119 protein-coding genes (2 of these 119 running past the window's edge) are annotated in these 110861 nt (G+C 61.4%); 41 read left to right on the top strand and 78 right to left on the bottom strand.

The window, feature by feature from the left end; all coding sequences use genetic code 11:
* The 4 genes from rph to hemW all read left to right on the top strand — a co-directional run.
* A protein-coding gene (rph, locus tag J2Z75_RS07490) for a ribonuclease PH (protein WP_209850676.1) crosses the window boundary here: on the top strand, positions 1-568 show its 3' portion. It extends 152 nt beyond the left edge of the window; only the last 568 of its 720 coding nucleotides appear in the window; its start codon lies off the left edge, out of view; it ends in the stop codon at positions 566-568.
* A gap of 3 nt (positions 569-571) precedes the next feature.
* The gene (locus tag J2Z75_RS07485) at positions 572-988 is read left to right on the top strand and encodes a VOC family protein (RefSeq protein ID WP_209849932.1); all 417 of its coding nucleotides are present in this window, start codon (positions 572-574) and stop codon (positions 986-988) included.
* A gap of 24 nt (positions 989-1012) precedes the next feature.
* Positions 1013-1657 carry an RdgB/HAM1 family non-canonical purine NTP pyrophosphatase gene (gene rdgB, locus J2Z75_RS07480; protein ID WP_209849929.1) on the top strand — a complete coding sequence of 215 codons (645 nt, stop codon included), beginning with the start codon at positions 1013-1015 and terminating at the stop codon, positions 1655-1657.
* Positions 1658-1917: 260 nt separating this feature from the next.
* Positions 1918-3093, top strand: a complete 1176-nt coding sequence (gene hemW, locus J2Z75_RS07475) for a radical SAM family heme chaperone HemW (protein ID WP_209849926.1) — start codon at positions 1918-1920, stop codon at positions 3091-3093.
* Between the two features lie 29 nt (positions 3094-3122).
* On the opposite strand, the gene J2Z75_RS07470 is transcribed toward hemW, so the two are convergent.
* The 4 genes from J2Z75_RS07470 to J2Z75_RS07455 form a co-directional block, all read right to left on the bottom strand.
* Positions 3123-3905, bottom strand: coding sequence for a pyrroline-5-carboxylate reductase family protein (locus tag J2Z75_RS07470; RefSeq protein WP_209849923.1), 783 nt, complete (start codon positions 3903-3905; stop codon positions 3123-3125).
* Complete coding sequence (locus J2Z75_RS07465) at positions 3902-5155, bottom strand: aminopeptidase (protein ID WP_209849921.1); 1254 nt, start codon at positions 5153-5155, stop codon at positions 3902-3904. Before J2Z75_RS07465 ends, J2Z75_RS07470 begins: the two co-directional genes overlap by 4 nt.
* Before the next feature lie 81 nt (positions 5156-5236).
* Positions 5237-5926: a glutathione S-transferase family protein gene (locus J2Z75_RS07460; protein WP_209849918.1), complete on the bottom strand. Its 690-nt coding sequence runs from the start codon at positions 5924-5926 to the stop codon at positions 5237-5239.
* Between the two features lie 21 nt (positions 5927-5947).
* The gene (locus tag J2Z75_RS07455; RefSeq protein ID WP_209849915.1) at positions 5948-6373 is read right to left on the bottom strand and encodes a DoxX family protein; all 426 of its coding nucleotides are present in this window, start codon (positions 6371-6373) and stop codon (positions 5948-5950) included.
* A gap of 77 nt (positions 6374-6450) precedes the next feature.
* Between J2Z75_RS07455 and J2Z75_RS07450 the strand changes: the two genes are divergently transcribed.
* Positions 6451-6906, top strand: coding sequence for a MarR family winged helix-turn-helix transcriptional regulator (locus J2Z75_RS07450; RefSeq protein ID WP_234937205.1), 456 nt, complete (start codon positions 6451-6453; stop codon positions 6904-6906).
* Here J2Z75_RS07450 and ybaK read toward each other — a convergent pair whose 3' ends face one another.
* From ybaK to J2Z75_RS07405, 9 genes are all read right to left on the bottom strand, one after another.
* Positions 6907-7380 carry a Cys-tRNA(Pro) deacylase gene (gene ybaK / locus J2Z75_RS07445; protein WP_209849911.1) on the bottom strand — a complete coding sequence of 158 codons (474 nt, stop codon included), beginning with the start codon at positions 7378-7380 and terminating at the stop codon, positions 6907-6909.
* A gap of 30 nt (positions 7381-7410) precedes the next feature.
* Positions 7411-7632: a toxin-antitoxin system HicB family antitoxin gene (locus J2Z75_RS07440; protein ID WP_209849909.1), complete on the bottom strand. Its 222-nt coding sequence runs from the start codon at positions 7630-7632 to the stop codon at positions 7411-7413.
* A gap of 1 nt (position 7633) precedes the next feature.
* Positions 7634-8059: a putative toxin-antitoxin system toxin component, PIN family gene (locus J2Z75_RS07435; protein ID WP_209849907.1), complete on the bottom strand. Its 426-nt coding sequence runs from the start codon at positions 8057-8059 to the stop codon at positions 7634-7636.
* Between the two features lie 51 nt (positions 8060-8110).
* A complete protein-coding gene (locus J2Z75_RS07430; RefSeq protein WP_209849905.1) occupies positions 8111-8455 on the bottom strand; it encodes an ArsC family reductase in 345 nt (114 codons plus the stop codon).
* Positions 8456-8530: 75 nt separating this feature from the next.
* On the bottom strand, positions 8531-9310 hold the full coding sequence (gene phnX / locus J2Z75_RS07425) for a phosphonoacetaldehyde hydrolase (RefSeq protein WP_209849903.1): 780 nt from the start codon (positions 9308-9310) through the stop codon (positions 8531-8533).
* Positions 9307-10437 carry a TIGR03364 family FAD-dependent oxidoreductase gene (locus tag J2Z75_RS07420; protein WP_209849900.1) on the bottom strand — a complete coding sequence of 377 codons (1131 nt, stop codon included), beginning with the start codon at positions 10435-10437 and terminating at the stop codon, positions 9307-9309. Before J2Z75_RS07420 ends, phnX begins: the two co-directional genes overlap by 4 nt.
* Positions 10438-10629: 192 nt before the next feature.
* A complete protein-coding gene (locus J2Z75_RS07415) occupies positions 10630-11688 on the bottom strand; it encodes a succinylglutamate desuccinylase/aspartoacylase family protein (RefSeq protein ID WP_209849897.1) in 1059 nt (352 codons plus the stop codon).
* 86 nt (positions 11689-11774) lie between these two features.
* Positions 11775-12386, bottom strand: a complete 612-nt coding sequence (locus J2Z75_RS07410; protein WP_209849894.1) for a 2'-5' RNA ligase family protein — start codon at positions 12384-12386, stop codon at positions 11775-11777.
* 347 nt (positions 12387-12733) lie between these two features.
* Complete coding sequence (locus J2Z75_RS07405; protein ID WP_209849891.1) at positions 12734-13102, bottom strand: YciI family protein; 369 nt, start codon at positions 13100-13102, stop codon at positions 12734-12736.
* Positions 13103-13328: 226 nt separating this feature from the next.
* Between J2Z75_RS07405 and J2Z75_RS07400 the strand changes: the two genes are divergently transcribed.
* Entirely contained in the window at positions 13329-13688 is a 360-nt protein-coding gene (locus tag J2Z75_RS07400; protein WP_209849888.1) for an ArsR/SmtB family transcription factor, read from the top strand.
* Positions 13672-14184, top strand: coding sequence for an SRPBCC family protein (locus tag J2Z75_RS07395; RefSeq protein ID WP_209849885.1), 513 nt, complete (start codon positions 13672-13674; stop codon positions 14182-14184). The genes J2Z75_RS07400 and J2Z75_RS07395 overlap by 17 nt, the downstream gene beginning before the upstream one ends.
* Before the next feature lie 148 nt (positions 14185-14332).
* Here J2Z75_RS07395 and J2Z75_RS07390 read toward each other — a convergent pair whose 3' ends face one another.
* A complete protein-coding gene (locus J2Z75_RS07390) occupies positions 14333-15229 on the bottom strand; it encodes a LysR family transcriptional regulator (RefSeq protein ID WP_209849882.1) in 897 nt (298 codons plus the stop codon).
* A gap of 267 nt (positions 15230-15496) precedes the next feature.
* Here J2Z75_RS07390 and J2Z75_RS07385 point away from each other — a divergent pair, with 267 nt between their 5' ends.
* On the top strand, positions 15497-16231 hold the full coding sequence (locus J2Z75_RS07385; protein WP_209849879.1) for an SDR family NAD(P)-dependent oxidoreductase: 735 nt from the start codon (positions 15497-15499) through the stop codon (positions 16229-16231).
* Positions 16232-16432: 201 nt separating this feature from the next.
* Entirely contained in the window at positions 16433-17035 is a 603-nt protein-coding gene (locus J2Z75_RS07380) for an NADPH-dependent F420 reductase (RefSeq protein ID WP_209849877.1), read from the top strand.
* Between the two features lie 83 nt (positions 17036-17118).
* Here the strand turns inward: J2Z75_RS07380 and guaA are convergent, their stop codons facing one another.
* The 4 genes from guaA to J2Z75_RS07360 form a co-directional block, all read right to left on the bottom strand.
* Entirely contained in the window at positions 17119-18681 is a 1563-nt protein-coding gene (gene guaA / locus J2Z75_RS07375; RefSeq protein WP_209849874.1) for a glutamine-hydrolyzing GMP synthase, read from the bottom strand.
* 96 nt (positions 18682-18777) lie between these two features.
* On the bottom strand, positions 18778-19416 hold the full coding sequence (locus J2Z75_RS07370) for a 5'-methylthioadenosine/S-adenosylhomocysteine nucleosidase (RefSeq protein WP_209849871.1): 639 nt from the start codon (positions 19414-19416) through the stop codon (positions 18778-18780).
* The gene (locus J2Z75_RS07365; RefSeq protein WP_234937238.1) at positions 19413-19799 is read right to left on the bottom strand and encodes a PaaI family thioesterase; all 387 of its coding nucleotides are present in this window, start codon (positions 19797-19799) and stop codon (positions 19413-19415) included. Before J2Z75_RS07365 ends, J2Z75_RS07370 begins: the two co-directional genes overlap by 4 nt.
* A gap of 123 nt (positions 19800-19922) precedes the next feature.
* Entirely contained in the window at positions 19923-20375 is a 453-nt protein-coding gene (locus J2Z75_RS07360; RefSeq protein ID WP_209849866.1) for a TspO/MBR family protein, read from the bottom strand.
* Between the two features lie 82 nt (positions 20376-20457).
* Here J2Z75_RS07360 and J2Z75_RS07355 point away from each other — a divergent pair, with 82 nt between their 5' ends.
* Positions 20458-21009, top strand: a complete 552-nt coding sequence (locus tag J2Z75_RS07355) for a GNAT family N-acetyltransferase (protein ID WP_209849864.1) — start codon at positions 20458-20460, stop codon at positions 21007-21009.
* On the opposite strand, the gene J2Z75_RS07350 is transcribed toward J2Z75_RS07355, so the two are convergent.
* The 10 genes from J2Z75_RS07350 to J2Z75_RS07305 all read right to left on the bottom strand — a co-directional run bounded on the left by J2Z75_RS07350 (position 21010) and on the right by J2Z75_RS07305 (position 32939).
* Positions 21010-22116, bottom strand: a complete 1107-nt coding sequence (locus tag J2Z75_RS07350) for a DUF1513 domain-containing protein (protein WP_209849861.1) — start codon at positions 22114-22116, stop codon at positions 21010-21012.
* A 191-nt stretch (positions 22117-22307) separates the two neighbouring features.
* A complete protein-coding gene (locus J2Z75_RS07345; RefSeq protein ID WP_209849860.1) occupies positions 22308-23297 on the bottom strand; it encodes a magnesium transporter CorA family protein in 990 nt (329 codons plus the stop codon).
* 218 nt (positions 23298-23515) lie between these two features.
* Positions 23516-24646, bottom strand: a complete 1131-nt coding sequence (locus J2Z75_RS07340; RefSeq protein ID WP_209849858.1) for an imelysin family protein — start codon at positions 24644-24646, stop codon at positions 23516-23518.
* Positions 24646-26157, bottom strand: a complete 1512-nt coding sequence (locus J2Z75_RS07335; protein WP_209849855.1) for a di-heme oxidoreductase family protein — start codon at positions 26155-26157, stop codon at positions 24646-24648. The genes J2Z75_RS07340 and J2Z75_RS07335 overlap by 1 nt, the downstream gene beginning before the upstream one ends.
* Before the next feature lie 203 nt (positions 26158-26360).
* The gene (locus J2Z75_RS07330; RefSeq protein WP_209849854.1) at positions 26361-27641 is read right to left on the bottom strand and encodes an imelysin family protein; all 1281 of its coding nucleotides are present in this window, start codon (positions 27639-27641) and stop codon (positions 26361-26363) included.
* A 204-nt stretch (positions 27642-27845) separates the two neighbouring features.
* A complete protein-coding gene (locus J2Z75_RS07325; protein ID WP_209849851.1) occupies positions 27846-29135 on the bottom strand; it encodes an RsmB/NOP family class I SAM-dependent RNA methyltransferase in 1290 nt (429 codons plus the stop codon).
* 182 nt (positions 29136-29317) lie between these two features.
* Entirely contained in the window at positions 29318-29698 is a 381-nt protein-coding gene (locus tag J2Z75_RS07320) for a septal ring lytic transglycosylase RlpA family protein (protein WP_209849849.1), read from the bottom strand.
* Between the two features lie 449 nt (positions 29699-30147).
* The gene (locus J2Z75_RS07315; protein WP_209849846.1) at positions 30148-31020 is read right to left on the bottom strand and encodes an SDR family oxidoreductase; all 873 of its coding nucleotides are present in this window, start codon (positions 31018-31020) and stop codon (positions 30148-30150) included.
* The gene (gene queG / locus J2Z75_RS07310) at positions 31020-32180 is read right to left on the bottom strand and encodes a tRNA epoxyqueuosine(34) reductase QueG (protein ID WP_209849843.1); all 1161 of its coding nucleotides are present in this window, start codon (positions 32178-32180) and stop codon (positions 31020-31022) included. Before queG ends, J2Z75_RS07315 begins: the two co-directional genes overlap by 1 nt.
* 66 nt (positions 32181-32246) lie before the next feature.
* The gene (locus J2Z75_RS07305) at positions 32247-32939 is read right to left on the bottom strand and encodes a glutathione S-transferase family protein (RefSeq protein ID WP_209849840.1); all 693 of its coding nucleotides are present in this window, start codon (positions 32937-32939) and stop codon (positions 32247-32249) included.
* 178 nt (positions 32940-33117) lie between these two features.
* Here J2Z75_RS07305 and J2Z75_RS07300 point away from each other — a divergent pair, with 178 nt between their 5' ends.
* Complete coding sequence (locus J2Z75_RS07300; RefSeq protein ID WP_209849838.1) at positions 33118-33924, top strand: undecaprenyl-diphosphate phosphatase; 807 nt, start codon at positions 33118-33120, stop codon at positions 33922-33924.
* A 96-nt stretch (positions 33925-34020) separates the two neighbouring features.
* Here the strand turns inward: J2Z75_RS07300 and J2Z75_RS07295 are convergent, their stop codons facing one another.
* The 7 genes from J2Z75_RS07295 to dnaN all read right to left on the bottom strand — a co-directional run bounded on the left by J2Z75_RS07295 (position 34021) and on the right by dnaN (position 39427).
* On the bottom strand, positions 34021-34185 hold the full coding sequence (locus J2Z75_RS07295; RefSeq protein WP_209849836.1) for a hypothetical protein: 165 nt from the start codon (positions 34183-34185) through the stop codon (positions 34021-34023).
* Positions 34186-34435: 250 nt separating this feature from the next.
* A complete protein-coding gene (locus tag J2Z75_RS07290) occupies positions 34436-35416 on the bottom strand; it encodes a complex I NDUFA9 subunit family protein (protein WP_209849834.1) in 981 nt (326 codons plus the stop codon).
* A 120-nt stretch (positions 35417-35536) separates the two neighbouring features.
* Positions 35537-35824 (bottom strand): DUF1330 domain-containing protein, encoded by a 288-nt coding sequence (locus tag J2Z75_RS07285; protein WP_209849832.1) that lies wholly within the window; start codon positions 35822-35824, stop codon positions 35537-35539.
* Positions 35825-36133: 309 nt separating this feature from the next.
* Positions 36134-36832, bottom strand: a complete 699-nt coding sequence (gene pyrF, locus J2Z75_RS07280; protein ID WP_209850673.1) for an orotidine-5'-phosphate decarboxylase — start codon at positions 36830-36832, stop codon at positions 36134-36136.
* A 2-nt stretch (positions 36833-36834) separates the two neighbouring features.
* A complete protein-coding gene (locus J2Z75_RS07275; protein ID WP_209849829.1) occupies positions 36835-37425 on the bottom strand; it encodes a histidine phosphatase family protein in 591 nt (196 codons plus the stop codon).
* Positions 37426-37434: 9 nt separating this feature from the next.
* Positions 37435-38031 (bottom strand): phospholipid N-methyltransferase PmtA, encoded by a 597-nt coding sequence (gene pmtA, locus J2Z75_RS07270; protein ID WP_209849826.1) that lies wholly within the window; start codon positions 38029-38031, stop codon positions 37435-37437.
* 277 nt (positions 38032-38308) lie between these two features.
* The gene (gene dnaN, locus J2Z75_RS07265; protein ID WP_209849823.1) at positions 38309-39427 is read right to left on the bottom strand and encodes a DNA polymerase III subunit beta; all 1119 of its coding nucleotides are present in this window, start codon (positions 39425-39427) and stop codon (positions 38309-38311) included.
* A 349-nt stretch (positions 39428-39776) separates the two neighbouring features.
* Here dnaN and J2Z75_RS07260 point away from each other — a divergent pair, with 349 nt between their 5' ends.
* The 7 genes from J2Z75_RS07260 to J2Z75_RS07230 all read left to right on the top strand — a co-directional run bounded on the left by J2Z75_RS07260 (position 39777) and on the right by J2Z75_RS07230 (position 46540).
* Positions 39777-40337, top strand: coding sequence for a hypothetical protein (locus tag J2Z75_RS07260; RefSeq protein WP_209849820.1), 561 nt, complete (start codon positions 39777-39779; stop codon positions 40335-40337).
* A 402-nt stretch (positions 40338-40739) separates the two neighbouring features.
* Positions 40740-41669 (top strand): 16S rRNA (cytidine(1402)-2'-O)-methyltransferase, encoded by a 930-nt coding sequence (rsmI, locus tag J2Z75_RS07255; RefSeq protein WP_209849817.1) that lies wholly within the window; start codon positions 40740-40742, stop codon positions 41667-41669.
* Positions 41659-42027: a YraN family protein gene (locus J2Z75_RS07250; protein WP_209849815.1), complete on the top strand. Its 369-nt coding sequence runs from the start codon at positions 41659-41661 to the stop codon at positions 42025-42027. The genes rsmI and J2Z75_RS07250 overlap by 11 nt, the downstream gene beginning before the upstream one ends.
* Before the next feature lie 104 nt (positions 42028-42131).
* Positions 42132-43430, top strand: a complete 1299-nt coding sequence (locus J2Z75_RS07245; RefSeq protein WP_209849813.1) for an extracellular solute-binding protein — start codon at positions 42132-42134, stop codon at positions 43428-43430.
* 170 nt (positions 43431-43600) lie between these two features.
* Positions 43601-44560, top strand: a complete 960-nt coding sequence (locus tag J2Z75_RS07240; protein WP_407692749.1) for an ABC transporter permease subunit — start codon at positions 43601-43603, stop codon at positions 44558-44560.
* 14 nt (positions 44561-44574) lie between these two features.
* Positions 44575-45417 carry a sn-glycerol-3-phosphate ABC transporter permease UgpE gene (gene ugpE / locus J2Z75_RS07235; protein WP_209849811.1) on the top strand — a complete coding sequence of 281 codons (843 nt, stop codon included), beginning with the start codon at positions 44575-44577 and terminating at the stop codon, positions 45415-45417.
* A 13-nt stretch (positions 45418-45430) separates the two neighbouring features.
* Positions 45431-46540 carry a sn-glycerol-3-phosphate import ATP-binding protein UgpC gene (locus J2Z75_RS07230; RefSeq protein ID WP_209849809.1) on the top strand — a complete coding sequence of 370 codons (1110 nt, stop codon included), beginning with the start codon at positions 45431-45433 and terminating at the stop codon, positions 46538-46540.
* 85 nt (positions 46541-46625) lie between these two features.
* Here the strand turns inward: J2Z75_RS07230 and J2Z75_RS07225 are convergent, their stop codons facing one another.
* On the bottom strand, positions 46626-46826 hold the full coding sequence (locus J2Z75_RS07225; RefSeq protein WP_209849807.1) for a hypothetical protein: 201 nt from the start codon (positions 46824-46826) through the stop codon (positions 46626-46628).
* Between the two features lie 270 nt (positions 46827-47096).
* Between J2Z75_RS07225 and J2Z75_RS07220 the strand changes: the two genes are divergently transcribed.
* Positions 47097-47333 carry a hypothetical protein gene (locus tag J2Z75_RS07220; RefSeq protein WP_209850668.1) on the top strand — a complete coding sequence of 79 codons (237 nt, stop codon included), beginning with the start codon at positions 47097-47099 and terminating at the stop codon, positions 47331-47333.
* A 17-nt stretch (positions 47334-47350) separates the two neighbouring features.
* On the opposite strand, the gene J2Z75_RS07215 is transcribed toward J2Z75_RS07220, so the two are convergent.
* Complete coding sequence (locus tag J2Z75_RS07215; RefSeq protein WP_209849805.1) at positions 47351-48034, bottom strand: helix-turn-helix transcriptional regulator; 684 nt, start codon at positions 48032-48034, stop codon at positions 47351-47353.
* Between the two features lie 9 nt (positions 48035-48043).
* Complete coding sequence (locus J2Z75_RS07210; protein ID WP_209849803.1) at positions 48044-48466, bottom strand: nuclear transport factor 2 family protein; 423 nt, start codon at positions 48464-48466, stop codon at positions 48044-48046.
* A gap of 838 nt (positions 48467-49304) precedes the next feature.
* Between J2Z75_RS07210 and gshB the strand changes: the two genes are divergently transcribed.
* Together gshB and J2Z75_RS07200 are read left to right on the top strand one after the other, a co-directional pair.
* A complete protein-coding gene (gene gshB, locus J2Z75_RS07205; protein ID WP_209849801.1) occupies positions 49305-50252 on the top strand; it encodes a glutathione synthase in 948 nt (315 codons plus the stop codon).
* 258 nt (positions 50253-50510) lie between these two features.
* Positions 50511-52043, top strand: a complete 1533-nt coding sequence (locus J2Z75_RS07200) for a YifB family Mg chelatase-like AAA ATPase (RefSeq protein WP_209849799.1) — start codon at positions 50511-50513, stop codon at positions 52041-52043.
* Between the two features lie 71 nt (positions 52044-52114).
* On the opposite strand, the gene cysK is transcribed toward J2Z75_RS07200, so the two are convergent.
* Positions 52115-53083: a cysteine synthase A gene (gene cysK, locus J2Z75_RS07195; RefSeq protein WP_209849797.1), complete on the bottom strand. Its 969-nt coding sequence runs from the start codon at positions 53081-53083 to the stop codon at positions 52115-52117.
* 134 nt (positions 53084-53217) lie between these two features.
* The gene (locus J2Z75_RS07190) at positions 53218-53835 is read right to left on the bottom strand and encodes a LysE family translocator (protein WP_209849796.1); all 618 of its coding nucleotides are present in this window, start codon (positions 53833-53835) and stop codon (positions 53218-53220) included.
* 93 nt (positions 53836-53928) lie between these two features.
* Here J2Z75_RS07190 and J2Z75_RS07185 point away from each other — a divergent pair, with 93 nt between their 5' ends.
* The gene (locus J2Z75_RS07185) at positions 53929-54093 is read left to right on the top strand and encodes a hypothetical protein (protein ID WP_209849795.1); all 165 of its coding nucleotides are present in this window, start codon (positions 53929-53931) and stop codon (positions 54091-54093) included.
* 39 nt (positions 54094-54132) lie between these two features.
* Positions 54133-54690: a cysteine hydrolase family protein gene (locus J2Z75_RS07180; RefSeq protein WP_209849794.1), complete on the top strand. Its 558-nt coding sequence runs from the start codon at positions 54133-54135 to the stop codon at positions 54688-54690.
* A gap of 19 nt (positions 54691-54709) precedes the next feature.
* Here the strand turns inward: J2Z75_RS07180 and J2Z75_RS07175 are convergent, their stop codons facing one another.
* Positions 54710-55015 (bottom strand): NIPSNAP family protein, encoded by a 306-nt coding sequence (locus tag J2Z75_RS07175; protein ID WP_209849792.1) that lies wholly within the window; start codon positions 55013-55015, stop codon positions 54710-54712.
* Positions 55016-55034: 19 nt separating this feature from the next.
* On the bottom strand, positions 55035-55931 hold the full coding sequence (locus J2Z75_RS07170) for a DMT family transporter (RefSeq protein ID WP_209849790.1): 897 nt from the start codon (positions 55929-55931) through the stop codon (positions 55035-55037).
* Between the two features lie 135 nt (positions 55932-56066).
* On the opposite strand from J2Z75_RS07170, the gene J2Z75_RS07165 reads away from it, so the two are divergent.
* Positions 56067-56510 carry an Lrp/AsnC family transcriptional regulator gene (locus tag J2Z75_RS07165; protein WP_209849788.1) on the top strand — a complete coding sequence of 148 codons (444 nt, stop codon included), beginning with the start codon at positions 56067-56069 and terminating at the stop codon, positions 56508-56510.
* A gap of 17 nt (positions 56511-56527) precedes the next feature.
* Here J2Z75_RS07165 and J2Z75_RS07160 read toward each other — a convergent pair whose 3' ends face one another.
* Positions 56528-57424, bottom strand: coding sequence for a GNAT family N-acetyltransferase (locus J2Z75_RS07160; protein WP_209849785.1), 897 nt, complete (start codon positions 57422-57424; stop codon positions 56528-56530).
* Positions 57425-57895 carry a dUTP diphosphatase gene (gene dut / locus J2Z75_RS07155; protein ID WP_209849782.1) on the bottom strand — a complete coding sequence of 157 codons (471 nt, stop codon included), beginning with the start codon at positions 57893-57895 and terminating at the stop codon, positions 57425-57427.
* Between the two features lie 97 nt (positions 57896-57992).
* Between dut and J2Z75_RS07150 the strand changes: the two genes are divergently transcribed.
* From J2Z75_RS07150 to J2Z75_RS07140, 3 genes are all read left to right on the top strand, one after another.
* Positions 57993-59576, top strand: coding sequence for a peptide chain release factor 3 (locus J2Z75_RS07150; protein WP_209849779.1), 1584 nt, complete (start codon positions 57993-57995; stop codon positions 59574-59576).
* Between the two features lie 157 nt (positions 59577-59733).
* The gene (locus tag J2Z75_RS07145) at positions 59734-60780 is read left to right on the top strand and encodes a ketopantoate reductase family protein (RefSeq protein WP_209849776.1); all 1047 of its coding nucleotides are present in this window, start codon (positions 59734-59736) and stop codon (positions 60778-60780) included.
* 3 nt (positions 60781-60783) lie between these two features.
* Positions 60784-61140, top strand: a complete 357-nt coding sequence (locus J2Z75_RS07140; RefSeq protein ID WP_209849774.1) for a VOC family protein — start codon at positions 60784-60786, stop codon at positions 61138-61140.
* A gap of 11 nt (positions 61141-61151) precedes the next feature.
* Here the strand turns inward: J2Z75_RS07140 and J2Z75_RS07135 are convergent, their stop codons facing one another.
* The 9 genes from J2Z75_RS07135 to J2Z75_RS07095 all read right to left on the bottom strand — a co-directional run bounded on the left by J2Z75_RS07135 (position 61152) and on the right by J2Z75_RS07095 (position 70801).
* Positions 61152-61826, bottom strand: coding sequence for an HAD family hydrolase (locus J2Z75_RS07135; protein ID WP_209849773.1), 675 nt, complete (start codon positions 61824-61826; stop codon positions 61152-61154).
* Between the two features lie 139 nt (positions 61827-61965).
* Positions 61966-62577: a LysE family translocator gene (locus J2Z75_RS07130; protein ID WP_209849771.1), complete on the bottom strand. Its 612-nt coding sequence runs from the start codon at positions 62575-62577 to the stop codon at positions 61966-61968.
* A 76-nt stretch (positions 62578-62653) separates the two neighbouring features.
* Entirely contained in the window at positions 62654-63448 is a 795-nt protein-coding gene (locus J2Z75_RS07125) for an AraC family transcriptional regulator (protein WP_209849769.1), read from the bottom strand.
* Between the two features lie 9 nt (positions 63449-63457).
* Entirely contained in the window at positions 63458-63862 is a 405-nt protein-coding gene (locus J2Z75_RS07120) for a GFA family protein (protein WP_209849767.1), read from the bottom strand.
* A 35-nt stretch (positions 63863-63897) separates the two neighbouring features.
* Positions 63898-64698: a 5-deoxy-glucuronate isomerase gene (gene iolB / locus J2Z75_RS07115; RefSeq protein WP_209849766.1), complete on the bottom strand. Its 801-nt coding sequence runs from the start codon at positions 64696-64698 to the stop codon at positions 63898-63900.
* A gap of 153 nt (positions 64699-64851) precedes the next feature.
* On the bottom strand, positions 64852-65769 hold the full coding sequence (gene iolE, locus J2Z75_RS07110) for a myo-inosose-2 dehydratase (protein ID WP_209849764.1): 918 nt from the start codon (positions 65767-65769) through the stop codon (positions 64852-64854).
* A 102-nt stretch (positions 65770-65871) separates the two neighbouring features.
* Entirely contained in the window at positions 65872-67722 is a 1851-nt protein-coding gene (gene iolD / locus J2Z75_RS07105; protein WP_209849760.1) for a 3D-(3,5/4)-trihydroxycyclohexane-1,2-dione acylhydrolase (decyclizing), read from the bottom strand.
* 179 nt (positions 67723-67901) lie between these two features.
* Entirely contained in the window at positions 67902-69833 is a 1932-nt protein-coding gene (locus J2Z75_RS07100; RefSeq protein ID WP_209849757.1) for a bifunctional 5-dehydro-2-deoxygluconokinase/5-dehydro-2-deoxyphosphogluconate aldolase, read from the bottom strand.
* A 104-nt stretch (positions 69834-69937) separates the two neighbouring features.
* Complete coding sequence (locus tag J2Z75_RS07095) at positions 69938-70801, bottom strand: MurR/RpiR family transcriptional regulator (RefSeq protein ID WP_209849754.1); 864 nt, start codon at positions 70799-70801, stop codon at positions 69938-69940.
* Between the two features lie 333 nt (positions 70802-71134).
* On the opposite strand from J2Z75_RS07095, the gene J2Z75_RS07090 reads away from it, so the two are divergent.
* Complete coding sequence (locus J2Z75_RS07090) at positions 71135-71962, top strand: class II glutamine amidotransferase (protein WP_209849751.1); 828 nt, start codon at positions 71135-71137, stop codon at positions 71960-71962.
* Here the strand turns inward: J2Z75_RS07090 and coaBC are convergent.
* Together coaBC and J2Z75_RS07080 are read right to left on the bottom strand one after the other, a co-directional pair.
* Positions 71948-73153, bottom strand: a complete 1206-nt coding sequence (gene coaBC / locus J2Z75_RS07085; RefSeq protein ID WP_209850665.1) for a bifunctional phosphopantothenoylcysteine decarboxylase/phosphopantothenate--cysteine ligase CoaBC — start codon at positions 73151-73153, stop codon at positions 71948-71950. The two genes, J2Z75_RS07090 and coaBC, sit on opposite strands and share 15 nt — an antisense overlap.
* A gap of 87 nt (positions 73154-73240) precedes the next feature.
* Entirely contained in the window at positions 73241-73663 is a 423-nt protein-coding gene (locus tag J2Z75_RS07080) for a MerR family transcriptional regulator (protein ID WP_209849749.1), read from the bottom strand.
* An 84-nt stretch (positions 73664-73747) separates the two neighbouring features.
* On the opposite strand from J2Z75_RS07080, the gene J2Z75_RS07075 reads away from it, so the two are divergent.
* Entirely contained in the window at positions 73748-76018 is a 2271-nt protein-coding gene (locus J2Z75_RS07075) for a heavy metal translocating P-type ATPase (protein ID WP_209849747.1), read from the top strand.
* Positions 76019-76132: 114 nt separating this feature from the next.
* On the opposite strand, the gene J2Z75_RS07070 is transcribed toward J2Z75_RS07075, so the two are convergent.
* The 7 genes from J2Z75_RS07070 to ubiE form a co-directional block, all read right to left on the bottom strand.
* On the bottom strand, positions 76133-76600 hold the full coding sequence (locus J2Z75_RS07070) for a nucleoside deaminase (RefSeq protein ID WP_209849745.1): 468 nt from the start codon (positions 76598-76600) through the stop codon (positions 76133-76135).
* An 88-nt stretch (positions 76601-76688) separates the two neighbouring features.
* Entirely contained in the window at positions 76689-78635 is a 1947-nt protein-coding gene (locus J2Z75_RS07065; protein ID WP_209849743.1) for a MacB family efflux pump subunit, read from the bottom strand.
* Between the two features lie 10 nt (positions 78636-78645).
* Positions 78646-79899, bottom strand: coding sequence for an efflux RND transporter periplasmic adaptor subunit (locus J2Z75_RS07060; RefSeq protein ID WP_209849741.1), 1254 nt, complete (start codon positions 79897-79899; stop codon positions 78646-78648).
* 224 nt (positions 79900-80123) lie between these two features.
* On the bottom strand, positions 80124-80372 hold the full coding sequence (locus J2Z75_RS07055) for a hypothetical protein (protein ID WP_209849739.1): 249 nt from the start codon (positions 80370-80372) through the stop codon (positions 80124-80126).
* Positions 80373-80434: 62 nt separating this feature from the next.
* Positions 80435-81007, bottom strand: a complete 573-nt coding sequence (locus tag J2Z75_RS07050; RefSeq protein ID WP_209849737.1) for a GNAT family N-acetyltransferase — start codon at positions 81005-81007, stop codon at positions 80435-80437.
* A gap of 195 nt (positions 81008-81202) precedes the next feature.
* Positions 81203-82777 (bottom strand): 2-polyprenylphenol 6-hydroxylase, encoded by a 1575-nt coding sequence (gene ubiB / locus J2Z75_RS07045; RefSeq protein WP_209849735.1) that lies wholly within the window; start codon positions 82775-82777, stop codon positions 81203-81205.
* Between the two features lie 62 nt (positions 82778-82839).
* Positions 82840-83616 (bottom strand): bifunctional demethylmenaquinone methyltransferase/2-methoxy-6-polyprenyl-1,4-benzoquinol methylase UbiE, encoded by a 777-nt coding sequence (gene ubiE / locus J2Z75_RS07040; protein WP_209850662.1) that lies wholly within the window; start codon positions 83614-83616, stop codon positions 82840-82842.
* Between the two features lie 185 nt (positions 83617-83801).
* Here ubiE and mutM point away from each other — a divergent pair, with 185 nt between their 5' ends.
* The 3 genes from mutM to dnaA all read left to right on the top strand — a co-directional run bounded on the left by mutM (position 83802) and on the right by dnaA (position 87693).
* A complete protein-coding gene (gene mutM, locus J2Z75_RS07035) occupies positions 83802-84692 on the top strand; it encodes a bifunctional DNA-formamidopyrimidine glycosylase/DNA-(apurinic or apyrimidinic site) lyase (RefSeq protein ID WP_209849733.1) in 891 nt (296 codons plus the stop codon).
* Positions 84693-84895: 203 nt separating this feature from the next.
* The gene (rpsT, locus tag J2Z75_RS07030; RefSeq protein ID WP_209849731.1) at positions 84896-85162 is read left to right on the top strand and encodes a 30S ribosomal protein S20; all 267 of its coding nucleotides are present in this window, start codon (positions 84896-84898) and stop codon (positions 85160-85162) included.
* 1079 nt (positions 85163-86241) lie between these two features.
* Positions 86242-87693, top strand: a complete 1452-nt coding sequence (dnaA, locus tag J2Z75_RS07025) for a chromosomal replication initiator protein DnaA (protein ID WP_234937235.1) — start codon at positions 86242-86244, stop codon at positions 87691-87693.
* Between the two features lie 83 nt (positions 87694-87776).
* Here dnaA and J2Z75_RS07020 read toward each other — a convergent pair whose 3' ends face one another.
* Positions 87777-89168 (bottom strand): leucyl aminopeptidase family protein, encoded by a 1392-nt coding sequence (locus J2Z75_RS07020; RefSeq protein WP_209849724.1) that lies wholly within the window; start codon positions 89166-89168, stop codon positions 87777-87779.
* A gap of 140 nt (positions 89169-89308) precedes the next feature.
* On the opposite strand from J2Z75_RS07020, the gene J2Z75_RS07015 reads away from it, so the two are divergent.
* Positions 89309-90130 carry a tetratricopeptide repeat protein gene (locus J2Z75_RS07015; protein WP_209849722.1) on the top strand — a complete coding sequence of 274 codons (822 nt, stop codon included), beginning with the start codon at positions 89309-89311 and terminating at the stop codon, positions 90128-90130.
* A 16-nt stretch (positions 90131-90146) separates the two neighbouring features.
* On the opposite strand, the gene J2Z75_RS07010 is transcribed toward J2Z75_RS07015, so the two are convergent.
* Entirely contained in the window at positions 90147-91037 is an 891-nt protein-coding gene (locus J2Z75_RS07010) for a LysR family transcriptional regulator (RefSeq protein ID WP_209849719.1), read from the bottom strand.
* Between the two features lie 108 nt (positions 91038-91145).
* On the opposite strand from J2Z75_RS07010, the gene J2Z75_RS07005 reads away from it, so the two are divergent.
* Positions 91146-91997 carry an oxidoreductase gene (locus J2Z75_RS07005; RefSeq protein ID WP_209849716.1) on the top strand — a complete coding sequence of 284 codons (852 nt, stop codon included), beginning with the start codon at positions 91146-91148 and terminating at the stop codon, positions 91995-91997.
* A 74-nt stretch (positions 91998-92071) separates the two neighbouring features.
* On the opposite strand, the gene J2Z75_RS07000 is transcribed toward J2Z75_RS07005, so the two are convergent.
* From J2Z75_RS07000 to J2Z75_RS06960, 9 genes are all read right to left on the bottom strand, one after another.
* On the bottom strand, positions 92072-93058 hold the full coding sequence (locus tag J2Z75_RS07000) for a type II secretion system F family protein (RefSeq protein ID WP_209849713.1): 987 nt from the start codon (positions 93056-93058) through the stop codon (positions 92072-92074).
* A 12-nt stretch (positions 93059-93070) separates the two neighbouring features.
* Entirely contained in the window at positions 93071-94081 is a 1011-nt protein-coding gene (locus tag J2Z75_RS06995) for a type II secretion system F family protein (protein WP_209849710.1), read from the bottom strand.
* Between the two features lie 9 nt (positions 94082-94090).
* Complete coding sequence (locus tag J2Z75_RS06990) at positions 94091-95569, bottom strand: CpaF family protein (protein WP_209849706.1); 1479 nt, start codon at positions 95567-95569, stop codon at positions 94091-94093.
* A 31-nt stretch (positions 95570-95600) separates the two neighbouring features.
* Positions 95601-96881 carry an AAA family ATPase gene (locus tag J2Z75_RS06985; RefSeq protein ID WP_209849703.1) on the bottom strand — a complete coding sequence of 427 codons (1281 nt, stop codon included), beginning with the start codon at positions 96879-96881 and terminating at the stop codon, positions 95601-95603.
* A 54-nt stretch (positions 96882-96935) separates the two neighbouring features.
* On the bottom strand, positions 96936-97562 hold the full coding sequence (locus J2Z75_RS06980; protein WP_234937234.1) for a CpaD family pilus assembly protein: 627 nt from the start codon (positions 97560-97562) through the stop codon (positions 96936-96938).
* Positions 97563-97670: 108 nt separating this feature from the next.
* On the bottom strand, positions 97671-99194 hold the full coding sequence (locus tag J2Z75_RS06975) for a type II and III secretion system protein family protein (RefSeq protein WP_407692744.1): 1524 nt from the start codon (positions 99192-99194) through the stop codon (positions 97671-97673).
* A gap of 20 nt (positions 99195-99214) precedes the next feature.
* A complete protein-coding gene (gene cpaB, locus J2Z75_RS06970) occupies positions 99215-100030 on the bottom strand; it encodes a Flp pilus assembly protein CpaB (protein ID WP_209849694.1) in 816 nt (271 codons plus the stop codon).
* Between the two features lie 176 nt (positions 100031-100206).
* On the bottom strand, positions 100207-100719 hold the full coding sequence (locus J2Z75_RS06965) for an A24 family peptidase (RefSeq protein ID WP_209849691.1): 513 nt from the start codon (positions 100717-100719) through the stop codon (positions 100207-100209).
* 157 nt (positions 100720-100876) lie between these two features.
* Positions 100877-101062 carry a Flp family type IVb pilin gene (locus J2Z75_RS06960; protein WP_209849688.1) on the bottom strand — a complete coding sequence of 62 codons (186 nt, stop codon included), beginning with the start codon at positions 101060-101062 and terminating at the stop codon, positions 100877-100879.
* Between the two features lie 251 nt (positions 101063-101313).
* Here J2Z75_RS06960 and J2Z75_RS06955 point away from each other — a divergent pair, with 251 nt between their 5' ends.
* The 7 genes from J2Z75_RS06955 (at position 101314) to J2Z75_RS06925 (ending at position 107008) form a co-directional block, all read left to right on the top strand.
* Positions 101314-101739: a pilus assembly protein N-terminal domain-containing protein gene (locus tag J2Z75_RS06955; RefSeq protein WP_209849685.1), complete on the top strand. Its 426-nt coding sequence runs from the start codon at positions 101314-101316 to the stop codon at positions 101737-101739.
* 174 nt (positions 101740-101913) lie between these two features.
* Entirely contained in the window at positions 101914-102537 is a 624-nt protein-coding gene (locus J2Z75_RS06950; RefSeq protein ID WP_234937202.1) for a TadE/TadG family type IV pilus assembly protein, read from the top strand.
* Between the two features lie 13 nt (positions 102538-102550).
* Positions 102551-103228, top strand: coding sequence for a TadE/TadG family type IV pilus assembly protein (locus J2Z75_RS06945; protein ID WP_209849682.1), 678 nt, complete (start codon positions 102551-102553; stop codon positions 103226-103228).
* 176 nt (positions 103229-103404) lie between these two features.
* Positions 103405-104625, top strand: a complete 1221-nt coding sequence (locus tag J2Z75_RS06940; protein ID WP_209849679.1) for a phosphopentomutase — start codon at positions 103405-103407, stop codon at positions 104623-104625.
* Complete coding sequence (locus J2Z75_RS06935) at positions 104622-105590, top strand: adenosine deaminase (protein ID WP_209849676.1); 969 nt, start codon at positions 104622-104624, stop codon at positions 105588-105590. Before J2Z75_RS06940 ends, J2Z75_RS06935 begins: the two co-directional genes overlap by 4 nt.
* 108 nt (positions 105591-105698) lie before the next feature.
* Positions 105699-106328, top strand: a complete 630-nt coding sequence (gene upp, locus J2Z75_RS06930) for a uracil phosphoribosyltransferase (RefSeq protein ID WP_209849674.1) — start codon at positions 105699-105701, stop codon at positions 106326-106328.
* 161 nt (positions 106329-106489) lie between these two features.
* Positions 106490-107008 carry a TIGR02281 family clan AA aspartic protease gene (locus J2Z75_RS06925; protein ID WP_209849672.1) on the top strand — a complete coding sequence of 173 codons (519 nt, stop codon included), beginning with the start codon at positions 106490-106492 and terminating at the stop codon, positions 107006-107008.
* On the opposite strand, the gene deoA is transcribed toward J2Z75_RS06925, so the two are convergent.
* From deoA to J2Z75_RS06900, 5 genes are all read right to left on the bottom strand, one after another.
* Positions 106998-108326: a thymidine phosphorylase gene (deoA, locus tag J2Z75_RS06920; RefSeq protein WP_209849671.1), complete on the bottom strand. Its 1329-nt coding sequence runs from the start codon at positions 108324-108326 to the stop codon at positions 106998-107000. The genes J2Z75_RS06925 and deoA overlap by 11 nt on opposite strands.
* The gene (gene deoC, locus J2Z75_RS06915; protein ID WP_209850656.1) at positions 108326-109099 is read right to left on the bottom strand and encodes a deoxyribose-phosphate aldolase; all 774 of its coding nucleotides are present in this window, start codon (positions 109097-109099) and stop codon (positions 108326-108328) included. Before deoC ends, deoA begins: the two co-directional genes overlap by 1 nt.
* A gap of 129 nt (positions 109100-109228) precedes the next feature.
* Positions 109229-110026 (bottom strand): purine-nucleoside phosphorylase, encoded by a 798-nt coding sequence (locus J2Z75_RS06910; protein ID WP_209849670.1) that lies wholly within the window; start codon positions 110024-110026, stop codon positions 109229-109231.
* Positions 110023-110415 (bottom strand): cytidine deaminase, encoded by a 393-nt coding sequence (locus J2Z75_RS06905; RefSeq protein ID WP_209849669.1) that lies wholly within the window; start codon positions 110413-110415, stop codon positions 110023-110025. Before J2Z75_RS06905 ends, J2Z75_RS06910 begins: the two co-directional genes overlap by 4 nt.
* Positions 110416-110417: 2 nt before the next feature.
* Positions 110418-110861 carry the 3' end of an ABC transporter permease gene (locus J2Z75_RS06900; protein ID WP_209849667.1) on the bottom strand. The gene runs 528 nt beyond the window's last position, so only the last 444 of its 972 coding nucleotides appear in the window; the start codon falls outside the window, past its right edge — the gene reads right to left on this strand; it ends in the stop codon at positions 110418-110420.

Here is a 110861-nt window from a genome sequence, read left to right as displayed (position 1 = left end):
GCGCAACAGCGGCAAGGGCTGGGTCACCGCCGAATACGGCATGCTGCCGCGCGCCACCGGCGAACGCATGAAGCGCGAAGCCGCTTCCGGCAAGCAGAGCGGCCGCACCCAGGAAATCCAGCGCCTCATCGGCCGCTCGCTGCGCGCCGTGGTCGACCTGCAGGCCCTCGGCGAACGCCAGATCTCGATCGATTGCGACGTCATCCAGGCCGATGGCGGTACCCGCACCGCATCCATCACCGGCGCCTGGATCGCGCTGCGCGACTGCCTTGCCTGGATGGAAGCGCGCAACATGATCAAGGTCGAGAAGGTCCTGAAGGATCATATCGCCGCCATCTCCTGCGGCATTTTTGCCAATCAGCCGGTGATCGACCTCGACTATCTTGAAGACTCGGCCGCCGAAACCGATGCCAATTTCGTCATGACCGGCTCCGGCGGCATCGTCGAGATCCAGGGCACGGCGGAAGGCAAGCCTTTCTCGGAAGAGGAGTTCGGCACACTGCTGGGTCTTGCCAAGAACGGCATCTCGGAACTGGTTGGCATGCAGAAGCAGGCAATCGGGGGCTAAGCCATGGCCGCACCGTTCGAAGGCATTCTGGAGACGGCGCTCTATGTCGATGACCTGGATGCGGCGGAGGCGTTCTACGGCTCCGTTCTCGGGCTTGAGAAAATCAGCCGTGCCGGCAACCGGCATATCTTCTTTCGCTGTGGCCCCGGCGTGCTCTTGATCTTCAATCCGGCGGAAACGACCAAGCCGCCGCCGGCAGACGGGCTGCAGGTTCCGCCACATGGCACGCACGGCCCGGGACATATGTGTTTCCGGGTGCCTGCCGGGCAGCTTGGCGCCTGGGAAGACAAGCTGAAGGCCGCCGGGATCGCGATCGAAACCGAGGTGCTTTGGCCATCAAGCGCGCGCTCCTTCTACTTCCGCGATCCGGCCGGAAACAGCCTGGAATGCGCCGAAGCCAGCCTCTGGAATTTGAACTGACACGAATTGGCGAGAAAGACGCAGATGCGCAAGCTTGAAGACAAGACCCTGATCGTCGCCAGCCACAATGCCGGCAAGATCCGCGAAATCCGCGACCTGATCGGCCCGATGGGCTTCGAGGCGAAATCCGCCGCCGACCTCAACTTCGTCGAGCCGGACGAGACCGGCACGACCTTCGAGGAAAACGCCACGATCAAGGCGCTGGCGTCGGCAAAGGCGTCGGGCCTGCCGGCGTTGTCGGACGATTCCGGCCTTGTCGTCGATGCCCTGAACGGCGACCCCGGCGTCTATACGGCCAACTGGGCCGAGACAGCCGATGGCACGCGCGATTTCGCCATGGCGATGCAAAAGGTCGAGACCGCCATCCAGGAAGCAGGCGCCACAGCCTTCGACCGGCGCACCGGCCGCTTCGTCTCGGTTCTGTGCCTCGCCTGGCCGGACGGGCATGTCGAGCTGTTCCGCGGCGAGGTCGAAGGCCATATCGTCTGGCCGCCGCGCGGGACGCAAGGGTTTGGCTACGACCCGGTCTTTCAACCGCTCGGCTATGACACCACATTCGGTGAAATGAGCGCCGAGGAAAAACATGGCTGGAAACCGGGCGATGCGCAGGCATTGTCGCATCGGGCACGGGCGTTCAAGCTTTTTGCCGAGACATGCCTCAGTGCATAGAGTGACGGCTCTCCTGAGCGCCGCGAGTGGGTGGGTTGGAGGTTGACTGAATATCTCTCCTCCGTCATCCCTGTGCTTGTCACAGGGATCCAGTGGCGTCGCGTCTGCGACGCCAGGGACTCCTTCACGCGACGGACGTCGCGTGGCTGGATTGCTGTGACGAGCACAGGAATGACGGTGTGGTAAGTTTCCGCTCTAACCCGTAAATACCTGCGACCTCGATTACTCTGCGCCTTGGCGCCTGAAAGACCTAAAACAGAATGGCCACTTTTTCTTCCATCGGCGACAGCAAGGAGCCCGGTTTCGGGGTCTATGTGCATTGGCCTTTCTGCGCCGCCAAATGTCCCTATTGTGATTTCAACAGCCATGTCCGCCATCAACCGGTCGATCAACCGCGCTTTGTCGCCGCGTTTCTCACCGAAATGGCTGCGATGCGGCATATGTCCGGTCCGCGCACCGTCACCAGCATCTTCATGGGCGGCGGCACGCCGTCGCTGATGAACCCTTCGACGGTCGAGGCCATTCTCGACGGCATCGCCAATCTCTGGCATGTGCCTGATGGTATCGAGATCACCATGGAAGCCAACCCGTCCAGCGTCGAGGCGACCCGTTTCCGCGGCTATCGTGCCGCCGGCGTCAACCGCGTCTCGCTCGGCGTGCAGGCGCTGAACGACCGGGATCTGAAGTTTCTCGGCCGGCTGCACAATGTCGAGGATGCGCTGAAGGCGATCGGCCTGGCGCGCGATATCTTCCCGCGCATGTCCTTCGACCTGATCTACGCCCGCCCGAACCAGACCGTCGAGGCCTGGGAACAGGAACTGAAGCAGGCCGTTTCCTATGCTGTCGATCACCTGTCGCTCTACCAACTGACCATCGAGGAAGGCACCCCCTTCTACGGCCTGCATAAGGCAGGCAAGCTGATTGTGCCGGATGGAGAGCACTCCGCCGTGCTTTATGAGGCAACGCAGGAGATTACCGAAGGCTTCGGCATGCCGGCCTATGAGGTTTCCAACCATGCCGCTCCCGGTGCCGAGAGCCGCCATAATCTGACGTACTGGCGCTATGGCGACTATGCCGGCATCGGCCCTGGCGCCCATGGCCGGCTGACGCGCGGCCGCGACAAGATCGCCACATCAACCGAACGCAAACCGGAAGACTGGCTGCAACTGGTCGAGGAGCACGGTCACGGGATGATCGACCAGGAAGTGCTCGGCTATGACGAACAGGCCGACGAATTGCTGCTGATGGGCCTGCGGCTCAAGGAAGGCATCGACCTCGTGCGCTGGCAGGGCCTGTCCGGGCGTGAGCCCGATCCGGATCGCGAGCAATTCCTGATCGAGCATGGCTTCATCGAGCGGCTGGGCAATTCCCGCCTGCGCTGCACGCCAGCCGGCATGCTGATCCTCGATGCGGTGGTTGCCGATCTCGCCTGCTGAGCTTCACCATCACTGGCATACGGAGAGAGTTAGCCCTTCGCTGCCTTGTTTGTCGCGGCCGCCAAGCCTTTGGAAATCGGACCGGCAATACCGGCCGACAGCATCGCGTTCAGGCCGGCAGCAGTCGTGCCGCCGTAATCCGTGAATGTTTTTACGGTCCCTGCCGGCGTTTCAGCCGCTTGTGCAATCCATGTGCCGGCGCCAAGAAACAGCTGGCGAACGGCCGTGTCCGCAATATCGGGCGCGACGCCATTCTCGATCGCGTCGCGGATCATCACGTCGGCAAAGGCTGCGATGAAGGCCGGGCCTGAACCGGTCAAGGCCGTGAAGTAGTCCAGTTCGTCTTCCGCCAAAAGCCGGGTGGTCTTTCCGGAGCAGGCAAAAAAGCCATCCGCGAAGGCCCTGTCGGCATTGCTGACGTCCGGCGTCGCATACCAGGGCGTGAAGGACAGCCCCTGTTCGGCGCAGGCATTCGGCATGGCGCGGATAATCCGCCTGCTTTTGAAGTGGGCAAAGAGCGCTGCCGCAGAAACGCGCGCCATGACCGAGACAATCAGCTTACCCGACAGGTCCAGATCGAGCCCATCGATATCTTCCGGCCGGACCGACAGAATGACGATATCCGACTGCGCGGCAAGCGCTCTATTGTCGGTGGTGAACCGGATATCCGGCCAGGCTTCGAAACCTGCCGTATTGCCGCTGCGCGACGACAGGACGAGGCTATCGGGGGCGACGAAACCCTTGGCCAATGCTGGGCGAAGCAAAGCCCCGCCCAGCCAGCCGGTTCCGCCGATGACGCCGACTGTGGTCAAGCCCACTCGCCCTTGCGCATGACCGGCACCTTCGCGCCATCCGCCCGAACGCCGTCGATATCGACCTCACCGGAACCGATCATCCAGTCGATATGGATCAGGCTGGAATTGCCGCCCTGCGCCGTGATCTGTTCCTGGGACAACGACGCCCCTTCGAGGAAGCATTTCGAATAGCACTGGCCGAGCGCGATATGGCAGGAGGCATTCTCGTCGAACAGCGTGTTGTAGAACAGCACGCCGCTGGCCGAGATCGGCGAGGAATGCGGCACCAGCGCCACTTCGCCGAGACGCCGGGCGCCCTCGTCGGTATCCAGCACCTTGTTCAGCACCTCCTCGCCCTTCGACGCCTTGGCCTCGACGATCCGGCCGCCTTCGAAGCGGACCCGGATATCATCGATCAGCGTGCCCTGATGCGACAGCGGCTTGGTGCTCGACACATGGCCTTCGACCCGCAGCGCATGCGGCGTGGTAAAGACTTCCTCGGTCGGGATGTTCGGATTGCAGGTGATGCCGTTTTTCGCCGTCGAGGCGCCGCCGTGCCATTCATGGCCATCGGCAAGACCGACGGTGAGATCCGTCCCCGGGCCGGTGAAATGCAGGGCCGAGAAGCGCTCGCCGTTCAGCCAGGAGGACCGTTTGGCGAGATTGGCATTGTGCTGCCCCCAGGCGGCGATCGGATCGTCAACATCGACGCGCGAGGCGGCGAAGATCGCATTGGCGAGTTTTTCGACGGCGACGGCTTCGGAATCGTCGGGAAACATCTGCCTGGCCCAGGCGGGATTGGGATAGGAGACGATGTTCCAGTTGATGTCGAAGTTGGAGATTTTCTCCAGCGCCGGCTTGTAGGCCATCGACATGGCCTTGTTGGCACGCGCCACCTTGGCCGGGTCCTGCGCCGCCAGCATCATCGGGTTGTCGCCGGAAATGGCAAGCCGCGCGGTATTGCTGCCGAAGGCCTTGGCCATGCCGTCGTAGAGCCAGCCGCTTGCCTTGTCGAAGCTCTCGTCCGGGGCATGGGCGTAGCGGGCGAGCGTCGTTTCCTCATCCGAGTAGAACGTCGTCACCAGCCCGGCGCCGGCGATATAGGCATGTTTGGTAATCAGCCGCACCAGCGGCAGCGCCGCGATCGGCGCTGTGATCAGCAGATCCTGCCCACGCTGCAACTGAAGGCCGACCTTGACGGCGACTTCGGCGAGTTTGTCCAGTTTGACGGGGTCGACGGCTTGATGGGCGGGGGAATGGAAGGTCATCGCATATCCTGCTGGCTTGTTATTCCGAAGCACCGTTTTAATGCGCTTCAGATCAAAACAGAAGGCTTTTGCGACGACCGGTCAGGCCGCGATCTTGCCAAGCGTCAGCAGGTGAGCCTCGTGGTGGCGAAGGAAGGTCATCAAACGGTCCTGATAATCATCCGTCACCGCCTCTACCACGCTTGGCCGGACGGCCAGCGCCTTGCGCCAGGCATTGACGCCGGCAAGACCACCGAAGATGCCGCTTTCGAACAGGCGCTCGAACAGTTCGAAATACCGGAAGACCGGTGCAAAGACGGCGTCGACCATGCTGAACTGGGTGCCGGCAAAATATGGCCCCTCGCCCAGCTCCTGTTCCAGCGTCGAGAATTTCATGGCAAGAGATGCACGCCTGGCTTCGAACAACGCTTCATCCTTCGTCGTCTCATAACCCCAGAGATCGGCGAGGATCGACGAACCGAATTCCATCCAGCCGCGATGCCGGGCACGCAACAGCGGATCGGCGGGGTGGAGCGCGGCACCGCTCTGCGTTTCCTCCAGATATTCGCAGATGACAGCGCTTTCGAACAGGATCGCATCGGCACGGCCGCGCGGAACCGCGAGCAACGGTACCTTGCCGAGCGGCGAGATGCGCAGGAACCAGTCCGGTTTTGCCGCAAGATCGATGTATCGCCGCTCGTAGGCGACGCCTTTTTCCGACAGCACGATCGAGGCGCGCTGAACATAGGGGCAGAGGTGGTGGCTGATAAGCGTCAGCGTCTTGGAGTGCATAGGACTTTGCTCCTTTCGGTTTCAACGGGCGAAGGCGGGGCGTGAATGGCGCAGGGAAGACCAGGCAAATGCGCCCTCCCCAAGCAGCGCCTGGGCGACCGAGAGGACGAGCAGATACAGCGGATATTCCCAGCCGCCGCCGGGCGCCGTGAACACCCAGCCGTTGCCGGCATGGGCAAACAGGATCGCGCCTGCCAATGCCGGCATCAGCGCAATGGAAACCAGCCGAACGTGGACGCCGAGGACGAGCAAGGCCCCACCGATCGCCTCCGCCGCGAACGTTAAGTACGCAAGCCAGCCGGGCAGCCCGATCGAGACAAAATAGCCTGCGGTGCCTGCGAGCCCGAAGGTGAAGAATTTGAGGACGATGCTGTGGGCGAGATACATGATGCCGAGGCTGATGCGCAGCAAAGCTGCTGCATAGGCGGCGCGCTGTTCCTGTTTCATGCGAGTGCTCCGATTAATAGATGCATTTGCATATATTATCGTTTGCCAACTTCGTCAAGATAGATGTAAATGCATTGATGTCTCTGAAAGCACCCCATACGGGCCAAGCGCCCGACGCCGAAGTCACGCAGGCCTGGATCAATCTGATGCGGGCGCAGCAGCGCGTGCTTACAGCCATCGAGCGCGACTTCAAGGATGCCGGGATGCCGCCGCTTGGCTGGTATGATGTACTCTGGGAGTTGGCACGGGCGAAGGATGGGCGCTTGCGGCCGTTCGAAATCGAGGAGAGGACACTGCTGGCACAGTACAACCTTTCCCGTCTGCTCGACCGGCTGGAAAAGGACGGTCTTGTCGAACGTGTCACTTTCGATGAAGACGGCAGGGGCCGCTGGGTGGTGATTACCGAAAAAGGTCGCGGCCTGCGGGAGGCCATGTGGGAGGTCTATGGCAGGTCAATCGCACGGCATCTGGGGGCGAAACTGCCGGACACCGATGCGGCACAACTCGCGGGCCTGCTGTCGAGACTCACTTAGTCAGGCAATCAGCGGCGCTGCGACCGCATTCAGCGCCTTGCGCGCATCATCGGGTGCCAGCCGCACCTGCAGGCCGCGCTGGCCGCCATTGATATAGACGAGCGGCTCGGCAAGGGCCGCCTCCTCGATCGCCGTCGGGACCTGTTTCTTCTGCCCGAACGGACTGATGCCGCCGACATAATAGCCGGTCAGCCGCTCGGCCTCGGCCGGCTTCATCATATTGGCCGACTTGCCGTGAAAAGCTGCCGCCAGCTTCTTCATGCTGACTTCGCGATCGGACGGGACGACGACGCAGACCGGCTTGCCATCCACTTCGGCCATCAACGTCTTCAGCACGCGGCGCGGCTCCTCGCCCAGCGCCTCGGCAGCCGCCATGCCGATCCGCTCGGCCGAGGGGTCGTAGTCGTAGGTGTGAACCGTAAAGGCTGCGCCGGCCTTGGTCAGCGCTAGCGTGGCGCGGGTGCTTTTCGACATGGTTCTCCGTGTATTTCAGCGAGATGGATGTCAGCGTTGGTGATCACGATCAAGCTGATCCAGGAGTTCCAGGCCTCGCGCTTTATTGCCGCGCTCCGCCCTTAGTCGGAATCGCGTTTCAGCATCGAATTCGGCGATCGCCTTGGCGGAAAACTCTTCGAAAAGTTTGTTGAGACTTGTTCCGCGCGCAGATGCAAGCGCCTTCAAACGCTCGTGTTGATCGTTCGGCAGCCTTATCGTTAATGTGCTCATCTCAAAATTCCCTTTCTGCCAACAATTCGCCGGCCGTCTGGATGGTCAATTGCGGAAACAGCAATTCGGCGCGCGAAAAAGCCCGTTTATTAGCAGTCACGATGACCGCCGCGCCACCGCCAATCGCCAATTCGATGAAGTGGTTGTCAGCCTCATCCCTGAGATTGGGGCGCCAGAGATAATAGATTGGCACCCAGAGACAGCAGGACAAGAATGCATCCAGCAATTCTGCTCGCTCTGGAGGCGAAAGAAACCGGCCGGAGAACAGGTCTTCCCTCGCACAGATATCCTCATATTCGGCAAACAGAGAATTACCCATCAATGGCGTCAATCGCCCTTGGAGGCACAGGCGAATAACAGCTCGCGGGGCACCATCCGTGTTCATAATCGCGGACACAAAGATGTTCGTGTCGATAACAACCTTCATCTCATTATGATAGCATATCAGCTATCACAATTCGAATCGAAATCGCATTTTCTAAAAAGCTGCCGCATAGATGTCCGGTTTGAACCCGGCGATCAGTTCTCCATCGCGATCGAGTACCGGCCGCTTGATCATCGAGGGCTGTGCGAGCATCAGGGCGATCGCCTTGTCTTCGTTGAGATCCCGCTTGTCGGCATCCGGCAATGCACGAAACGTCGTGCCGGCACGGTTCAGAACCGTTTCCCAGCCAAGCGCCGCCGTCCAGCGCTGCAGGGCTTCGCGCGAGACGCCGGAGGTCTTGTAGTCGTGGAAATCATAGGCGATGCCCTGGCTTTCCAGCCAGGTCCGCGCCTTCTTCATCGTGTCGCAATTCTTGATACCGTAGATCGTGACGGACATGCTTCATCCCTTGCCTGATTGGCAAGCGGGATAGCATGAAGCGGACAGGCTGCAAATATGCCTGATCCGGCCGGATCAGCGCTCCAGACTGTCGATCAGCTGCGGCAGGTCGGCAACCGTCTCGATGATATGATCCGCGCCCGCCGCCTTGAGCCTGGCGCCGACCTTTTCATGCAGCGCCGCGCGCTCATTGGGTGAAAGAGCCGCAAGCTCGGCCGGGGTCAGGCCCGCCTCGTTGCCCGACAATGTCAGGCCGACGGTGATGCAGCCCGCCGCCACGCCTTCGGCGATGCCCGGTTCGGTATCGTCGACCTTGATCACGGCGCCGGCCGGATAGACCATCAGGTCGAGGAAGCACTTGTACATGCCGATCGGCGTGGGGCGGCCGAGCGGCAAGTCGTCGGCGCAGATGAGGTTTTCCGGTGCATAGCCCTGTTCGGCAGCGATCGGCAGGACGCGTTCCATGATCGAGCGTGTATAGCCGGTGGTCGAGCCGATCTTCATGCCCTTGGCCCGCAGATAGGCGACGGTTTCGAGCGTACCGGGTATCAGTGTGCAATAATCGCTGACCACCTCCTCGTTGAGCGGCACGAACAGGTCATAGACCTTGTCGATCGCGCTTTCGTCCGGCGCCGTTCCCTGCGCCGCTGCCCAGCGTGCAGCGATGTGCGGCTCGGACAGCATGGCGCTGATATGGGCGCGCTTCGGCAGGCCCATCGGCTTGCGCGCATCGGCAATGGTCACGTGGACACCGAACTTGGCGAAGGTTTCGACGAAGGCGCCCATCGGTGCGAAAGAGCCGAAATCGATGACGGTGCCGGCCCAGTCGAACACCACGGCCTTGAACTTGCTCATGCGACACTCCCATAAAGTTCGTTGATGGTTTCCTCGCCGATGGCAAAGGCCGTCGAGGCGCCGCAGCCCGCGGTGACGATCACGACGCGAGTGGAATCAGACGGCCTGTCCGTGAAACGCCAGCGATCCGGCGCCGAGGCATAGGTCCCGATCCAGCGCTCGGCAACGGCGCGGCCGGGCAGATCGAGAACGCGGTCGAATTCGCCGAGCATCAGCGTGTCGACGGCGTCCGACGCGAAGGGATCCGGTGTGACGGCATAATGATGGCTGTCGCCGACGACCAGCGAGCCATCGGCCGACTGGGTGACGATCAGATGGATGCCATTGTCGCGCTCCGCTTTCAGCTCCGTATCCAGCCGCTTCTTGAGCGGCTCTGCTTCCGGCAGGTCGGCGTAACCGAGATAGCGGCCAAGCCCGAGATCGGACATCACCGCGGTCTTGAAATCGACGGGCCGCTGCGGCCGCAGACGCAGCATCTGCAGCTTGCAGCGGGTGACGTTGTAGACGGCGATCCGCTCGGCGAACAGGCCGGTGAAATCATCGCCGGGGCAGACAATCACCGCCTCGGCTTCGACCGCGCCGCGTGCGGTCTCGACGCGCGGCGGCTCGACGGCGGTGACGGCCGTATCCCTCATGAATGTCACGCCGTATTGCTCAGCGAGAAAGCCCGCCAGAAGCGGAATGGCGGTGCGGGATTCGACGCGGATTTCATGCGGGCTGTAAAGGGAGACGCGGGCCGCATCCGAGCGCAGACAGGGAATATATTCCTGCGCCTGAGATGCCGTGATCTTCGCGCAGCCCTCCGCCATCTCCGTGCGCAGGAAGGCATCGATGACCGCTTCCGACTCTTCGAGCCGGGACGCCAGCACCATGCCCCGCTGAACAACCGCGATGCCTGCCCTATCGGCCGTTTCCGCCCAGACGTCGCGCGCCCGCCGCGCCATCGCCCAGCAATCGCCGGCGCCCTGGCCGGTCACGGTGACGAAGCCGAAATTGCGAACCGATGCGCCGTTTGCCTGCGCATCGCGATCGATGATGATGACCCTCTTGCCGCGCTTGGCCGCGGCATAGGCATGCGCCAGACCGACGATGCCGGCACCGACAATGGCAAGATCATAGACAGGCATGCGTTTTCTCCCGCGCGCCTTCCGGTTCGGATCCGGATCGGCTCGCGGCTAAAGAACGCAAGTTTATAAAGGGAATATGACAACCGCAGGCGCGCACGGCGATTGGCCAATTTATTCGAGCATACTACCCGCGACGCGGGAAAGCGCGCCTCGCGAACGATGAAAAAGTGAAGACCGGGCGACAGCGGTGGTTCAGGCTTCCAGCGTTCCCGGCTTGCGCGCTGCCCGTGTCCGCTCACCACAGGCGATTTTCATCAGATTGTCCCGGCGACGGGCGAAGCGCTGCGAGGTCCGCGTGACAATCAGGCCGGCTTGCGGGGCGTGTATATCGATCGTGCCCCGCTCGGTACCGGGCGCAGTGACGATCGTCGCAAGCAGGTCGCCGGCGGCGACGGTGTCGCCGATCGTGCGGTGAAACAGCACGGCGCCTGCCTCCGGCGCACGAATCATCTCGATATTGTCGAGCGGCGTCGCCGGTCCCTTGAACGGCTCGAGAGTGACGGCATCTCCGATGACGATGCCGCGCCCGGCAAGGAAGCGCCAGAGCCCGTCGGCATCCTTGCGGGCCATCTCCGGGTAGACATCGCGCGTGCCGCGAAGCTCGACCGTCACCGACAGCCTACCGGGCAGCCGCGCCGCCTTTTCGGCGGCTTCGTACTTCCAGGCGTAACCCACCGCCTCTTCGAACGCGGAGCTTTCGCCATCGGCGAGGAACACGGCCTTCATGTCGAGCGCCGAAGCCAGGTCGGATGCCTCCGGCCAGAAGGCTTCGTCGATATAGGCATATTGCAGGGATTCGTCGTCGCAATGCAGGTCGAGCACCAGATCGGCACCGAGCGCCATATGCAGCAACTGCCGCTTCAGCCGATCGGTGGCCGGATAGCGATCGAGATCATCGACCAACGTCTGCCGATCGCCGAGCGGGATCAGCGGGAAGTCGCGGTTGAAATTGGTGCGTGAACCGAGATCGAAACGGCCCTGCAACTCGCCGAAATGCGATTGCGCCGTGCCGATCGGATTGGCCTGCGGCACGATGGTGATGTCGCCGCGGATTGCGCCCTCGGCCTCCGCCTGCCGCAGCCGTTCACAAAGGAAATGCAGCAGCGCCGTGCCGGGCAGTTCGTTGGCATGCAGCGCCGCCTGGATGTAGACCGACGGTGCCGCCGCATCGCTGCCCTCAAACCGGATGACGGGCAACCGCCACTCGATACCCGGCGTGTCTCCGCCGATGACGATTTCCGAAATTTCCACCGCTTGCTCTTTTCTGGCATGGCCCTCTACGCGACCCGCTTCTTGCCGGTTCCGTGCCAAACTTCAAGCGGCAAATAATGGCCTCCTCACCCCAGAAGCGGCCAGCGCCCGAGATATTCGTACTCGCTTCGCCCCACCAGACTATGGATCAGAACGAACTCCCGGACCATCCAGCGGACCGGCTCCGCCAGTTCGCGCTCCGGCACGCTCGCCTCGTCGTAAAGCAGCGTCATGTGCGGCTTGAAGCGCGGATTGTAGGAAAAGATCAATCCGGCACTCCACATCTCCTTGGCCAGCTGCACATGCAGATCCATCATCTCCTCGCTGCGCACACCGCTGCTGAGGACCAGCGGCTGCGCATAGCCGGTGGCAAAGCTCATGACACGATCGAAGGTCACTTCGAAGGGCATGGCCCTGACGTTCGACATCGCCGCGCACGCCGTGAACACCACATCTTCCGGCAGATGGGGATAGGCACCGATGGCATTCAGCGAGACATGCATCAACTGGGGCGGACGGACATTGCGCGACAGGCCGTGTTCGGCTGACACCCGCCGGCCGATTTCGACCGCCTGGAGCGCCGTCTCGCGTTCCGGCACGACGGCGAGAAACAGATTGCTCTTGATGGTTTCGTCAAATTTACGCGAACGCAGACCGCCCGCATCACCGAACGCAAACGACTGTTGATTGCGGCGCACGACCTCATTCCCGGCTTTTCCAAGCATGGCAGACCTCATCCCTTTTTGAATGACGCGAGTATAACCGGGAGGTATTTTTCGTCAAGAACAAAACACGAACATATGAATTTATTCCCACATCCACCCCGAAACTTTGACGCGCGCGCGGGACGATTCCAGCGCCGCGGCAAGGCCTCCAAGACCGCACGAAACGGATCGCCTCGATCGGCGGTGCGTCTCGCCTGCGGTCATGCCGCCTTGCCGGCCAAAGCCATAAGGGAGGCAGGCAGGTTGCGGCCGGCAGTCTCGATTGCCGCTAAGCTCCGCGCCTCCGGTCATGGATTTCCGGAATCTCCGGCGTCAGGTTGTCATTGCCAATCGTCCATCTCGTAGAGCGGCCGGATTTCGATCTCGCTCGGTCCCGGCATCGGATTGGGGCAGCGCTTCACCCAGGCGACCGCCTCATCCATGTCCTTGACGTCCCAGAGCCAGTAGCCGGCGACCAGCTCGCGGGTTTCGGCGAACGGCCCGTCGATGACGGTGCGGCCGGGACCATCAAACGCAACACGCTTGCCCGCCGAGGAGGGTTTGAGGCCATCGGCGTCGCGCAGGATGCCGGCATCGCGAAGCTCGTCATTGAAACGCCCCATCGCCTCCATCATCGCGTTCGTCTCGGGCGTGGGGAAAAAGCCCTTCTCACTGTCCTCGGTTGCCTTCACGAGTACCATGACACGCATCGTCCATCTCCCTGTTAGAGCCGGGCTCATCGGCCTGGCATCCTAACGACGAACGGGGCTCTGGGAAATCGACATGGGCCTGCGATTTTTTTCGACGGTGGAGGCGCAGGATGCGAGTCTTGGCATCCGCAGGCTGCCGGGCGCGATGTTCATCAACGCAAGACGCATTCCTTAAAGACAGCAGCCCCCTTGCATCCCGCCCTCCGCCGGCTATATACTGAACCATATGGTTCAGTATATTACACCCCGTCTCGACGCCTCGTTCGCCGCGCTCTCGGACGCCACCCGACGCGGCGTTCTGGAGCAGCTCGGGCGAGGCGACGCTTCGATCACGGAGCTTGCCGAAAAATTCCACATGACCCTGACGGGCATGAAGAAGCATGTCGGCGTCCTGGAGCAGGCCGGGCTGGTCACCACGGAGAAGGTCGGCCGCGTGCGGACCTGCAAGCTCGGCCGCCGCCGGTTGGAGGAAGAGGCGGCATGGATCGAGAGCTACCGCCAGCTCTGGGATACACGCTTCGATGCGCTGGACGAGATTGTCGAGGAATTGAAACAAAGGGAGAAAGTCGATGGACGAAAGAAGTGATGGTGAATCCACGAGCAGTCGCACGACGATCGAACGGAAGTCCGAGCGCGAGCTGGTCGTGACGCGGATCTTCAACGGCCCGGCGCGCATCGTCTACGAGGCGTGGACCAGGCCGGAACTGTTCATGCGCTGGTGGGCGCCGAAGTCGACGGGCGTACCTCTGCTGTCCTGCGACATGGATGTTCGCGTCGGCGGCGGCTACCGCGTCGCCTTTGGCCAGGATGCCTCAAGCGCCATGGAATTCTTCGGCAAGTATCTCGAAGTGATCCCGAACGCGCGCCTCGTCTGGACGAACGAGGAAAGCGAAGATGCCGCCGTGACCACGGTGACCTTCGAGGACAAAGGCGACGTGACGCTTCTGACCCTCTCCGAACTCTACCCCTCGAAGGAAGCCCTCGACGAGGCCATCGAAGGAATGGAAGGCGGCATGCCCGAACAGTTCGAGCAGCTGGACGAGCTTCTTGTCGCCTTGGGCGCAAGCGCGGGAGGGTCCTGACGCCTTCGGTGGTGCGACCCTCGCGCCGGTTGCAATACGGTGCAACATTCGCGGACTGAACACCGCCGCTTTCCAAGCGATCGCAACTCGGCTTCCGACCGGATGGCGGCAACGTCGCCGGCAACGTCGCCGGCAACCTTGCCGGGCGTCAGTCGCGCGATATGGACAGCCCTGCGAGAAGCGGAGCATACGCGGCAAGCCTGCGGGATACGAACTCCGTGAAAAGTTGCACGCGCTTCGTCTTGCGTGTCTCTCCCTGCGTGAGAAGAAAGAGCGTTCCGTACATGTGCAGATCGGTGCCCGGCACCCTCACCAGTAGAGGGTCGGCATCTCCGACGAAGCACGGCAGTGTCGTGATCCCGAGCCCTTGCCGGACCGCAGCGATCTGCGCCTCGCCGTCCGTGATCCTGAATGGAACGCCGGTGGTGCGAACCTCACCCGAGCTGGCCCAATCCGGAATTCCATGCATGCTGATGACGACCCACCTTATAGGATCAGTCGCGCCCGTACGCCATGCGGCCAGTCGATCACGGGACATGTAGACGCCGCCGAACACCTCCGGCCCCTTCAGGCCGTGAAGATTGAGCGGCAGGGTCTTGCGGTCGTAGACGACGCGGATCGCCACGTCGGCCTCCCGGTTGGTCAGATTTGCCAGCTCGCCCGACGACAGGATTTCCATCTCGATATCCGGATGCAGACGCGCGAAATCGGCGAAGTCCGGCATGAGCAGCTGCGTCGCGAGAGGCGGGGCCAGCGTCACCCGCAGAAGCCCGCGCACGCTCTGGTCGCGCCCGAAGATGCGCGTCTCCAGCTGGTTTGACGACGCTTCCATCTGGTTCGCGAGCTCGAGCACCTCCTCGCCGGCAGCCGTCATGCGGTATCCCGAAGGCAGCTTTTCGAACATCTGCGCCCCGAGGCGGTCCTCGAACTGAGCGATGCGTCGCAGCACGGTCGAGTGGTTGACCCCGAGGCCCCCGGCGGCAGCCCGCACTGAGCCTCCGCGCGCCACGGCGAGAAAATAGCGAATGTCATCCCAGTCGATCATGGTGCAATCCGGCACCACGCGGTGCGCCTTCCAAAACCTGTATCTGACGCATCGTACAGTAGTACGGCCGACCATCATAGCTTGTGTCGATGATCGCGGCCCAATTTCGAACGGCGGACACCGGTCGTCGCAGCTGACGTCAACCGTCCAGCCGGATCGATTTTGCACCACCGATGTGCGCGCTTCCGCACTGAACAACGGACGCCAGCCAACCCATTTCGAGGGTCTCGGAGGCAAACGCTGTCCGACACGACGAAAGGAAAAATCATGGGAAAGCTTGAAGGCAAGATTGCCGTTATCACGGGTGGCTCGAGCGGCATGGCGTTGGCGAGCGCCAAGCGGTTTGTTGAAGAAGGCGCCTATGTCTTCATCACGGGCCGGAGACAGGAGGCGCTGGACGAGGCCGTCAAGCTGATCGGCCGGAACGTGACCGGCGTGCGCGGCGACGCGGCCAATCTCGACGACCTCGACCGCCTCTTCGATACAGTCAAACGGGAAAAAGGCAAGATCGACGTCCTGTATGCGAGCGCCGGCACGGGTGAAGCCGTGCCACTGGGCGAAATTACCGAGCAGCATTTCGATGCCACCTTCGGCCTGAATACGCGCGGCACGCTGTTTACGGTTCAAAAGGCGTTGCCGCTGTTCAACGATGGCGGATCGATCTTCATGACGGGGTCAGTTGCTTCGATCAAAGGGTTTCCTGGCTACAGTGTGTATGCGGCGAGCAAGGCGGCGCTACACGCATTCGCACGCGGGTGGCTCAACGAACTCAAGGGCAGGAATATCCGGGTGAACGTGCTGCATCCGGGGCCGATCGCCACACCGATGCAGGACCAAGTTCTCACCGAGGAGGCGAAGCAGATGTTCGAATCCCTGATCCCGCGGGGAAAGATGGGGCGTCCTGAGGAAATTGCCGCCGCCGCGCTGTTTCTTGCTTCAGACGATTCGAGCTTCGTGAATGGGGTGGAGTTGTCTGTCGACGGCGGCTTCTCGGCCATCTGAAATCGCACCGGACCGCCGGAAGCGACTAACCGGCGGGAACTGGCTTTTCCATGGCGGAACGACTTCCGCTTAACCGGCCAGTCCGGCTGTGCGGACGTCAGACACGGCGAGACGTCTACGCAAAGGCGCCACACAGCAGAACGGATAACCCAGCGCCGTCGAACGCCAGGGTTCAATATCAACACGGATTGGAGAAACATTATGAGCTACGCAATTGTAGGATTCGGCAAGATAGGCCAGGCCCTCGCCCAGGCCTTCGCCCGCAAAAACATCGACGTGACCGTCGCCAGCCGCCGGCCGCCCGAAGCGTTGACGCCTCAGGCGCGGGCGATTGGACCCACGGTCGTCGCCAGGTCGCTCCAGGATGCACTCGAGGCCGACTCGATCATCCTGGCGGTCCCTTTCGGGGAACATCGCAACGTTGCGAAAGCCCTGCCGAACTGGGAAGGCAAGACGGTCATCGACGCGATGAACGCGTTTCCTCTCCCTCCCGAAGAGCTGGACGACCTCCCGTCCTCCGCCTTCGTTGCGAAGTCGTTCACCGGTGCCAGGTTCGTGAAAGGCTTCAATCACCTGATCGCAGCCACCCTGGCGACCGATCCGGTCGTCGAGGGCGGGCACCGGGTGGTCTTTCTGTCCAGCGACGACGAGGACGCAATCGCTCCGGTGGCGGATTTGGCCAAACAACTCGGGTTCGCACCCGTCAAGCTCGGGAAGCTTAGCGAGGGTGGCGCGCTGGTGCACGCACGCGGCCGCACCTGGGGCCAGCTCATCTTCCAGGATATGTTCAAGAAGGAGCAGTAGTCGATCTACGACCGTATGATCGATGCCGAGAACCGGTCGCGCGCGCTAACGTCTTCGTGCAGCGCGCGACCGAATACGTCCCCTCATTCCCACTCGATCGTCCCCGGCGGCTTGCTCGTCACGTCATAGACGACGCGGTTGATGCCGCGGACTTCGTTGATGATGCGGGTGGCGGCGCGGCCGAGGAAGTCCATGTCGTAGTGGTAGAAATCCGCCGTCATGCCGTCGACGGAGGTGACGGCGCGAAGCGCGCAGACGAATTCGTAGGTTCGGCCATCGCCCATGACGCCAACGGTCTGGACCGGCAGCAGCACGGCAAAAGCCTGCCAGATGGCATCGTAGAGGCCGGCCTTGCGGATTTCGTCGAGATAGACGGCATCGGCTTCGCGCAGGATTTCCAGCTTTTCGCGGGTGATGCCGCCCGGGCAGCGGATGGCAAGGCCGGGGCCTGGGAACGGATGGCGGCCGATGAAGCTATCGGGAAGGCCGAGTTCCTTGCCGAGGATGCGGACCTCGTCCTTGAACAGTTCGCGCAGCGGCTCGACCAGCTGCATGTTCATCCGGGCCGGCAGACCGCCGACATTGTGGTGCGACTTGATGGTGACCGATGGGCCGCCGGTGAAGGAAACGCTTTCGATGACGTCGGGATAGAGCGTGCCCTGGGCGAGGAAATCGGCGCCGCCGAGCTTCTTGGCTTCCGCCTCGAACACATCGATGAACAGGCGGCCGATGGTCTTGCGCTTGGTTTCCGGATCGCTCTCGCCTTCCAGCGCATTGATGAACATGTCGGACGCATCCACATGCACCAGGTGCAGATTGTAGTGTTCCTTGAACATGGCGACGACATCGGCCGCCTCGTTCTTGCGCATCAGGCCGTGGTCGACGAGGATACAGGTCAGCTGGGAGCCGACCGCTTCGTGAATCAGCAGCGCCGCAACGGAACTATCGACGCCGCCGGACAGGCCGCAGATGACGCGCTTGTCACCGACCTGGGCGCGGATATTGGCAACGGCCTTGTCGCGATAGGCGGCCATCGACCAGTCGCCCTTGAGGCCGGCGATCTTGTGGACGAAATTGGCGAGCAGCTTGGCGCCATCCGGCGTGTGCACGACTTCCGGGTGGAACTGCACGGCGTAGAATTTTTTCGCTTCATTGGCGATGAAGGCAAACGGGGCATTGGGCGAGGTGGCGACGACGTCGAAGCCGGCCGGGATCGCCGTGACGCGGTCGCCGTGGCTCATCCACACCTGATGGCGGGAGCCGACTGTCCAGATGCCGTCATAGAGGGCGCATTCCTTGTCGATCTCGATGAAGGCGCGGCCGAACTCGCGATGATGACCGGCCTCGACCTTGCCGCCGAGCTGTTCGCACATGGTCTGCTGGCCGTAGCAGATGCCGAGAACCGGCAGGCCGCTGTCGAACACCACCTGTGGCGCACGCGGGGAACCGATGTCCAGGGTCGAGGCGGGGCTGCCCGAGAGGATGATCGCCTTCGGATTGAGGCGCTTGAAGCCCTCTTCGGCCGACTGGAAGGGCACGATCTCGCAATAGACGCCAGTCTCGCGGACGCGGCGAGCGATCAGCTGGGTGACCTGGCTGCCGAAATCGATGATGAGAACGGTATCGGGATGGACTGTCTCGGTCATGAAACGCTTCCGCTGGCTTGGGGGATCATGCCGAGCCTTTAATTAAAGGCAGCGACAAGCGCAACGATTACATTGCACCCGGACAATTTTGCGGCTTCAGACGGCGATTTCGCCTGATGCAACGGCCTTTTCCAGCGCATCGACGGCGGCCGCCAGCTTCTCGTCGATCACGTGCAGGTATTCGGTCCAGTCACTGACATGCTTCAGCTCCGCCTTGCCGTCGGAAATCCCGCGCAGGCCGATCAGCGGAATTCCGAAGGACTGGCACGCACGCAGGACGGCGAACGTCTCCATTTCCACCATATCGGCAGCAATCGTCTCATAGGTCGCACCGGAAACGATGTTGGCGCCGGTCGAAAGACTGGCCGTCTTGACGCCGGGAATGCGCAGCGGCAGATCGACGGTGACGGGAAGGTCGAGAAACGGTGTCGCGCCCTTTTCGAAGCCCAGCGGCGAAGCGTCCATGTCGCGATAGGCAACCGAGGTCGCCTGGTAGACCTCGGCCTGTTCAAGCTTTGCGGAACCGGCGGAGCCAAGCGAGACCACGAGATCGGGCAGGTTGCCCCGCCCCTGCAACTCGGCCAGCGTGCGGGTCAGCGTCACCGCAGCCTCGACGGGGCCGACACCGGTCATCAGCGGCGAGATGCGCTCGCGCAGGTGCACGCCGTATTCGGCATCGACGGCCATGACGTAGAGCAGCGTCTTGCCCGCAACAGGCTTCAGTTCGAATGTCATCCTTCGATCCCCTCGCGTCCGCGGATCACCATCATCGTGCCGGTCATCGAGGCGATCAGCTTGGCCGGGCCATCCTGCGAAATGGCATAGCCCCGGCCGTCGGAGACGATGATCGTCGTACCGGGTTTGGTCACCTCGCCGCGAAACAGGAACCTCTCGCCCCGGCCCGGCGACATCAGGTTGACCTTGAACTCGATGGTGAGGATCGAGGCATCCGGATCGATCACCGAATAGGCCGCATAGGTTCCGGCGGCATCGAGGGCGGCCGAAATGATCCCCGCGTGCAGAAAGCCATGCTGCTGGGTCAGCTTCTCGTCGAACGGCAGCTCGATCTCGACCGACCCCTGCTCGACCCGCGTCAGCTCCGCGCCGATCGTCGCCATGGCGGCCTGTCTGCCGAAACTGTTGCGGATGCGCTCGCGAAATTCCACCGTTTGCTCTCAATCGTCTCAGTTTCTGGTCGCCGTTGCACAGACAGTCGCATGGCGGAAAAACAAGGACAAGCCTCAATTCATGAGGAAAATCGATGTGTTGAGCAAAGTGGCAAAGGCAACCCAGGCGAGATAGGGCAGGAACAGCAGCGCCGACAGATAATCCTGTTTCCGGCTGGTGGCGATGAACCCGGCGATCGAAATCAACAGAGACAGGATGACGATCAGGGCGAGGGCAATTTCGTGAAGCCCGAAGAACAGTGGCGACCAGGCGAAGTTGAAGATCATCTGCGCCACCCAGAAGCGCATTGCGGCGGACTGGCGATGATGGAGAAACGTGCGGGCGCCGACAAAGCCGATGATGACGTAAAGCACCGACCAGGCCGGCGCGAAAATCCAGTTCGGCGGGTTGAACGAAGGCTTGGCCAGCGACTGGTACCATTCGCCGGGAATATTGTTGATGCCGATGAGCAGGCCGCAGCCAAGAACGGCGGCGATGAAGAGGATATGGATGATGAAGCGGTTCATGCGGCGGACATAGGGCGAGCATGGATCGCCGCCAGTCGGGCCGGACTATTAATTTGCCACCAGCTATCCCTATATCGATGTCATGGATGACAGCGACGTTTTCGAGATAAGGCGGGGCACCGGCGACGACCTGTTCATGATCGCCGGGGTGCTGGTCGATACGTGGCGATCGACCTTCCGGGGATTGTTGGCGGACGATTTTCTCGACGGCATGTCGCGCGAGGAGCAGGCCGTGCGCCAGGCGCGGCGCATGGGCGTAGCGGGCGTGTCCTATCTCGTCGCCGTGGAGCCGTTGGCGGGAGAGATCATCGGCTTTGCCAATTTCGGGCCGGCGCGCGCCAAAGTGCCTGACGATCTCCACGAGATCTATGCGCTGTATGTCCGGGCTGAGCATCAGGGTTCGGGGATCGGCACCGCGCTTGTTCGCTCGGCGGCACGACACTGCGCGGATCAAGGTGCAAAGTCGCTGTTTGCCTGGGTGCTGACTGGCAACCCTTACCGGCAATTCTACGAGAGACTCGGGGCAAAAGCGGTCGAAACGACCAGCATCTGGCTCGACAACAGGCACTACGAACAGGTTGCCTACCTCTGGGAGGATATAGGAAGCCTCTTTCAAAAGGCTGACAACCCATAGTCAGAGCTTGCCGATCCCGACAATGTGCTGGTCCCATGCAACCCTGCTCTGGGTTTCGCCGAATTGCCCCGAATAGGACGATGCAACGAAGCCATGCGCCGATGGTGCAATCCCGGCGGCATCGGCAAGGCTATCCTGCCGCACGACCTTACCCGTCTTCGCATCGATCGTGACTGCTGTGCCGCCCTTTGGCGAGGTCAGCCCGATCAATCCCTCGCGGCGGTTGACGGCGATGGCGCCGACATAATTGGCAAGCGCCAGCGTCGTTTCCTCCGGCAGATCGACAAAACGGATGTCCTCGCCGCGTGAAAACGAACCGGCAAGCGGCGGCAGGTCGTTGCGGGCACCTTCGTACTGGCAGGCGAACCAGACCTTGCCATCGGCATCGATATCGACGTGGCGGGTCGAAAGCTGCCGCAGATTGTCCGGCATGGCATGACGCTCGATCAACGCGCCGTTCGCGGTATCGATCAGCGCCAGAGACGGTTCCATATGGTCGAGATTGAGCTTGGTGCGGCCGAAATCCGGATGGGTCTCGATCCCGCCATTGGCGACCACCAGCATCTTGCCGTCCTGCGCGAGCGTCATGTCGTGCGGGCCGATGCCATAGGACGGAAACTCGCCGATGCGGGCGAAATTGTTCGTGCCGTCATAGACGCCGATCATACCGCGATTGTTGGCAAAGTCGTTCTCGGTCGCATACAGCAGCCGCCCGTCGGCCGAAAAGCAGCCGTGACCATAGAAATGCCGGCCTTCGATCGAGGTGATGACGACCGGCTCGACGCTGTCATCCGGCGCGAAGATCATCGCATAGGTACCGGGGCGGCGGGCGAAGGCGACGGCACGGTTGGTGACCGGCGACCAGGTCATGCCATGCGCACGGGCGGGCAACGGGACCCGCTCGATAATCTCTCCAGCCTCGGTCAGTGTCGCCACGCCATAGGACCCATCCGGCGCCATGAAGGCAGAGGCATAGATCGCGTCGGTGCGTGCCAGCGCGAAGGCGGCTTCAGGCGCAAGCGCCGCCGCCCAGGCGGCCCCCGCCATTGTCAGGAAGGTGCGGCGGTCGGTAAGGATTTGGCTGGTGGGGATGTTTCGATATGCCATGAGAACAGATCCAAATTGACCGGCTTGGCGTCTCCCTCTCCGCCATTCCTGTGCTTGTCACAGGAATCCAGCCACGCGACGTCCGTCGCGTGAAAGACGTCTCTCGCTCACGGACGTGAGCGGGCTGGATCCCCGCCACAGGGGCGAGGATGACTGAGAATCCGGAGAATCGCCAGAGAAAACAACCAAAACTAAAGCCAGCCCCGCCGCTTGAAATAGAGGAAGGGCAGGACGGCCGATAGCACCATCATGAACAGGGCCATCGGATAACCGAGCTGGAATTTCAGCTCCGGTATGACATCGAAATTCATACCGTAGATCGAGGCGACCAGGGTCGGCGGCAGGAAGACGACGGCGGCCACCGAGAAGATCTTGATGATCTGGTTCTGCTCGAGATTGATCAGGCCCAGCGTCGCATCGAGCAGGAAGTTGATCTTGTTCGACAGGAACAGCGCGTGATCGCCGAGCGATGCCGCGTCGCGCTGGATCAGCTTGACGCGCTGGCGGCTTTCCTTGGCCGCCTTGCGCGTGCCGATCCCATCAAGCGCCGTATGATAGGCAACGAGACGGCCGACGCTGACCAGACTTTCGCGGATGACGCTGAGGAAATCACCCTTCTGGCCGATCTGCTCGATCAGCGACTGAAGATCGCGGGTCTTTTTCGTGGCGCTGGAATTGCTCTTGCGGAACACCTCGCGCGAGATGCCGTCGATTTCGTTGCCGATCCGCTCCAAAGCGTCAGCGGTGCGGTCGATCATCGCTTCCAGAAGGCCGAGCATGACCAGTTCCCCGCTTTCGCAGGAGATACCGTTCAGGCGCTGCATGCGCGCCGCATAGAGGTGAAACGGCTTCGGGTCGGCATGGCGCACCGTCACCAGCGTCGTGCCCTTCAGGATGAAGGTGACGGGCACCTTGACCGGATTGTCGCCATCGAGTTCGGTCGCCGCCGTCATGGTCATGAACTCGGCGCCGTCTTCCTGATACAGCCGATCTGAGAGCTCGATCTCCTGCATTTCATCGCGCGTCGGGATTTCGATGCCGAGATGCTGCTCGACGATGCGGGTTTCGTCCTGGACAGGATTGAACAGGTCGAACCAGACGATCGGAGTGGTTTCAACCAGCTCCGTGGTGGGCTCAAGCAGGGCAAGGTGATTGTTCTGGCTTGTGTAGATGCGCAGCATATCGGGTTCCAATCTGGCAAGTCTGTCGACCGCCAGCCGAAACCCCTTGTCATCAGGGCCTGACGGTCGAGAAAATCGAAGCGCGACTTCGACTGTCGGGGTTCATGATCCGTTGATCCTTGTTTGTCCGTGTCCGCGAATGGGTCACGCGCGATCCATTGCGCCCATGTCCGTTTGTTGTCAACCGCTTGCGCGGCTGGAAATGCGGCCTGCGACGCTCAATCGCCGTCGGCGAACGAGAAGCCCGCGCCAAGCCCGATTGCTGCGCCGAAATCGAGATTGAGCCGTTGCAGGACATCGTTGGTATTCTGCAGGATGCGGTTCAGCCTGCCGCGCTGCTCGTCGTCGGCAATCGCCTCGTCGATCGGCAGATCGATCTGGTCGGCGTCATCGACGATGGCTTGCAGGACATAGTTGACAGCGCTGACGACGGATTGGTCCTCCTTCGGCAGCAGCGCCTGCATGTCGGCGGCGTTGAACAGGGTCTGCAGCGCCGTGAAGTTCGCAGAGAGCGCCGGCATGGTATTGCCGGAGCGCCAGTAGATTGCCATTTTCGGATGGCCCTTGTCAGGCGCGCCCTTGATGATGCCGGCATAGAACGGCCGCAGCCGCTGGTCCCGGATGCTTTCGACGCCGTGGACAAGGATGCCCAGCAGTTCGGTCGCGGCCTCCTTGCCATCCCTGTACAGGGGATTGGCCGGACCGGGATTCTTCCAGGCGGCCTGGACGCCGTCCGGCTTCTCCCACTCGGCATGAAGCTCGGCAGCCACGGACTTCAGATTGTCGGCGATCGCCGCGCCATAGCGGCAGCGAAAGCCGTTCGTCTCGGATGGCAGAACCTCGGCACCGGTCCCGTAGAGCACATATTCCAGCGCGCCGAGGCCTTGCGCGGCAACGCTCTTGCCCTTCAGGGTGTCCGCCGAGGTCGCCGTTTCGTCATTGGTCGCCAGAATGCGCTGGACCTGTTTCAGGCCCGTGCTCTTGCGATCGGGAAAGAACAGGAAGCGCTCGAAGCGGTTGCCTTCGATCACCGGTCCGACGCGGACAATCTCGATCGTCGACCATTGCTGGACGACTTCGTCAAAGCTCATCTGGACATCGCCGAGCGTCTCGTCGGACGGCTTTTCGCAGAGCATGTGCGCGGCCTCGGCGAGCGCTTCCGTTCCCTCCGCCAGGTCGCGGTAGCCGGGGCGGATGAAATCATCGACGGCCTTCTGCATCACGCCGGGCACGGCATCCTGTTTCAACCCGGCGCGTGGCGGCGAAATCTCTTCGGAATCCTGAGCCAGAGCGGGCAGAGACAGGAAGGCAAGGCCAAGGCCGAGAAGCAGGATATGCCGGTGGCGCATCAAAGAGACTCCAGAAATGTGATCAGGGCTTGTCTATCGGCTTTTTCAAGTTCGGCAAACCGGTCGCGGGCCTTTGCCGCCTCGCCGCCATGCCAGAGAATGGCTTCCGTCAGATTGCGGGCGCGACCGTCATGCAGGAAGAACGTATGCCCGCTCACGACCTTCGTCAGACCGATACCCCAAAGCGGCGGCGTGCGCCATTCGCTGCCCGATGCTTCGCCCACCTGCTGGCCGTCGGCAAGACCGTCGCCCATGTCATGCAGCAGAAAATCGGAATAGGGCCAGATCAGCTGGAAGGAATGCGCCTTGTTGGCGGCATCGCGGCGGGTGACGAATTTCGGCACATGGCAGGAAATGCAGCCGGTTTCGTAGAAGACCTTCTTGCCGGCCAGCGTTTCGGCAAAGCTTGCCTTGCGCCGCGCAGGCACCGCCAGGTTTTCGGAATAGAAGGTGATGAGACCGAGCACGGGATCGGGCGCTTCCGTATCGCCGAGGCGGGCCTGTACGCCGTCGGCCATCGCAAGACACGCGGCCTGGGCGGGCGTGCAATCGCCAAAGCTGCGCTTCGCATCAGGCGACGAGATACCGATGTCTCCGGCCAGCGCGTCGGCCGCCTGCTGGCGCACCGTGGCACTCTGCGCCTTCCAGCCGAAGCGGCCGAGCACGAGCGTGCCGGACGCCGGATCGCGCACCAGCGCCGGCCTGCCGCTTATGCCGTCGCCGTCCTTATCGTCCGGATCGGCCTTCGCCAGGATATCGGCCGGGTGAATGGCTTCCACCAATCCGAGCCCGCCCATCGCCTGGGTGACGCGGGGCGACAGCGTCGTCGTTTCATCGAGAGCGCCGTAGCCAAGGGTCTCGATCGCATAATGCGGCTTGCGCAGGAAAACCGTTTCGCCGCCGGCAAGCGTCACGGACGTCTCGGTATAGCCGATCTTCATATGGCCTTCGGCGGGAAGACCCGGAACCGCGCTGTCCTGCAACTGCGCGCCATAGACCGGATCGGGAAAATTCAGCACGTCATGGGCAGCAATGGCCGCCCGCTCCGCATCCGTTTTCGGCGCGCGGGCAAGCCTGAGAAACATCGAGGTTGCGTCTGCCGCGCCTTCCGGCGGATGCCCGCGTCCATCCTTCAGGTGACAGGTCTGGCAGGCACGGGCATTGTAGAGCGGGCCCAGACCATCCGACGCCTGCGTCGAGGAGGGCGAAGAAACCCAGAGCTTGCGAAACAGCGCATTACCGAGCTTGAAGCTCTCTTCCTCGGCGAAGGTGATGTTGGCGGAAAACTGCGAGAAACTGTCCTGGTTGATGGAAGCGATGGACGTGCCGGCACCACCGGACATGGCCTCGAATTTCTCCGGCCTGGAGAAGCTGGTGGCGGGGCGGGTGACGTGTTGGACACGCCGCAGGTCGGCGTCAGTCAGGTCGTCACGGGTGGAGGACAGTGGGATTGTTTCTGCAAGACTTTCTGTTTTTGCGGAAGCCTTACCCCCCTCTGCCCTGTCGGGCATCTCCCCCCTTGAGGGGGAGATGTCACGCAGTGACAGAGGGGGGTATGCCGCACTCGATGCAAACCTCTCGCCAAAAACGGAAAAGCCGCTCGCCGCGCAACAGAGTACGACAGCAAGCGGCAATCTCATACGCGGGAGGCCCCAAGCACGCATTCAGAAAAAACCGGGCCGCTCACCGGAAGCGGCGGCCCGCCTTTGCTTTCTCATTGGAAGACAGCGTTAGGATTATCCAGGCTGTCGGAACCTTCAAGCTCGATCGTACCGAGATCCAGCGACGCAATGACGCGCTCCACCGTCTTTGCCTGCGCAACGAGGCCATCGATGGCCGCCTGGACGACGGCATTGCCCTCGGTGTTGCCCTCGCCGATCATCTGGTCGTATTTTTCGACCGTCTCGCCGCGCTTGGCCATGGCTTCCATGGCCGCCATGGTGGTGGCCAGCTTTTCCTTCATTTCCTTGTCGAGCGCCGGATCCTTGGCGGCGACGAGTTCGGACAGCGAAGGACCCGTCAGCTTGGTTCCGTCGACCTTGGTGTACTCGCCAAGATAGGCCGCCTGGATGCCGATCGCGTCGTGCAGATGCGAGTTGTAGGTATTGTCGGAGAAGCAATCATGCTCTTCTTCGGGATCATGCAGCAGCAGGCCGAGCTTCATGCGCTCGCCGGCCAGTTCGCCGTAGGACAGCGAGCCCATGCCCGTCAGGATCGCGCCGATGCCGGCCTTGGGGTCGGCTTCGACGTTTTTGGTGGCAGCGCCGTCCGGCGCCCAGTTGGCGACCATGTCCTTGAGGTCGGAAACCAGCAGGTCGCTGGCAGCCTTCAGATAGGCGGCGCGGCGGTCGCAATTGCCGTTGGTGCAGGCTTTCGTGTCGTAGTCGGTGAAGGGGCGATTGCCGGCGCCCGGGCCGGTGCCGTTCAGGTCCTGGCCCCAGAGCAGGAACTCGATGGCGTGGTAACCGGTGGCGACATTGGCCTCGATGCCGCCTGCTTCCTGCAGCGTGCCCGACAGGAATTCCGGCGTGATATTGGTGGCATCAACATCCTTGCCGTCGATCTTGATCGTCTTGTTGGCGATGACATTGGCGGTGAACAGCGCGTTCTCGTCGCTTTCCGCGCCATAGCTCGGATCGACATAGTCGATCAGGCCTTCGTCCAGCGGCCAGGCGTTGACCTTGCCTTCCCACTCGTCGACGATCGGGTTGCCGAAACGATAGACTTCGGTTTCCTGATAGGGGTTGCGGGCAGCAAGCCAGGCTTCGCGCGCCGCCTTCAGCGTCGCTTCGCTCGGGGTGGCGATCAGCGCGTCGACGGCCTTGTCGAGCGCCTCGGCAGTCGAGAGCGCGTCCGAATATTTGGCGAAAGCCACGTCGGCATAATGCTTGACGACGGCAGCCGCGTCGGTTGCGGCCTGCGCCGGCTGCAGCGCGAGCATGGAGGTTGCAGTTGCAAGCGCCAACGCGGCGTTGCGAAGGAATGATGTGGTCATGACCTCTCCTGGTATCTTTCCGAAGGAATTCGGCGTTCCCCGCCGCCCGGTGTCGCCGGTCGCGCAAGCCGCACGGCCCGGGATATGGACGTGGCTGTTCAGCCCGGTTTTCATGAACCAAAACTAAACTTGTGTCAAAGCGTATAGTTTAGAACATTTTCAATGTAGGAGGGGATGCGAAATTCGCAGGACAACCGGCACCGTTCAGGCCTTGCGCGCCATCAGGCAGAAGAAGAAACCATCGGTATCGGTGGATGCCGGCGTCAGCGTCACCGTCTTCATGTCGGCCGACCACGGCTGCTTCTTGTCGGTACCGAAGAGATCGGCCCAGACATCCGCAGCGGACAGGATTTCAAATTCCGGATTGTCCTCGCAGAAAGCGTAGACCTGCGCCTCGTTTTCCTCCGGCAGCACCGAGCAGGTGACATAGATCAGGTGACCGCCGGGACGCACGAAGGGGGCAGCCCCGGAAAGCGCTTCCTGCTGCTGGCCCAGCCGTTCCTCGAGATTCTTCTGCGTCAGCCGCCATTTCGTGTCGGGACGGCGGCGCCAGGTACCGGTGCCGGTGCAGGGTGCATCGACCAGGACACGGTCGAACTTGCCGGCGAGCGGCATCAGGCCGTCCAGCCGGTCATGAACCTGGACATTGCGGGTGCCCGCACGCTTCAGCCGCTCGATGATCGGCGCGAGGCGCTTGCGGTCGGTGTCGTAGGCGTGGATCTGGCCCTTGTTGTTCATGGCCGCGGCCATCGCCAGCGTCTTGCCGCCGCCGCCGGCGCAATAATCGAGGATCTGGTCGCCTTCCTTCGGCATGACGAGGTCGGCGACGATCTGCGAGCCTTCGTCCTGAACCTCGAACCAGCCCTTCTCGAAGGATATTTCGGCGGTGACGTTCGGCAGGCGCGAGGCGCCCTCGCCCGCCTTGACGCGGATACCATGCCGGGCAATCGCGGTCGGCTCGACGGCGCTGCGATCCAGCGCCTTCAGGACCTTTTCACGCGTTGCCTTCAAGGTGTTGACACGCAGGTCGAGTGCCGGGCGACCAGCCAGGGCCTGTGCCTCGGCGAGCCAGTCTTCATCGAAATTATCTTCAAAGGAAGGCTGAACCCATTCCGGGATATCGCCCTGTACGTGCAGGGGCGCATGTTCGAGCTTGCGGCTGGCAAAAGCCGCGACCATTGCATCCGTGAGGGGCTCGGGGGCGAACTTGTCGCCCTCCAGTTCACCGGCCAGTTGCTCGGGCGAAACGCCCCACTGGCGGAACATGACGGCATGGCCGAGTGCGGCGGCGCTGTCGCTGTCCATCAGGTAAGCGTGCGACAGCTTCATGCGCAGGGCATCATAGACGATATTGCCGATCGCGGCACGGTCACCGGACCCGGCAAAACGATGTGCCAATCCCCAATCCTTGAGGGCATCGGCAACGGGACGCTTGCGCGTCTCTATGTCAGCAAGAACCTCAATGGCTCCGGCGAGCCTGCCACCCAGTCGCATCTTTCAAACTCCATTTTCCGCCGTGGTAGCGGTGATGGCCGTCAAGAGCAAGCCGCGAGGCGCTGGCACGTGACGATTGCTGGCCAGATGCGAGGTTGTGGCCGATGTGGAAGGCAAAGGCCTTCCTCGATCGAACCGGATCAAACCCGGCCGGAACAAAACCCGGACAGGCACGTTTACTGTCAGCTGACGACGCGATAACAGACGCTGGCGGTTCCCGAGCGGATCATGCCGATATGGGAGGCAGCAGCCTTGGAAAGATCGATGACGCGGCCGCGGATGAAGGGGCCACGATCATTGATGCGAACGACGACAGTCTTGCCGTTGCGCTTGTTGGTGACGGCGACCTTGGTGCCGAACTTGAGATTCCTGTGCGCTGCCGTCAGATAGGAAGCGTTCATCCGTTCACCCGACGCCGTGCGCGAGGAGAGCGCGTACCACGATGCGCCGCCGCAACCGGTTCCGGCGGCATGGCTTGGCGTCACAGATGTAAGAGTTGCCCCCACGGCAAAAACTGCTGCCAACACAGCAGACGTGAAATTCATCCTGATCAAACAGATCATCCTTCGTTTGAAATTTAGTCAAGTCTTACGAAGAGTGTGCTTGTCGGGGTAAAAAATGGCGAAAAAGTGCTTCAACCATTAACTTTGCATTAGGATATATTGACGATCTACGAAAAATTAAAATTACGAAATTTTGAATTTCTGTCACATATCCGTAGAAATGCTTTGGAATCAGCCATTAAACCGGGAACAGTCGGTAGCGCCGACTCGAACTCTTTTTTGCGCATCAAAAACGATTCAATTTTTTGAAATTGGCTAAATTTTACCGATTGGGAAGCTAGAATTCCACAAATACACTCTTTGGTTGCGATCAATTGACAGCGAAAATGCAGTCTTATTGTCAATCCGACAGCTCAAATATCTGGCTGCTGGACAATATTTCGCGGCAACTTTCAAAGTTCGATGAGAAATAGCTCATAGACTGCATTCGGAGATCGTTACTTGAAAGATCAACCCCGCCAATGATGACCGCTCCACAAATCCGCTAGCGAAATGCGATAGTCCGGAAAGCGAAAGACGAAGCCGAGATCGCGCAGACGCTTGTTGGAAACCCGCTTGTTCTCCCCATAGAAGGACCGCGCCATCGGCGAAAGCTCGGCGGTCTCAAAGGGGATTTCCGGAGGCGGCGCCACCCCCATCAGACGCGCGGCCTCTGCCACGACATCCTGCGGCGGCGCGGGCTCGTGATCCGTGACATTGAAGATGCCGCCGATGGAGCGCCCGGACAGGAACACCGCGGCAGCGGCGATATCCTCGACGCGAATTCGGTTGAACACCTGGTTTGGCTTGATTAGCCGGCGGGCCGTGCCGGCGGCAAGATTGCAGAAGGCGTTGCGGCCGGGACCGTAAATACCGGAAAGCCGCAGCACCGCGACCGGGATATTGCTCTCTTCACCAAAGGCGAGCCAGGCTTTTTCGGCTGCGACACGCTCCACCGAGCGGGCCGAGACCGGCTCCAGAGACGCCTCCTCCGTTACCCACGCGCCGCCATGATCGCCATAGACACCGACGGTCGAGAGATAGCCCACCCATTTCAGGTTCGGCATCAGTTCGGCAATCGGCGGCGTTTCCGGACGCATCATCGGATCGCCGTCACGGCCCGGCGCGATGGACTGGATCAGATGCGTCGCACGTTTCATCACGGCGGCGAGTTCCGGCGAAATATTGGCGCCGTCATAGACAAGGGCATCGATGCCGCGCTGACGAAGGCCGGCGACCTTGTCTTCCGAGCGTGTGGTCCCCGTCACCGATTGCGCCAATGGCAAAAAGGCTTCGGCAATGGCCGAGCCGGAAAACCCGGCACCAAGAATCAGAACATGCATCAGATAACTCCTGCCAGTTTCCATTCGGCGAGAACCTCGGGATCGGCGTCGCCATGCCGTCTTGCCGCAAAACCCGAGAAATCGCCAGTGGTCATCAGCCGCGATAGCGCCCAGACGGCCATCCCGCGCACCGTTGGCGATATGTCGCTCGACAGGGCAACGCAGATATCAATCAGGCCCGCGTCGCCGGAATTGCCCGCGGCGATCAGACAGTTGCGAACAAACCGGTCGCGGCCGATGCGCTTGACCGGCGAGCCGGAGAAGAACGAACGGAACCGGATATCGTCGAGTGTCAGAAGAAACGACAGCTGCGGCGCCTTCAGATCCTCGCGCGCCTTCAGCTTCATTTCCGAAGCCGCGGCAGCGAATTTGTTCCAGGGACAGGCGGCAAGACAATCGTCGCAGCCGTAGATGCGGTTGCCGATCAACGGGCGGATGGCAGGGTCGATCGGCCCCTTGTGTTCGATCGTCAGATAGGAGATGCAGCGGCGCGCATCGATCTTGTAAGGTGCAGGAAAGGCATCCGTCGGGCAGGCGTCGAGGCAGGCGCGGCAGGAGCCGCAGTGGTCCCGTTCCGGCTCGTCTGTGAACAGGTCGGCCGTGGTGAAGAGGCTGCCCAGAAACAGCCAGGAGCCGAATTCGCGGCTGACGAGGTTGGTATGCTTGCCCTGCCAGCCGAGGCCCGCCTGCTCGGCAAGCGGCTTCTCCATCACCGGCGCCGTATCGACGAAGACCTTGACGTCTTCGCCGGCCCTTGCGGCGAAACGGGTCGCGACGTCCTTCAGCTTGCCCTTGATGACATCGTGATAGTCGCGGTTCTGCGCATAGACGGAAATCGCGCCGCGATCAGGCTTGGAGAGGATCGAGCGCGGGTCCTCGCCGGGACCGTAGTTCATGCCGAACAGTACGACCGAACGCACGTCACTCCACAACACACGCGGGTCGGACCGGCGGGCAGCCGTTTCCGCCATCCAGTCCATCGTGCCGTGATATCCGTGATCCAGAAAATCGGCGAGCCGTTCCGGCGCGTGTGGAATCGAGTCGGGAAGCGTTACCCGGCAGACATCGAAACCCTTGTCGCGGGCCTCGTCCTTCAGGAAGCGGGTGAGCGTCCGGCGCCTCTTGTCATGCTTCTCCTCATGGAGTGCATCGGCGGACACGGACGTCTCCTATTGCTGGAGCATGATGCTGACCGAAAACCGCATCGCACTTTTCGGCATCATGCTCTAAAAATCCAGATCGGCGTAGTGGGAAACGGGCGTCACGCCACGCACGCGCTCGGCAAGCAGCGGGCGGAAGGACGGCCGCGATTTCAGCCGCTGGTACCAGTCCTTGACGGCCGGCGCCTCCGACCAGTCGATCTCGCCAAGGTAGTCCAGAACCGAGATGGCGGCCGCGGCAGCCAGATCGGCATAGGACAGCCGGTCGCCGGCGAGATAGGTGCGCGAGCCTGCAAGCCAGGCCAGGTATTTCAGGTGCTGGCGAATATTCGAGCGCGAGGTGCGCAGCATCTTCGAATCCGGCGCACCGCCGCCCTGGTCCGGCGTCATCTGCAACTTGAAGATGCGTTCGCGCACCAGCGGCCGCGTCACGTCGGCTTCCATCTTCTGCAGGAACCATTCGACCAGCCGGCGGATCTCGGCGCGCTGGAAGGGATCCTCGGCCAGCAGCCGGCGGTCGCGCTTCAGAACGCCGTTGGTTTCATCCAGATATTCGGAAATCACCGTCGCGCCACAGAGCGCCCGCATGCTGTCATCGACATAGACCGGAAGCGTGCCGGCCGGATTGAGTGTCAGGAAATCGCGCCGCTTCTCCCAGGGCTGTTCCTCCGCCAGTTCCGTCTGATAGCCATATTCCGAAAGGATCAGGCGGACGAACCGGGAAGAGGTGGACATGGGGTGGTGATAAAGTGTCGGCATCGGATATCGGGTTTCGTCAGTTCGATTGGGAGGGGACGGTTTTGTCGCGGTGGTTTCGTCTGGCCACGGCGCGTTTGAAAAAGCTATAGGAACTTGCTGCCGCAAATACAAGCGAATCAGCCAATGCCCTTCGATGGTCCCAAACCCTAACCTCCAATGCTTCAGGGATGCTTAATTCATGGCCGATCAATCGATCATCAGCGCGCTCATTCTTGGCCTCATAGAAGGTCTGACCGAATTCATTCCGGTGTCATCCACAGCCCATGTGCTGCTCGCCGGACATTTTCTCGGCTTCAAGTCGCCAGGCAACACGTTTGCCGTCCTCATTCAACTCGGCGCGATCCTTGCCATTCTGCTGGTCTATTTCCAGCGGCTGCTGTCGATCGCACGTGCCTTGCCCTCGAGCGCAAAGGCACGGCAGTTCGTCCTGTCGATCCTTCTCGCCTTCCTGCCGGCCGCGGTCATCGGCGCCATTGCGCATGATTTCATCAAGAGCGTGCTGTTCGAAACGCCGATGCTGATCTGCATCGTGCTGATCGTCGGCGGCGTCATTCTCTATGCGATCGACCGCATGCCCCTAAAACCGAAATACCGCGACGTCATGGACTATCCGCCATCACTCGCGCTCAAAATAGGCCTGTTCCAGTGCCTGGCCATGATCCCCGGCACGTCCCGTTCAGGGGCGACAATCGCCGGCGCTTTGCTGATGGGAACTGACAAGCGCTCCGCTGCCGAATTCTCGTTCTTCCTGGCGATGCCCACCATGGCGGGGGCTTTCGCGCTCGATCTCTACAAGAACCGGGACGCGCTGAGCTTCGATGACGTATCGCTGATTGCGGTCGGTTTCATCGCCGCCTTCGTATCGGCCCTGCTGGTGGTACGCTCGCTTCTGAATTTTGTCTCCAACCGCGGCTTCGCGCCATTCGCCATCTGGCGCATCATCGTCGGCACGGCCGGGCTCATCGGCCTCTGGCTGATCGGCTGACTGCAATAAAAAACCGCATGCACCCCGTTTGAAAGGATGCATGCGGTTCCTGGCCCCCGCCATAAATCGGTGCCGCCCCTTGCGAGGCGGAAAGTGTTACTCGTCGGCGAGCGTATTGATCGACGCCGTCGTGCAGGGATCGACGCCATAGGCAGGCGCGCAGCCGCTGTGATTGCTGGCGACCGTCTTCGGCGCAGCAAAGGATCCAGCCAGGATGATAAGTGCCGCGCACGCAAAGAAAATCGCGATCGACTTGCCCATAAAGAATGTGCCTCTCAAGATAATGTGACGGCGCCGATCATCCCCAAACAGAACGATACGGCGCGGCTGCTGTCTATGCGCTGGAACAGCCGTTATCAATATCGATACATGTTGAATCGACGGTAAAGACCAATCGCTTTTTTCAGTGAGGCAGAACTGCAACGCTTTATTTTGAGACGGCCAAAAAGAAACCGCCGGAGGGCGCCGGCGGCTTTCACGACAACCCGATTTGACCGGATCGACGATGCACTCAGGCGGCGCTGCCGGACCGGCTGTACTGCCCCTGCGGACGGTAGCGCACCATGTAGGAGGGCAGCACCGCTTCGACCGACGTGGCTTCGATGCCGAAGGCCTGCAACGTGCGGCCATCGGCCTGCGCGGCGGTGGAAACAATGTTGTCGCTCTTCAGCAGCGTGACCTGATCGACAGTCAGCGGCGGCGCAATGAACGGAACCATGGATGCCACGGAGCCGATCATCGAGGCGATACCGAAGGGGATCGGCAGCAGTGTGCGCTTGCGATCGATCGTCTTCAGCATGATTTCGAGACAGTTCTTGAAGGTCAGGACGTCCGGGCCACCGATTTCATAGATCTTCCCCTTGGCAACCTTGCCTTCGACGGCCTTTGCGACCGCTTCTGCAACGTCGGTGACATAGACCGGCTGGAATGCCGTATTGCCGCCGCCGACCAGCGGCAGGACCGGCGAGAAGCGGGACATTTCGGCGAATTTGTTGAAGAAACCGTCCTCCGGACCGAAGACGATCGACGGCCGCAAGATTACGGCCTCCGGAACGATCTCGAGGACGGCCTTTTCCGCCCGGCCCTTGCTGCGGGCATAAAGCGATTCGGCATTGGCATCCGCGCCGATGGCAGAGATATGCGTCAGCGTCGCGCCGACACCACGCGCAGCCTCGGCCACGGCGCGGGCGCCAAAATCCTGAACCGAATCGAACGTGTTGCGGCCGGCCTCGAACAGGATGCCGACGCAATTGACGACGTGATCGGCGCCCTGTACCGCGGCATCGACCGATTTGCGGTAGCGCAGGTTGGCCTGGACGAAGGAAATCTGGCCGACATTGCCCAGCGGCTGCAGGAAGCCTGCGAGATCGGGCCTGCGAACGGCAACGCGGATACGAAAGCCGCGCCTGGCGAGCGCCCGCACCACATGACGGCCGACAAATCCGGACCCGCCGAAAACAGTGACGAGCGGCGGGAGATTGGACAAGGTCATGTGCAGGCACTCCTGATCTTCAGCATCGTGTATGTGAGCTACATAGCCCAATCATCGGACGACGGGAAGGCTTATCGCGACGGCTTTTCTGCCGCTTTCCGCCGCAGCCTCAATCGCGCTTCAAACGCCTTCGACGACCACCATTTCGGCATCGGCGACTTCCTGGCGGATTGCGGCCGCGATCTGGTATTCCGGAGAATTGTAGCAATCGACCGCCGCCTGCAGCGACGGGAACTCGATCACCACATTGCGGGCACGCACATCGCCCTCCAGCCGCTGAAACGCGCCACCGCGCGCGAGGAAATTCGCGCCGTATTTCTCAAACGCAGGCTTGGCGGCCGCGACGTAATCCTTGTAACGCTCGGCATCGCGGACATCGACCCGTGCAATCCAGTAGCCCTTCGCCATGACCTTCTCCCTAATTTCATCGCAACCCGGTAGTGTTGCCTCGGCTTCTTCCGCCAAATTGTTTGGGCGGTCAAGACGGATAGAATGGCCGGCATCGACGGTGGGGCAAGCCGGCCTTATGGCTAGACTCGCGGGGCGGCAGACGGCGTTTCTGCTTCATCGATCCGGCGCACCCTTTCGGCAGCAGCGAAAGCCCGCTGGATTTCGCCCAGTTCAATACCGTCACCGCAAATCATCTGGCCGGAGGCGCGCTGTCTCTCATCCGGAATTCCGACATGACCAGCAAAATCGCCGGCAACACGGACTGAATTATCCGGCAAGCGCACCGCTCATCTCGTCAAGAATGGCTAGCGCCGCGGCATGCGGGTCGTCGGCCTTGACGATCGGACGGGCGACGACGAGATGGCTCGAACCGGCGGCAAGCGCATCGGCAGGCGTCATGACACGCTTCTGGTCGCCCTTGTCGCTGCCGGCAGGCCGGATGCCGGGGGTGACGATCGCCATCTTGGGACCGACGATCTTGCGGACCGCAGAGGCTTCCTCGGCCGAGCAGACAATGCCGCCCATGCCGGCGCCCCGCGCCTGTTCGGCACGGCGCAGCACCAGCGTATGCGGATCATATTCGTAACCGGCGTCGATGACGTCCTGCTCGTCCATCGAGGTCAGCACCGTGACGCCGAGCAGGCAGAGGTCCGATCCCCTTGCCGCCTCCACCGCCGCCCGCATGGCCTTCGGATAGGCGTGCAGGGTCAGCATCGACATGCCCATCTTGACGATGTTCTCGACACCCTTGGCGACGGTGTTGTCGATGTCGAGCAGCTTCATGTCGAGGAAGACTTTCTTGCCGTCGCGCGCAAGATCGCGGGCGAACTCCAGCCCGCCGGCAAAGACCAGCTGATAGCCGATCTTGTAGAACAGCACGTCGTCCCCGAGCTTTTTGACGATCGTCTCGGCCTCGCCGATGGTCGGGATATCAAGGCCGACGATCAGCCGGTCGCGCGCGGTCAAAGTCATTGTTGCCATCCTTGCCAGAGTTCCATGGCGGTCCAGTCGCATGCAAGGGAGCGGTCTGCAAGGGCAAATGCGAACAGATTGCCGCCGCCACCCGGCTGGTCTTGGCTACGCGCAATCGGTACGCCAGAGAGATGGCATTTCAGCAGCGTCCCAACACCGCCATGTCCGACGAAGGCTATCGGCCTTGCCGGATCGTGCTCATCGAGTATGGCGGAGACAGCCGTCACAATCCGCGTCTGGGCATCGATGGCGCGTTCCCATCCGTGGAAACTCTCCTCCGGATGGGCAAAGAACCAGTTGGCCGCCTTTTCGAATTCGTCCGGCACCAGAAATCCGGTGGCCGACCGGTCGTTTTCGCCGGCATGTTCCAGCACCGCGACTTCAACGTCGCTCGCACGCGCCAAAATCGCCGCCGTTTCCAGTGCCTTGGTCTCGTCGCTTGAGAGAATACGGGTCAGCGCCCTTGCCCAATCGCATTGGGCTGCGGCCTCCGATCTAGCCACGCCGACATCGGACAGCCCCCAACGCGGAACCGGCACATCCGGTTCGATGCGGATCTGCGGATGCGTCAGATAGATGCCGAACATCGGGCGATCTCAATGTGTCTTGCGATAGACCCACAATTGCGCCGGCGGAATGTTGCGCACGACGAAATCATAATGGGAAATCTGGTAGCGGTCCGGCATGGCGACGACCGGCGACAGCGGGCCGTAGGAAATCTGCATGACCGGGCGGCCGACGGGCACACGCGACAAAAGATCATCGATCAGCGACACGCGCATGTGCATCGGGAAGTTGAGAAGCGGCACGGCGGAGACGACACTGTCGAACTGCTGATCTTTCCGCGCACCCAAAGTCTTGTCCAGATCGAAGGCATCCCCATTGATGAAATCGACGCCGGGATAGGTCTTGACGAGATGCTGATAGAAATCCGTGGAAAATTCGATCGACACGAGGTTTTCCGGCTGAACGCCCTTCTGCAGGATCGCCTTGGTGATGACGCCGGTGCCAGGCCCGAGTTCAAGAACGGGAAGCCCTGAATGCGGATTGACGACGCTGGCCATCCTCCGGGCGGTTATGCCTGACGTCGGCACGATCGAGCCGACTGCCTTCATATTGCTTCGCCAGCCCTTGAAGAAACGGATTTCCTCGTCGAATTTCTTGCCAAGGCGCTCTTTCAGACGAAAATTCATGCGTATCTCCACCAATACGGCGCATAAGCCATGACAGCACTTCATGGCTGTCGTTGCAGGCACTGCGTCTTCAATTCCGAAATGATTATGTGTTGCCGACTGCGACAAAAACAAGTTATTTCGCGTCATTATGTCAACATGCCAACAGCTCAGTGAGGTGGCATTCCGTCAATATAATTCACAAGGGCCTCGATAGCACACACTTGGCCCCCGGCAGGTACAAAAACGGCCGGAAATCGTTCCGGCCGTTGCTTTAGTCTCTGGCACCGAACAGCAGCTACACCCGCATCGGCATCAGCACGTAAAGCGCGTCGTCGCCCGCCATGTCGCGCACCAGCGTCGGCGAGCCGGCATCGGCAAGCATGAAGACGGCGTCCGTGCCGGAAAGCTGGGCGGTGATATCGAGCAGGTATTTGGCGTTGAAGCCGATTTCCAGCGGATCGCTGTCATAGCCAACCGCCAGTTCCTCCGTCGCGCTGCCCGAGTCGGGGTTGTTGACGGTAAGCGTCAATTGCCCCTCGGCCAAAGCCAGCTTGACGGCGCGGCCGCGCTCCGACGAAATCGTCGACACGCGGTCGACGGCCTGCTGAAATGCCTGGCAATCGATCTTCAGTTCCTTGTCGTTGTTGGCCGGAATGACGCGCTGGTAATCCGGGAACGTGCCGTCGATCAGCTTGGAGGTCATGACGATCGAACCGATCGTCAGCCGGATCTTCGCATCCGACACTTCGACGGTGACGACCACATCCGGATTGTCGACCAGCTTTTGCAACTCGCTGACCGTCTTGCGCGGGATGATGATGCCCGGCATGCCTTCCGAGCCGGACGGCGCTTCGAGATCGGCGCGGGCGAGACGGTGGCCGTCTGTAGCGACGGCGCGCAGCTTCAGCTGGCCCTTGCTTTCGATCGTGTGGATATAGATGCCGTTGAGATAGTAGCGTGTCTCTTCCGTCGAGATCGCGAACTGGGTGCGATCGATCAGCATCTTCAGGTCCGTCGCCTTCATGCGGAACGTATGGGTGAAGGCGCCGGCCGTCAGATCCGGGAAATCCGATTGCGGCAGGCATTGCAGCGAGAACTTGGAGCGACCGGACTGGACCGTCATCGCCGTGCCTTCGGCATTGGTGGCAAGCGCCACTTCCGAGCCATCCGGCAGCTTGCGGACGATATCGTAAAGCAGATGCGCCGGAACCGTCGTCGCACCTGGCGTTTCGACCTGGGCCGGCGTTGCCTCGGTGATTTCGAGATCGAGATCGGTCGCCTTCATCTCGAGGCTGGCGCCATCGGAGCGCAGAAGCACGTTCGAGAGGATCGGAATGGTGTTGCGACGCTCGACCACGCGGTGAACGTGGTTCAGCGACTTCAGGAGATTGGACCGCTCGAGAGTAATGCGCATGAGATGCTACCGCTTTCAACCATCGCCGGAAACGTGTTTCCCGGCCTTTACGTATTCGACTGCCCAAGGACAGCAAAGATGTGGACGGGCAAAATGGCAGAAAGAGGTCGCGGAAATCAAGCGCTATCGCTGGAGAGTCGGAACGATTGTCAACGGGATTGTGCCGTCGTCCCCAATATCCCGTCTCACGTTACGCTTACCGCGATGTTATGGCAGAGGGTACAACATCTTTTGTCACGTTTTGGCCGGAGCGACAGTGATTGGTTGACGCCGATCGCAATTCGGTAGCCATAACTCACTTGGATGATAAAAAATGCTGCCGAACCGGTAAAAATTAGAGGAAATAAAGGTGAGCGCCAGAAATGATCAGCTAGCGATCCTTCAGTACCTGTATCAACGCTTGGCTAGCGGAAACTCGCGGTACTGCACTATTCCAACGATCAGGAAAAACACAGGACTGGAATACGCGAACCAATACATATTGGCCCTGACAGATGACTTAGAGTCGGCAGGCTTGGTTATTACACGGCAAGCATACCAGATGTCCGGTGGTAGGCTATTTCAGATTACGGCCGCTGGGTTTGATGCCGTGGAACGGGGAGAGATTCCTCTAAGAATAGACAGTTCGGCCTGGACCGGTCGAATTAACTTATCGGAATATCAAAAGTCTGAAATTAGGCGCATTCTTATAGAGATGCGAGCGGTTATCGAGTCAGCCAAACTCTCAAACGCTCGCACAGCCAATGCCATGGCATTGATAGAGTCTGCGGAAAAGCTGATTGAAACTCCAGATCCACTATGGCCTGAGATCATGCGCCTTTTGCGCTCTCCTACGCTCGCGGGAGTAATCGGTATCGCAGGCCTGTTGATGGCCATCGTGCAGATCGTAATGGCAGCAGCGAGCTCATAACTATGCAAATAGCAGCGTAGAGAATGACCGCTTTTGGCAGCTGCTTTGAAGTCTTCTACAGCTATTCTGCTGATGCTTTGGCTACAAAGCGTGCCGCAGCTGCATACCCCTTCCTTAGACATCCCGCCCTTGCCGCAAGGATATTGCATATGGGAAGCCTGCTTGGAGCGATTGTGGAGCGACGGATAGAGCGGCATCTCCCTTCTCCCCGCCTGCGGGGAGAAGGTGGCCGACAGGCCGGATGAGGGGCCACGTGCGGCGATATCTGTGAGGGTTAGGCTGAGCCCCTCACCCTAACCCTCTCCCCGCCTGCGGGGAGAGGGGACGACGGAGAGTCGGCACTTGCCGCCTTCGCACGGCTCGCCCATAAGAGGAGTCAGAACAAGCAGAAAGAATAACATCGTGGAACATCAGGCAGACGGCGCCACCGGAGCAAGCGAGCGGCAGAAGAGCTACCGCCTGCACAATGTCGCCGTGCCCGCGCGGCCGCTGGAGCCGGCGCTCTATCTGGTCGCGACCCCGATCGGCAATCTCTCCGACATCACCCTGCGGGCGCTGGAAACACTGGCCGGCGCCGATGTGCTGGCCTGCGAGGATACCCGCGTGACCCGCGTGCTGCTTGATCGCTACGGCATCGTCAACCGGCCCTACGCCTATCACGAATACAATGCCAACGAGGTCGGGCCGAAGCTGCTTGCCGCGCTCGACCAGGGCAAATCCGTCGCCCTCGTCTCGGATGCCGGCACGCCGCTGGTCTCCGATCCCGGCTACCGCCTCGGCCAGATCGCCATCGAGGCCGGCCATCGCGTCGTGCCCATTCCCGGCGCGTCGGCGCCGCTGGCGGCGCTCGTCGGTTCGGGTCTTCCCAACGACGCCTTTCTCTTCGCGGGCTTCCTCCCCTCCAAGGACAAGGCACGCCGCGACCGGTTCGCGGAACTTGCGTCCATTCCCGCGACGCTGATGTTCTTTGAATCCCCGCACCGGATCGCGGCGACCATCGTTGCCGCCCATGATGTGCTCGGGCCGGAGCGCCGCGCCTCCGTCTGCCGCGAACTCACCAAGACCTTCGAGGAATTCCGGCGCGGCACGCTGGCCGAACTCAAGGCGTTTTACGATGAGGGTGCCACCGTCAAGGGCGAGATCGTGCTTGTCATCGGCCCGCCTGACGCGCCGGCAGCCCCGGAGGCCGACGATGTCGATGCGATCCTGCTGGCGCTGGTGAAGGATATGTCCACCGGCAAGGCGGCAACCGAGGCCGCCAAGCAGACGGGGCTTAATCGCAAGGACCTCTACGACCGGCTGCTGGAGCTCAAGGACCGGAATGAGCCGTGAGACGCCCGACAGCAAGAGACTGAAAGCACTCCGGCGCGGCTCGCTGGCCGAATACCGCGCCGCCCTGTCGCTCATCCTCAAGGGCTACCGCATCGTCGCCTTCCGCTATCGCACCAAGCTGGGTGAAATCGATATCATTGCACGCAAGGGCAATCTGGTTGCCTGCGTCGAGGTAAAAGCCCGCCGATCGCTGGAGGATTCCGTTTTTGCCGTTTCCGATTTTGCACAGCGCCGCATTCGTGCCGCAAGCGATCTCTGGCTCTCGAAACAAAGGGATTCCGCACGCCTTTCAATCCGCTACGACATCGTTTCCGTCACGCCATGGCGTTGGCCTGTCCATCTACCCGATGCTTTTTGAACGCGCGTGCACAGTTGTAATCGAATCGACATAAAAGCGTTATCCGCCCGTCATGAAAGGCCGATAGCCGGTTCCTCACCTTAACCCTGGTGAAAGGAACTGCCATGATCAGGAAATTCACGATGACCGGCCTCGCGCTGGTTTTCTCCGCCACCTCCTCGTTTGCCGCGACCAACATCACCTGGTGGCACGGCATGGCCGGCCGCAACGGCGAAGTCATCAACGAGGTCGCCACCAAGTTCAATGCGTCGCAGACCGCCTGTGCCCTGACCCCGGTTTCCAAGGGCACTTATGAAGAGGCGCTCGCTTCCGGCATCGCCGCCTTCCGTTCGGGCGAACAGCCGAACATCCTGCAGGTTTTCGACGCGGGTGCCGCGACGATCATCAATGCCAAGGGCGCCGTCATCCCGGCTGAAGACCTGATCAACAAAGCCGGCTACACATTCGACCGCGACGCCTTCATCGACGGCGTTCGCTATTTCTACGCCGATAGCGAAGGCAAGTTCGTCGGCATGCCGTTCAACTCCTCGGCGCCGATCATGTACATCAACAATGAGGCCCTGAAGAAGGCCGGCGTCGAAGCTCCGAAGACCTGGGAAGAGTTCGAAGCCGCCGCACCGAAGCTCAAGGCAGCCGGCTTCATCCCGCTCGTCCAGTCGCAGCTGACCTGGCAGTTCACCGAGAACTTCTTCTCGCGCAACAACATCCAGTTCGCCAGCAACAACAACGGCTACGATAGCGTCGTCGACACGCAGCTGAAGGTCACCGACCCGAACCTGATCATGATGTTCGACAAGCTGAAGGCCTGGGCCGACGAAGGCTATTTCGCCTATTACGGCGCCGGCTGGAACGATAACCAGAAGATGTTCGAAGAAAACAAGGCTGCCCTGTGGATCGGTTCCTCGGGCTCGTTCGGCGGCCTGCAGAAGACGGCGCAGATGCCGTTCTCGGCAACCTTCCTGCCGTACTGGGGCTCGATCAAGGGCGCCGGCACCTCGTCCTTCATCGGCGGCGCCGCGCTCTTTGCGATGTCCGGCAAGTCTGATGAAGAAAACAAGTGCGTCGCCGACTTCTTCCAGTTCCTGACCTCGCCGGAAATCCAGGTGTTCTACCACAAGGCCACAGGTTACGTCGCCATCACCAAGGCAGCCTACGAGCTTGCCAAGAAGGAAGGCTACTACAACGAGAAGCCGGCCGCCGAAGTCGGCATCAAGCAGCTGATGCTGCCGGCCGGTGAATGGTCGAAGGGCTACCGCCTCGGCTTCTACCCGCAGATCCGCGAAATCATGGAACGCGAATACGGCCGCATCTTCGCAAACGAAGTCTCCGTCAAGGACGCCTTCGACACGATCGAGAAGGAAGGCAACGAACTTCTCGCCCGGTTTGCAAAGACGGCTGGTTGATCCGGTCTTCCCCTCCCCCTTGTGGGGAGGATGGCCCGAAGGGTCGGGAGGGGTTCTTCTTTTTAAAAGAAGTCCCCTCCCCAACCCTCCCCACAAGGGGGAGGGAGCCCCTCCGTAAACTCGGATATTTCGAAAGCCCGTTCATGACGAACACGCCCCTTCCCTCGACAATGTCCGGAACGCTTGCAGCCCCCGCTGCCGGCGGGTTTTTCCGGCGTTTCCGGTCCGCTCCATCCGAGCCGCACTTTGCCAAGCGCGTGCAATTCAATTCGCCGCTGCTGCCCTATCTCTTCCTTGCCCCGCAGATGGCGATCATCTTCATATTCTTCTACTGGCCCTCGGTCCAGGCGATCCAGTCGTCCTTCTACCTCGAGGACCCTTTCGGCTTCGGCTCCACCTTCGTCGGCTTTGCCAATTATACCGACGTGCTGAAATCCGGCGAATATCTCGGCATCGCCCGCTTCACCGCCGTTTTCACCGCACTCGTGACTTTCTTTTCGCTGGCGATCGGCCTTTTGCTCGCCGTCAAGGCCGACGGCGTCATCAAGGGCAATGCCACCTACAAGACGCTTTTGATCTGGGTCTATGCCATCGCCCCGCCGGTGGCCGGCCTGATGGGCATGATGCTGTTCGACCAGCATATCGGCCCGCTGGTGAAATTCGCCGCTTTCTTCGGCTGGGATATCAAGGTCGGCCTCGACTATAACGACACGGCGTTTGCCATGATCGTCGTCTCGGTCTGGAAACAGATCCCCTACAATTTCATCTTCTTCCTCTCCGGCCTGCAGGGCATCCCGGTCTCGGTGCGCGAGGCGGCGCTGATGGACTGCCGCTCCGGCTTCCGCCGCTTCTGGACCGTCACCCTGCCGCTGCTGGCCCCGACCGCGTTCTTCCTCCTGATCATCAACACCACCTACGCCCTGTTCGACACGTTCGGCGTCATCGACGTGATGGTGAAGGACAAGGCGGCCAACAACCCGATCACGCTGGTCTACAAGGTCTACATGGACGGCTTCCGCGGCAACGATCTCGGCGGCTCATCGGCGCAATCCGTCATCCTGATGATCATCGTCTTCGTGCTCACCATCTTCCAGTTCCGCTTCATCGAGCGGCGCGTCCACTACAATTGAGCGGAGGCGAGATCATGCATCGCACGAAACTTTTCGACCATGTCATCCTGATGATGGGCGTGTTCTTCATGGTCGGCCCACTCTTGGTGGCCCTGATGACGTCGAGCCACGAGGCCGCCGAGATCCATCGCAACGGCCTGCAGATCCTGCCCGGCGGCCATTTCATCGACACCTACACGACCGTCTTGACCAAACAGGGCGGCTTTACCGGCAAGATCACCGGTCTCAGGATGATGATGAACTCGCTGATCCTCGGCGTCGGATTTGCCGCCGGCAAGATCATCCTGTCGATGCTGGCGGCCTATGCGCTGGTCTATTTCCGCTTCCGCTTCGCCACCATCACCTTCTGGATGATCTTCACCACCCTACTGCTACCGCTCGAAGTGCGCATCCTGCCCTCCTACGAGGTGATGAACACGCTGCATCTCACCAACACCTATACCGGCCTGATCGTGCCGCTTCTGGCGTCGGCCACCGGCACCTTCTATTTCCGCCAGTTCTTCAAATCGATCCCCGACGAACTCTTGGAAGCCGCCCGCATCGATGGCGCAGGCCCCTTCAAGTTCTTCATCGACGTGATCGTGCCGCTGTCGAAGACGATGATCGCGGCGATCTTCATCATCATGTTCGTCTATGGCTGGAACCAGTATCTCTGGCCCACCCTGATGACCACCGACGAGAGCTTCTTCACGCTGGTGCGCGGCATCAAGCAGATCCTGCTGGTCTGGGTCGGCTCCAACATTCCCGATTACAACGAGGCCTTTGCCCTGGCGATCCTCGCCATGCTGCCGCCGGTGATGATCGTCATGATCTTCCAGCGCTGGTTCATCAAAGGCCTCACCGAAAGCGACAAGTAGAGGAGACGCGGCCATGGCAGCGATCAACATCACCAATGTTTCGAAGATCTATGCCGGCGGCGTCGAGGCGGTGAAATCCGTGTCGATCGACATCGCCGACGGCGAGTTCATCGTGCTGGTCGGCCCGTCCGGCTGCGGCAAGTCCACGCTGTTGCGCATGGTCGCCGGCCTTGAGGCGATCTCCAAGGGCACGGTCGAAATCGGCGACCGCGTCATCAACGATATCGAGCCGGCCGAGCGCGACATCGCCATGGTCTTCCAGAACTATGCGCTCTATCCGCACATGACCGTCTACAACAACCTGGCCTACGGCCTGAAAAACCGCGGCACGCCGAAGGCCGAGATCGACGCGCGCGTGGCGGAAGCTGCCCGCATGCTGGAGATCGAGCAATATCTCACCCGCAAGCCGCGTGCGCTCTCCGGCGGCCAGCGCCAGCGCGTCGCCATGGGCCGTGCGATCGTGCGCAAGCCCGCCGCCTTCCTGTTCGACGAGCCGCTCTCCAACCTCGACGCCAAGCTGCGCGTCTCGATGCGTGGCGAGATCAAGCAGTTGCAGAAGCGCCTCGGCACGACCTCGCTCTATGTCACCCACGACCAGCTGGAAGCGATGACGCTGGCCGACCGCCTCGTCGTCCTCAACGGCGGCCAGATCGAGCAGATCGGCCGGCCGCTCGACGTCTACCACACCCCCGCCTCCACCTTCGTCGCCAGCTTCATCGGCTCACCGGCCATGAACCTGCTGCGCGGCACCCGCGAGGGCAACCAGCTGCATTTCGGCAGCCAGGTCCTCGACCTCGGCCGCCCCGCCGCCTTCCCCGGCCAGATCACCGTCGGCATCCGCGCCGAAGACCTGCGGATCGCCACAACCGGCGAACAGGCGCTGACGATGAAAGTCGATTACATCGAGGAACTGGGTGCCCAAAGGCTGGTCCACGGCACCGTCGACGGCAAGAAGCTGACGGCGTCGCTGTCGCCTGAAATCGAGATTGCCGAAACCCTGGCCCTCTCCATCGCGCCGGAGCGCCTGCATTTCTTCGACGCCGATACCGGCAAGCGCCTGGCGCAACCTTTCGCGCCATCCGAGAGCCGGCGCGTGGAGAGACTGGAGATCGCTGGCGTGTGAGCGGGCAAGGGCGCTTTCGGCCCGGAAGAGAAACCGACCGGTCAGACATTCGCCGCCGCCCTTTAAAAAGCGCGACGAGAGCGTTTCAGAGCCGGCGAGCTTCCAGCCGCCGCTTGTCGCGCTCGACATATTCGGAGCCAAGTTCCGTCAGGCGGAATTGCCGTTTCTGAAATTCCCCTCGGATAAGGATGAAACCCTGCTCTTCCGCTTCGCTTAAAGTCTTCAGGCTTGTGCCTTTCGGGGGAGACTGCCAATCGGCGCCAGCGGCGCTGTGCAGCAATACCATGATCTTGATAATCTCGTTTCTCCATTGCTGTGCGTACAGCCGAAACACATAGCTTTGTGCTCGCGCCGCCGCAACGTCTGCGCCAGGCGCAAAGCTGCTGTGGCGTCTCGGCCGCATGGGCCCGGTTCCCGCTGGTCTTTCCGGTGCCGCATATTCGAAAACCGACGCACTGCTCCAATCCATCGTCACCCGTTGACTCCGGCATTTTTCACCGCGATAGGGTCAGGCCAAACATGTGGCAAGCGCCAGCCAGACAACATCAGGAGTGTAATCGTGAGCGAACCGACCGTAGCAGAGGCCACAAACCGCATTTATGAATCGCTCCATGCTGATAATGCCGACATCGACGCGCATATCGCCACTCTCAAGGCAGCGTTGACGCGGGCGGGTCTGAAAGAAGCCCTGTTCGACCCGGCCAGGCTCGTGCACAACAACCGTTCCGGCAGGAAGCTGATGCAGGCCTACTTCCGGCAGCGTGGCGTGACTGTGACATTCTCGGCTTCGTGAAGCGCCACGCAAACCGCTCAAACGAGCGGTTTGTCCTGTTTCAGAAAATCTTCCGCCGTCCGCCCCTGCTCATCGAGGAAACCCTCGTCCAGCGATGCGAACCTTGACATGCGGTCGACACGGAACACGCGGAAGCCGTCGCGGTCTTCACACCATGCCGCCAGCAGCCAGACCTGTCCGTAGAATGCCATGATCAACGGCCGAACCAGTCGCTCGCTGATCTTGTCCTGAAGGTCAGTATAGACGAACCGGACCTTGCGTTTCTGCCGGATAGCACGGCGAAGCTCCGCCTGATCGATGGTGATCGGCTGGCGGGCGGGCTCGATGGGCGTCCATATGCTGACCAGATCGAGCTGGCGACGAAGCTCGTCCGGCATGACCTGTGCGATCTTCTGGATGGCACTGGCTGCAGCATTTGCCAACTCAGGGTCTGCCCAAGACTGGACGATCCGGGTGCCGAGAAGTAACGCCTCGACCTCGTTCTCGTTGAACATCAGCGGTGGTAGATCGAAGCCCGGCCGCAGGATGTAGCCGACGCCCGCCCCTCCATCGATCGGAACGCCCCGCGACACCATGTCGGCGATGTCGCGGTAGATCGTCCGCTCGGACACCTCGAGGATGGCGGCAAGGTCTGCCGCCCTCGTTGCCTTCTTCCGGCGCAATATCTGGATGATCTCGAAGAGGCGGTCGGCTCGGCGCATGGGAACGGTCTACTTGACTGGAGACGGGTCCGTCCAGTGTGCCTGGGCGACCGCGTCGGGCCAAGCGGAGCCCATCGGCTGCATCGAAAGCCATGTTTCGGCGAGCTTGTTGTCCTCGCTGCGATAGGACTGCATGCCGGCCCGGCTGCGGGCCTCTCCCGTCGCCACGTCGGTCCATTTGAAGGCAAAGCGGAACCAGGCGCGCTCCTCCTGGAATGCATGATCGTAGACGACGACACGGATGTCCGGTCGTTCCTGCCTCGTTTTGGCGATCTCGGCGGCATAGGCTTCGCGGGTCACGGTCCGCGTGCCTGTCTCGTCATGGCGGATATATTGATCTCCGACGCATCCGGGAACGAGATCGAACTGACCCTCGTGCCAGACCTTTTCCCAGCGGTCGAAGAGATCAATGATTGCGGCGGTGTCTGTCATCGTACCATTCTTTCCTGATGTCGAAATCTTCATGTCGGCTGCCCGCGCGCGAGAACCTGTGCATCCAAGCACAAGCGTGAGGCAGGCGGAACGCCTGTTCATTGCCAGCATCGGCCGGTTTCCTTCTGATCTTCTGCGGCGGGTATTGGCACAATACAATAGGTCTCCTGCCACCATGGCGTCAGGAGACTGTCAGGATATTCATGTTTTCCTGGAATCAGGCAGGCGGATGACCGCAATTGGGGCCACCCATCCAAAAAAATTCATCCCCGCAAATCCCCGCCTCCTCATCCCATGCCATCATGACCTCGTTCCGCCAAGGATACACCGGTTAGCGTTGCCGGCGAGGCGGGGCCGGTGCCTTCGGTCTGTGTTTGAAACGCAGGCGCGGCCGCAGGGGCCTGCAGAAAATGGTTTCCCTCTCGTCTGCAAAATGGCGGGGCGTGCCTGTGAGGTACACATGAGGACCGGCGACTGGCCTGTCGAAAGACAGGTCTTTCGTGGCGCACCGGACAGTCCGGGAGCGCCACCCTGGTAAAGGCGGCCGATCATCCGCGCAGAGAAACCGAAGTTGCAGGTAAAAACCACCGAAACGGGGCACAGCGTGTGTCACCTAACTACTTTACTCTGAGGCATACGTTGTGCCCCGGCCGACTTGCCGCGCTTTTTGAAAGCCGGCGCACTGAGACCAGTTCAAGCCACGGGCGGAAAAGCCGCCGCGTGAACGGGAAGGCGTGTCCAAATATGGACGCCCGCAGAAATCTGTATGGTTCCCCGGACGCGATTTGATATAGACAAGCCTCGTTCAACGACGCCCACGATCAACAGGAAATGACTCATGGCACGAATCGTCAATGTCGCGATCCAGATGGATCACGTCTCCGGCATCAACATCGCTGGTGACAGCACCTTCGCCATGAGCATCGAAGCGCAGGCGCGCGGCTACAAGCTCTTCCACTATACGCCCAACCAGCTGTCGCTGCGCGACGGCAAGGTGATCGCCACCGTCCAGCCGATGGAACTGCGCGACGTCAAGGGCGACCACTACACGCTGGGCGACGCCGAGCGCATCGATCTGTCGACCATGGACGTCGTGCTTCTGCGCCAGGACCCGCCCTTCGACATGGCCTACATCACCTCGACGCATCTGCTGGAGCGCATCCACCCGAAGACGCTCGTGGTCAACGACCCGGCCTGGGTGCGCAATTCGCCGGAAAAGATCTTCGTCACCGAATTTCCCGACCTGATGCCGAAGACGCTGATCACCCGCGATCCCGCCGAGATCGCCAGCTTCCGCGCCGAGATGGGCGACATCATCCTGAAGCCGCTCTACGGCAATGGCGGCGCCGGCGTGTTCCATTCGACCCGCGACGACCGCAATATGTCGTCGCTGCTCGAAATGTTCGGCCAGATGTTCCGCGAGCCCTTCATCGCCCAGGAATACCTGCCGGCGGTGCGCAAGGGCGACAAGCGGATCATTCTGGTCGACGGCGAACCGGTCGGCGCGATCAACCGGGTGCCTGCCGAACATGACGCCCGCTCCAACATGCATGCCGGCGGCACCCCCATGCCGACCGAACTGACGGCGCGGGAAAAGGAAATCTGCGCCCGCATCGGCCCGGCGCTGCGCGAACGCGGCTTCCTGCTGGTCGGCATCGACGTCATCGGCGACGTCATGACCGAGATCAACGTCACCTCGCCCACCGGCATCCGCGAAGTGAAGAAATTCGGCGGCGCCGATATCGCCGCCCTGCTCTGGGATGCGATCGAGCGCAAGCGCGCCTGACGGCATCTGGGACAGGCCGGGGTGGTACCCTGCCCCGGCGTCCTGGCACCATACAACCCAGCTTCACGCCGCGGATGTCCGCGGCTGTTCCGCTCCGCTCGGAAAATACAACCCGGCTCAACCCGATTGATCGCGATCGGCGCATCTGTTCGATAATTGTTCTTGTTTTATTCCGTTATTCGTGCAAGATTTTCCACCACAACCGGCAAAGGTTGTGGTGGCGGGTTGTGATCCTGCCTCGCGGCAAGAGGGGCAATCATGGTCGCGCGTGTCAGTACGGTTGCATTTCAGGGCATCGAGGGCGTGCCCGTCGATGTTCAGGTGATGATCGCGCCGGGCAAGGTCAACATGCACATCGTTGGCCTTCCGGACAAGGCGGTGGCCGAAAGCCGCGAGCGCGTCCAGGCAGCGCTGCACGCCTCCGGCCTGTCGCTTCCCGCCAAGAAGGTCACGGTCAATCTGGCGCCTGCCGATCTGCCGAAAGAGGGCTCGCACTTCGACCTCCCCATCGCCCTTGGCCTGATGGCAGCGCTAGGCGCCATTCCCGGCGATGCCCTTGCCGACTATGTCGTCATCGGCGAACTCAATCTCGACGGCACGATCGCCGCCGTCGCCGGTGCGCTTCCGGCCGCGATCGGCGCCAACGGGCTCGGCAAGGGGCTGATCTGCCCGGCCGACAGCGGCGCGGAAGCGGCCTGGGCCGGCTCGGAGATCGATATCCTGGCGCCACGCAGCCTGATCGCGCTGGCCAATCATTTTCGCGGCACACAGGTGCTGTCGCGTCCGGAGCCCGCTGTCCGCGCCAGCCCCGCCAACATGCCGGATCTCGCCGATATCAAGGGACAGGAGAGCGCCAAGCGGGCGCTGGAGGTGGCGGCGGCCGGAAATCACAATCTGCTGATGGTCGGCCCGCCCGGCTCCGGCAAATCCATGCTTGCCGCCCGCCTGCCCTCGATCCTGCCGCCGCTCTCTCCCCCCGAACTGCTCGAAGTCTCTATGATCCATTCGATCGCTGGGCAACTGGCGGGCGGCAAGCTGTCGGACCGGCGGCCGTTCCGCACCCCGCATCATTCCGCCACCATGGCGGCAATGATCGGCGGCGGCCTGCGCGCCAGGCCGGGCGAGGCCTCGCTGGCGCACAATGGCGTGCTGTTTCTCGACGAGTTTCCGGAATTCACCCCGCAGGTCCTCGATGCGCTGCGCCAGCCGCTTGAAACGGCCGAATGCATTATCGCCCGCGCCAACCACCGCGTCACCTATCCGGCGGCGATCCAGCTTGTCGCCGCGATGAACCCCTGCCGCTGCGGCATGGCAGGAGAACCGGGGCATAGTTGCGCCCGCGGGCCGCGCTGCGTTTCCGATTATCAGGGACGCATTTCCGGCCCGCTGATGGACCGGATCGATATCCGCATCGATGTCCCCTCGGTCACCGCCGCCGACCTCATCCGCCCTGCCCCTGCCGAACCGAGCGCCGTGGTCGCCCGGCGGGTGGCCCGCGCCCGCGACATCCAGATGGACCGCTTCATCGCCTTCGGCATGCCGCACGTCCTGTCCAACGCACGCTGCTCGACATCGATGATCGAAAAGATGGCCGAGCCGGATGCCGGCGGACTGCAATTGTTGCGCGACGCAGCCGAAAAGATGAAATTTTCGGCGCGCGGCTATCATCGCGTCCTGAAAGTCGCCCGCACGCTGGCCGATCTCGACGAGAAGGCGACGGTCGGGCGCATCCATCTGGCCGAAGCGATTTCCTACCGGATCGCGGGGGAGCGGCTGACGGCGGCGGCATGAAGCAGAATTGGAAAGGCCGCCCCCTTTCGAGAGCGGCCATCATTGCAAAGCTGATACGGGCAGGCGTGCGATCAGCCGCCAAGACCTTCGAACAGAGCCGTCGAAAGATACCGTTCGGCAAAGGACGGGATGATGACGACGATGGTCTTGCCTTCATTTTCCGGGCGCTGGCCGATCGTGATCGCGGCCTTCAAAGCGGCACCGGAGGAGATGCCGACTGGGACGCCCTCAAGACGTGCCACATGCCGCGCGGTCTCGATCGCCTCGACGCTCGAAACAGTGATGATCTCGTCATAGATTTTCGTATCGAGAATGGCGGGCGCAAAGCCGGCGCCGATGCCCTGGATCTTGTGCGGGCCGGGCGCGCCGCCGGACAGCACCGGAGATTCGGCCGGCTCCACCGCGATGACCTTGATCGATGGCTTCTTGGCTTTCAACACCTGGCCGGCGCCGGTGATCGTGCCGCCGGTACCGATGCCGGACACCAGGATATCGACGCCGCCATCGGTGTCGTTCCAGATTTCCTCGGCCGTCGTCTTGCGGTGAATTTCCGGGTTTGCCGGATTTTCGAACTGCTGCGGAATGATCGCGTCGGGAAGCGACGCCGCCAGTTCCTCGGCCTTGGCGATGGCGCCCTTCATGCCCTTCGGCCCTTCGGTCAGCACCAGTTCGGCGCCGAGCAGCGCCAGCATCTTGCGGCGTTCGACCGACATGGTCTCCGGCATGGTGAGAATGAGCTTGTAGCCCTTGGCGGCGGCGGCGAATGCGAGGGCGATGCCGGTATTGCCCGATGTCGGCTCGACCAGCGTCGTCTTGCCGGGCGTGATCTTGCCCTGTGCTTCCAGCGCTTCAATCATCGCAACGCCGATACGGTCCTTGACCGAGGCGATCGGATTGAAGAACTCGAGCTTTGCCAGGAGATTGGCCTTGACGCCGTGTTCCTTCGCCAGCTTGTCGAGGCGCACGATCGGCGTATCGCCGATGGTTTCGGTGATCGAGGAATAGATGCGGCCGCGGCCGGGCTTGCGCTGATCTGACATTGTGCTTCTCCCTTTTCTCATCAGTTGCAGGGAGAATAGGGGCAAAGCAACCCACTTGCCAGAGTGCTAATCTCCACCACTTTGTTTCGATTGGAAAAAACTGTCGCGGAACCGCCTCTTCCAGAACGAATTTTTCAGGCGACGCGTGTGGCGATATAGGCGGCGGTACCACCTAAAATACCGGCAGCGATCCGGTTCAGCGACTTCAACGCGCGGGGTTGCTTGAGAAGCAGCCTGGCGCGCGAGGCAAGCAGGATATAGGGGACCAGAACCGCCATCAGCACGGTGAACGTCGCACCGACAAGCACCGCGTACTCGTTGAGGCCGATCGCATGCACGTCGATCAGCGTCGGCACCAGCGCCACGTAGAACAGCATGGTCTTCGGATTGCCGAGCGTCACCAGCAGCCCGGACAGAAAGGACATGCCCGTGCCCGTGCTTTTCTTCGCCTGGATATCCTGCGTCAGCAGGCCGGCCGTCCAGAGCTTGTAGGCGATGTAAACGAGATAGAGCGCGCCGAGTATCTTGATCACCATGAAAGTCGTGGTGAAAGTCTGCGCGACAAAAGCAAGCCCCAGGATAACGCCGGTCAGGTAGACGAGATCGCCAAGCACGAGGCCAAGCCCCATGAAGAAGGTCTCGCGAAAACCGGAGCCGAGCGCACGCGCCACGATCGCCGTCATGCCCGGACCGGGGATCGCGGCGGCGATGAAAAGCGCGGTGCAATAGGCGAGAAGGGTTGCGAGGCTCATCGTCGGCTCCGGAGATTTGCGAAGGCGATGTTTAGACGGTTTTCCCGGCCCTTGCAATTTTCGCGGCATTGATCGACGCCGCTGTTCCGGCTAATGCATGGCCGTGGCCTGGTCGACATTTCGCCCTTGCGCCGCGCGCAGATGGAGACGCTGATCATGCCCGAAGCAGCCAGCCCTGCAGCCTTCGCTCTCGTCGCGCTCGGCATGGTGCTGACGCCGGGTTCCATCGCCACCCTCCTCGCCGGTCGTCCGGTCTGAGGCAACGATTTCCTCCTCCCAACCCATCCAGAGTCCATCATGACAACTGCACTTCTCATCATCGACGTCCAGAACGCCATCCTCGAAGGCGAAGGCACGCCCGAGCGCCAACCTGCCATCGACGCGGCGCTCAACGAGACTGTCGGACGCCTGCAATCGATCCAGGCCCGTGCCCGCGCCGCGCATATCCCGGTCATCCTCGTTCAACACGATGGCGGTACAGGCGACCCGCTGGCGCGGTCGTCCAACGGCTGGGGCCTGCGCCATGAGATCGCGCCGGTTCCTGGCGAGGCCGTTGTTCACAAGACGAGCTGCGACAGCTTCTTCCAGACGGACCTGCAGGAGCAGCTGGCAAAACACTCCGCGACGCATCTCGTCATCGGCGGCTGCATGACGCAGTTCTGCGTCGACACGACCGCGCGCCGGGCGGTGTCGCTCGGCTATGACGTGACGCTGCTGTCCGACGGCCATGCGACCGGCGACATGGGCGAGCTGACCTTTTCGCAGATCATCGCCCACCACAATCGCCTGCTCGCTGGCTTCAATGCCGGTGGGCACGCAATCGAGCTGCGGCGCTCGGACGAAATCACCTTCTGAGATTTACTGGAAGGCTTGGCTATTCAAAGACCGGACGCATGAAGCTGCGCTCGTAGCTGAGAATGCAACGCGTCTTTTCGGCAAGCGCAAAGGCCTCCAGGCATTCGGCATCCTTTGCCATGCGCTGGCGATAGTCCTCATAGGCCGCAAGGCTCGGAAAGCTGAAGAGGGCGAGCGCAATGTTGTTCGCCCCTTCATGCGGCATGAAATAGCCGTGATGCGTGCCGCCCAGCCGGTTGACCAGCGGGATCCAGAGCCTGGCATATTCCTCGAATTCGGCAAGCTTGTAGGGGTCGATGACGTAGCGCAGAGTGCAGGTGATCATGCCGGTCTCCATGAATGATTCAAACCGCCTGATGCCGCAGTCGGCGAGGCCATGTCCAGCCGAAAGTCATGCCGGCAGCCGCAATCAGGATCGCCGCGGAACCAAGCAGCTGCACCGGCTGCAAAAGATGCCCGAAGGCGATGCGGTCGACGGCAAGTGCTGCGACCGGATAGATGAAGGAGAGCGCGCCGGTCAGATGCGTCGGCAGCTTCTGGATGGCGCTATAAAGCAGGATATACATCAGCCCGGTATGCACCACACCCATGGTCACCAGCAGCCCCCATTGAAAGGCTTCCGTCGGCAGACCGGAGGCTCCGGCAAACGGCACCAGCATCAGAAGTCCGGTGACGACCTGGATCAGCGCGATCAGGTGCGGCGGCGTTCCCTTCAACCGCTTGGCAACGAGTGCTGCGAGCGCATAGAAGAAGGCTGCCGCCAGCGCCATGGCGATCCCCGTCAGATAGTCGCCGCCGGTGAAATCACCGGCCGGCTTCGCCCTAACGATCGCGACCATGCCGGCGAAGGCGACGCCGAGCCAGGCGAGCTTCGTGGCGGTGATCTTTTCCTTGAAAAACAATCCGCCGATGGCCAGCAGCATGAAGGGCTGGGTGTTGTAGACCATGGTGGCGATGGAGATTGACGAGCGCGAATAGGCGCCGAATAGAAACAGCCAGTTGACGACGATGGCGACGCCGCCGAGGACGGCAAGGCCGAACAGCCGCCATGTCAGGATACCGCCACGGAAATGGCCCAAGGCAGCGCAGATGGCGAGCAGCGTCAGTGCACCGAACAGGCAGCGCCAGAGGACCACGTCGATCACCGGCTGGCCGGACGCCAGCACGAACCAGCCGATCGTTCCCGAAATCAGCATGGCAGCCGTCATTTCGATGCTGCCGGTTTTGACGTCCTTTTCCATCGTATCCACTCCATCGATTGAATGGCAGAAGAGTAATATGCCTCCGCGCTCAGATATATGGATTATGGAAGGCTGTTATGTGATAATACCTTATCATGGAAGGCGAACTGTATATTTCACCTTATGGAGTTTCCAATGCTCGACGATCTCGACCGGCGCCTGCTCGACCTACTCTCCGCCAACGCCCGCATTTCGCTGAAAGAACTGGCGCAGGAGGCGGGCCTGTCCTCGCCAAGCACTGCCGACCGGCTGCGCCGATTGGAGGATCGCGGCGTCATCACGGGCTTTACCGTCTCCATCAATCCCGCAGCGCTCGGTTATGCCCTGCAGGCGGTGGTGCGCGTTCGCCCGATGCCGGGCATGCTGCACATCGTCGAGAAGATGATCCAGGACACACCGGAATTCGTCGAATGCGACAAGGTGACGGGCGACGACTGCTTCATCGCCAAATTGCTCGTGCGCGACATGGAGCAACTGGACACGATCCTTGACCGCATTGCCGAGAAATCCCAGACCAATACCTCGATCGTCAAATCATCGCCGGTGAAGCGCAGGCTGCCGCCGCTCGCCAGTGGGTGATCGTCAGTGCGTGATCGTCAGAATTCGGCCATCGGCGACAGCATGACAGGTCCGGTCAAACGATCGGCGGCATCTCCCCGGATCATCAGGCTGGTATAGGAGACAAACGGCTCCGGCACGCCCTGCCATTGCAGCCGGTCGGGCGGAAAACAGACATCGACGCGATGCGGGTTCTGATCGAGCGCCGCAAGAACGGCGGAGAGCGGCGGAATCGTTCTGCCGGCGATATCGAGAAGCTGAAAAGACGTTTCGTCGGATTTCCAGGCAACGATCGAGTCAAACTGGTCGAGATAGGCAAGCTGGATGTCGGGATCGAAGTGGCCGTTGAGCAGGAACATTTCCGTTTGCGCTGCGACGGCGAAGATCGAGGAGACCGGCGTTCTTTCGCGCAACAGCCGCATGACCAAAGCCAGGTCGGCGGATTTCTCCAGCGAGAGCGCACGCAATGAACCCACCGGCTTCGCGCCCGCCGGCGGCGGACCAGAGAACCGATGCTGCGACAAGATCCGGAACCCATAAGGCTCATAGACGGCCGGCTTGTCGGTGAGGAGAAGACCGAAGTCAAATCCTTGAACATCGCACCAGCCGAACGCGCGGTGCATCAGGTCGCGATAAAGTCCACGCCCCCGCCACTCCGGCCGCACCGCACCGGATTGGAACCCGGCCGCCTTGACGAGACGTCCGTCGATCATCAGGGGCATGGAAAAGGCGCTGAAATTGGCAACGCAAGTGCCTGCTTCGTCGAAATAGCCAAACGGCATGCTCGTCGGGTCCGGTCCGCCGAAGCGATCCTGAATGCCGACATCGATGCCGAACGTATCGTGCAGCAGCGCCACCAGCCCGGCCCATGCCGCCGGCTCGCCAAAATAGTCCTGCCGGAATGTCAGGCCGTGGCTGTCAGCCGCACCAGGCATTCAGACGCCGGTGGAGCCGAAACCGCCGGCACCGCGCACCGTTTCGCTGGTGTCCGCGGTTTCGCGGACGGAAACCTGCGTCACCGGCGCGATCACCATCTGGGCGATGCGCATGCCGCGCTCGATGACGAAATCGGCGTCGCCGAGATTGATCAGCAGAACCTTCACCTCGCCGCGATAATCGCTATCGATGGTGCCGGGGGTATTGAGGCAGGTGATGCCGTTCTTGAAGGCAAGACCGGAGCGCGGGCGGATCTGCGCCTCGTACCCCGCCGGAACCTCGAAGATGAAGCCGGTCGGCACAAGCGCCCGCCTGCCCGGAGACAGCACCAATGGCTGACCGGCCTCGACAGCGGCGCGCAGGTCCATGCCGGCAGCGCCCGATGTCTCATAGGCGGGCAGATCGATGCCCGCGCCGTTGGGCAGGCGAACAAGGTTCAAGGTCGGGCGGGTTTGTGCGTGCAGGGTCATCCCCCTATTTGGGTTTCCACGCCGGCGCCGGTCAATGCGAATTGCAAGTTATCCACGGAGTCGCTAGATACGGCCCAACGAACAGGAATCTCGACACATGGCCGAAAGTATCGCCGAGGCGGTTTCCCGCCGCCGCACCTTTGCTATTATCGCACACCCGGACGCGGGCAAGACGACGCTGACCGAAAAGCTGCTGCTGTTCGGCGGAGCGATCCAGCTTGCCGGCGAGGTGAAGGCCAAGAAGGATCGCATCCAGACGCGGTCCGACTGGATGAAGATCGAGCGCGAGCGCGGCATTTCGGTCGTCACCTCGGTGATGACCTTCGAATATCACGGCAATGTCTTCAACATTCTCGACACGCCCGGCCACGAAGACTTCGCCGACGACACCTATCGCACGCTGACTGCTGTCGATGCGGCCGTGATGGTCATCGACGCCGCCAAGGGCATCGAGCCGCGAACGCTGAAGCTGTTCGAAGTCTGCCGCATGCGCGACATCCCGATCATCACCTTCATCAACAAGATGGACCGCGAAAGCCGCGATCCTTTCGAGATCCTCGATGAAGTGGAAGAGAAACTGGCGCTCGACTGCGCCCCCGTGACCTGGCCGATCGGCCGCTCGAAGACCTTCTGCGGCTCCTATCATCTGGCCGACAATACCGTGCGCGGCTCCGACACGCAGGAAATTCCCACCAAGGTCAACGGCCCGGAAATGGTCGCCCACCGCCTGCCGGAAAACGAGCGCGACGCCTTCATCGACGAAACCTCGCTGGCGATCGAGGCCTGCAAGCCTTTCAACAGGAAGGCTTTCCTTGAAGGACACCTCACGCCCGTGTTCTTCGGCTCGGCGCTCAGGAACTACGGTGTGCGCGACCTGATCAATGCGCTCGGCGAGATCGCCCCGCCGCCGCGCGACCAGGTGGCCGACACACGCACGGTGCACGCCACCGACGAGAAAATGACCGCCTTCGTCTTCAAGATCCAGGCGAACATGGACCCGAACCACCGCGACCGCATCGCCTTTGCCCGCGTCTGCTCCGGCAAGCTGGAGCGCGGCATGAAGGCGCGGCTTGCGCGCACCGGCAAGCAGCTGGGGCTGACGGCGCCGCAATTCTTCTTCGCCTCGCAACGCCAGCTGGCCGACACGGCCTATGCAGGCGATGTGGTGGGCATTCCGAACCACGGCACCCTGCGCATCGGCGACACGCTGACCGAAGGCGAACAGCTGGTGTTCCAGGGCGTGCCGAACTTCTCGCCGGAAATCCTGCGCCGCGTGCGCCTGGAAGATGCGATGAAGGCGAAGAAACTGAAAGAGGCGCTGCAGCAGATGGCTGAGGAAGGCGTCGTGCAGCTGTTCTCGCCCGAAGACGGCTCTCCGGCCATCGTCGGCGTCGTCGGCGCGCTGCAGCTGGATGTTCTGAAAGAACGGCTGCAATCGGAATACGGCCTGCCGGTCTCGTTCGATGTGGCGCGCTTCTCGGTCTGCCGCTGGATTTCGGCCGACCAGCCGGCGGATCTCGACAAATTCATCACCGCCCGTCGCGGCGACATCGCCCGCGATCTCGACGGCGATCCGGTGTTCCTGGCGCAGGATTCATTCTCGCTGCGCTATGAAGCGGAGCGCTATCCGGCGATCAAGATGATCGCCATCAAGGAATATCACGTCGCCAAGGCGGCGTGATATCAGGCACCAAGGTTCGGCGGGACGGCGCTTTCGGTGGTCCCGATTGCGGCGAGTATCTATTATTTTCTGAGAGACCAGCTTAGATGACCGGAGCGGGTGAAGACGGTTGCTACCAGGAACGTCTCATTTTTTGAAGCCGCTTGCCGGAGGCCCTATGCAGAACCCAGAAACCAAAACAGGCCTCTCGGCCCATTTCCGGAGCATCTGCATTTTCGGCGCCGGCGCCATCGGTGGTGCGCTGGCGGCACGGCTTGCCGCTTCCCCGGCGCTCGCAGGCTCGACGATTTCGGCGATCGCCCGCGGCGCGCATCTGCAGGCAATCCGTAAAAACGGCCTGCATCTGCATGAACAGGGAAAGACAGAGCCGCTCGTCGCAAGGTTTGCGGCAACCGACAATGCCGCCGATCTTGAGCCGCAGGATCTCGTCATTGCCACTCTCAAAGGCCATCAGCTGACGTCGGCAAGCGCCGATATCGCCCGCCTGCTGAAGCCGGGTGGCCGCGTGGTGATGATCCAGAATGGTATTCCGTGGTGGTATTTTCATGGCGACACGGCAAGCGGCCTTGAGGGCCGGCAGATCGAGGCGCTCGATCCGGGCGGTATTGTCTGGCAGCGGATCAGTCCCGAACGGGTTATCGGCGGGGTGATCTATCAGGGCGCGCAAATGATCGAGCCTGGCCATATCCGCCTGACCAGCAGCGGCCTGCTTCATCTGGGCGAACCTTCTGGCGCCCTGTCGCCGGCGCTTGCCGAAATCGCCGGCCTGTTTCAGGCCAGCGGCTGGACCATAAAAACCACCGACCGCATCCGCGACGAACTCTGGCTGAAGCTGCTCGGCAATGCGGCCCTCAATCCCATCAGCGCCCTTACCCGCGCCCGGATCGACGAAATCGTCGACGGGCCGCTGGAAACGCTGGTGCGCAAGATCATGACAGAGACAAAAGCCGTCTCCGAACGCCTGGGCTGCCGCGTCGACACGACGATCGACCAGCGGTTGGAGCATACCCGCAGCCTGGGCAACGCCAAGACGTCGATGCTGCAGGATCTCGAACAGGGACGTCCGATGGAGATCACCCCGCTCACACTTGCCGTCACCCAGCTCGCGCGCATGGCCGGCGTGCCGACACCGGCAAACGACATGCTCCTGTTATTGATTTCACAGCTCGATCAGTCGATGGCACAAGCGCGCGGGAGCGCCTGAACGATGACCGTTCGGCGGATCGTCGCCAACCTGCATGCGCTCGATCCGAAGGCAGCACAAGCCTTCTACGGCGATCTGCTCGGGCTTGATCTCGCCATGGATCACGGCTGGATCGTTACCTTCGCTTCAGACCGGCAGGCATCCGCACAAGTTTCGGTCGCCAGCGAAGGTGGCTCCGGCACGCCGGTGCCGCAGCTTTCGATCGAAGTCGACAATGTCGATGACGTCTATGAAAAGGCCAGGACAATGGGCTTTGCGATCATCTACGACATCACCGACGAGCCATGGGGCGTGCGCCGCTTCTATGTACGCGATCCCTTTGGCACGATCGTCAACATCCTCTCGCATGGAGGAGGTTGACATCCATCCTGCTAACGGCGGTCGATCAGGGTGAGGTCGCCATTTTCATCGACCGAGACCTCGATGCCGATATAGCCGGGGATGGTCGGATGCGACGTTACGAACGGATGCGTATGGGTCGCGGTGATGACCATGACGTCCGAACCGGCCGATTCCCCAGCGATCACACCGGCCGCCACATCCTCGAACACCAAGCAGTCCCTGGCATCGAAGCCGACGCGCTTTGCGCCGAGCAGGTAGCATTCCGGGCTCGGCTTGCCGCGCGAGACATCCTCGGCGATGACGATGTACTTCGGTTCGGGAAGACCGGCAGCGGCGATGCGGACCTTGGCGAGTTCGCGCGGCGAGGACGTGACGATCGCCCAGCGCTCCGGCGGCAGACTCTTCAAGAACTCGATCGCGCCCGGCAGGGGCTTCACACCCTCGACGTCCTCGATCTCGCCCTGGCAGATGATCGCCGATTCCGCTTCGGGATCGACACCGGGCAGGCCCAGCTGCCGGATCGTATCGACGCCGCGCTTGCCGTGCATGGTCGGCAGAAAGGTCGCGACATCAAGGCCATGGCTTTCAGCCCATTTTCCCCACACCCGCTCGGCCGCTTCGATCGAACTCAGCAGCGTTCCGTCCATATCGAACAGGAAGGCGGAATATTTCTTGCCGAAAACCGGCGACGACGCGGAAGACAAGGGGCGGCTCCTTTGAAGGTCTGGCTCTCCGCCCGACTTTGCGCGAGCGGAGCTTCCCCGTTCGAATAAGGGGATTCCCGTCTGAGATCAAACGGATATCGCCTTTTCGCCATCGCCGAGCGCGCTTTCTTCCCGGCTTTCACCGCGCCGACAAAGCAAGCCGCAGCCCCATCAGGCCGAAGGCCCCTGCAAAACCGCGCCGCAGCCAGGTGGTCACACCCGGCCTTGCGATGACATAGCGCCGCGCCGCCGCAGCAAAGACGCCGTAGAACACGAAGACGATGAAGGTCAGGGCCATGAACACGGCGGCAAGTCCCAGCATGAACAACGTCGGGGACGGCGTGCCGGTGGGCACGAACTGTGGCAGGAAAGCGAGGAAGAACAACGACAGTTTCGGATTGAGGCTGTTGAGCAGAATGGCCGTTGCAATAATCCTGCCTGCAGGCACGGGCTTCGCTTCATCCGTCAACCGAAGGCTTTCGGTGTCCCTCAGAACGCTCCACGCCATGTAGAGCAGATAGGCGACATCCAAATACTTGATGAGCTCGAAGGCCAGCGCGCTGGCGTGGAGCAAAGCCGCGAGGCCCGCAACGCTGGCGACGATATGCGGCAGGATGCCGAGCGTGCAGCCGAACGCGGCAACCACGCTGGCACGGGCACCGGAGTTGAGCCCGATCGCCAGCGTGTAGAGCACACCGGTGCCGGGCAGGAGAATGACGACGATGGATGTCAGCAGATATTCGAGGGTCAAGACGCTCTCCGTTCGATGAGGAAACCGGCAGCAAACCGGATTGCCATCTTTGGGTCTTGAACGAAATTGCAGCCCGTCAGCTATAGGCCAGCGCATAGGCGCCGGGCGTCACGCCATAGGCACGCACGAAAGTCCGCGTCATGTGGCTCTGGTCGGCGAACCCGCAGGCGAAAGCAGCCTCGGCAAGCGGTGTACCCCCGGCAATCATCCGCCGCACGATCCCGATGCGACGCTGGACGAGATAGGCGTGCGGCGTCATGCCGGTCGCCTGGGCAAACCCGCGCACCAGCTGAAAGCGGCTGATGCCGCTCGCCTCCGCGAGATCGGCAAGGGTCACGCCGGAGAGCGGATCATCATCGATCAAGGTCTTGGCCCGGCTGACCGACGGAGGCACAAACCGGGATGTCTTCCGCCAATCCATCAGCGATGCGATCAGTTGGAACAGCGCCGCTTCCGGCGCCAGCGTTTGAGAGGCCTGCGTCATTGCGGCATAGACCGGCAGAAACCGCTCCATCCTGGTCCGCTCATGCATCACCGGCTGCGCGAATACGAAATCGCCAGTCCGTCCTTCGCCGATATCGAGCACCATTTCCGCAATGAGGGAGGGATCGAAATAGAGCATCCGCCAGGACCGGCCCGCCTCGCCGATCGGATGGCCGTCATGGACTTCGCCCGGATTGACCGTGATCATGTCGCCCGGCCCCGCCTCGACCGGTCCGCGTCCGCTCGCGGATTTCTGCACGCCGCGCAGGATCACGCCAATGCCGAACTGGTCATGCGTATGCCGGCCGAAGCTGTGGACCGTATCGGCCTCGACGGCTTCCACGCCCTTCATCGCGCATCGCCGCATGCGGAACTGACCGGTCTTCATCGCCGCTCCTCAATCACGATCCCGGCCCGGCAGCGCATCGCGCTCGCCAAACCAGTTCGCCGCCGAAGAACACCAGATCTGGCTTTTCGGCGCAAGGACCGCGCGCTGCCGGATATTGCCCCAGCGGATGCCGATCTCCCCGGCGTCCTCGTCGGTGCCGGTCGTATAGATCGGCGAGCCGCAATCACCGCAGAACATCTGGAAGCGGGTGCGGCCATTGTCGCCGGTCTTGACGTAGGTTTTCGGCTCGCCGCCCGTGATGCGGAAATCGTCTTTCGGCGCGGCCACCGTGACCCGATAGACCGAGCCGGTCAGATGCTGGCAATCGGTGCAATGGCAGATCGAAACATCATCGGGCTCGATCTCGGCCTCGTAGGTGACGCGGCCGCAATGGCATTGTCCATCGATCTTCATTGGAGCCTCCCTTTGCAGGGAGGCAGAATAGCGCATCAGACGCCGGTAAACAGCCAGGCATGTTCCTTGGCATTGTTGAATTTCCAGACGCGCGACGGACCGGCCATGACGTTGAGGTAGTAGAGGTCGTAACCATGGATGGCGGCAACCGGATGATAGCCCTTCGGCACCAGCGTGACATCGCCATCCTCGACCGCCATCGCCTCGTCCAGCGACCTGTCATCGGTATAGACCCGCTGCATGGCAAAGCCCTGAGCCGGATTCAGGCGGTGATAATAGGTTTCCTCGAGGAAGCTTTCGGCCGGCAGATTGTCCTCGTCGTGCTTGTGCGGCGGATAGGACGAGGTGTGGCCGCCGGGCGTGATGACTTCGACCACCAGCAGCGAATGTGCCGCGTTGTCGTCTTCCGGCATGATGTTGGTGACGTAGCGCGTATTGGTCGCCTTGCCGCGCGTCATCTGCGGATGCGTTCCCGGACGGATCACCTTCGTCTTGTAGCCTTCGCCGCCCGGAGCGGAGCAGACGGCGAGATCGAGCGCCGTCGTTGCCGTTGCCTCCCAGCGGCTGCCCTTCGGCACATAGACCGCATAGGGCTGGCCCTCGAACGGCGTCATGCGCTCACCCAGCTCGCCGAAATCCTCGCCATCGACCGAGACTTTCGCCTTGCCGGAGACGAGCACGAGGCAGGTTTCGCGATCGGCGCTTTCGCCCGCCGTCTTTTCGCCAGAAGCCAACCGGTTGAGGCCGAAACCGACATAGGTCCAGCCGGCGGATTGCGGCGTGATGTCATGGACGAGACCGGAGGTGCCGTTTGGCTTGACGAGAAGGTTGGGCATGAGTGTGGCTCCTGTTCAGTTTTCACCTTCCCCTTGAGGGGGAGGGTCGGCACGCAGTGTCGGGGTGGGGCGAGTTCCTGCGTCAAACAACGGGTCACCCCCACCCGCAGCTTCGCTGCGACCTCCCCCCTCAAGGGGGAGGTGAGCTACGCGTCACCCCTTGGGGAAGCCTTCCGTTTCCACTGTATAGCCCGCAGCGGTCATGACGCGCATCAGTTCGGCATAACCGATCTCCGCCATCTTCGCAGGCGGGGCGTTGCGGGGGTCCTGCTCGGCCTCGACGACGAACCAGCCTTCATAACCATAGTCGGCGAAACGCTTGACGATGGCGCCGAAATCGAGCGAGCCGTCGCCCGGTACGGTAAAGGCCCCGAGCGCCACGGCGTCGAGGAAGGACTGCCTGCTGCGATCCAGACCGTTGACAACCGCCTGACGGATGTCCTTCACATGCACGTGGTTGATGCGGGCATGGTGGTTGTCGATGGCACGCAGCACGTCGCCGCCGGCGAAAGCCAGATGGCCGGCGTCCAAGAGCAGCGGAATGCCTTGCCCCGAATTCTTCATGAATGCGTCGAGCTCCGGCTCGGTCTCCACGACGGCCGCCATGTGGTGATGATAAGAAAGCGGCATGCCGTGATCGGCGCACCATTCGCCGAATTCGGTGACGCGGCGGGCATAGGCCTTCATCTCGTCATCGCCAAGGCGCGGCTTGGTGGCGAGCGGCCTGGAGCGGTCGCCCTGGATAGAGCGGCCGACTTCGCCATAGACGATGCAGGGCGCATTGACGGCCTTGAACAGTTCGATCATCGGCGCGATGCGGTCCTTGTTGGCGGACAGTTCCTCATTGACCAGCGTGCCGGAGAACCAGCCGCCGCAAAGCGTCACGTCGGCGGCGCGCAGGATCGGCAGCATCTCATTCGGATTGTTGGGAAAGCGGCGCCCCTGCTCCATGCCGGTGAAGCCGGCGCTGCGCGACTGGCGCAGGCATTCTTCGAGCGACACGTCGTCGCTGAGTTCGGGAAGATCGTCGTTCCACCAGGCAATGGGCGACATGCCGAGTTTGGCCTTCATGAAAATTCTCCTTGGAGGAAGGCGATCGGCCTTCCTTCTCATCCAGTATTCCCGTCATCCTCGGGTCAGGCTCGAGGATGACGGAGTTTGTGATTGCCTATCTTAACCGATACGCTGGGACGCGAGCGCCTTTTCGTAGCCCTTGCGGGCCTCGTTGACCTCAGTCCGAACGGAGACTTCCGGCACCGCCACATCCCACCAGTTGCCACCCTCATCCGTGGTGATCAGCGGATCGGTATCGATGACGATAACGGTGGTGCGGCTTTCGCCGGCGGTTTCCTTCAGCGCGATTTCCAGCTCGCTGATCGAGGCGACCTTTCGGGTGAGCGCGCCCATGGCAGCGGCATGCCCGGCAAAATCGATGGCCGGCAGCGTGACATGATGGGTGTCGCGCAGCAGGTTGTTGAAGTTGGCGCCGCCGGTTGCCATCTGCAGCCGGTTGATGCAGCCGTAGCCTGCATTGTCGAGCAGCACGATGGTGATCTTGGCACCGAGCATGATCGACGAGGCGATCTCCGAATTCAGCATCATGTAGCTGCCGTCGCCGACCATGACGATCACATCGCTGTCGGGCCTGGCCAGCTTGACGCCCAGACCGCCGGCCACTTCGTAGCCCATGGTCGAAAAGCCGTATTCCATGTGATAGCTGCCGGGCGCATCCGCCTGCCAGAGCTTGTGCAACTCGCCGGGCAAACCGCCGGCGGCGCAGACGAGCGTGGTGTTTTCCTTGCGGGCCCGCTGGACGGCGCCGATGACCTGGGCGTCGGACGGCAGCGCCGCATTGGTCGCCGCGGTCGCCTTGTCGGCGGCCTTCAACCATTCGGCCTTGCCATCGGTCGCCTTCTTCGTCCAGGCGGTATCGACCTTGTGCGAACCGAGACCGGCGCTCAGCGCATCGAGGCCGACGCGGGCGTCGGACACCAGCGGCAGGGCCTCATGCTTGGCAGCGTCGAAGGCCTGGGTGTTGAGGCCAATGATCTTCAGGTTATCGTTCTTGAACAGCGACCAGGAACCGGTGGTGAAATCCTGCAGGCGCGAGCCGACGGCGAGAACCACATCGGCATCCTCGGCCATCTGGTTGGACGCCGATGTGCCGGTGACGCCGACCGAACCCATGTTGAGCGGATGGCTGTGCGGCAACGACGACTTGCCGGCCTGGGTTTCGACCACAGGGATGCCGTGTCTTTCCGCGAAGGCGGCAAGTGTCTTGCTGGCTTCGGAGTAAAGCACGCCGCCACCGGAAATGATCACCGGCTTTCTGGCAGCCTTCAGCACCGTAATCGCGTGGGCCAGTTCGTCCGCATCCGGATGCAGGCGGCGGGTGGCCCAGACCTTTTCGTCGAAGAAGCTTTCCGGATAATCATAGGCTTCCGCCTGCACATCCTGGCAGAGCGACAGCGTCACCGGGCCGCAATCGGCGGGATCGGTCAGCACCTGCATGGCGCGGCGCAGCGCCGGGATGATCTGTTCGGACCGAGTGATGCGGTCGAAATAGCGCGAGACGGGGCGGAAGCAGTCGTTGACGGTCATGGTACCGTCGCCGAAATCCTCGATCTGCTGAAGGACCGGATCAGGACGGCGATTGGCAAAGACATCGCCGGGGAGAAGCAGGACCGGCAGGCGGTTGACATGGGCAAGGGCAGCCGACGTCACCATGTTGAGCGCGCCGGGACCGATGGAGGTGGTGCAGGCCATGAAGCGGCGGCGGAAGCTTGCCTTGGCAAAGGCGATGGCCGCGTTCGCCATGCCCTGCTCGTTCTGGGCGCGATAGGTCGGCAGCGTATCCTTGATGCCATGCAGCGCCTCGCCGATACCGGCGACATTGCCGTGGCCGAAAATGGCGAAGACTCCGCCGAAGATCGGCGTCTTCTCGCCCTCGATCACGGTCATCTGCTTGGTGAGAAACCGCGCGACGGCTTGCGCCATGGTCAGGCGAACGGTCTTCTGGCTCATTGTTTCCTCCTCGAACGAGGACATTGCCTCGGTTTTCTACTTCACACCCTCCCCTTGAGGGGGAGGGTCGGACCGCAGGTCCGGGGTGGGTTGATTTCCACGACACCCAACGGATCACCCCCACCTGCAGCTTCGCTGCGACCTCCCCCCTCAAGTGGGAGGTGGAGCTCACCGACCGATCAAGCCGCGTTCGTTTCCGCAAGGCCGAGCCACAGGTTGACCAGGGCCTCGAATTTGCCCGCCATATCGGCGATTGCCTGCTCGTCGGTCATGTCACCGGCAAGCCAGGCCTTGCTGGCCTCTGCAAAGATCGTCCGGCCGACGGCGAAACCCTTGACGGTCTTTGACGTGCGCGCGGCGGCGAAACCTTCCTTCAGGGCCTCATATGGGGCTTCCAGTCCGAGCAGGACGACACCCCGGCAGAGCGGGTCGCGCTTTTCGATGACGGCGTCGATTGCGGCCCAGGCGGCGCGGCTTGCCTGCGGTTCGAGTTTCCACCAGTCGGGCTTCAGGCCGGCATCATACATTTCGTTGAGCGCGCGCGGAATGGTCTGGTCATCGAGCGTGCCATGCTTGCCGGCAATGATCTCGATCAGGATTTCGCGGCCGACCTTGCGTGCAGCCTCGAAGGCCGAGCGCAGCTTGGCGATCTGGGTAGCCTTCATCTCGGCCGGGTCGTCGGGATGATAGAAGCTCAGAACCTTGATGCAGTGATCGATCGGCCATTCGATGAGCCGGCTACCGAGATCCTGACTGAACTCGAACTGCAGCGGCCGCGAGCCCGGAAGCTCAATCGGCTTGCCGATCCAGAAGTTCTTGTTGACGGCAAACAGGGCGTCGCGACCGTACTTGTCGTCGATCAGCATGCCGAAGCCGGGACGACCGTTGGCGATGCGCTCGGCGGCCTTGACGGCGAGAACCTTGAAGGCCGGGATGCGGGCGAGAAGCTCGGCGTTGCCCCCGGCCAGATCTTCCAGCTGGCTGCGATGATCGATGGCAAGCGCCATCAGCTGCGGGATTTCGCGGCGGCGGGTCGTTGCCCAGTGGACGTGGTTGATCGCCTCGTCCTTGCGCAGCGCCTTTTCCTTGCTGCCGTTTTCGAGGAAGAACTGCAACTCGGTCCAGGTCGGGATTTCCGGCGCACAAAGCAGACGGGAAACCGCGAAAGCACCGCAGGCATTGGCCCAGGTGGCTGATGTCGCATGCGGCTCGCCCTTCAGCCAACCACGCAGGAAACCGGACATGAACGCGTCGCCGGCACCCAGAACGTTATAGACCTCGATCGGGAAACCCTTGCCGACAATGCCGTCTTCCAGATTGTCGGAAATCGGACCGTCATAAACGATGCAGCCCATCGGGCCGCGCTTCAGCACGATCGTCGCCCTGGAATTGGCCCGGATGGTCTTCAAAGCGGCGAGCAGATCGCTGTCGCCCGACGCAATCAGCACCTCTTCTTCCGTGCCGACGATCAGGTCGCAATCGGCCAGGACCGTCTTCAGGTGCGCGGACACCTTTTCCGAGGCGATATAGCGGTTGTCGCCGGCGTCATGGCCGGCAAGACCCCAGAGGTTGGGCCGGTAGTCGATGTCGAACACGACCTTGGCGCCGCTTTCCTTGGCGATGCGGATTGCCTTGCGCTGGGCGGCATCCGTATGCGGCTTGGCGAAATGCGTGCCGGTGACGAGGATGGCGCGAGCGGAACGAATGAAGTCTTCGGAGACGTCGTCTTCGCAGAGCGCACTGTCGGCGCAGTTGTCGCGGTAGAACAGCAGCGGGAAGGAATGGTCACTTTCGACGGCAAGGATGGCCAGTGCCGTCAGCCGCTCCGGATCGGTGACGATGCCCCTGGTTTCGACGCCTTCGCGCTCCAGCTGCTCGCGGATGAAGCGGCCCATCTGCTCCTTGCCGACGCGGGTGAGAAGCGCCGATTTCAGGCCGAGACGGGCCGTGCCGACGGAGATATTGGTCGGGCAACCGCCGACAGATTTGGCGAAACTGGCGACGTCTTCCAGCCGCGTGCCGATCTGCTGGCCATAGAGATCGACCGAGGCACGGCCGATGGTGATGAGGTCGAGCGGCTTGTCTGCCTGCGTCCTGTTGGTCTGGCTCACTGCTTCCTCCCGGCGGGCGCTTGCGTCGCGCCGACATTTTTATTGGCTGGTGGATTATCGTTTTTATGAAACATAAATTCCGACTGATAGTCAATATAGAATTTTCATTCCATTGCCTGTTCTTCCGCGATCCGTCGCCGTTTTTCGGCCACGGCCACGGTCAATGCCATGGCGAAGGCCATGCTGGCAGACAGCGAGCGAAACCCCGCATGATCGGCCTCGACAAGCTCAAACCAGACCTTCGAGGATTCCGCCAGGGGGGAAAATGCCGAATCGGTCAACGACACGACAGGTACTTTGCGGCTGGCGAGCAACTTTGCCTGATTGACGCTTTCGGACGCATAGGGCGAGAAGCTGACGGCGAATGCCGCGTCCTTCGAACCTGCCATCGCCAGTATATCATCGTCAATACCGGCTGCCGTGCCGACCATCTGGTATCTGACCTTCAACTTGCCGAAGGCATAAGCCATGTAGCCGGAGATCGGATAGGAGCGGCGCTTGGCAACGAGATAGATCGTTTCCGCGTCGGCAAGGATATTGACGGCGCGCTCGAAGGCTTCCGGTTCGACAGAACTGGCGATATTATCGAGCGAGCGATGGGCGGCAGCCACGAAGCCGTTGAAGATCGAGCCGCTCTCCAGCTTGCTGTGGTCGTTGCCGCTCAGCGCACGGAGCCGTTCGTCATACCCCGGCGTGCGTTCGCGCAGGCGGGCCCGGAAAATCTGCTGCAGGCTGGAAAAGCCCTCGAAACCGAAATGCTGGGCGAAGCGGACGAGCGTCGATGGCTGCACATCGGCCGACGTGGCGATGCTCGCCGCCGTGCCGAAGGCGATCTCGTCCGGATTGTCCAGCGCATAGGCCGCCACCTGGCGAAGGCGCTTGGGCAATTGCGCCTTGCGCTCCAGGATGATCGCCTTGAGGCCATCGAAATCCTGCGGAATAGCGGTGCTGTTTTCCGTTTCAGACATTTTAAGCGGGTCTCTTTTCTGCCTCTGCGGCATCTTCAAGACCTTATGCAAAGAAAGGGATGAAGAATAGAATATTCATTCCACGATTCCATTTTTCCCACCGTTTCACGATCTGCCCAACCGTCATCGATCCGTATGCATCCATTGAATATTCATGAGCCCTCGTTCCCACGGAAACAGATCGAACAATCAAAAACCGCTAGATTGACAGGCAAGATGTGGAAATGATCCTGTTCGTTAACGTATTTTTACCATGTTCGGCCGGATGATCGGTCCATATCATGGTTAACGAACCATCAAGGCGGGCCATCCCCGCGATCCGGAGTATCCTTCATGTGCCGCTGGGCAGCCTATCGCGGAGAGCCGCTTTATCTCGAGGAACTGGTGTCGTCTCCCGCGCACTCCCTGATCGAGCAATCCCATTGCGCCACCCGCGCCAAGACCGCGACCAACGGCGACGGCTTCGGCATCGCCTGGTACGGCGATCATCCGGAACCCGGCCGCTACCGCGACATTCTGCCCGCCTGGTCGGACTGCAATCTGAAGAGCATCGCGCGGCAGATTCGCTCACCACTGTTCCTCGCCCATGTGCGAGCGGCGACCGGCGGCGGCACGCGGCGCGACAATTGCCATCCTTTCGTGCACGGCCGCTGGTCCTTCATGCACAACGGCCAGATCGGCGACTTCGAGCACCTGCGCCGGCCGATGGAGGCGATGCTCGACAACGATCTCTATACGGCCCGCACCGGCTCAACCGACAGCGAGCTGCTGTTCCTGCTGGCGCTGCAGTTCGGCCTTGAGCAGGATCCGCTGGGTGCCATTGCCGAAACGCTGGCCTTCGTCGAACGGCTGGCCGAGCATCTGGAGCGCAAGGTTCTGGTGCGGTTTACCGCCGCACTTTCCGATGGCCATGACCTCTATGCTGTGCGCTACGCCTCCGACTGGAAGGCGCCGACGCTCTATGCGGCGCCAATGGGACCGAGCGGCGGTTACTGCCTCGTCTCCGAACCGCTCAACGACGACGACAATGCCTGGGTGGAAATTCCTGATGGAACCGCCGTCATCGTCGGCGAAAACGGCGTCGATGTGCGCCTGTTCGGAACGGCAGGTGCCGCCCCCGACACGTCCCGGATGGGCCGGGTGGCGTCAGGGAAAATGTGATGCAATGAGCCGGGCGAGCCGTTCGGCCACCGCCTGCTTGTCCATGTCCGGCCAGTCTTCGTCGCCTGATTTGCCGATCACCTTCACGGTATTGCGATCTCCGCCCATGATGCCGGTATGGGGCGAAACGTCGTTGGCAATGATGTAGTCGGCCCCCTTCCGCTCCAGCTTCGAACGGCCGTTTTCGGCGACATCCTGCGTTTCGGCCGCGAAGCCGACAACCAGTTTCGGACGTTTAGGGTGATGACCGACGGTCTTCAGGATGTCCGGGTTTTCGGTGAGCAGCAGCGGCGGCGGGGCTTCACCGGGCTTTTTCTTGATCTTGTTGCCGGAAGCGCTGGCCACGCGCCAGTCGGCGACGGCCGCGACCATGACGGCAATATCGGCGGGCAGCGCTGCCAGGACGGCATCGCGCATCTCCTCCGCCCGCTCGACGCGGACGACCGTGACGCCTTTCGGGTCCGGGATCGTCACAGGGCCGGAGACCAGCGTCACATCGGCACCCAGCCAGGCAAGTTCGCCGGCGATGGCATGGCCCTGCTTTCCGGACGAGCGGTTGGCGATGTAGCGCACCGGGTCAATCGGCTCATGTGTCGGGCCGGAGGTAACGATGGCTTTCCTGCCGGTCAATGGTTTCGGGCCTGTATCGAGGAGGGCTTCGACAGCGGCCGCGATCTCCAGCGGTTCGGCCATGCGGCCTTCGCCCTTCTCGCCGCTTTCGGCCATTTCACCCGAGGCAGGTCCGATGAAGCGGATACCATCGGCCAAAAGCGTCGCGTGGTTGCGGCGGGTGGCGGGGTGCGACCACATCTTCGGGTTCATGGCAGGCGCGACAAGCACCGGCTTGTCCGTCGCCAGCAGGATGGTCGAGGCCAGATCGTCGGCAAGGCCGTTCGCCATCTTCGCCATCAGGTCGGCGGTGGCGGGAGCGATTACGACGAGGTCACAATCACGGGCAAGCCGGATATGACCGACATCCTGCTCGTCCTCGCGGGAAAACAGCTCGGTGAAAACCTTGTCCGCGGCCAGCGCGCCGACGGCAAGCGGCGTGACGAAAGCCTGCGCGCCCGCGGTCATCACCGGCCGCACGGACGCACCGCGCTCGCGCAGGCGGCGGATGAGATCGAGGCTCTTGTAAGCCGCGATACCGCCGGAGATGATGAGGAGGATGCGTTTTCCCTGAAGCGTCATGACGGTCCGTCTTTTATGTGTCTTCATGCGCGACGACCGTAGCCGAGAGGCATGTCGCGCGCAATCGGCCGCGATCCGGCGCCCATATCAGTGACTGTGATGCTTGCACTCGGCATGATCGGCAAGCACCTCGATCACCCGGCATTGATCCACCCGGCCATGGCCGCAGCCCTCCACCATCATTTCCAGCTCGGCCTTCAGCGCCATCAGGCTGCGGATACGCTGCTCGACCTCGACGAGCCGGGCCTTGGCGATGGCATCGGCGGAAGCGCAGGGCTGCAGCGGATTGTCCTGGAGGCTGAGAAGCGTGCGGATCGCCTCGACCTCGAAGCCGAGTTCACGGGCATGGCGGATGAAGGTGAGACGGCTGAGATCCGATTGTTCATAGGCGCGCTGATTGCCCTCGCTGCGGCTGGGCTCCCGAAGCAGGCCGATGCCTTCATAATAGCGGATCGTCGGCACCTTGACGCCGCTTTGGCGGGCTGCCTCGCCGATGGTGATCTTTTTCATGAATTTTCCTCTTGCACCTCTAGTCGCTAGAGGATGTAGGAAAGATGCCAGGGTTTGACAAGCAAGCATACAGGGACGCGAATCATGGCAGAGGCGACACAGACACGGTACCGGGTGGAGGGCATGGATTGCGCCTCCTGCGCGGCCAAGATCGACACGGCCGTCCGGCGCATGCCTGGCGTCAAGGACGTTTCGGTGTCAGTGACCGCCGGCACCATGACGGTCAATCATGACGATGCGAGCGACCTTGCCGCCATCGCCAAGAAGGTGACCGGGCTTGGCTATTCGGTCGCGCAGCTGGCGGGCAAGGCCGCGGCAACGGTCGCCGAGGACAAGCATGCGGGATGCGGCCATGATCACAGCACAGACGGCCATGCACATGCGGATCACGACCATGCGGGACATGACCATGCCCGACATGACGACGTCAAACAGACCGGGGCGGCCGAAATCGAAGGGTTGCACGGACACGACCATGGCCCGGCGACCGGCCCCTGGTGGGCGAGCAAAAAGGGCAAGCTGACCATCCTGTCGGGTGCAGCGCTTGTCGTCGCCTATGCGATCGGCCATCTCGTGCCGTCGATCGCGTCCTATATCTTCATCGCCGCCATGCTGATCGGCCTCGTACCGATCGCGCGGCGCGCTGTCATGGCCGCCATGGCGGGCACACCGTTTTCGATCGAAATGCTGATGACGATTGCCGCTATCGGCGCTGTCGTCATCAATGCCGGCGAAGAAGCGGCCGCCGTGGTTTTCCTCTTTCTTGTCGGCGAGCTTCTCGAAGGCGTGGCGGCCGGCAAGGCGCGACAGAGCATCCAGTCGCTGACGGCGCTGGTGCCGAAGGAGGCGCTGCTTGAGGTCGATGGGCAGACACGTTCGGTTCCGGCCGAAGGACTTGCCGTCGGCGCGATCATCCTTGTGCGCCCCGGTGATCGCGTATCCGCCGACGGGATCATTCTCTCCGGCGAAAGCGCCATCGACGAGGCACCGGTGACCGGCGAAAGCACGCCGGTGCGCAAGGGCATCGATGACAAGGTCTTTGCCGGCACGATCAACGGCGACGCGGCCCTGCGGGTGCGGGTGACCGCGGCCGCCGCCGACAACACCATTGCCCGCGTCGTCAAGCTGGTGGAGGAGGCGCAGGAATCCAAGGCGCCGACCGAACGCTTCATCGATCGGTTCTCGCGCTATTACACGCCGGGCGTTCTTGTCGTCGCAGCGCTTGTGGCCATCATCCCGCCATTGCTGCTTGGCGGCGCCTGGGGCGAATGGGTCTACAAGGGGCTTGCCATCCTGCTGATCGGCTGCCCCTGCGCCCTCGTCATCTCGACACCCGCGGCGATTGCCGCTTCGCTTTCGGCAGGAGCACGGCGGGGCCTGCTGCTCAAGGGCGGTGCGGTGCTGGAGATGCTGGGCACGATCACCGCCGTGGCGCTGGACAAGACGGGCACATTGACCGAGGGCAAGCCGAAGGTCACCGACATCATCGGCTTTCATCATCCGGAAGCGGATGTGCTGACCTTCGCGGCGGCGCTTGAAACGGGATCGAGCCATCCGCTGGCCAAGGCGATCCTCGACCGGGCAGCGGCGGACCAGGTGTCCATCCCGGTGGCATCCGACGCAAAGGCACTGGGCGGCAAGGGCGTGACGGCGACCGTGGACGGCAAGGCAATCTTCCTCGGCTCGCCGCAGGCAGCCGGAGACCGAGTGGCGCTGTCGGCAGAGCAGACCGCGCAGATCACAGCGCTCAACGACGAAGGCAAGACCGTATCCGTGCTGATCATCGGCGAGGCACTGGCGGGCGCCATTGCCATGCGCGACGAGCCGCGCGCGGACGCGAAATCCGGGTTGAAGGCGCTGACGGATGCCGGCATCCGAATCGTTATGCTGACCGGCGACAACAAACGCACAGCAACCGCGATCGGCAAGCAGCTCGGCATCGAGGTACGGGCAGAGCTGATGCCGGAAGACAAGCAGCGGATCGTCGGTGAACTGAAACGGCAGGGCCTGATCGTCGCCAAGGTCGGCGACGGGATCAACGATGCACCGGCGCTGGCGACAGCCGATATCGGCATCGCCATGGGCGGCGGCACCGACGTGGCGCTCGAAACCGCCGATGCCGCCGTGCTTCACGGACGGGTGGGCGACGTCGCCCAGATGATCGACCTGTCCAAGCGCACCATGGGCAATATCCGCCAGAACATCACCATCGCGCTGGGGCTCAAGGCCGTGTTCCTGGTGACGACGATTGCCGGGATTACCGGGCTCTGGCCGGCGATCCTTGCCGATACGGGTGCGACGGTGCTGGTGACGATCAACGCGCTGAGGCTGCTGGCGCCGGTGCGGAATGCGTGAGTTGTTTTGGGGGCTCATCGCCACGCCCCTCATCCGCCCTGTCGGGCACCTTCCCCCCGTCATGACGGGGAGAAGGACCAAGCCGCAAACTCTGTCGTCCCCTCTCCCCGCGGATTACCCCTCCTGCATCTCCCTCCACAGGTCATAAAGATCGGCCTCCCCCTCCGGTCGCACCGGGTGATAGGCAAAGCTCATCTGCTGTTCGGCCAAGGGTTTTCTGAGGTCGTCGTAGAGCCCAGCTGAAGTCAGCCCGTAGGGTGCACCGTCCTCGTTGGAATACGCGTAGAAAATATCGGTGATGCCGGCAATACGCATGGCGGCAAGGCACATCGGGCATGGGTGGCCGCTGGCATACATGGTGGCGCCCTTCAGGATGGGCGAATGGCGCTTGATGGCCGCCGCGCGCACGGCGAGCAGTTCGGCGTGGGATGTCGGGTCATGCGTTTCGACCAAGCCGTTGACGCCGTGGGCGACAACCTCGCCATCCATGACCAGCACGGCACCAAACGGGCGTCCGCCTCTGCGGACATTCTCGCGGGCAAGCGCGATGGCCTCGGTCATGAAACGATCTGCATCCGACATTGGGCTCCCTCCTGTTTCACCTGCATCAGTGGAAACGATCAGGGGAGCGGCGTCAACCATGACAGATGCATCGCGTGTAACTGCCGGGTCAGGTCGAGGCCAGCGCCACGGCCGGTTGCAGGCGCGAGGCATTGTAAGCCGGCAGGTAGCCGAAGACGAGCCCGGTCAAAAAGGCGCTGCCGAAGGCGAGGATGACAGGCCCTGGCGCAAAACTGACGGCGACGCCGAAGGCCTGCGCGATCGCGCCGATGCTGAGACCCAGTCCGACACCGATCAGCCCGCCGAGCGCGGAGACGACCAGCGCTTCGACGATGAACTGGGTGAGGATATCGCGGCCCCGCGCGCCCGTTGCCATGCGGATGCCGATCTCGCGGGTGCGCTCGGTGACGGAGACGAGCATGATGTTCATTACGCCGATACCGCCGACCAGCAGCGAGATCGCGGCAATGGAACCGAGGAAAATCTTCAGGATGTTGGAGGTTTCGGTAAACGTCTCGCGGATCGCGGCGAGATTGGTGATCTGCGTGTCCTGCCGCTTGTGCCGCTCGTCGAGCAGCGCCTGGATCTGGTCCTGGGTGACGTTGATGGCGCTGTCGTCCTTCACCTGCACGGTAATGGAGCGCACATTTTTCGCGCCAAAGAGGCGCAGGTTGCCCGTGGAGAGCGGCACCAGAACCGTGTCGTCCTGATCGTTGCCGCCGGCGGTCGCGCCCTTCTTCGACATGACGCCGATCACCTGAAAGGGGATGTTCTTGATGAGAATATACTGGCCAAGCGGATCGGCGCCGTCGGGAAACAGCGTATCGGCAACCGTGCGGCCCAGCACGGCAACGGTCGCATAAGCGTCCATGTCCGACTTTTCGAGGAAGGCGCCATCCTCGATCGTCCAGGATTTCGCCTCGGGAAACTGCGGCACCGTGCCGTTGACGGTTGTCTGCGTATCGAGATTGCCGGCACGCACGGTAAGCGAACTGGACATTTCGGGAACCGCGAAACTGATGTTCGGCAGGTCGAGAATGGCATCGGCATCGGACGGGATCAGCGAGACGATGCTGCCTCCTTCGCCGCCGCGGAAATTGGCCATATTGGGCCGGACCACCAGCAGATTGGAGCCCATGGCAGCGATGCGGCTCAGCACCGAATCCTGTGCGCCGGTGCCGATGGCCAGCATCGCGACGACCGAGCTGACGCCGATGACGATGCCGAGCAGCGTCAGGATGGTGCGGAACAGATTGGCGCGCAAGGCCCGGAACGACATGCGCACCGCCTCGGCCACATCGGTCACGATAGCAGCCTTGCCGGCGACCCTTGCAGCGAGCGTCGGCTTGCTGCGGCCGATACGCCTGACATTGCCGGGGATACGGTCGGCGACGATCAGGCCGTCGCTGATCTCGATGACACGATCGGCGGATTCGGCCAGTTCCGGCGCATGGGTGATGATAATGACGGTATGGCCCTCATCATTCATCTGACGCAGGGTCGCCATCACTTCCTTGCCGCTCTGGCTGTCGAGCGCGCCGGTCGGCTCGTCGGCGAGGATGATCTGGCCGCCGTTCATCAGCGCGCGGGCGATAGAGACACGCTGCTGCTGGCCGCCGGAAAGCTGGTTGGGCAGATGATCGAGCCGGTCGCCAAGCCGCAGCGAGCGCAGCAAGGTCTCTGCCCGGTCACGCCGTTCTCGCGCCGGCATGCCGGCGTAGATGGCCGGGATCTCGACATTTTCCTGGGCCGTCGCGGTCGGCACGAGATTGTAGCTCTGGAAGACGAAGCCGAACATCTGGCGACGTCTGGCGGCCAGTTCGTCGGCGTTCAACCCCGACACGTCCTCGCCCTCCAGCAGATATTGCCCGCCGGTCGGCGTATCGAGGCAGCCAAGCAGATTCATCAGCGTCGACTTGCCGGAGCCGGAGGCACCGACGATGGCGACGAATTCGCCCGGCTGGATGTCGAGCGAGACGCCGCGCAGAACCTCGACCGCAACGTCGCCGTTGACGAAGGTCTTGCGGATATCCTTGAGAGAGATGAGCGCGGTCATGGAAGCGCCCCTAGAACATCGGCGGCGGCATGCCGCGGCGCGAATTGGAGCGGCTGGAAGACGCGGCCTTGTCCGCGGAGCCCGTTCCGACCACGACGGCATCGTTCTCGTCGAGACCCTTGGTGATCTCGACGCGGACGCGGTTGCGGATGCCGGTCTCGACCTTGCGGGTTTCTCGCGCGCCCGCTGCATTGACGACAGTGACTTCGCCGGACTTGCCCTCAGAGCCTGAACGAACGGCGGCGACGGGGATCGTCAGCACGTTTTCGGCCGACGATCGCACGAAGAAGACCTGCGCCGTCATGTTCATCATCAGGTTTCCGTCGGGATTGGGCACGTCGAACAGCGCATAGTAGAGAACGACGTTGTTTTCGGTCGAGGGCGTCGGCTGGATCTGGCGCAAGGTGCCGGGATAGCGCTTGCCGGGCTGGCCGAGCAGCGTGAAATAGGCGTTCATGCCGACCTTCAGCTTGCCGACATCGGCCTCCGACACCTCGGCCTCGACGGTCATGGTCGAGAGGTCGCCGATGGTGACGATGGTCGGCGCCGTCTGGTTGGCGTTCAGCGTCTGGCCTTCCTTGGCGGAGGTGTTGACGATCGTGCCGGTCATCGGCGCATAGATCTTGGTATAGCCGAGGCTGATGCGGGCATCCTTCAGCGTCGCCTGCTGCTTGCGGACCTGCGCCTTCAGCGCATCGACATTGGCTTCGGCCGTTGCCAGCGCCGCAACCGCTTCATCGAGCGCCGACTGGGCCGCGCTGTTGCCGGCGACAAGAGCACGCTGACGCGTCAGGTTAGCCCCGGACAGTACGACCTGCGCGGTCTTGTCGATCATCTGGGCCTGGAGATTGGCGAGTTCCGCCTCGGCGATCTCGATCTGCGTCTCGATCGAGGCGCTGTCGATCTCGGCGATCAGTTGGCCTTGCTTGACGCTGTCGCCGATCTCGACCTTGAGGCTTTTCAGCTGGCCGGACACCTGGGCGCCGACATCGACATCCTTGATGGGGCTAAGAAGCCCTGACGCCGTGACGCTGTTTTCGATATCGCCGCGCACCGGCATCTCGGTGACGACGGTCTCGGCGTTGCTTTGCTCGCCGTAGGTTGACCAGCCATACCAACCGGCGCCGATGGCCAGAAGCAGGGCCGGAAGGATGAGCCAGCGCTTGCGCGAGCGCGCGCGTTTTTCTGGCGCCACCACAGACTGCGCGGCGGGCAACGCGTCCTTCTCGATCACAGGGGCAATTTTCCGGGTGGCATCCGCCATTCAAGCATCTTTCAGATTAGTTCGGATATGGGACTTACAATTCCCGTGCTAGCTATGTCGAAACTACGCCTTATTGAAGTCCAACAGCATGAAATCTTTGTAATGTTTCCTGTTTTTCGTTTCACAGCGTTTCCACCATGGCTGCCTTGCGCTGCACGGCAAACATAAAAAACCGGCGGGAGACCGCCGGTTTTCGTCAGTGGCTGCTCTCCGGGGAGGCCGGATCAGTTGCAGACCCTGATGCGCTTGACGACCAGATTGCCGTAATAGTCATATTTGCGGATCTTCTTGATCCAGCAATGGGGCTCGTAGTAGCTCCGCTTGTAGTGGCGCTTATGGCCGTAATAGTGATCGACGTTGTCGTAGCCGCCGCCGTAATAGCCACCGCCATAGTAGCCGCCAGCTACGGACGGGGCTGCGAAAGAAAGGGCCGCGCCAGCGGCAACGATGGAAGCGATGATCAATTTGCGCATGGTGGTCTCTCCTCAAGTGATTGGCTGGATGAGCCCGCCTCATCCTTGAGAAGAAGAATACCTCAATCACGGGGGGTCGCAGTTCCAAAAGGAACAGGGTCCGCCAGTATTTTCCGGATTCGGGCCATGGCCAAAACATCCGCAAACTTTCCGTCCCGAAAGGCATATGCATGATGGATGCCTTCGGCCTCAAAGCCAGCCGCCTGGTAAAGTGCGATGGCCGCCGCATTGTCGGTAAAGACCGTCAGTTCGATGCGCACTATGTTCAGCCATTTGTCGGCGGCATCGATGAGCTCAGACAGCAGGGCTTTACCGATACCCTGCCGGTGATGGGCGTCATGGACGCTCATGCCGAGCATCGCTGCGTGATGACGCCGCCCCGCCTGGCGATGGAGCCCGGCTGCTCCCAGAATGACGCCGTCCCTTTCCGCGACCAGTTGAAGTCCTCCCTCTGACGGCTTCTCCAACCACGAGAGGACCTCCTCCGGACGCGTATGAGGCATGCGCAACGTTCCCCGCCGCACTTGCGGCTGGTTCATCACGGCGGCGATCTGCTCATGATCGCCGGGGCGCGACGCCCGGATATGCAGGGCATTTTTCAAGGCGGGCGGTGGCGGGCTTTCCGATTGCTTCATGACGATCCTCGTCTTTAGATGCGAGGAGGTAAGAAGCTTGCGACCCTACCTGCCTCGGCAGGGTCCACAGGATGAAAGCGCTTTTAGCCCAGCACCAACCCCGCGCACCCCGAAGGGTCCGTGCAGGTCATGGTAAGGGTCTTTGCTACGCTGTTCATGCGGAGAAGTTTAGCCAACACGTCCGCAAAGGCAAGATCAAAAAACCCGCCAGGCGATGTAGACAAGTGTCAGCGCGATGACCCAGAGCGCTACACGGCCCGAGCGGCTGTGGCGGGCTTCCGAGCGGCCGATGGCTTCGGCAGTCTGCGCGTCGAAACGCAGGCCGTTTTCTGCCATGGCCGTGATCTCGCGGGAAAACCGCTCCGTTTTCGCAGCAATTTCCGGCGCCGCTTCTGCAAGCCTGACAGCCGCGTGAAGCCCTTCCCTGAGGTCCCCCAGAATGCGCTTGGGACCGAGATTGTCGCGGATCCAGCCGCCAACCACCGGCTCGGAGGCCTTCCACATGTTGAAGCGCGGATTGAGCGTGCGGGCGACGCCTTCGACGACGACCATGGTCTTCTGCAGCATGACCAGTTCCGGCCGCGTTTCCATGTCGAAGAGCTGAGTCACCTCGAAGAGCAGCGTCAGCAGCTTGGCCATGGAGATGGTTTCGGCCGGCTGGCCGTGGATCGGCTCACCGATGGCGCGGATCGCCTGGGCGAAGCTTGCGACGTCATGGTGGCCGGGCACGTAACCGGCCTCGAAATGCACATCGGCGACGCGGCGGTAGTCGCGGGTGATGAAGCCATAGAGGATTTCGGCGAGGAACCGGCGCTCCTTCTTGCCGAGACGACCGACGATCCCAAAATCGACGGCGACGATCATGCCCTTCGGATCGACGAAGAGATTGCCCTGGTGCATGTCGGCATGGAAAAAGCCGTCGCGCAGGGTGTGGCGCAGGAAGGACTGGATCAACGTGTCCGCCAGCCCGTTGAGATCGTGACCGGCGCGGCGCAGGCCCTCGACATCCGACATCTTGGTGCCGTCGACCCACTCCATCGTCACGACGTCGCGGCCGGTCCGTTCCCAATCGACCTTCGGCACGCGGAAGCCCGGATCATCGGCGGCGTTCTCGCCCAACTCCGACAGGGCCGCTGCCTCGAGCCGCAGGTCCATCTCGATCTTGGTGGTCTGCTCCAGCGTCTTGGTCACTTCGACCGGGCGCAGACGGCGAGTATGGGGCAGGAAACGCTCCTGAAGCCCGGCCACCAGGAACATCGCTTCCAGATCATGGGCAAAACGCTGGCGCACGCCGGGGCGGATGACCTTGACCGCGACTTTTTCCTCGACGCCATCGCGCAGCACCATCGCCGGATGAACCTGGGCGATCGAGGCGGCGGCGATCGGCTCGCCGAAATGAGCATAAAGGTCGGCCACCGGACGGCCGAGCGAGCCTTCGACCGCGGCACGCGCCTCCTCCACCGGAAAGGTCGCCATCCGGTCCTGCAGGAAGGACAGATCCTGGGCGAAATCGGCGCCGACGACATCGGGACGGGTGGCGAGAAACTGGCCGATCTTCACATAGGACGGACCAAGCCGCTCGATGGCCCGGGCAAGCCGGTCGCTACGGTCTTCCTTTTTTGCACGACGGCGCGCGAAAAGGCCGGCGAAGGATTGCGCGGCCTTCGGCAGCGCCGGCAGGTTTTCCGACGGCAAGGCCGAGACCACGCCTTCGCGCACCAGCACCCAGCCGATCCGTACCAGGCGGGCATAAGCTCCGGGCGTGCTCATGACAACCTGCCGCCGCGCAGGGGCAGCGCCTCAGAGCACTTCACGAGAATGGGTATCATGCGTCAGATCTTCCAGCCGGAATGCAGCGCGGCAATGCCGGCAGTATAATTGGTAAAGGTGACACGCGAGAAGCCGGCCTTGGTGATCATCGCAGCGAAATCGCGCTGGTTGGGGAACTTGCGGATCGATTCCACCAGATACTGATAGGGCTCGGCATCGCCGGTGACCATCTTGCCGAACTTCGGGATCGCGTTGAACGACCAGGCATCGTAGACCTTGTCGAGCAGTGGCATCTCGACTTCCGAGAACTCAAGGACGAGCAGACGACCGCCGCGCTTCAGAACGCGATAGGCTTCGGCGAGCGCCACGTCGATGCGCGGCACGTTGCGGATGCCGAAGGCGATCGTATAGGCATCGAAGGAATTGGCCTCGAACGGCAGCTCCTCGGCATTGGCCTCGACGAAGGTGAGATTGGGCGAAAGACCCTTCTTTTCGGCGCGTTCGGCGCCGACCGCCAGCATCGAACCATTAATGTCAAGCACGGTTGCATGCGCCTTGCGGTCCGACGCCTCGACGATGCGGAAAGCAATATCACCGGTACCGCCTGCAACATCGAGAACCTTGTAGTCCTCGGAGCGGCGCGGATTGAGCGAAGCGATCATCGCGTCCTTCCAGGCCCGGTGCAGGCCCATGGACATGACATCGTTCATGATGTCGTAGCGCTTGGCGACCTTGTGGAAGACGTCGTTGACGAGCGCCTGCTTCTCGCCCTGGCCAACCTGGCGAAACCCGTAGGAGGTTTCCATGCCGCCATCGGCAGACGTGCGCTCACCAGTCATCAAGACATACTCCGTTCCATCGCTGTTGTACCGACCATAGCGAATTCGTTTCATCCACGCTATCTCTGCGGCAGATGGCGGCCTGCGGCATTCGCGCCCGTGGTTAAGACCGGCCTGCTATAGGATATGTGCGCGGCGAATGGAATTGCCAAATGACCCCGGACGATCGGGGCAAGGAGACGTGAATGCCGGAACTTCCCGAGGTGGAAACTGTCAGGCGGGGCCTGACACCTGCCATGGAGGGCGCGCTCTTGGTCCGCGCCGAGTTGCGCCGGCCGGACCTGCGCTTCCCCTTCCCTGCCGATTTCTCCACGCTGGTTTCCGGCCGGCGCATCATCTCGCTCGGGCGGCGGGCGAAATACCTTTTGATCGACCTTGAGGGTGGCGATGTCATTATCGCTCATCTCGGCATGTCCGGTTCTTTTCGAGTAGAAGATGGCACGGCACCGGAGACACCCGGAGATTTCCATCATCCGCGCGGTAAAAGCGAAAAGCACGACCATGTCGTTTTCCATCTGGAAGGCTTAAACGGCCCTGCCCGTGTCATCTACAACGACCCGCGCCGCTTCGGCTTCATGGACATCACCCGGCGCGATACGCTCGCCAGCCACGCCTTCTTCCGAGATCTCGGCGAGGAACCGACCGGCAACGTGCTCGATGCCGCCTATCTGGCCGCACGGTTCGCCGGCAAGGCGCAGCCGCTGAAGTCGGCGCTGCTCGACCAGAAGAACATTGCCGGGCTTGGCAATATCTACGTCTGCGAGGCGCTGTGGCGTTCCGGTCTGTCACCCCTGCGGGCCGCCGGCACGCTGGTGGATGCCAATGGAAAGCCCAGGCAGACACTGGCTCTCTTGACCGAGGCCATCCGCGCCGTGATCGCCGATGCCATCGCTGCCGGCGGGTCTTCGCTACGCGACCATATCCAGACGGACGGTACGCTTGGCTATTTCCAGCATTCGTTCTCGGTCTACGATCGCGAAGGCGAGCCTTGCCGGACACCGGGCTGCGGCGGTACCGTCACCCGTGTCGTTCAGGCAGGGCGCTCGACCTTCCACTGCCCGAAATGCCAGAAATAGCTTAGCCGACGAGGAAGTCCCGTGCGCCACGTTTTCAAAAATAGCGCGTTGACGCAGACGGTGTTTAAGGCTATATGCCGCCCACAGTTTGGAAAGCCGCTCCAAGGTTTTCCGATATTGCTCCCTACTTGCTTGGACGACAGGTCGCAGTGACCCGGCACGGCGGTTGAGAGTTTTTGTCAGATTTCGAAGAGAGACACCAAATGGCCAATACAACTTCGGCGAAAAAAGCGACCCGCAAGATCGCACGCCGCACGGAAGTCAACAAGTCCCGCCGTTCGCGCGTTCGCGGCTTCATCCGCAAGGTCGAAGAAGCCATCGCTTCGGGCGACCAGATCCTGGCCCAGGCAGCCCTGAAGGCTGCCCAGCCGGAACTGATGCGCGCTGCCACCAAGGGCGTGCTGCATGCCAATACGGCATCGCGCAAGGTGTCGCGTCTCGCGAACCGCGTAAAGTCGCTTTCGGCCTAAGCCGGCTTACTAAAATATCATCAATGAATTAGCCCGGTCCTGCGACCGGGCTTTTCCGATTCGGACTGAATCCCGATTGATGGTTAATCCTTGTGCAAGTTATTATGTCACGGCGGTGACAAAATATTTTAAATGAAATCAAATACTTGCAGGAGGATGCTCGGACCCGTCCACCTCCAGCCGGAGCCTGTTGAGGCGTATGGCGAGTCAAGGAATTTTTTATTTTATTTGTTTTTCGCCAGCTAACTTCCGGGCGAAAATTCAAAGCCCTTGATTCAAAAGCGATTCTCTTCCGCAAGCTGCCTGCCGATGCAGGACACGCTATGAGAGTCAACGCCCAGCGCTTCCCGAGTGTTAAAATTCGCGATTGATCTTGTGTCACGATCCTGCCTAAATGCCTCTCACAGAAGGCGCGGGACATACCTGTGGACAAGATGGAAAGGCCACCCTTCAACGGGCGGCGCAATTCCACTTAAACCTTCTGTACCGGGGTGGTTCCACAACGTTCCATCAATCAGTAAAGGCGTTTTCAGCCGTGCAACATTGTTTGCCCGGGGCGATGCCTTGCGACTTATGGTTGTATTGGATGAAGAGCCCGATATGCCGGACAACGCGCCGCGGCGGTTTCGCCGCGTTGCGCTACTAGCCGGAATGCGGATGAGGACGCAATCACGGCAACTGGCCTGCCCTTCTTGTAACGAGGGTTGGGAGGGCCAATGGACTGGGCGGACCGGACGAGGATACGAGGCCTTTCCGGACGCTGAAATGAAACTGTGCAAACGGGACATGCGTTTGGCGTTAGCCGAATGAATTTGCACAAAACCGGGCCGGAAGGGGAGGATGAGGGTTCCTCTTGGGGCACGGTGAACGTTTGAATTGGGCGGCATGCCTTTAAAAGGGCCGCACGAGACAAACATAAAGGCTGACGCCGGCAGCAATGGCGGCGTCGCGGAATGATATTGGAAGGCGGCAATATGCTTAATAATTCGGTGACGGCGGCGATTGTGTTCGAGAATGGGGAGAATGCACGCCAGATCGCTCAAAAGCAGTCTGACGTTACGGCGGGGGACAAGGGCGACATGATGCATAGCGCACTTTTCGAGCGGGTCAGTGCGCGTTTGAAAGCCCAGGTCGGCCCTGATGTTTTTGCCAGCTGGTTCGGCCGGCTGAAGCTTCACTCAGTCTCCAAGAGCGTTGTGCGGCTGTCTGTTCCCACGACGTTTCTGAAGTCGTGGATCAACAACCGTTACCTTGACCAGATCACCAACATCTTCCAGCAGGAGGATGCCGAGATATTGAAGGTGGAAATCCTGGTGCGCAGCGCAACGCGCAGTGTTCGACCCGGCCTTCAAGAGGACGCGCCCCAGGCAAACCACGGAGATACGGCGACGCTGTCGTCTTCGCGCCGGTCCGCGCCGCAGACCCTTGCCCATCATGCTGCCGCCACGGTCGGCAATCTTCAGAAGATGCAACCGGTCGCCGGACCGCTGTTCGGTTCGCCGCTGGATTCACGCTACACATTCGAGAGCTTCGTCGAGGGTTCTTCGAACCGCGTCGCGCTTGCGGCCGCCAAGACGATCGCCGAAGCCGGCGCCGGCGCCGTGCGCTTCAATCCGCTGTTCATCCATTCGACGGTCGGTCTCGGCAAGACACACCTGTTGCAGGCGATCGCCACTGCCGCGATCCAGAGCGCGCGGGCACCCCGCGTCGTCTATCTGACGGCGGAATATTTCATGTGGCGGTTCGCAACAGCCATTCGCGACAATGATGCGCTGTCCCTGAAGGAAACCCTGCGCAATATCGATCTCCTGGTCATCGACGACATGCAGTTTCTGCAGGGGAAATCGATCCAGCATGAATTCTGCCATCTTCTCAACATGCTGCTCGACAGCGCCAAGCAGGTCGTCGTTGCCGCCGACCGTGCGCCGTGGGAACTGGAATCGCTCGATCCGCGCGTCCGTTCGCGCCTTCAGGGCGGCGTTGCCATCGAGATGGAAGGCCCGGATTACGAGATGCGTCTCGAAATCCTCAAGCGCCGCCTCGAAGTCGCCCGCCTGGATGATGCTTCTCTCGATATTCCAGCCGCCATTCTCAGCCATGTCGCCCGCAACATCACGGCCAGCGGCCGCGAACTCGAAGGCGCCTTCAACCAGCTGCTCTTCCGTCTCTCGTTTGAACCGACGCTGTCGATCGAACGCGTCGACGAACTGCTCGGCCATCTGGTCAATGCCGGCGAGCCGCGCCGGGTGCGCATCGAGGACATCCAGCGTGTCGTTGCCAAGCACTATAACGTCTCGCGCCAGGAACTGGTGTCTAACCGCCGCACCCGCGTCATCGTCAAGCCGCGCCAGATCGCCATGTATCTGGCAAAGACGCTGACCCCCCGCTCCTTCCCGGAAATCGGCCGCCGTTTCGGCGGACGCGACCATACGACGGTGCTGCATGCCGTGCGCAAAATCGAGGATCTGATCACCGGCGATACCAAGCTGTCGCACGAGATCGAGCTGTTGAAGCGGCTGATCAACGAATAGTCGCAGGCTCGCAAAGCAGACGAGATTGCCGGGCTCTCTCTTCTCCCTCCTTGAGGGAGAAGAGATCACAATGCCTTTCTCCCCTACTTCTTCCCCTTCGCAATCAAATGATACAATGCGCGGATGGCCTGTGCCTCGCCACCCAGCGGCGAATGCGGCCGTTCCGCCGCCGCCCAGCCGAAGATGTCGAAATGGGCCCAGCTCCTTGCGTTGGTAACGAAGCGCTTCAGGAACAACGCCGCCGTGATCGAACCTGCCATGCCGCCGGAAGGTGCGTTGGTCAGGTCGGCTATGCGGGCCGAGATATCCTTCTCGTACCCCTTGTAGAGAGGCATGCGCCACATGGGATCATCCACCGTCAGGCTTGATTCCGTTAGATCGTCAGCCAGATCCTCGTCATCGGTGTAGAACGGCGGCAGGTCCGGACCGAGCGCGACGCGGGCAGCACCTGTCAGCGTCGCCATATCGATCAAAAGGTCGGTCTCCTCCTCGTCCGCATAGGCGAGCGCGTCGGCGAGAATCAGCCGTCCTTCGGCATCAGTATTGTCGATCTGGACCGTCAGGCCCTTGCGGCTGCGGTAGATGTCACCCGGACGGAAGGCATTGGCGGAGATCGAGTTCTCGACGACGGGTACCAGCACGCGCAGGTCGACCTTCAGCTTGGCGTCCATGATCATCAGCGCCAGGCCCATGACATTGGCAGCGCCACCCATATCCTTCTTCATCAAAAGCATGGAGGCCGCCGGCTTGATGTCGAGGCCGCCTGTATCGAAGCAGACACCCTTGCCGACCAGCGTCACCTTGCGATGGCCTTTCTTGCCCCAGCGCATTTCCAACAGGCGCGGCGCTTCGGCGCTGGCGCGGCCGACCGTATGGATCAGCGGGAAATTCTGCTTCAGCAGATCGTCGCCGGAGACGACCGAAACCTTGGCCTTGTAGTGTTCGCCGAGCGCCCGGAACGCGTCTTCCAGGGCATTCGGGCCCATGTCGTTGGTGGGCATGTTGATAAGGTCACGGGCAAGAAAAACACCGGCGATCTGGCGCTTGATATCGGCGGCATCGGCGTCTGCCGGAATCATCAAGGTCGGTGCTTCGCTCGCCGCGGCCTTGTAACGCTCAAAGCGGTAGGAGCCGAGGCCAAAGCCGAGCGCCAGCCGGTTGGCCGTCAGCGGAGCGGTCTCGATATGCCATTTGCCGGCAGGCAACGTGCGCGCCAACTTACCGGTGAGGAACGGTGCTTCGGAGGGATTGGCGCCGAGCCCGAACAGCGCTCCACCGAGGTGACCGTCCTCGGACGGGATCAGCAGGACCGCGCCGGATTCGGCCTTGAACCCAGCCTTGCGCGCCCAGTCGAGCGCAATCGGATCAATGGCGCCGAGGTCGATATGGGCGGGCGTCACCGCGAAGATCGGCAAGGTCTTGCCGGCACTGGTGTTGAATGGCGACGGACGGTCGATGAATTGATAGGAGGCCATGAAAATCCTTCAGAAGGCACGGTGCAGAATCACCCGATTAACGCTCTGTTAGGGTTAACAGATTATTGCTGGAGTGAAGATTGCGCCGATGTGTTGGGGATTGCGTCCGGTGCTTGAACAAATGCTTAGGGGCATTGGCAATGAACTCACGCGGACAAACGTCTCATTCCAGCCGTAGGCTCCTGCGGGGCACCGCGATGGCGTTTATCGCCTTGGCGCTGGCCGGCTGCGCGGCGCAGAAGAAGGAGCTGACGACAGGCTCCATTCCCTCCGCCAATTTCTCCAAGCCGGTTCAGTCGATGAACGCCACGGAGCTTTCGGCAGCAGCGGAAAGCATCGGCAAGGCCTATGAGCGCAATCCAAAGGATCGCACCGCCGGCCTGAACTATGCCAATATGCTGAGGATGACAGGCCGCAACGATCAAGCGCTGGCAGTGATGCAGCAGGTCGCGATCAATTTCCCGACCGATCGCGAAGTGCTGGCGGCTTATGGAAAGTCGCAAGCCGCCGCGGGGCAGCTGGAACAGGCGCTGGACACGATTTCCCGCGCCCAGACGCCTGACCGGCCGGATTGGAAGCTGAAATCGGCCGAAGGCGCGATCCTCGATCAGCTCGGCCGCGCGCCGGAGGCGCGCCAGCGCTATCGCGAGGCGCTCGACATCCAGCCAAACGAACCGACGGTGCTGTCCAATCTCGGCATGTCCTATCTGCTTGCCAAGGATTTAAAAACGGCGGAAACCTATCTGCGCTCCGCAGTCGGCCAACCTGGCGCCGATAGCAGCGTCAGGCAGAACCTGGCGCTCGCCATCGGCCTGCAGGGACGTTTTCCCGAGGCTGAGCAGATCGCCCGCCAGGAACTCTCGCCGGACCAGGCGGAAGCCAACGTCAAATATCTGCGCTCGATCATGTCGCAGCAGAACGCCTGGCAGAAGCTGTCCAAGGAAGACAAGAATACGAACTAACGGAAGCCATTTTCGGCTATCGCTTCGATTTCACGAAATCCAGGAAAGCGCGTAGCGGCCCAGGCAACTGCCTCCGGCTGGGATAATAGAGGAAAAAGCCCGGGTAATACGGGCACCAATCTTCCAGTACGCTGACCAGCCTGCCCGCTGATATCAACTCCACGACCTGACTTTCGAAGACATAGGCCAGTCCGGCACCCTCCAGCGCCGCCAGCAGCATCGTATCCTGATCGCCGAGCGTCAGCGGTCCTTGAACATCGATGCCCAGCTCAGCGCCGCCCCGCTCGAATTCCCATCGATAGAATGCGCCGCTGGCAAACCGGTATCGAATGCAGGGATGGTTTTTCAGATCGTAGGGCGTGACGGGTTTGCCGTGCTGCTCGAAATGATCCGGCGAACCGACGACAAGGAAGCGATGACGCGGGCCGATCGGAACCGCGATCATATCGGCTGCGATCGTCTCGCCAAACCGGACACCCGCATCGAAGCCGCCGGAGACCATCTCGACAAGGGCATCATCGACAACGACCTCGACCTCTACCGCGGGATTTTCCCTTAAAAAGCGGGCAATGATCGGCAGCAGTACGAGCTTGGCTGCAGCGCGCGGGGCGTTGATCCTCAACTTTCCGAGAGGCTGACTGCGGAACGTATCGAGTTCCTCGAGTGCTGCGTCGATATCAAGAAAGGCCGGCCGGATACGTTCGAGCAACCGCTCACCGGCCTCCGTCAGGCCGACGCCGCGCGTCGTCCTGTTGACCAACCGAACATCCAGCCGTTCCTCGGTAGCCCTCAGTGCGTGGCTAAGCGCCGATGCCGTGACACCGAGATCGCCCGCAGCCCTGCGGAAGCTGCGGTGTTGGGCGATCGCCAGGAAGACGGACAGATCGGCGGCGCGGATCCTGCGCATTGATGAGATTTCCTCACTGAATCATGGAAGAGAAAGCGGCTTATCTCACCTATCGTATCTGGCTACCTTGTTCCTGCAAGCAAATTTCAACGACGAAAGGAAATCGTCATGCGTGTATGGTTCATCACCGGTGCGTCCCGCGGCTTCGGCGCCCTCATTACCCAGGAAGCCCTGAATACGGGCGACGCAGTCGTTGCGACGGCGCGTAACCCGCAAGCGGTCCTTGACAGGTTCGGCAATCATCCAAACCTCCTTGCCGTCTCCCTTGATGTCACCGACGAGAAGCAGGCCCATGCCGCCGCTCAAGCGGCCGTCAAGCGCTTCGGCAAGATCGACATCCTGCTCAACAATGCCGGCTACGGCCTGCTCGGTGCCGTCGAGGAGGCAACGGCCGAGGAAATCGAGAAGCTGTATGCGACCAACGTCTTCGGTCTTTTGAAGGTGACCCGAGCGGTACTGCCGCATATGCGCCGTCAGCGCTCGGGTCATGTGATCAACATTTCATCGATCGGCGGCTATGTCGGCTTCCCGGGATGGGGCGTCTACGGCTCGACGAAGTTTGCCATCGAAGGTCTTTCTGAATCGCTGGCGATAGAGGTGAAGCCGCTGGGGATCAATGTCACCGTCGCCGAGCCGGGCTTTTTCCGCACCGACTTCCTCGATGAAACTTCGCTTGCCATCAGCCCCAGTTCGATCCCGGACTACGAGCAGACGCCCGCCGGCGCCATGCGCGACTTCGCCGCCGGCAAGAACCACGGCCAGCCCGGTGATCCGGCCAGGCTTGCCAAGGCGATGATCGTGCTGGCCAGCGTCGAAAATCCGCCGCTGCGCATGCCGTTCGGCACCGACACCATTGCAGCGATCGAGGCGAAGAATGTCGATGTCGCCAGGGAACTGGCTGATTGGCGCGATCTCGCCGCCTCCACGGACTTCCCAGCGGAGTCCGGCGCTGCGAAATAACCTGCCCATCAAAAGGCACTGCCGTAACATCGCGGCAGTGCCTCAAGTCGTGTTCATTTTGTGCGATGACGTTCCTAGAACTTGTCGGAGACCTGGATGCCCGCCGGGCCGAGGATGACGGCGATCAGGACCGGCAGGAAGAACAGGATCATCGGCACGGTCAGCTTGGGCGGCAGCGCTGCCGCTTTTTTCTCGGCCGCGTTCATGCGCTGGTCGCGGCTTTCCTGCGCCAGGACGCGCAAGGCCTGGGCAATCGGCGTGCCGTAGCGATCGGCCTGGATCAGGGCCTGCATGACGGACTTCACATCGTCGAGCCCGGTTCTTGTGCCCAGGTTTTCAAGTGCGATGCGACGATCCGGGAGAAACGACAGTTCCGCCGTGGTCAGAACCAGCTCTTCGGCAAGCGGCGGCGACTGCGAGGCGATCTCGTCGGCCACGCGCCGCATGGCGAGCTCCATGGAGATCCCCGATTCCACACAGATCAGCAGCAGGTCGAGCGCATCCGGCCAAGCCCTGCGGATCGAGTGCTGTCGTTTGGTGACCGCGTTGGAAACAAAGATGTTCGGCGCATAGAAGCCTGCATAGGCGATGCCGATCACCACAAACATTCGCACCGGGAGCGACTTGTCCGCAAGGTAACCGAGAAAGAAAATATAGAAGGCACCGACGGCAAGAAACACGAATGGCAGGCAGAAACGCGCAACCAGGAATGTGTTCAGCGCGTTCTGCGAGCGGTAACCAGCCGATTTCAGCCGGTTGACAGTCTTGTCGTCCACCAGCGCCTTGCGCAGATTGAGCCGCTCGACGATCTGCCGGATCGAGGTATTGTTCTGCGCACGCAGCGACGCCTTGCTGCCTGCCGTTTCGCTGTTCAGACGGGCGCGTTCGCGGGCCCGGATCAATTCGCGCTCCGTGGCGACAGATTTCATCCGCTTGTCCAGATTTCCTTTCTCAAAAAAGGGAACTGCCAGCGAGTAGAATGTTGCCAGCACCGCCACCGACACCAGAAAGGCGACGATGATATTCGGATCAGTCAGCGTATTGATCAGCCCCTCGTTCATACCGCGTCTTTCCTAGATATCGAAGTTGATCATGTTGCGCATGACCCAGATGCCGATGCTCATCCACACCGCCGAGCAGCCCATGATGATGTGGCCGCGTGGATCGGTGAAAAGGATCATCATGTAGGCGGGCGATGTCATGTACACGAGGAAGGAGACGATGAACGGCAGCGCACCGATGATGTAGGCTGACGCCTTGGCTTCCATCGACAGCGCCTGGACCTTGGCCTTCATCTTCTTGCGTTCGCGCAGCACCTTGCCGAGATTGCCCAGCGCTTCCGAGAGATTGCCGCCGGCCTGAGCCTGGATGGCGATGACGATGGCAAAGAAATTGACCTCCGGCAGAGGAATGCTGTTGATCATGCGTGCGGAGGCTTCCGGAATATTCAAGCCGACCTGCTGTGCCTCGATGATGCGCTTGAACTCGGTCTTGACCGGCTCCTGGCCATCGCCGGCGATCAGCCTGATGGCGTCGTTCAGCGGCAGACCGGACTTGATCGATCGCACCATGACGTCGAGCGCATTCGGAAACTCATTCAGGAACGCCTTGCAGCGACGCTTGATCATGAAATTGACGAACCAGCGCGGAAAGCCGGCTGTGCCGATAAGAAAAATTCCTGCAACAATGGGCAGTGTCGCACCGGCGATCAGCGCCATGACGCTGGCGACGACACCAAAGACCACACTGGCAATGTAAAACTGCGCAATCGAAATCCTCAGACCCGCCTGCATCAGCCGGATCTTCATTGTCGGTTTGGCCTTGGCCGATTTTTCCTGCTGTTTCTTTTCGAGATCCTTCAGAGAATCCTGTACGGACTTTCGCCGCTTCGAGGTCTCGTTCATACGGTCCCGCGCGGCTTTTACTGTGACCCTGTCGACTTCGGCAGATTTTACCTTGCGGACGCGGCTCTCGGCTTTCTTCTCGGTTTCGATGCGCGTGAATAGAATTCCATAGGCTAGCCCCGCCGTTGCAAGTGCAACGAGGCCGACGATCGCCAGGATGGTGATGTCTATTCCGAACATGAAGGCCCCTCAGTCCTTTTCCATCGCATCGAGCGTTGCGGCCAGCCGCTTGTCTTCGTTGAAATAGCGAGCGCGATCCCAGAAATGCGGACGGCCGATGCCCGTCGATTTGTGTCGGCCGATGATCTTGCCGTTGGCGTCTTCGCCTTCCATCTCATAACGCATCAGATCCTGGGTGATGATCACGTCGCCTTCCATGCCGACCACCTCGGTGATGTGGGTGATGCGGCGCGAGCCATCGCGCAGACGCGCAGCCTGGATGATAACGTCGATCGAACCGGCGATGATCTCGCGCACGGTCTTGGCAGGCAGGGTAAAGCCGCCCATGGCGATCATCGATTCCATACGACTGAGGCATTCACGCGGCGTATTGGCGTGGATGGTGCCCATCGAGCCGTCGTGACCTGTGTTCATGGCCTGCAACAGATCGAAAACCTCGGGTCCGCGCACTTCGCCGACGATAATGCGTTCAGGCCGCATACGCAGGCAGTTCTTGATGAGGTCACGCATGGTGATCTCGCCCTCGCCCTCGATGTTCGGCGGGCGGGTTTCGAGGCGGACCACGTGCGGCTGCTGCAGCTGGAGTTCGGCCGTATCCTCGCAGGTGATGACACGCTCTTCCAGATCGATGTAACCGGTCAGGCAGTTCAAAAGCGTGGTCTTGCCGGAGCCGGTACCGCCGGAGATGACGACGTTGCAGCGGACACGACCGATGATCTGGAGAAGAACGGCGCCTTCCGGCGTGATCGCACCGAACTTGACCAGCTGGTCGAGCTTCAGCTTGTCCTTCTTGAACTTACGAATGGTGAGCGCCGTACCGTCGATGGCAAGCGGCGGGGCAATGACGTTGACGCGGCTGCCGTCGGGAAGACGGGCGTCGCAGATCGGGCTCGATTCATCGACCCGGCGGCCGACCTGGGAGACGATGCGCTGGCAGATCGACAGAAGCTGAGCGTTGTCGCGGAAACGAACCTCGGATTCGATGGTCTTGCCGTTGACTTCGATGAAGGTCTGGCCGGCACCGTTGACCATGATGTCGGCGATATCGTCGCGTGCGAGCAACGGCTCCAATGGACCATAACCCAGAACGTCGTTGCAGATATCCTCGAGCAGCTCTTCCTGCTCGGAGATCGACATCGCGAAATTCTTGATCGTGATGATGTCGTTGACAATGTCGCGGATTTCCTCGCGCGCACTCTCCGTATCGAGCTTGGCAAGCTGTGAAAGATCGATCGTATCGATCAGCGCCGAGAACACCTGGGATTTGGTGTCGTAATAGTCCTCGGTACGGACAGCCTTTTTACGGACAGGCGGGGGCGACGGCTGCCCACGCATAACAGGCATCGTTTCACGGGCAGGTTCGGCAAGTACGGGCGCAGCCGGCCGCTCGACGACGGCCACCGAAGCAGAAGCCGGCATGCTCGATTGCACAGGAGGACTGATGGAGCCCCCCTTGCCGAAGCCTTCGTTTCCTCGTTTACCAAACATGCGCTCAATCCGGTTTTCGTTTGACTGTCAGTTACTTGCGTCCAAGCATTCCGAGCATCTTGCCAAGCCCGCTCTTCTTGGCTTTCTTGGCTGTCACCCTGCCGGTCACCAGATGTGCGAGCTGGGAGAAGGTTTCAGCCGTCGGCGCCTTCTTGTCGATCTCGGCGATCATTCGGCCGCTGTTGGCAGCGTTTCCAAACAGCACGGCATCGAACGGGATGATCGCGACCGGCTCGATCTCGAGCGAATCGCAGAAATCGGACGGCGATATTTCCGGGCGTTTCGGCATGCCGACCTGATTCAGAACCAGGTGCGGCGCCTTGTCGTTTGGCCGGATTTTCTTCAGCGAATCGAAAAGATTCTTGGCGTTGCGCAGATTGGCAAGGTCGGGCACGGCGGTTATCACGACCTCGTCGGCTTCCGCCAGCACCGTGCGCGTCCAGTCGGCCCAGAGATGCGGCACGTCGAGTATCGACACCGGCGCATTGCGCAGCAGGATTTCCATCAGCGGCTGGAACGCCGTCGCATCGAAATCATAGGGTCGATCGAGCATGGAGGGGGCGGCAAGCAGCGACAGGTGCTCCGAACACTTGGTCAAAAGACGGTCGAGGAAGACTTCGTCGAGGCGCTCCGGGGAAAAAACCGCTTCGGAAATGCCCTGCGGCGGATCCTGGTCGAAATTGATATTGGCCGTACCATAAGGCAGATCGAGATCGGCAAGCACGACCTCGGTGGAGAACAGGTTGGAGATGCCCCAGGCACAATTGTGCGCAAGCGTCGATGAACCGACACCGCCCTTGGCGCCGATGAAGGCAATGCTGCGGCCAAGCGGTTCGGCTTCCGGATCGACGAAGATACCGGCAATGGCACCCAGGATATCAGGCATGGCAACCGGTGCGACGATATATTCGGAAATGCCGTTGCGGATCAGGTCGCGATAAAGCGGGATATCGTTGTAACGGCCGATGATGACGACTTTTGTGCTGGGATCGCAAACCGCCGCCAGCGGGGCAAGTTCTTCCATCAGCAGGCGCGGCTCGGTTGCTGTTTCCAGAATGATCAGGTTTGGCGTCGGCGTTGTCGAGAACATGCTGGCGGCGGCGGCAATCGTGCCACTGTTGATCCTCAGCGTGACCTTCGCCATTCGCCTGTCTTGGCCGCAACGTTCCATAACCCGCAGCAGCCCCTCCGTTTCGCAGAAGGCATGCACGGAGATCCGCGGAAGCGGCCGCAAATGATCGACGTCATTCGAGCTGATCCCTTCCGGTTCGCCGGCTATTCCGGTCTCGATCTTGTAGTCAATCGTGCTCATGGTGCTGTCCCGTCAAGCTTCCCGAATTGGTCAATTGCCGCCAATGACGATCGTCTAGTCTTCGCCGGTGTCGATCCCGCGATAGTCCTTGATGACCTGACCTCGCCGGACGGCATCGATCGGCGACATCTGGCGCGGACCGATCAGGTCCATCGGATTGGCAATCTGCGCCGCAAGGTTCGATTGGCTGGCGCAGCCGAAATTCTCGTAGTTCTTGTTCTGGACCGTATTGGCAACAAGGTCCTTCGGCCAGTTGCCGCAGGGCTCGGTTTTTGCAGTGATCGCTGTGTAGGTCAGGCGGATCGGCGCAGCATCGCCATTGGAGCCCGCTTGATAGCTGACTTCGATCAGGCGCGTCGCCGGGATGCCGACATCGACGAGTACGCCACGGATTTCCCTGCGGAGCGCGGATGCGGCGTAGGCATTGGCGGAGCCGCTTGGCAGCAGAATCTGAATGCTGCCCGTCGCGGAATCGATGTAGCCCGATGCGAAACCGCGGATAACGTCACGCGCGCCCTTTGTCAGGTGCCGGTCGCTCGACGCGACCGGCACGTCGATCGAATGTTCGGCTTCGGCGATCACAATCGGATGGCGCGTGCGATAGTCGTCCGGCAAGGCCCCGGTCGACATGTCGTCGCGGTTGGCGCAGCCGGCAAGGCTCGTGCCTGCCATCAGCAACATGCCGATCGCGAACGCGCGCGCAAGGCGATGGGAAGCATTTGGCCGCATGGTCGAGTGCCTTTTCAGATTGCGGTTCAGGATGATCGTCTTTGTCATGTCCGTTCCCGCCTATTTGTAGATGAAGCCGACATTGCCGTGATACTGCCCTGCAGGGGCAGCCTGACGGTTGCCGTAGATGCGATTGACTTCGCCCAGAAACGCGCTGGACAGATCATCGGTCGGGTTGAAATTATCATCCGGCCGCGAAAGCTCGCCGCGCGCCACCGGCTTCACCAAATACGGCGTCGCGATGATGACAAGTTCGGTCTCGTTGCGGATGAAGTCCTTCGAGCGGAACAATGTGCCAAGGATGGGAATTTTGGAGGCCCCGGGAAGGCCGGACATGGCCTGACGGATGTTGTCCTGCACCAGACCGCCGATCACGATAGAACCGCCTGACGGAAGTTCGACGCTGGTGGATGCCTTGCGGCGGCGGATCGACATGTAGGTCTGACCTGGGACGTTGACAGCATTGGCGTTGACGACGGACCCATCGAAAGTGGGCTCCGAAACTTCCGTCGATATTTCCAGGCTGATACGGCCGGGCCCGAGTACGACAGGCGTGAAATCCAGACCGATGCCGTACTCCACCGTCTCATGGGTTCGCGATATTGCGCCGTCCTCGTCAATTTCCTGTTCCGATGGCAGGCGATACTCGCCGCCCACGGAAAAGCTGGCCTTCTTGCCGGAAATGGCTGTCAAACTTGGCTCCGCCAGAGTGCGCATAACGCCCGCCTGCTCCATTGCGTTGAAGTAGCTTGCAAAGCCCATCGAACCTGAGCCGATGGAGCCGGTAAAGGTTGACGATATCGCGTTGACGGCATTGCCCAGGTTGGCCGGGTTGCGGAAGGTAATGCCATCACCACTCGTCGAACTCTTGATGGAACCGCTGAAGCCGAGCTGCTTGAGCACCTGTCGAGAAACTTCTGCCACCGTTACCTTCAGCATGACCTGATCTTCGCCATCAATCTTCAAAAGATTGACGATCTGGGATTCCTGGCGGTCTTCGGCGAAAATATCCGCGGTGCTGCCGGCATTGCCTTCTGCCGTGATATTGCGGGTTGTTGCTTCACCACCCTTGATGAAAGCCCTTGCGAGTTCTTCGACGCGGGTGGAATCAAGCGGGGTCCGGACAGTGCCGGTCAGCACGATATTGTCCGAGATGATTTCAACGGTGATATCGGAATCTGGCAGGAACCGCCGCAAATTGGCTTCCAGACCGGCAATATCACGCTCGATCTCGAGGTCGAGGCTGACGATTTCTTCGCCGTTCGGACCGAAGACGAAGATATTCGTTTGTCCGACGGTTTTGCCGAAGAGATAGATGCGCCGCGAGGTACGGGTCACGGCATCGGCCAGGCTGGGATCGGCAACCAGGATATCGTGAGCGTCGGCCGGAAGGTCGACAACGATTGCCTTGTTCAGGCCCAGTTTGATGGTCCTTTTCACTCCGGGGCCGCTATTGACGATGCGCACCACCGATTCAGATGCCGCCTCCGCGGTAAACGTCTGGGCGGGCAAGCCGGAAAAGGCCAGGCAGAAGGCCAGCCCGCCGGCGATAGAGCTACGAAGTTTGTTTCCGATCCGGTTCACGTTCCGCTCCCGCTCACACATTATTTCGTTTGGCCCATGGATGAGCTGTCATCGCTCTTGACGATTGAGCCCGATTTGATGACCTGGATGGAAGGACGCCCATCACCGCTGAGCAGATAGTCCGCCGCGGTGGTATCCGGCTCTTGCGCGTCGGCAATGCTGCGCAGCGCCAGCGACAGGCGTTCGGCCATCTGCTGGGCAACGGTCATGACTTTCGACTGGTCCGGCGTCAGTTCCAACGTGGCGGTCGTCCCGACCACCGACTTGGACCCATCGTCCTTTTCCTCGACCTGCTGATCGATTGCGAGGACGCGAACATTGCTGAGAACTGTTTCCGTGAGAAAGGAACCGTCATCGGTCTTGCGCACCATGATCACGTCGACACGATCATTCGGAAGGATGAAGCCGCCGGCGCCGGTCGCGACGGTAATCTCCGTGGCAACGGCGCGCTTGCCGGCGGGAAGCAGCGAAGACATGATCCGGCTTGAGGAATCGGCGATCTTTTCCTGGCGCACGGGTTCGCCGTTGAAAATCGGCAGACGCACGACGACGCCTTGAAGATCCGTCACCGCGTTCGGGCGGAGCTCTTCGGTGATCAATCCATCGACAACGCCGTCTTTCGGCCAGGAAATCCAGTGGACGGCATCCGGATCGAGCCTTGAACCGACGGGCAGGCTCTTGCTGGCAACGAGAACATTGACGGTCGGTTCGCGTTCGATGACCGGCTCGGCTGTGCTGATGACGGTCTTGCCGCTGGTCAGCTTGAGTGCCAGGAATCCAGCCAGGCCTGCCGATACGACAGCCACCGCCAGAATAATAACGCGCACCGGTTTCATGATCTTTCCCTGCAGTCCGAGAATATGCTCGCAGCAGAATGATCAGGAATTGGTGTAATTATAGTTAACGGACAGCTTACATTCGTGGTTAACAAATGATTTGCGCAACAAACGCGCATTCGACATTCGGCCCATGCACTGCAGCAACGCGATGGGTTCAGGATGGAACGAAAAGATTAATGAGACTGCGCGAGCGCAGCCTGCATCAGCGGCGATGAGGGATAGGCGACAAAACCGCCGAGAGCGATGGCGATGCCATAGGGGACCTTCTTTGCCGTAAACAACAGATGCGGCACGCGAAATCCTGACGCGAGGATGGTGTTTTCATAACTGCGCAGCGCGAGGATCAGCAATGTCAGGAGACCGCCGAAGATCGACACATAGATGAGGAACTCGAACAGCGGCGTACTGAAGCCAAACCACACGGCGCTCGCCGTGAGCAGCTTCGCATCGCCGCCGCCCATGATATTGAGCGCAAACAGCGCGAAGCAACTGAAGAAAACGATCACCCCTGCCGCCAGATGCACACCGATGGCAGCGATGCCGAGGCCTGCCAGCGGCGCAACCAGCACAAATGCACCCAACAATATGGCCGAGACCCGGTTGGGGATCGTCATGGTGAACAGATCCGAGAACGCCGCGAAGGCCAGGCAAAGCGGGAAGATCACAAAGATAGCGGCTTCGGTCATAATTCGACACCCTCCAGCTTGGACGGACACTCACTGCTGCATATGAATTCATACTGTAAAGCGTTTAAGGGTTTGAGAATCCGACGGATCCGTATCCTATTGACGAAATGAAAAAGCCGCCCATTCGGGCGGCCTTAACATAAAATCAGAACGCTTGTTACGGCGTTGTGGCGCCGGCTTCATTGAGCTTGGTACCGAGATCCGTGAACTTGGCGTCGAGGGCGCTGCCGAGCGTTGTTGCGCCGGTGATCAGGGCGACGGAGATGAGGGCGGCGATCAGGCCGTATTCGATCGCGGTCGCGCCGGACTCGTCCTTCATGAAACGTGCGAAAATCTTGGTCATGTTATTTCTCCTACTTCACTTTGTTGTTCAGCACTTCCGCCAACTGTTTCCGTTGATCGGATGAAGCAAAACTACACAGTGCGAATTTCAATCGTCTTAAGGAAAACAGTTATCTAAACCTTAACAGCGGCAGGCCGGCTTTTTGGTAAACGCAATGCCAATTTTGCATGCACTCAGAGGCTGTTGCGCCTTTAACCCTTCATTCACCAAAAACGAGGATGCTGGCTTATCCGCATCGTCAGGAAACAGCCATGAATTCGCGAAATACAGCCCCGGGCGTCTGGTTGCTGGCCACGGCCTGCGCAAGCTTTGCCCTGACCGCCCCTCTCGTCGCGAGCCCTGTTCACGCTGCCGACGAGATGCTGCGCGTCTATATGGACCATGCGCGCGTTCTCAAGCTTGACCGGCCCGTCAGCAAAGTCATCATCGGCAATTCGGACGTGGCCGACGCGACGGTCGCAGATTCAAAGACCATCGTGCTGACCGGACGGAGCTTCGGCACGACCAATCTTGTGCTTCTCGATATTGACGGCAATGCCATCGTTGATGAGCGCATCCTGGTTTCGATCGACGAAGGCAATACTGTTCGCGTCTTCCGCCAGACCAGCCGTTCCGTACTCTCCTGCACGCCGAACTGCGAAGTCCATACCACGCAGAAGGCCGCGACGGGCAACTAGGTCCCACAGCCCAAGGCAGCAACTTTGCTTTGCGCGATCGTCCGTCGGCATGGTGCCAAATCCTTACCGCACCGTAAGCATTTATATTCAAATCTCCCCTGCTCTTGCATACGAAATATCAATGGTCCTTTTCTAAGTTGCCTTAATCCTACGGCGGCCGAACGGAATGACGAGATGTTGAAAAAGCGGAATGTGACCTCCGAGGTCAGCGTGGCCGGCAATTCGGCCAACCGGCGGGGCAATAGCTTTCTGCGACGACTCGCCAGGGACAGGACGGGCGCCTCGGCACTTGAATTTGCGATACTGGTCCCGGTTTTTCTGATGGCGCTGTTCCCTCCTTTTGAAACCTTTACGGCCTTCATTGGGGAGCAGCTTTTTGTCAATGCAACCGATACGATGGCCCGCAAGGTGCGAACAGGCGAGGCCGCACACTGGTCGGAAGAAGAATTCCGAAAGGCTTTTTGTGCCGAGATATCACTCCTGATGACCTGTTCGGACACGGAGGCTAAAACTGCGAGCCGGCTGTTCATCGACGTCCGAAGCTTTGCCGACTTTGCCAATATCCGGGCCGGCATTCCCCGGCAAGGGACATCAGCCGGTTCCGATCTCGATACCACCGGTTTCAAGTTCGCGCCGGGAGGGCCACAGACGGTCAACGTCGTGCGGGCCTATTACCGCTGGCCTGTCGCGGTCGACTATTACCGTGCCTATACCACCAATTTACGCCCTGCAGGCAGCAGTATGCCGAGCGACTATCTTATGGCGGCGACGGCAGTGTTCCGCAGTGAAAAATACTGAGGGGGGAACTGCCATGAAAGCGACAATCGGCCATCACATCGCAATGCTTTCCGGAAAAGCAGAGACATTCGCAGAGACATTCAAGGCGTTCTGGCGCGACCGAAAGGGCACGGGCGCAATCGAATTCACGATCGTCCTGCCGCTGCTGATCGTGGCCTATGTCGGCTCGTTTGAAATCTGTGCCGGCTTCAACGTCGCCCGCAAAGTCGCCCGGGCTGCCAGTACGGTTGCAGATACGATTGCCCAGGCCCCGGATGGCACCACCATGAAGGTTTCGACGCTTGACGGTATGCCTCCAGTCCTCAGAGGCATCATGGATCCCTTTCCGCTGCCTGCGGCTTCGGTCCTGAAGGTAACGGGCATAAAAATTACCGGACCAGGGGTTGGCGTCGTGGCGTGGTCGCGTGGCTGGTCCTGGAAGAAGAATGATACGCTCGATCCTTCGGCGGACTATACCGCAGCACTGGTCACCACCACGACACCCTATGTAAAAGACTCGACGGTCGTCGTTCCGACCGACATTTCAACCACAGGCACCTTTATCGTGCGCTCCGAGATAAACGTGCCCTACACCGTGGAATTGCTGAATTGGAGCTCCGGTGTCGTGCCGTCGCAGATCCATATATCCAAGACCTATTATTTGCGCCAGCGCGTCGGTGACACCATAGCCTGCAGCGGTTGCGGGGCTTAGCGCTTGACGCTGGCCCATCGCCAGTGTTCCGTCATTTGCAATCTGCCCCGCCCCGGAGTATTTCTTCGCGCCTTCGTCTCAACCGCTGCGACAGCGTGCGAAGACGGACAACAACTGTTCTGCCGCAAGCCGCCTGCAACAGGGAACCCGGCCCGCGACAGCATTCCGGGTGATCCATGGCGCGTGCCTTTCTGTTCGTTCTTGATTCCTTCGGCATCGGCGGAGCGCCGGATGCTGCCGCCTTTGGCGACGACGGCGCCGATACGCTCGGTCATATCGCCGAATTCTGCGCTGCGGGGGCCGGCGACAGGGAGGGCCTGCGCCAAGGCCCGCTGACGCTTCCCAACATGTCGGCGCTCGGCCTGCTGCATGCGGCAAAACTCGCCAACAAGCGCCTGCCCGCCGGCATGCCGCTGCCGGAAAGGGTCTTCGGACTCTACGGCGCGGCCAGCGAAGTCTCGCGCGGCAAGGATACGCCCTCCGGTCACTGGGAAATTGCCGGGACGCCGGTGACCTTCGACTGGGGTTACTTTCCCGCGGAAGGCGATGCTTTTCCGGCCGAACTGGTCGAGGCGATCTGCCGCGAAGGCGAAGTGCCCGGTATTCTCGGCAATTGCCATGCCTCGGGCACCGACATCATTGCGCAGTATGGCGATGAACATATGCGCACGGGCAAGCCGATCTGCTACACTTCATCGGATTCCGTTTTCCAGATCGCCGCGCACGAACATTCCTTCGGCCTGGAACGGCTGCTGGAATTGTGCCAGACGGTGCGCCGCCTGCTCGACGATTACAATATCGGCCGTGTCATCGCCCGGCCTTTCATCGGCGCCACGCCAAAGGATTTCACCCGCACCGGCAACCGCCGGGACTATTCGGTGCTGCCACCCGAACCGACCCTTCTCGACCGGCTGAAGGCGGCGGACCGAACCGTCCATGCGGTCGGCAAGATCGCCGACATTTTCGCCCATCAGGGGATCGGTCGGACGATCAAGGCCAATGGCAACATGGAGCTGTTCGAAGCGACACTGAAGGTCATGGACGAGGCCGAAGACGGAGATCTGGTCTTCACCAACTTCGTCGATTTCGACATGCTCTATGGCCACCGCCGCGATGTGCCCGGTTATGCAGCGGCCCTCGAAGCCTTCGATGCACGCCTGCCCGACCTCGACCGCAAGCTGAAACCCGGCGATATCGTCATCCTGACGGCCGACCATGGCTGCGACCCCACCTGGCGCGGCACCGACCACACCCGCGAGCGCGTGCCGATCCTCGTTTTCGGGCCGGGCATCCGCACGCGATCGATCGGCGTCCTGCCGGGTTTCGCCGGCATCGGCGAGACAGTTGCCAAACATCTGGGCCTTGAACCAGGCCTCCATGGGAGAAGTTTTCTGTGACCGCATATCTGAAGAAGGCCGAGCTGCACTGCCATATCGAGGGCGCGGCTCCGCCTCCCCTCGCCATCGAGATGGCCCGCAAATACAATGTCGACGTCAGCGGCATCATTCGGGATGGCGCCTATGTCTGGACCGATTTCAGCCATTTCATCAAATGCTACGATGCCGTGGCCGAGCTTTTCCGCACCGAAGAGGATTACGCGCTCCTAGCGGAAGCCTACCTGACCGAGCTCGCAGCTGCGGGCACGATCTACAGCGAGATTATCGTTTCGCCCGATCACGGCAACACGATCGGCATCGGTAGCGATGCCTATCTTCGCGGGCTTGCAGCCGGCATCGGGGCAGCGAAGGAAAAGACCGGTATCGAAGGCCGGATGATCATCACCATCATCCGGCATATGGGACCGGAAGCGGCGGAACGCACGGCGCTTTACGCCGCCAAGCGCGAACATCCGCTGGTGACCGGCTTCAACCTTGCCGGCGAGGAGCGCATGCACAAGGTGGCGGATTTCACGCGTGCCTTCGATATCGCCCGCGACTGCGGTCTCGGCATTACCATCCATGCCGGCGAAATGGCCGGTGCCTTCAGCGTCCGCGATGCGCTCGACCATGTGCGTCCGTCACGTATCAGCCATGGTGTACGTGCCATCGAAGATGCCGATCTCGTCAAACGGATCGCCGACGAAGGCGTGGTGCTGGAAACCTGCCCCGGCTCCAACGTCTCGCTGCAGGTGTTTCCGGACTTCGCATCGCATCCGCTGCGCGCGCTTTATGAGGCCGGCTGCCGGGTAACGCTCAACTCGGACGATCCGCCGTTCTTCCACACGTCGTTGAAACAGGAATACGAAATCGCCTCGCAGGTGATGGGTTTCAGCGACGACGAGATCAACGGCATGACACGCACGGCAATCGACGCCGCCTTCGTTGACGAGCCAACGCGCCGGCGCCTGCTTGCCGCTTTATAGAACTCATCGACTGGGGATGACGGCGTAAAGCGCCGGTCAGGCCTTGCGGCATCTCGCTTTTCTGTGAAAAAAGGAATTGAATTCCGGTTTCCGCAGGAGGGCTTGGCCATGGACGGCGTTACAGTCATCAATCATCCGCTTGTTCAGCACAAGTTGACCATCATGCGCAAGAAGGAGACCTCGACAGCGGGCTTCCGCCGCCTGCTGCGCGAGATTTCCACCCTGCTCTGCTACGAGGTCACCCGCGATCTCGAACTGACGATGGAGACCATCGAGACGCCGATGCAGACCATCCAGGCGCCGGTGCTCGAAGGCAAGAAGCTGGTGTTCGCCTCGATTCTTCGTGCCGGCAATGGTCTGCTTGAAGGCATGCTGGAACTGGTGCCCTCCGCGCGCGTCTCGCATGTCGGCGTCTACCGCGACCATGAAACGCTGGAGGCCGTCGAATATTACTTCAAGGCGCCGGAAAGCCTGTCGGAACGCCTCGTCATTGTTGTCGATCCGATGCTTGCGACCGGCAATTCTTCAATCGCCGCCATCGACAAGCTGAAGGAACGCGGCGCGACGAAATTGCGCTTCCTCTGCCTTCTCGCTGCTCCCGAGGGCATCCGCAATTTCCAGGCTGCCCATCCGGACGTGCCGATCTACACCGCCTCGATCGATAGCCATCTCAACGAACACGGCTATATCGTTCCGGGCCTTGGCGACGCCGGCGACCGCATGTACGGGACCAAGTAGGTCCCGATACCGGTTACCCGGGACGGTCGGAATAGTCCCAATTCCTTAACCAGATTTCCACTTGAACCGTCTGCCGCCGGAAAATCCGGCGGCTTTTTGCATCCTGTTAGCGGGCTTCATGCTTAGCTAGGCGCTGTTTTCGACATCGCGGGATATGAGAGATGCTTTTACGTTTGGCCGTCTTTGCCGGAGGCATGGTCCTCGCCGCCATGTTTCTGCCGGGTCTTGCTACGTCCTATCTTGATCGCCCAGCGACGGACCAGTCCCAAACAAAGCCTGCGCAGGCGAGCCCGGCAAAATATGCCGGCGGTCGTGGCGTGCTGCTCGAGGCAAGCGCCGGCGGGCACTTCTTCGGCACGTTCACCATCAACGGCCGTAAGGAAAATGGCCTGGTGGATACCGGCGCCAGCGTGATCGCGATCAATGTTTCGACTGCAAGACGGCTTGGCATTTCAACGGGATCGCTGGTCTTCGACGCTCAGGTCGGCACCGCCAACGGCGTCGTCAAGGCGGCGCATGTCATGCTTGATCGCGTCGAGATCGGCACCATTTCCGTGAAAGAGGTGGATGCCATGGTGCTTCCGGACAAGTCCCTGTCCGGCATGCTGGTCGGCATGAGTTTTCTCAACAAGCTTTCGTCCTACCGGGTCGAAAACGGCGCGCTGCATCTTACCCGCTGATCTTGGGCCCGCTGATCTTGGACACGATCACGGGACGTTCAGGCGGCGCTTCGTTACCGATAGTGTAAATCTCCAAAAGCCGCGCTCGTGACGCCTCGGCCTGATCAGCACTCGCCGCGTGGACGAACGCGAAGGGTTCGCCTTTTTCGAGCTTCGTGCCGAGCGGTTTCAGGCCGCTGAACCCGACGCGGTGATCGATCGCTTCGTCGGGACGTGTGCGCCCGCCGCCAAGTGCAATGACTTCCATGCCGACGTCACGCGCATTGCAGCTCTGAAGGAAACCGTCCTCTAGTGCTTCGACGGCAAGGACAATAGGCGCGTTGACCAGATAGGTTTGCGGACGCTCCGCGAAATCATGGGGACCGCCAAGGAGGTGGACCATCCGGCTGAAGCGTTCCAGCGCCGCACCAGTCTCAAGGGCACGGCGGGCAAGATCCGTGCCTTCGGTGGGGCTGGCCGCAATACCCGACGTCATCAGCATCTCGGCGGCAAAGGACATGACGACCGCCTCAAGCCGGGATCCGGCTTTCTCCCCGCGCAGAAAGGCGAGGCAGTTTTCAATTTCAACGACGTTTCCGGCGGCATCTGCCAGGGGCTCGTTCATGTCGGTGATCAGGGCCGTGGTCTTCACGCCGGCACCATTGGCGACGCCGACCAGCGAGCGTGCGAGCGTTTCGGCCTCTTCCAGCCCGATCATGAAGGCGCCGTTGCCGATCTTGACGTCAAGCACCAGCGATTGCAGCCCGGCTGCGAGCTTTTTGGACAGGATAGAGGCCGTGATCAGCGGTATGGAATCGACCGTCGCCGTCACGTCCCGGATGGCGTAGAGCCGCCGGTCGGCCGGTGCGAGATCGGCGGTCTGGCCGATGATGGCGCAGCCTGCCTCTCTCACCACCTGCCGGAACAGCGCTTCAGAAGGCTTGATGTCATAGCCGGGGATCGATTCCAGCTTGTCGAGCGTGCCGCCGGTATGGCCAAGCCCTCTGCCTGAAATCATAGGCACGGCAAGGCCGCAGGCTGCCACAAGAGGCGCCAGCATCAGCGAGACATTGTCGCCGACGCCGCCGGTCGAATGCTTGTCGGCGACGGGGCGGTCGATATCCGCCCAGGAGAGCACATCGCCGCTGTCGCGCATGGCAAGCGTCAGTGCTACAGTTTCATCCAGGCTCATGCCGGAGAACCAGACGGCCATCGCAAAGGCCGCCACCTGCCCCTCGGAGATCGATCCATCGGCAAGACCGCGGATGAAGGCGGCAATATCCGGCTTCTCGAGCGCTTCGCCGTCCCGCTTCCGCCGGATGACCTCTTGCGGGATCATCAATAGGCCGTCGCGCCGGCGACGGGTTCGCGGCCTTCAAGCACCGAAAGGATATCCGTCAAAAGACCGGAGGCGCCGAAGCGGAAAGTCGAGGGCATCGGCCAGTCCGGGCTGTGGATCGTGGCGGCGAGATTGAGATACAGGCGGGCATCACCGACAGTGCGCACGCCGCCGGCCGGCTTGAAACCGACCTTGCGGCCGCTTTCGCGGATACAGGTCAGCATGATATCGGCGGCCTCCAGCGTCGCGTTCACCGCAACCTTGCCGGTGGAAGTCTTGATGAAATCGGCGCCTTCCTGGATGGCGATGTGCGAGGCGCTTCGGATCAGGTCGCGGTCCTTCATCTCGCCTGTCTCAAGAATAGTCTTGAGCAGAACAGGCGCCGGGCAGGCTTGCCGCACCGCGGAAATCATCGTGCGGACCGCCTGCTCGTCACCGGCCATGAAGGCGCGATAGGGAATGACCAGATCGATCTCGTCGGCGCCGTCGGAAACCGCCTGTTCGGTTTCGGCGACGACCGTCTCCACCGGGAGATCCCCGGAAGGAAAATTGACCACGGTTGCGATCTTCACCGCACTGTTTGGGCCAAGAATGCCGCGCGCCTGGGCGACGAAGCGCGGCCAGATGCAGATGGCGGCTGTATGGCCATGCGGCGTACGGGCAGAGGCGCAGAGCTTTTCGATCGCTTCCGGCGTGCAGTCATCCGTCAGGTCGGTCAAATCCAGCAGTGACAGCGCAAGCGCGGCGATCTGGCGATTGGAGGCTTCGAGCATCATGGGGTCCGTCCGTTTCTTGTCGCGATGATCGCACCCGGCGCGGCAGCCGGTCACGAAAGCTTGTTCTATACGCTTGAGGCGATCACGCAAACCCGTCCTGCACGATCCCGCGGGCTGGAAGATCGGTCAGGCTTTTGCCGAAATCATTTCGCTGAGAATGGAGGCCAGACGCCTGCCGCCAACCGGTGCCATGTCCTTGGTCTCGTGGTGGCTGAGTTCGCCGCCCGTCATGCCCGCCCCATAATTGGTGATCACGGAGGCGGCCGCGACCTTCAGGCCGAAGAAGCGGGCGAGAATGACTTCGGGCACCGTCGACATGCCCACCGCATCGGCGCCGAGAATACGGGCCATGCGGATTTCGGCCGGCGTTTCGAAATTCGGACCGGAGAACCACATGTAGACGCCGGAGCCGAGCGGGATATCCAGCTTGATCGCGGCTGCGCGCATGCGCTCGGCCAGTTCTGCGTCATAGGCCGATGTCAGCCCGACGAAGCGGTCGTCGCTGTCGATACCAATCAAGGGGCTTACGCCGGAGAAATTGATATGATCTGTGATCTGCATCACCGAGCCCGGCGGCAGGTCTTCGCGCAACGAACCGGCCGAATTGGTGAGGATGAGGGTTTCGACACCCAGTGCCTTCAGCGCCTCGATCGGCCCGCGCATCGCATTGGCATCGCCGCGCTCGTAGAAATGAACACGCCCCGACAGGACAATGACCGGGACGCCGCCGATCGTCCCCGCGACCAGTTCGCCGGCATGGCCGGAAACAGCGCTGACAGGAAAGCCCGGAATATCACCATAGGATATCCGCACCGGATCCACGACCGCCTCGACCAGAGAGCCCAGGCCCGAGCCGAGCACGATGCCATAACGTGGCGACAGCCCGGCAAGCCGGATCTTCAGCATCTCAGCGGCTGCGGTCATCCGAAGACCTCAGTCTCGAAAGAATGCGGCAGCAAGTCGGACATGGACAATGTCTTTTTCACGCCGGTCTCGTCGCAGAGGAAAATGCGGGTACTGGCGCCGGAAAATTCGGCAAGGCGCTGGCGACAGCCGCCGCATGGCGGGCAGAGTGCCAGTTTCTCGGCGATGACCGCCACCTCGACGATCTTGCTCTGGCCGGCCATGACCATATGGCTGATCGCGGTCGTTTCGGCGCACCAGCCTTCCGGAAAGGACAGATTCTCGATATTGGCGCCGGTATAGATCTTGCCGTCCTCGGCAAGGATGGCGGCGCCCACCGGGAATTTCGAATAGGGCGCATGCGCCTTCGCCATGGCCCCGCGTGCCGCCTCGAAAAGCTCGTTTTCCATGGTCAACGCTCCTTCACATAGGGTATGCCGCCGGCTTTCGGCGGGATCGCCTTGCCGATGAAGCCGGCAAGCAGAACGACGGTCAGGATATAGGGCAGCGCCTGCATCAATTGCACCGGCACCTGGCCGATCAGCGGCAGCGGATTGCCCTGGAGGCGGATGGCCAGCGCATCGAGGAAGCCGAACAGCAGGCAGGCCAGCATGATGTTGACCGGACGCCATTTGGCAAAGATCAGGGCTGCCAGCGCGATATAGCCCTTGCCCGCCGTCATACCCTTGACGAAGCCTGCGTTCATGGCGAGCGACAGATAGGCGCCGGCAAAACCACAGAGGATGCCGGCGCAGATGACGGCGCGGTAGCGCAGCCAGATCACGGAGATGCCGGCGGTATCCACCGCGCCCGGATTTTCACCGACCGCCCGCAGACGCAGGCCGAAACGGGTGCG

The organism is Rhizobium herbae (assembly GCF_017873135.1).
Classification (GTDB): Bacteria; Pseudomonadota; Alphaproteobacteria; order Rhizobiales; family Rhizobiaceae; genus Pararhizobium; species Pararhizobium herbae.
This window is presented reverse-complemented; position numbering and strand designations above follow the sequence as displayed.

Coding starts and splice junctions, on each gene's coding strand:
- J2Z75_RS07420 (WP_209849900.1), bottom strand. CDS start 10,437: ATGCCTGTCTATGATCTTGCCATTGTCGGTGCCGGCATCGTCGGTCTG.
- J2Z75_RS07070 (WP_209849745.1), bottom strand. CDS start 76,600: ATGTCGGATGCAGATCGTTTCATGACCGAGGCCATCGCGCTTGCCCGC.
- ugpE (WP_209849811.1), top strand. CDS start 44,575: ATGCATCGCACGAAACTTTTCGACCATGTCATCCTGATGATGGGCGTG.
- J2Z75_RS07285 (WP_209849832.1), bottom strand. CDS start 35,824: ATGGCGAAGGGCTACTGGATTGCACGGGTCGATGTCCGCGATGCCGAG.
- J2Z75_RS06980 (WP_234937234.1), bottom strand. CDS start 97,562: ATGTTGCTGATGGCAGGCACGAGCCTTGCCGGCTGCGCCAACCGCGAC.
- J2Z75_RS07175 (WP_209849792.1), bottom strand. CDS start 55,015: ATGATCACCTGCACTCTGCGCTACGTCATCGACCCCTACAAGCTTGCC.
- mutM (WP_209849733.1), top strand. CDS start 83,802: ATGCCGGAACTTCCCGAGGTGGAAACTGTCAGGCGGGGCCTGACACCT.
- J2Z75_RS07455 (WP_209849915.1), bottom strand. CDS start 6,373: ATGAAACAGGAACAGCGCGCCGCCTATGCAGCAGCTTTGCTGCGCATC.
- J2Z75_RS07015 (WP_209849722.1), top strand. CDS start 89,309: ATGAACTCACGCGGACAAACGTCTCATTCCAGCCGTAGGCTCCTGCGG.
- J2Z75_RS07325 (WP_209849851.1), bottom strand. CDS start 29,135: ATGCGACTGGGTGGCAGGCTCGCCGGAGCCATTGAGGTTCTTGCTGAC.
- J2Z75_RS07345 (WP_209849860.1), bottom strand. CDS start 23,297: ATGCTGCGCATCTACACAAGCCAGAACAATCACCTTGCCCTGCTTGAG.
- J2Z75_RS07095 (WP_209849754.1), bottom strand. CDS start 70,801: ATGTCTGAAACGGAAAACAGCACCGCTATTCCGCAGGATTTCGATGGC.
- iolD (WP_209849760.1), bottom strand. CDS start 67,722: ATGAGCCAGAAGACCGTTCGCCTGACCATGGCGCAAGCCGTCGCGCGG.
- J2Z75_RS07160 (WP_209849785.1), bottom strand. CDS start 57,424: ATGCCTGGTGCGGCTGACAGCCACGGCCTGACATTCCGGCAGGACTAT.
- iolB (WP_209849766.1), bottom strand. CDS start 64,698: ATGCCCAACCTTCTCGTCAAGCCAAACGGCACCTCCGGTCTCGTCCAT.
- phnX (WP_209849903.1), bottom strand. CDS start 9,310: ATGAGCAAGTTCAAGGCCGTGGTGTTCGACTGGGCCGGCACCGTCATC.
- J2Z75_RS07230 (WP_209849809.1), top strand. CDS start 45,431: ATGGCAGCGATCAACATCACCAATGTTTCGAAGATCTATGCCGGCGGC.
- J2Z75_RS07180 (WP_209849794.1), top strand. CDS start 54,133: ATGACAACTGCACTTCTCATCATCGACGTCCAGAACGCCATCCTCGAA.
- J2Z75_RS07010 (WP_209849719.1), bottom strand. CDS start 91,037: ATGCGCAGGATCCGCGCCGCCGATCTGTCCGTCTTCCTGGCGATCGCC.
- J2Z75_RS07290 (WP_209849834.1), bottom strand. CDS start 35,416: ATGACCTTGTCCAATCTCCCGCCGCTCGTCACTGTTTTCGGCGGGTCC.
- deoA (WP_209849671.1), bottom strand. CDS start 108,326: ATGATCCCGCAAGAGGTCATCCGGCGGAAGCGGGACGGCGAAGCGCTC.
- J2Z75_RS07430 (WP_209849905.1), bottom strand. CDS start 8,455: ATGTCCGTCACGATCTACGGTATCAAGAATTGCGACACGATGAAGAAG.
- J2Z75_RS07405 (WP_209849891.1), bottom strand. CDS start 13,102: ATGCGTGTCATGGTACTCGTGAAGGCAACCGAGGACAGTGAGAAGGGC.
- J2Z75_RS07335 (WP_209849855.1), bottom strand. CDS start 26,157: ATGCCCGACAGGGCAGAGGGGGGTAAGGCTTCCGCAAAAACAGAAAGT.
- J2Z75_RS07080 (WP_209849749.1), bottom strand. CDS start 73,663: ATGAAAAAGATCACCATCGGCGAGGCAGCCCGCCAAAGCGGCGTCAAG.
- coaBC (WP_209850665.1), bottom strand. CDS start 73,153: ATGACGCTTCAGGGAAAACGCATCCTCCTCATCATCTCCGGCGGTATC.
- J2Z75_RS07355 (WP_209849864.1), top strand. CDS start 20,458: ATGGATGACAGCGACGTTTTCGAGATAAGGCGGGGCACCGGCGACGAC.
- J2Z75_RS07245 (WP_209849813.1), top strand. CDS start 42,132: ATGATCAGGAAATTCACGATGACCGGCCTCGCGCTGGTTTTCTCCGCC.
- J2Z75_RS07225 (WP_209849807.1), bottom strand. CDS start 46,826: ATGGTATTGCTGCACAGCGCCGCTGGCGCCGATTGGCAGTCTCCCCCG.
- J2Z75_RS07000 (WP_209849713.1), bottom strand. CDS start 93,058: ATGAACGAGGGGCTGATCAATACGCTGACTGATCCGAATATCATCGTC.
- J2Z75_RS07330 (WP_209849854.1), bottom strand. CDS start 27,641: ATGACCACATCATTCCTTCGCAACGCCGCGTTGGCGCTTGCAACTGCA.
- hemW (WP_209849926.1), top strand. CDS start 1,918: ATGGCCACTTTTTCTTCCATCGGCGACAGCAAGGAGCCCGGTTTCGGG.
- cysK (WP_209849797.1), bottom strand. CDS start 53,083: ATGTCAGATCAGCGCAAGCCCGGCCGCGGCCGCATCTATTCCTCGATC.
- dnaN (WP_209849823.1), bottom strand. CDS start 39,427: ATGCGCATTACTCTCGAGCGGTCCAATCTCCTGAAGTCGCTGAACCAC.
- J2Z75_RS07050 (WP_209849737.1), bottom strand. CDS start 81,007: ATGAAGCAATCGGAAAGCCCGCCACCGCCCGCCTTGAAAAATGCCCTG.
- J2Z75_RS07460 (WP_209849918.1), bottom strand. CDS start 5,926: ATGCACTCCAAGACGCTGACGCTTATCAGCCACCACCTCTGCCCCTAT.
- J2Z75_RS07360 (WP_209849866.1), bottom strand. CDS start 20,375: ATGAACCGCTTCATCATCCATATCCTCTTCATCGCCGCCGTTCTTGGC.
- J2Z75_RS07435 (WP_209849907.1), bottom strand. CDS start 8,059: ATGAAGGTTGTTATCGACACGAACATCTTTGTGTCCGCGATTATGAAC.
- J2Z75_RS07400 (WP_209849888.1), top strand. CDS start 13,329: ATGGTTCAGTATATTACACCCCGTCTCGACGCCTCGTTCGCCGCGCTC.
- cpaB (WP_209849694.1), bottom strand. CDS start 100,030: ATGAAACCGGTGCGCGTTATTATTCTGGCGGTGGCTGTCGTATCGGCA.
- J2Z75_RS07450 (WP_234937205.1), top strand. CDS start 6,451: ATGTCTCTGAAAGCACCCCATACGGGCCAAGCGCCCGACGCCGAAGTC.
- J2Z75_RS07165 (WP_209849788.1), top strand. CDS start 56,067: ATGCTCGACGATCTCGACCGGCGCCTGCTCGACCTACTCTCCGCCAAC.
- J2Z75_RS06950 (WP_234937202.1), top strand. CDS start 101,914: ATGTTGAAAAAGCGGAATGTGACCTCCGAGGTCAGCGTGGCCGGCAAT.
- J2Z75_RS07120 (WP_209849767.1), bottom strand. CDS start 63,862: ATGAAGATCGATGGACAATGCCATTGCGGCCGCGTCACCTACGAGGCC.
- J2Z75_RS06940 (WP_209849679.1), top strand. CDS start 103,405: ATGGCGCGTGCCTTTCTGTTCGTTCTTGATTCCTTCGGCATCGGCGGA.
- J2Z75_RS07005 (WP_209849716.1), top strand. CDS start 91,146: ATGCGTGTATGGTTCATCACCGGTGCGTCCCGCGGCTTCGGCGCCCTC.
- ubiB (WP_209849735.1), bottom strand. CDS start 82,777: ATGAGCACGCCCGGAGCTTATGCCCGCCTGGTACGGATCGGCTGGGTG.
- J2Z75_RS07370 (WP_209849871.1), bottom strand. CDS start 19,416: ATGACATTCGAACTGAAGCCTGTTGCGGGCAAGACGCTGCTCTACGTC.
- J2Z75_RS07125 (WP_209849769.1), bottom strand. CDS start 63,448: ATGAAGACCGGTCAGTTCCGCATGCGGCGATGCGCGATGAAGGGCGTG.
- J2Z75_RS07300 (WP_209849838.1), top strand. CDS start 33,118: ATGGCCGATCAATCGATCATCAGCGCGCTCATTCTTGGCCTCATAGAA.
- J2Z75_RS07145 (WP_209849776.1), top strand. CDS start 59,734: ATGCAGAACCCAGAAACCAAAACAGGCCTCTCGGCCCATTTCCGGAGC.
- J2Z75_RS07020 (WP_209849724.1), bottom strand. CDS start 89,168: ATGGCCTCCTATCAATTCATCGACCGTCCGTCGCCATTCAACACCAGT.
- J2Z75_RS06985 (WP_209849703.1), bottom strand. CDS start 96,881: ATGAGCACGATTGACTACAAGATCGAGACCGGAATAGCCGGCGAACCG.
- J2Z75_RS07055 (WP_209849739.1), bottom strand. CDS start 80,372: ATGCGCAAATTGATCATCGCTTCCATCGTTGCCGCTGGCGCGGCCCTT.
- ybaK (WP_209849911.1), bottom strand. CDS start 7,380: ATGTCGAAAAGCACCCGCGCCACGCTAGCGCTGACCAAGGCCGGCGCA.
- ubiE (WP_209850662.1), bottom strand. CDS start 83,616: ATGACTGGTGAGCGCACGTCTGCCGATGGCGGCATGGAAACCTCCTAC.
- J2Z75_RS07240 (WP_407692749.1), top strand. CDS start 43,601: ATGTCCGGAACGCTTGCAGCCCCCGCTGCCGGCGGGTTTTTCCGGCGT.
- J2Z75_RS07305 (WP_209849840.1), bottom strand. CDS start 32,939: ATGCCGACACTTTATCACCACCCCATGTCCACCTCTTCCCGGTTCGTC.
- J2Z75_RS07440 (WP_209849909.1), bottom strand. CDS start 7,632: ATGAGCACATTAACGATAAGGCTGCCGAACGATCAACACGAGCGTTTG.
- J2Z75_RS06910 (WP_209849670.1), bottom strand. CDS start 110,026: ATGACCGCAGCCGCTGAGATGCTGAAGATCCGGCTTGCCGGGCTGTCG.
- J2Z75_RS07210 (WP_209849803.1), bottom strand. CDS start 48,466: ATGACAGACACCGCCGCAATCATTGATCTCTTCGACCGCTGGGAAAAG.
- J2Z75_RS07215 (WP_209849805.1), bottom strand. CDS start 48,034: ATGCGCCGAGCCGACCGCCTCTTCGAGATCATCCAGATATTGCGCCGG.
- gshB (WP_209849801.1), top strand. CDS start 49,305: ATGGCACGAATCGTCAATGTCGCGATCCAGATGGATCACGTCTCCGGC.
- dut (WP_209849782.1), bottom strand. CDS start 57,895: ATGACCCTGCACGCACAAACCCGCCCGACCTTGAACCTTGTTCGCCTG.
- J2Z75_RS07385 (WP_209849879.1), top strand. CDS start 15,497: ATGGGAAAGCTTGAAGGCAAGATTGCCGTTATCACGGGTGGCTCGAGC.
- iolE (WP_209849764.1), bottom strand. CDS start 65,769: ATGAAGGCCAAACTCGGCATGTCGCCCATTGCCTGGTGGAACGACGAT.
- J2Z75_RS07170 (WP_209849790.1), bottom strand. CDS start 55,931: ATGGAAAAGGACGTCAAAACCGGCAGCATCGAAATGACGGCTGCCATG.
- J2Z75_RS07140 (WP_209849774.1), top strand. CDS start 60,784: ATGACCGTTCGGCGGATCGTCGCCAACCTGCATGCGCTCGATCCGAAG.
- J2Z75_RS07065 (WP_209849743.1), bottom strand. CDS start 78,635: ATGACCGCGCTCATCTCTCTCAAGGATATCCGCAAGACCTTCGTCAAC.
- J2Z75_RS07275 (WP_209849829.1), bottom strand. CDS start 37,425: ATGTTCGGCATCTATCTGACGCATCCGCAGATCCGCATCGAACCGGAT.
- rdgB (WP_209849929.1), top strand. CDS start 1,013: ATGCGCAAGCTTGAAGACAAGACCCTGATCGTCGCCAGCCACAATGCC.
- J2Z75_RS07465 (WP_209849921.1), bottom strand. CDS start 5,155: ATGACCTTCCATTCCCCCGCCCATCAAGCCGTCGACCCCGTCAAACTG.
- J2Z75_RS06925 (WP_209849672.1), top strand. CDS start 106,490: ATGCTTTTACGTTTGGCCGTCTTTGCCGGAGGCATGGTCCTCGCCGCC.
- J2Z75_RS07340 (WP_209849858.1), bottom strand. CDS start 24,646: ATGCGCCACCGGCATATCCTGCTTCTCGGCCTTGGCCTTGCCTTCCTG.
- J2Z75_RS07390 (WP_209849882.1), bottom strand. CDS start 15,229: ATGATCGACTGGGATGACATTCGCTATTTTCTCGCCGTGGCGCGCGGA.
- guaA (WP_209849874.1), bottom strand. CDS start 18,681: ATGACCGAGACAGTCCATCCCGATACCGTTCTCATCATCGATTTCGGC.
- J2Z75_RS06955 (WP_209849685.1), top strand. CDS start 101,314: ATGAATTCGCGAAATACAGCCCCGGGCGTCTGGTTGCTGGCCACGGCC.
- J2Z75_RS07200 (WP_209849799.1), top strand. CDS start 50,511: ATGGTCGCGCGTGTCAGTACGGTTGCATTTCAGGGCATCGAGGGCGTG.
- J2Z75_RS06965 (WP_209849691.1), bottom strand. CDS start 100,719: ATGACCGAAGCCGCTATCTTTGTGATCTTCCCGCTTTGCCTGGCCTTC.
- J2Z75_RS07190 (WP_209849796.1), bottom strand. CDS start 53,835: ATGAGCCTCGCAACCCTTCTCGCCTATTGCACCGCGCTTTTCATCGCC.
- J2Z75_RS07295 (WP_209849836.1), bottom strand. CDS start 34,185: ATGGGCAAGTCGATCGCGATTTTCTTTGCGTGCGCGGCACTTATCATC.
- J2Z75_RS07075 (WP_209849747.1), top strand. CDS start 73,748: ATGGCAGAGGCGACACAGACACGGTACCGGGTGGAGGGCATGGATTGC.
- J2Z75_RS07395 (WP_209849885.1), top strand. CDS start 13,672: ATGGACGAAAGAAGTGATGGTGAATCCACGAGCAGTCGCACGACGATC.
- J2Z75_RS06995 (WP_209849710.1), bottom strand. CDS start 94,081: ATGTTCGGAATAGACATCACCATCCTGGCGATCGTCGGCCTCGTTGCA.
- J2Z75_RS06945 (WP_209849682.1), top strand. CDS start 102,551: ATGAAAGCGACAATCGGCCATCACATCGCAATGCTTTCCGGAAAAGCA.
- J2Z75_RS07380 (WP_209849877.1), top strand. CDS start 16,433: ATGAGCTACGCAATTGTAGGATTCGGCAAGATAGGCCAGGCCCTCGCC.
- J2Z75_RS07060 (WP_209849741.1), bottom strand. CDS start 79,899: ATGGCGGATGCCACCCGGAAAATTGCCCCTGTGATCGAGAAGGACGCG.
- J2Z75_RS07185 (WP_209849795.1), top strand. CDS start 53,929: ATGCATGGCCGTGGCCTGGTCGACATTTCGCCCTTGCGCCGCGCGCAG.
- J2Z75_RS07250 (WP_209849815.1), top strand. CDS start 41,659: ATGAGCCGTGAGACGCCCGACAGCAAGAGACTGAAAGCACTCCGGCGC.
- J2Z75_RS06960 (WP_209849688.1), bottom strand. CDS start 101,062: ATGACCAAGATTTTCGCACGTTTCATGAAGGACGAGTCCGGCGCGACC.
- J2Z75_RS07350 (WP_209849861.1), bottom strand. CDS start 22,116: ATGGCATATCGAAACATCCCCACCAGCCAAATCCTTACCGACCGCCGC.
- J2Z75_RS07315 (WP_209849846.1), bottom strand. CDS start 31,020: ATGCATGTTCTGATTCTTGGTGCCGGGTTTTCCGGCTCGGCCATTGCC.
- J2Z75_RS07150 (WP_209849779.1), top strand. CDS start 57,993: ATGGCCGAAAGTATCGCCGAGGCGGTTTCCCGCCGCCGCACCTTTGCT.
- dnaA (WP_234937235.1), top strand. CDS start 86,242: ATGATGCATAGCGCACTTTTCGAGCGGGTCAGTGCGCGTTTGAAAGCC.
- J2Z75_RS06905 (WP_209849669.1), bottom strand. CDS start 110,415: ATGGAAAACGAGCTTTTCGAGGCGGCACGCGGGGCCATGGCGAAGGCG.
- J2Z75_RS06990 (WP_209849706.1), bottom strand. CDS start 95,569: ATGTTTGGTAAACGAGGAAACGAAGGCTTCGGCAAGGGGGGCTCCATC.
- J2Z75_RS07365 (WP_234937238.1), bottom strand. CDS start 19,799: ATGGCGACGATCGGCGCGGAGCTGACGCGGGTCGAGCAGGGGTCGGTC.
- upp (WP_209849674.1), top strand. CDS start 105,699: ATGGACGGCGTTACAGTCATCAATCATCCGCTTGTTCAGCACAAGTTG.
- pmtA (WP_209849826.1), bottom strand. CDS start 38,031: ATGAATTTTCGTCTGAAAGAGCGCCTTGGCAAGAAATTCGACGAGGAA.
- J2Z75_RS07485 (WP_209849932.1), top strand. CDS start 572: ATGGCCGCACCGTTCGAAGGCATTCTGGAGACGGCGCTCTATGTCGAT.
- deoC (WP_209850656.1), bottom strand. CDS start 109,099: ATGCTCGAAGCCTCCAATCGCCAGATCGCCGCGCTTGCGCTGTCACTG.
- J2Z75_RS07090 (WP_209849751.1), top strand. CDS start 71,135: ATGTGCCGCTGGGCAGCCTATCGCGGAGAGCCGCTTTATCTCGAGGAA.
- rpsT (WP_209849731.1), top strand. CDS start 84,896: ATGGCCAATACAACTTCGGCGAAAAAAGCGACCCGCAAGATCGCACGC.
- J2Z75_RS07320 (WP_209849849.1), bottom strand. CDS start 29,698: ATGATCTGTTTGATCAGGATGAATTTCACGTCTGCTGTGTTGGCAGCA.